Source organism: Moritella sp. PE36 (assembly GCF_000170855.1).
Taxonomy (GTDB): domain Bacteria; phylum Pseudomonadota; class Gammaproteobacteria; order Enterobacterales; family Moritellaceae; genus Moritella.
Genome location: NZ_ABCQ01000004.1, coordinates 1 through 115,343, shown reverse-complemented (window position 1 = coordinate 115,343; position 115,343 = coordinate 1). Strand labels below are relative to the sequence as shown.

Here is a 115,343-nt window from a genome sequence, read left to right as displayed (position 1 = left end):
ATCGAAGATTATTAATTAAGAATGGGGTGAGAAGGGGTCAATGAAGTGATAATAAAACGCATCGTCTTTGATTACTAAAGACAATGCGCATAAGATTATTTATAAATAAGCACGTACTTAATTACGCGCTTATTATAGATAAACGCTTAATTATTGCTGCTGTTATTTGCAGAACCAGCAGGGCGACGACGATTGCCTTTGTTTGCTGATGGATTTACTTCACTGCGTGGACCAGTGTGACGACGGTTTTTACTTGCCGGTTTGTGACCACGTGAGTTTTCACCTGAACGTTGACCATCTTGATGATCTTTCTTAGGCTTTTTCTCTTTAGGTGGACGAATACCCGGTGTAGTCGGGAATGAATCCATTGGTGCAAAACCGTCTATAACAACACGCTCAAGGTGCTTTTGCGTTAATTGTTCAATTGCTACCAGCTCTTTCATTTCGTCATGACAAACTAATGAGATTGCAGTACCTTCAGAGCCAGCACGACCGGTACGACCAATACGGTGAACATAATCTTCTGGTACGTTTGGTAAATCGAAGTTAACGACTTGTGGTAGTTGCACGATATCGATACCACGAGCGGCAATATCAGTCGCAATAAGTGCTCTTACTTCACCTGATTTGAAGTTTGCTAGTGCTTTAGTACGTGCACTTTGGCTCTTGTTACCGTGAATAGCGGCAGCATTGATGCCTTGCTCTTCTAGATGTTTGGTTAACTTGTTCGCGCCGTGTTTAGTTTTGGTAAATACCAACACTTGCTTCCAGTCGTTTTCTTTAATTAGGTGTGTTAACAGCAGTGCTTTTTTCTTCTTATCAACCGGGTGCATCCATTGTTCAACCGATTTAGCGGCAGCATTACGCGGTGTCACTGAAATCTCAACTGGATCATTGATTAAGCCCCTAGCAAGCTGACGGATGTCATCAGAAAAGGTTGCTGAGAATAATAGGTTTTGACGTTTTTGTGGTAGTACCGCAAGGATTTTACGGATATCACGTAAGAAACCCATGTCCAGCATGCGATCTGCTTCATCTAATACCAAAATCTCTAATTGGTGAAAGCGAATCGCATTTTGATTATATAAATCTAGTAAACGGCCAGGCGTTGCTACCAATATGTCAACACCACGACGTAAACGCGTCATTTGCGGGTTAATTTTAACACCACCAAATACCACTGTTGAAGTTAAACGTAAATGTTTGCTATAAACTTCAATGTTTTCTGCAATCTGTGCTGCGAGTTCGCGAGTTGGCGTTAAGATTAATGTACGTGCTTGATTGGCACGTGGGCGCGGGCCTTGGCTTAGTATTTCTAAAATAGGTAGAGTAAAACCAGCTGTTTTACCTGTCCCTGTTTGTGCCGCAGCCATTACATCCCTACCTGACAATACAGCTGGTATTGCTTGCGCTTGAATTGCCGATGGTGTGTCGTAGCCTTTTTCTGCTACAGCTTTTAGGATTGGAGCGGATAAACCGAGGTCGGTAAAACTCATATAGTGTCTCTTTATTTATGTGGTTGCTATTTATGTGCTACTACTACCTATACGCGACGATGATGCGCTAGTGCTTAGTATAACAGCGGTGCTGCAGGGTACATGATAGGCTGCTCAAGTGCAAACTAGTTAATTATAGTTGTTTATACGCATTAATTAGAAATAACCCTGTTGACACTAAACCTGAAGTCTATATAATTGGCCGCAGCTTTAAGGTTAGTTTTATGAATGAATTCCATTTCGAAGTTTTTATAGTACCTCGTCCTGTTTGATCATAAGTAAGTAGTAACACTTCCAGCAACACCGGCGTATGCCACTTAAATTACTATCATAATAGGATTACAATTATGTCTAAAATTACTGGTACAGTAAAATGGTTCAACGAAACTAAAGGTTTCGGTTTCATTCAACAAGAAAACGGCCCTGACGTGTTCGCTCACTTCAGCGCTATCGAAAGTGACGGTTTCCGTACACTTTTAGAAAACCAAAAAGTTGAATTCAACGTTACTGATGGCCAAAAAGGTCCTCAAGCGGAAAACATCGTAGTACTTTAATTCTTTGAATTAATAGTCACTAAGATTGTTTAACTTAAATGAATTGATGATAAATCGAAACGTTTAAGTATAAAGGGCATGTTCTTCGGAGCTTGCCCTTTTTGTTTTATCTCCTATTTATTTAAGGTATGTCCTGTGAGCCAAACTAATTTTTCTTCTCTAAATTTACGTCCAGAACTTGTTTCTAATCTGGATACTCTCGGTTATACCGAAATGACACCTATCCAAGCACAAAGCTTACCGAGTATTCTTGAAGGTAAAGATGTCATTGGCCAAGGTAAAACAGGTTCAGGTAAAACAGCTGCTTTTGGTTTAGGTTTACTTCAGCGTTTAGACGTTGAACGTTTCCGTATTCAAACGTTAGTTCTTTGTCCTACCCGTGAACTTGCTGATCAAGTAGCGAAAGAAATTCGTAAACTAGCACGTGGTATTCATAACATTAAAGTACTTACATTGTGTGGTGGTATGCCATTTGGCCCACAAATCGGTTCATTAGAACACGGCGCACATATTATTGTTGGTACCCCTGGTCGCGTATTAGATCACTTAACGAAAGGCACGTTACGATTAGATAATCTAACAACATTTGTGCTGGATGAAGCGGATCGTATGTTAGAAATGGGTTTCCAAGACGCACTAGACGCGATTGTTGAGAAAGCACCGAGTGATCGTCAAACATTATTATTTAGTGCTACGTTCCCGAAAAAAATCCAAGCGATTGCAGCGAAAATAATGAACAACCCTGAAATGGTTGAAGTTGCGTCAACGCACGATGACAGCACCATTAAACAACATTTCTATAAAGTAAAAAACTTTGGTGAGCGTTTAGATACAGTACGTGGCTTATTACTACAGCACAAACCTGAATCAACGGTTATCTTCTGTAATACCAAGAAAGACGTACAAGATGTTGCTGATGAATTAGGTCATTTTGGCTTTAGTGTTATTGCACTGCACGGTGACTTAGAACAACGTGATCGTGACCAAGCGTTAGTGCGTTTTTCTAATAAGAGTATTTCGGTCATGGTAGCGACTGATGTTGCATCACGTGGTCTGGATATCGAATCTTTAGACGCCGTGATTAACTTCCAAGTTTCTCATGACAGTGAAATACACGTTCACCGTATCGGGCGTACTGGCCGTGCTGGCAGTAAAGGTATGGCTTACACTATATTTGATGAGAAAGAAGCATACCAAGTTGCGTTATTAGAAGATCGTTTTGGTATGATCACGCCAGAAGCATTACCACCGATGAGTGTCCTCAATGAATCACCAATGATGCCACCGATGGAATGTATCCGTATTGATGGTGGTAAAAAGCAGAAAGTACGTGCGGGTGACATTTTAGGCGCTCTAACGGGTAAAGATGGCATTGATGGTAAACTAGTTGGTAAAATTCAACTGTTTGATAACTGTGCGTATGTTGCTGTTGATACTAAAGTGGCTAAAGCTGCGGTACAGAAAATTGGTAAAGGTAAATTGAAAGGCCGTATGTTCCGCGCTTGGATTGTACGTTCATTTAACGATTAATCGTTAAGCTTCAGTAATACTTAAAGGACGTCAACTCTTTATTTACAGTAAATGATTTACAGAAAACTATTTACAATAAATAAGGATCAGACGTCCTTTTAGTTACTAGTCCGTTAAGCATTGCGCTAATAAACTCACCGGATGGATAGTTTCTAAGTCCGTATTTTCGTCAATTTGCCATTTGCAGGTTTCACAATCGGTAATAGCAAAGTCAGCGTTGGCCTGTTTAATCTGTTCAAACAAACCTTTACCTATCTTCATCGACACCTCGTAGTTTTCTTTCTTAAAACCATAAGTGCCTGCCGAACCACAGCATTCACTGTTGAGTACAATAACCTTTAAACCAGGGATAGTACGTAACAGTTCAATCGTAAATATAGCTAAGCCACTGCGCTCTAAATGACACGGCGTATGGTAGACGATGGTTTTATTCACGGGTTTTAATGTTGGCATATTACCGTTCATAAACTCGCGTAATAAAAATGGCGTGATGAACTCAAGCTTATGGGTGATCTTGCTATTATCAACATTTAATACATGTGGGTATTCTTGTTTCAAGGTCAATGAACACGTTGATGACGTCGATAGGATCGGGGTATTGAATTGCTCGACAGCCTCGGTCATGTGTTTAACATTAAATTGTGCATTTTTACGCGCTTTGTCATGAAAACCATTGGCGATCAGCGGTACGCCACAACATTTCTCTTTCTTCAATAATTTAACGCCGATATTCATGGCATTTAACAGTTTAACTAAATCTTTACCTAACTGAGGGTTGTTGTAATTAACATAACAGCCATGGAAATAACTGATCTGACGTTCAAACTGTGCTTGGGTATTGGCTTGTTTTTTATACCAATGTCTAAACGAACCAAATGAATATTTAGGTAACGATTTGTGCCTATCAATCGCGATGGTTTTATCCATGATGGTTTTGATGATTTTCGAGTCAGTGATCTTATTAACCAAAGGCGCAATGGGTGTCGATAATGTGCCGAATAAATCGGTGTGACTTAAAATATAATCACGCATTAATTTAGGATTAAGTTTTTTCTTCTCAAACTTGCCGCGCGCAACCGCAATAATGTCACCGACATTGACGTTGGACGGGCAAGCTGTTTCACAACGTTTACAGTTAGTGCAGAGTTTTAATGCTTCGTCGTAATACTCAGGACTTTTTATTCTCAATCGCTCCCCATCGGGGCCTGATTCTTTTGGCCCTGGGTAATTCGGGTTGGCTTTGGCAACAGGGCAATACACGGTGCAGATGGTACACTTAATGCATTTTTCAAAACGTGTTGATACTAAATCCATTGTGTTTCTTCCTTATGCCAGACTGTCGCTAGTGAGGTGTTTCGAGTGACTATTTTTCGTGTGTTGTAAGAGTTGATTGGCTGCGTGATAGCCGGTACTAATCGCAACACCACTGCCACAGCCTTGAGCGATTGGATCGTAACCGCCTAAATTTGACCCTGCGCAGAACAGGTTATTTACCACTTTCCCCGCTAACATGGGATTGAATTTGTGATTGGTTTTGATGCCTAATGATAAAAATGGTTGCGAGTTAGCGGAAAAAAATTGCGGGTTATACCATGCATTACGCGCTTGAGTGCTGTTCATGTCTAAGTTGAATACTGGCTCTTGTAATTTGTCATGGTGAGCAATTAGCCCTTTATTAAAAAAGCTACCGGATGCGAAGATATAGTTATCTGCAGTTAATGGCATGCTTTCTAAATTACGAGTGTAAATACGTTTAAGGGTTAGTTCGCCATTACTATTATGACAGCTATCGTCTTCGACCATATCGCCATGCGTGACTTGGTCGCCTTTTAACAGCATGCCGCCTGCCTTGATAAATAAATCAATCATGGTTTCTTCAAGGCGGATCCCCAGCATTGACGGTGGCATAGTCGGTACTTCATGGAAGGTTAAATTGGTTAATGCATGTAATTTGTTAAGGACCGACAACCCCATGCCATCGCCTGTGATGGCTGGTAGGATCACCAGGTCATTGGGTGTGGCGATAGCTTTCAGCTTAGCCGCTAACGCCTCGACTTCATTTTCGTTACTTAAAATACGCGCAATATCAATCGAGCGCAGCTCACAAGCATTACGTTTCAGCCCGGAGAACCCATCAATTGAAATGTTGGTATGCGTTATTTCTACATTTTTAAATTCGGGGATTTGGAGCAAATTATCGGTGATCATCTTGGCATTAAAATCACGGAAGTCATTAATTTGTACGACCACAATACGGGTGATGGCATGTTCCGTTAGTCGCATTGGTAGTTGTTGTACATAAGGTTGCGATAACCATGTTGATTTTAACGTCCCCAGCGGGGTGATGCGTAGATGGTTATCACCGTTGTCTTGTTGCGTTAATGGAATACCAGCAGTGGTCAGTAAATTTTTATACCACTCAAGAGATTCAAATACGGTCTCTTTACCCACCTTGCTATATGGGTGGTCAGGAAATTCATTGGTAAATTTATTAAATATCGTTGCCGGATTGCGAATAACCTTGCCAGTCGGCGTATGTGAAAGCAGATCGATAGAGCCTGATGAAAAGTGCAGGGCGCTTTGACCATTGGAAATGATAGCTGTTTTTAATCCAGCTTCGAGGCTACGTAACCCTGCGGTATAACCGGCAATACCACCGCCAATAATGATGCTATCAAATTTCATAATATTCCTTATCTGCTTGTTTTTCGCCTAGCTTGTTAATGTCCGTGGCACCAAATAGACCTTCATATAGCCAATAGGTAAACTCGGCTTCTCGCAGTGCATCGCCGAACAATACGGGTTTAATGCCTTTCCAGCGCTCTTCAAAAAACTGCATTAATAATTTACTTGATTCATGACCGCTACAGTTGGCAAAATCACAAAATAGACTGGCAGCACGATAGGTACACAGTTCACCCTGGCACGAGCCCATGCCTAAGCGAGTACGTCGTCTTAAATCAACCAAATTGGTGACATCGAGTTGTTTGATTGCGTATTCAATTTCACCAACAGATACCATTTCACATTCACAGACAATGGACTTGCCTTTGGTACTTTGATCAAAGGTGGCAACGGCCGTTTCACCGTGACGATGCGTTGCTGCTTTGGTGGTAAAGACGGTTTTTTGAGGTTTACTCTCTTTATTAACAACAGAACCGGGCAGGGGGTATAAATGGGTGCTACAGCTGCTGGTATTACCTAGTTTTCCGGCAATAAGATCGGTGGTCATTTCAGCCATTAAGCGACTGGTCATTAACTTGCCTCCCAGAATACTGCTAAAGCCTGCTAAACCATCACGTTGTTGATGATCGAGTAATACAATACCGCGACTGATGTTACGGCCATCACCACCACCTACATCAACGAGGGGACGCACGCCTGCATAAGCGCGTAACACTCGGGTTTGTGCGAGTATTGGTGCCAATTTCGCCCCTTCTTCAATGAGGATATTAACTTCTTTCTCACTGATTTTGAGGGCGTCGATATCTTTGTAATCAATTTTTTCGGAAGTGGTGCCAATTAACGAAATTGAATCTCCGGGTACTAAAATATCGGCATCGGCAGGTTTACGGCAACGGTTGATAACCAGATCGTTAATGCGGTGTTCGAATACTAATAATGACCCTTTAGCTGGTAACATTTGCACGTTGAGGTCTGCGTAGTGGCAAATGTTTTTCCCCCAAATCCCCGCTGCATTGATAACTTCTTGGGCATACACTTCAAACTGTTCATTGGTACGGGTGTTAATGCATTTTGCGCCGATGATACGATCGCCAATGCGGATCAAGGATTTCACCATCGAATAGGTAAGTAGTGTTGCACCATGGTTTTTTGCATCTAATACATTCGACGCACATAAGCGGAAAGGATCTAGGGTGCCATCGGGGACTTTGACTGCACCGAGTAAACTGCGATTTACATTCGGTTCAAGGTCGATCGCTTGCTGAGGTGTGAGTCTTTGGGTACTGATACCGGCACTTGTGCAAGCGTCAACAAAGGTAGCCTGAAAATCCAAGTCATCTTCTGGCAAGGTAATAAATAACCCGCTGGTATCTTCGATACAGTGACTGGCGATATGTTTGAGGATCTTGTTTTCTTGAATGCATTCTCGCGCTGACTCACTGTCAGTGACCGCATAACGCGCGCCGGAATGTAATAAGCCATGATTACGGCCTGTTGTGCCTGAAGCAATATCCCCTTTATCCAGCAATATGCATGTTATGCCACGTAATGCGCAATCGCGCATAATACTGGTGCCAGTCGCGCCACCACCAATGATCAATACTTCACTATTGAAACGGGTTGATTTTCCCATAATTCATCCATATATTCTGGTCAATTAACTACTTATAAGTATGACGAATATATTTTTTGATGAATTGATCTTAGTCATCAATGTTCGAATGAGTGTTTGGTGGTTCCAATTCGAACATTTATGTTTTTTAAAGCGCTATTTTTATCATTATAAAGTGCTTATTTTTGCCAAAACTTTATAATTGACTGAAGCGTTGGCAAATAAAATCAATCAGCACCTTTAATCGGGCTGGTTGATAACGATTGCGGTGATATAGTAGAAACAAGGGAACATCAGGCGAATGCCATTGTTCTTCATCAGGTTCTGAGATTAAAGCGGGTGCTAAGGTATTCGCGTTAATTTCATTTTCACAATACAGCTCAGGCAACCGGACAATACCATTGCCATGCTTCGCTGCGTTAATCAATGCGCGACCACTCTTACAGCTAAAGTTACCTTTTACGTTGATCTCTATGTCGTGTATTGGCGCGTTATTGTGTTGCACTGATTTTTGATGAAAGCGCCAGCGTTTGATGCTGCCGGTTAAGCAATTATGCTGTTCTAGATCCTTTGGATGAGTAATGGCAGCATGTTTAGCAAGGTAATCGGGACTCGCCAATACCTGTACTTTAATGTCGGTGAGTTTTCGAGCCACTAACCCTGAGTCTTCTAATTCACCCATACGTACGACCAAATCAAACGCTTCTGCAATTAAATCTACCCGTGGGCTGCTAAAGTCCAGTTCCACCTCGATATCAGGGTGCTGTAAATTAAATTCACTGATAATGTTCGCTAGAATATCCTCGCCAATCACGCCGCCCACACAGTTAATACAAATGCTCCCTTGTAATTGCTCGGTATCATCCTTGGCTGCGATCACGGCTTGGTTGATGGTTTGCAATGAGGTAAGGCATTGTTGAAAGAATTGCTCTCCAACCGGGGTCAGACGTTGGGCGCGGGTAGTGCGGACAATCAGTTGTACACCTAATTGCTGTTCTAATTGTGCTAGCTGACGGGATACATGCGCGCGTGATGACTGTAATACTTCCGCTGCTTTGGTAAAGCTACCTTGCTGGGCTATGGTGACAAACGCGCGAATGTCGGCAAGAGAAGAACTACTTTGCATGCTATACCTATATGGATAAATTCAAACTAACTTCATTGTAGCTTAATGCGTAACAGTTATGTTCTTTATTGTGTATATATCAACAATGGTCAACGCTATATACTCTCTTTCATCCACTCAGGAGTGCTTAGGAGTCGCATTAATAGCTGCGGTCGAAGCCACTGAGTATGTAGCTAAATAGCTGCAGTTTAATATTAAATATAATCAAGCATAATAAAAAATAGAGAGTATATAATGAAAAAATTAGTCGTGATCACAGGTGCAAGTTCAGGTATTGGTGAAGCTACAGCGAAGCGTTTAAGCGCGGCTGGTCACCCGTTATTATTAGTTGCTCGTCGTGTTGAAAAACTAGAAGCACTAAATTTACCAAACTGTTTGTGTGAAAAAGTAGACTTAACTGTTCACGCCGAATTCCATGCTGCACTGGCTAAAGCAGAAGCGTTATACGGTCTAACAGATTTATTGATTAACAATGCAGGCATGATGTTATTAGGTCAAATTGATACCCAACCTGCTGAAGAATTCAAAACCATGTTCGATATTAATGTGATTGCATTATTAAATGGCATGCAGGCAGTGCTTGCGCCAATGAAAGCGCGTAATACAGGTACAATCATTAACATTAGCTCAGTTGCGGGTCGTAAAACATTTGGCGGCCATGCGGCATACTGTGGTACTAAGTTTGCGGTGCACGCTATCACAGAAAATGTACGTGAAGAAGTCGCTATGTCAGATGTACGTGTAATCACGATTGCCCCTGGCGCTGTTGAAACTGAGTTGTTATCACACACAACTTCAGAAGACATTAAAGCGGGCTACGAAGAGTGGAAGAAAACCATGGGCAATATTCTTGCACCTGATGATGTTGCACGTTCGATTGAGTTTGCTTATGCGCAACCGCAAGAAGTATGTATCCGCGAGATCGTACTAGCAAGTACACGTCAAGAACCTTAATCTAATTGGCATTATTGCTACTTGTTTGAGTGGCAATAGACTGTCAGCAATGGTTAATATAAATACGTATTTTAAAAGTACTATTTTCCCGTTTAACAACAAATAAATGGGTAATTAGTACTTATTTCATACTTGGCGATGACATTGCTTAGTTAAGATAAAACACAATACACCAAAGTAAGCTTTACATTAAGGACGATGTGAAATGAAATTATGGATATACAGACCTGCACAACTACTGGATGCGGCACGAGATTATAAATTATATGCTGATGGGAAATTTGTAACCTATGTGAAACGTGGACAACGTTTTTGTGTTGAAGTACCGGATGATACTCAAACCCTACAAGCCAAATTAAGCTGGTGTTCTAGTCAGCCGATCCATACCAAAGATATCTCTCATGGCGCAGTGACAGTTAAAAATGCCTTTTCTCATAATCCCTTTTTAGTCTTTTTCGGTTCAACGCTATTTGCGACGTTTGGGCGTAAGCATTATTTGAAATTGGTCATCTGATGTTACTGCTGCTTTTGTCACTAGAATAAAGTTGTTTCTCTTGAGATAAATACCACATTGCCGCTTATTATCTCGAGAAAAGCGTAATATACCTCTATTTGATAAGCTGTAAATCGAATATACCCTGCCTTTATTATTCTATAGTGTGACAGCTGCAACGAAATACTATGCCTTCTGATCGGATGAGTATTCAGCTTTGTTATCGGTAACCTAATTAATAGCATAGATAAAATAACGTCGCTTTAAAGCATTCGCGTAATAACAAGCCTATTATTAGTGCACTGCGTAGTTTTAATCAGACAGGGAAGACGTGACATATATGGTTGCTGGCTTAGCTTACAATGTCAAAACACCACGATTGTTTATAGTACATTAATTTTCATTATAGAATTAAATACGGGGAAAAGACTAAAAGTGAATATCCATAAAGTATTATTCACTTGAAACGACACTAGCTGTGTTGATTTTATGTTAATTATGTGATCAATGTCAAATAGTTGTTAATGCTTTTGTTAATCAGTTGTTGGTTCGTAGATGTTGTAGAAAAATTCCCTTATGATTATTTTGTGTTCCCGATTCAGAAAAATAACTCTTTCAAGTCGCTGTTTGGCTTCTTAAACTGATATTTACAATAATAAAAATAGACAAGGAAATTAATATGAAGGTTACAAAAATAGCTTTAATACTAGGTCTAGCATCAACACTACCCAATTTAGTTAATGCTGCTACATTAGAGCAGGTGATGAAAAAAGGCGTATTAAACTGTGGTGTTTCTACAGGGATCCCTGGTTTCTCGGCGACTGATTCAAAAGGCGTTTGGAAAGGTATCGACGTTGATTTTTGTCGCTCAGTTGCAGCCGCAGTATTAGGTGATGCATCGAAAGTGAAATATATTCCACTGACAGCGAAAGAGCGTTTCACTGCGTTACAAAGTGGTGAAATTGATCTTTTATCTAGAGCGTCAACTTGGACTGCAACACGTGATACTTCACTGGGTTTAAACTTTGCGGGTGTGAACTATTATGACGGTCAAGGTTTCTTAGTTAAAAAAGAAATTGGCGTAACGTCAGCGAAAGAACTTGATGGTGCTTCTTTCTGTATTCAAGCAGGTACCACAACAGAACTTAACTTAACTGATTATTTCAAATCAAATAACATGGAATATAAAGCGGTTACGTTTGATACATCAGGCCAAACAATTGATGCATTCAAAAAAGGCCGTTGTGACGCTGTTACATCGGATGCATCTCAGTTATATGGTTTAAGAATTAAATTAGATGATCCTAAATCAGCGATTGTATTACCTGATATCATTTCTAAAGAACCACTAGGTCCAGTAGTTCGTCAAGGCGATGATGCATGGTTTAACGTGGTACGCTGGAGCTTATTTGCGACACTTGAAGCGGAAGAGTTAGGTGTAACAGCAAGCAATGTTGATAAGCAATTAAAATCTAATAACCCATCTGTGAAACGTTTATTAGGCGTGACTGGTAAAGCCGGTGAAAACTTAGGCCTTAAATCCGATTGGGCTTACCAAATTGTTAAGCAAGTTGGTAACTATGAAGAAATGTTCGATAACAACGTAGGTAAAAATTCACCTCTTAACATTGACCGCGGTCTCAATAATTTATGGAATAAAGGCGGCTTAATGTACGCAATGCCAATTCGATAAATTAATACCTAGTCACTTCACCTTCTCAGCATTACGTTTTGTTGAAGTGACCTTGGTATATCGGGGGCTTGGCCCCCTTTTTAAAAGGTTTATTTTGTTATGAATAATTCAAAACTCCCTCCGACTTCCCTCGGTTTATTTAACAGCCCCAAAAATCGCGCTCTTATTTTCCAAGTGCTTTCCTTAGTGGTTGTGGTTTTATGCCTTTTTTACTTCGTTAACAACATGTTTGATAATGTAGCAAAAAGGGGTATAACAACCGGTTTTTCGTTTTTAGGTGAAACTGCTGGTTTTGGTATCAGCCAATCGCTTATTCATTATGATGATACCAGCTCGACTTTTTTAGATGTATTTATTGTTGGTTTATTAAATACAATGTTAGTGGGTGTGATCGGTATTATTCTAGCTTCGGGTCTTGGGTTATTGATTGGTATTGGCCGTTTATCGCCTAATTATTTAATCTCTAAATTGTCTCTGGTATATATTGAAACATTCCGTAACATACCCATTTTATTACAGATTTTATTTTGGTATAACGTGGTACTTGCGGCACTACCAAGCCCCCGTCAAAGTCTTTCTTATTTCGACTCTATTTTTATTAACAACCGTGGTTTGATCATTCCGGATCCTATTTTTGAATCAGGTAGTTTCTCTATATTAGTGGCGTTTGTGATTGCTTGTATCAGCGTCGTGTATCTGTCTAAATGGGCGAATAAGCGTCATGATTTAACGGGTGAAGAATTCCCTGTTATTCGGGTTAGCATTGGTATGTTGATTGGTGCGCCATTGTTAATGTTTTTCCTTGCAGGGCAACCAATCAGCGCTGAATATCCAGCATTGAAAGGCTTTAACTTTAAAGGTGGCATCACCATTATTCCTGAGTTACTGGCGTTGATTTTTGCGTTAAGTATCTATACCGCGACCTATATTGCAGAAGCAGTGCGTGCGGGGATTGAAGCTGTACCCCAAGGGCAAAAAGAAGCGGCAAAATCATTGGGTTTAAAAGAGCATGTGATCTTGCGTAAAGTTATTTTACCGCAAGCATTACGGGTGATTATTCCTCCCGTGATCAACCAATACCTTAACCTCGTGAAAAACTCGTCACTGGCAACCGCAATCGGTTATCCAGAAATTGTGACCTTGTTCTCTGGTACCACGCTTAACCAAGTTGGACAGGCAATTGAGATCATTTTAATGACGATGGCGGTATATCTTGTTTTCAGTATTGTTATTTCACTGCTGCTGAACTGGGTTAATGCAAGAATGGAAATTAAAGGAAGATAATATGGCTGTTTATACAATGAAAGAGGCCAAATCTGCACCTTCAACCAGTAAGGGGCTTGTATTCTGGTTACGAGAGAATTTATTTTCTACTATTCCCAATACACTGTTAACCTTGCTTGGGTTCTATTTTATCTATACGACGATACCACCGCTGTTGGATTGGATGATCTTTGATGCGACCTGGAGTGGTACTAAAGAGGAAGTTGTAAAAGAAGGCGCTCGTTGGATCTTTATCATCGAGAAGTTTGACCAGTTTATGTATGGATTTTATCCTGAATCCTTACATTGGCGTCCTAATTTAGTCGCTGTGATCAGCTTAGCATTTGTATTTTTGGTACCACGTCTCAAGAATATCAAAGTGAAATTAGTGATCATGTTACTGTTTCCATTCGTCTGCTTTGTCTTAATTAGCGGTGGTTGGTTTGGTCTTGAAGTCGTTGGCACTGAAAAATGGGGTGGTTTAATGCTGACCATTTTAGTTGCTGCAGTCGGTATTATTGCTTCGTTCCCAATTGGTATTTTATTAGCACTTGGTCGTCAGTCTGACAATATGCCGATTGTGAAATTCCTGTGTATTGGTTTTATTGAATTTATTCGTGGTGTACCACTTATTACTATCTTATTTATGGCGTCGGTAGTATTGCCGCTGTTCTTTAGTGATGGCATCGATTTTGATAAATTATTACGGGCGTTAATTGGTATCACGCTGTTCCAAGCGGCTTATATTGCCGAGGTTATTCGTGGTGGTTTACAAGCCATTCCGAAAGGCCAGTATGAAGCGAGTGAGTCATTAGGCTTAACGTATTGGCAGGGCATGATCTTGATTATTTTGCCACAGGCGTTAAAGATCTCGATACCGAATCTGGTTGGTTCATTTATCTCGTTATTTAAAGATACCACGCTGGTATTAATCATCGGTTTATTCGACATCCTGGCTATGGTTACGCTGACAAACAGTGATACTAATTGGCTTGGTTTTGAAATCGAAGGTTATGTATTTGTTACTATGATCTATTGGGTATTCTGTTTCAGTATGTCGCAATACTCACGCGTGATCGAACGTAGATATAATACCGATCATTAATAATTACCGTAAATTTTACAGCTTAAAACTGACCATTTACGTAAGGTAATTGGTATAAGGAAATATCATGGCAGAACAAGATTATATGATCAGCATGAAAGGCGTTAACAAATGGTATGGCGATTTTCACGTACTTAAAGACATTAATTTAAATATTAAAAAAGGTGAAAAAGTGGTTATCTGTGGCCCATCAGGGTCGGGTAAATCAACCACTATTCGTTGTCTAAATCATCTTGAAAAGTTTCAAGAAGGTTCTATCAGTATTAACGGCACTAACCTGATTGATGATGTAAAAGTCGTACGTCATATCCGCTCGCAAGTAGGGATGGTATTCCAACATTTTAATTTGTTCCCGCATCTTACTGTATTGGAGAACTTGTTATTAGCGCCAATATGGGTGCATAATAAACCACGTCATGAGGCAATTAAAACCGCGATGGAATATCTAGAGCGTGTAAAGATTGCCGACCAAGCGCATAAGTTCCCTAATCAACTATCTGGTGGTCAGCAGCAACGTGTAGCGATTGCCCGTTGCCTGTGTATTAACCCTGAAATCATGCTGTTTGATGAACCGACATCGGCACTGGATCCAGAAATGGTATCAGAAGTGTTAGACGTAATGGTTGAGCTTGCTGATGAAGGTATTACCATGATTTGTGTAACCCACGAAATGGGCTTTGCTAAGAAAGTGGCAGACCGCGTTATCTTTATGGATGCAGGGCAAATTATTGAAGAAAATGAACCGCATGAGTTCTTTGATAATCCGCAATCAGATCGTCTAAAAATGTTCTTAGACCAGATCTTATCGCACTAAGCTAGTCGCTACTACAACAGTACTACTAACAGCATGTCCTACCAAGAAGCCTTACTCTGAATCCGTTGTTATAATGGGGTAGGGGTAAGGCTTTTTATTTACAAGGAGATGGATATGATTGAAATGATAGATATCGAGATTGATAATGCAATTGCATTTCAAATGTCTGGAAAAATAACGGAAAGCGATATGTCTTTAGTCCTTAATGCGGCAAAAGAAAAGATTGAACGTCACGGCAGTATTGTGCTTCTCGAAAAAATTGATTCTTTTAAAGGCGTTGAACTCGCTGCATTGATTGAAGAGTTTAAATATCTTTTTGATGTGGGTATTGCCAATATAGACAAGGTGGCTATATTAACGGATAAAAAGTGGATAGAAAATATTGTTAATATTGAAGACAAGATATTTAGAAATATTGATATGCAGTGCTTTACGCTAGAGCAACAGCCTCAAGCCATTGAGTTTCTTAAAAGCGCCTAGCTCTGCTTTACAAAGATGGCTGATAAATGATTTAATTTAATCTGATAGTTACTACATATTAGTTATAATGCACATTATGGAAATTAAATCATACTCTAACGAATGGGATGCTGAGATAACGGACTTGTTTTATCAATCCGTTCACGCCATAGATCCTACCGTATATACACCTGAACAGAAAGAAGCTTGGGCACCAACGCCCCCTGATTATGCTACGTGGTCCAAGCGATTAAAAGTAAAAAGACCGTTGGTGGCAATAATAGATGGTCAGGTCGCTGGTTTTATCGAGCTGGACGCCGATGGTCACATTGATTGTACCTATACACACCCTAGCTTTCAGGGGATGGGCGTCGCATCAGCACTTTATGAACATTTGCTTGCAGAAGCTCGAATCAGAGATATACAACGTTTATATGTTGAAGCATCATTGATTGCTAAGCCGTTCTTCGAGCATCGCGGATTCACGACGGTAAAGCAAAATACCCTACAACGAAATGGCGTCACTTTAGTTAATTTTACAATGGAATTCGATATGACAACTAGCTATCCCGATTTTAACCCAGATTACCGTGAGGATGCGCCAACCATTACAGATGTAGAAGCATGGGCGGGTTATGCGATTCTTGAATTCGGCGCATCTTGGTGTGGGCACTGTCAGGCCGCGGAGCCCGTTGTTAAAGCAGTGCTGGTGGAGTATCCTGCGTTGCCTCTTATCAAAATAGTTGATGGCAAAGGTAAAATACTGGGTCGTCGGTTTCGAGTTAAACTTTGGCCAACGTTAATATTATTAAAAGACGGGCTGGAGGTTACGCGACTTGTTAGACCCTTGGTTACAGATGACGTGAAATCGTTCTTAAAGGTTATGCATGAAAATTGAACTTGCCAACATAGAACACTTAAGCGCTTTTAAATCCTATGTTGATGAATGTGTCGCTGACGGTATCGTGCTTTATGAGTTTATCTTTAGTCATTATGAAGGTTACCTTAAAAAGCGCATTGCTTACGCGCGAGGCGAACAATTACCGAAAGGCTGGACGCCTATAACGACCTATTTCTGTATTGATAATGGCGTTATTCTTGGTTCCATACGTGTGAGGCTGGGGGGGAATGATTATATCGAAAATGTAATCGGCCATATAGGATATGAAACGAGATCGTCTGCGAGAGGTAAAGGGATCGCTCAGTTTATGTTATCCAATATTCAAAAGACCGCACTGAATAATGACGTGATAATAAGCTGTGACCCGGCTAATATTGCTTCGCGTAAAGTCATTGAAAGTTGTGGGGCAGAGTTTCTTAACGAATATTATTATGAAGCAGAACATCAGCAAGTGCGACGATATCGATTATATTCTGCAACGGTTAAGTCATCTTAATCGCTGCAATAGATCACCGCGAGTTATTAAAAATCAAACTGTAAACCAAAACCAAAACCGACACCGATGCTGTCGTCATATTTTACACCATTGGCGACTAACGCTAAATTAGGTAAAACATGAGCAACCAACTCCGCACTATATTCTATTTCAGACTCATCACCGATATCGATGTAAGCAGCATCGACAATAAATTCAAGTTGATGGCTAAAATGCATTGCTAGCCCAATAGCGGCATTAAAGCCTATTTCGTGATCAAAATCATCGTTGGTAATGCTTGTTGAACCTGATTTAATTTCGACTTCTTTGCCGAATTCATAGATGGCACCACTTTCAACAGTCAGATCCAATTTAGGATGAAGCACTAAGCGTGTGCCCATATTTAATATAGCCTGCATCGATGTTGTATTGATGGCATTGTGTTCATCAATAGTTGTTTCTCTGCTTAAATAACTGATATTTGTTCGGCTAAAGAGATAAGGGCTGAGCAAGTTAGTCATATTGAAGTTGTAGGTTTGTAATGGATCATCCACATCCTCTGTTGTTATCTCCGTGTAATTGAGTTGGTAATAACGATAACTAACTGGGGTATAAAAATTATTCGCAAACGCAGTACCTGTAAAAAGGGTGGTTAGCACTAAACATGCTGGTATTAGTTTCATTTTACGTTCCTTGTTAAATGAGCTAAATAGTGATGAGTACATTTTATTCATGGTATACAGATAAGCAGTATAGCTATAATTAGTCGGGTTAAAGTATGAATAAATAAGGAGTTTTTTGATTGTTGCAATTTAGTTAAATGTTGATACTCTGGATTAATAATTAATTAAAATAAAGACGTATGATGGGCTGTATTAGCCGTTGTACTCTGTAGATTCATATTGAAAAGGGATTTTATGCATATCAAAAAAGCCTCATTGGAAGAATTAAACGATCTCGTTAGTTTATTTGATCAATATATGGTGTTTTATAAGCAACCATCAGCACCACAAAAGTACCGTCCGTATTTAGGTGAGCGTTTGATGAATAACGATGCGACCGTGTTTATTGCTTATAACAAAGCGGGTGAGGCTATGGGTTTTGTGCTGAACTATCATTCGTTTTCATCGGTATCCTTGGGTAAAATCATGGTATTGAACGACTTGTTTATTGCACCAGCATACCGCAGGCAAGGTCTGGCTAATGAGCTAATTCATCGTGTAGTGAGAGAGGCCCGAAATACCGGTGCTATTCGTGTCGATTTGAATACTGCGCAAGATAATTTTTCCGCGCAAGCATTGTATGAAAAACTAGGGTTTGTAAAAGACACTGAGTATTTCAGTTATCGTTTAGCAGTGAGTGCTTAATAACGAATACCAATACGTTGATAGATAAACCCAAGTAACCAAGCAGGGCCAACTAATAAGAACTGCAGGTCCTCGAAGAACGAGGGTTTTGCCCCTTCAATTTTATGGCCGATAAACTGAAATATCCAAGCAATTGCAAACAGTACCGCACTAAAAATCCATAACGGTATGGCTAAGTATAAAGTCAGCATATAACACGCCATTAGACATAACCCAGTAAATAACAGCATGCCAAGTAAGATACGTACCGATAAGGTGTAATAGAAATACATTGCTGGCAACATGGCTAATGTGGCCCAGTTTACAAAGGGGGATGCGCCCATCCAATCTGTTTTGGGGATAGACCATAACAAACCAACAATAGTAAAGAATATAACCGGTACCATGATCCAATGGATCCGCTTATTGGTTTTGTTCTGATGGCTGACCCCATATTCATCAAACCATTGTTGTACTGTTCTCGATTGACGTGACATATTTTGCTTCCTTGCTGCGTCGTATATAAGTGTGAGTAGGCTAGCATGCTTGGTAATACGAAAATGTTATCGATATGTTACTTTTGGAATTTAAACGTATTTATGAGGTGACTTTATTGACAGTAAAATAACAAAGCCCAAGTGCAGGCGATACACTTGGGCTTAATGACGATTTATAACAATGTATTACGAGCTGTAGTTATTTAACTAGCACCGCTGATAACACATCAAATAATGCATCAATTTCGCTGGTGGTATTGTAGTGCATGAAACCAATACGGATCACGCCACCTTTGTCTAAGATACCTAATTGTTTGCATAAGCCAATTGCATAAAAATGACCGTTCCATACACACATATTATGTTGACCAAGTAATCCTGATACATCTTCTGGTGAGGCATGGTCGATGCGGATAGAGAAGGTCGGTGTACGCTCTGCTAATCGGTCCATATCATCGATGCCGTATAACGTCACGTTGCTGTATTGCGCTAACTTGGCAAGGAAGTGTTGGCTTAGTTTTTGTTCATGGGTTTGGTATAGCTCGAAGCTTTGCACCAGTCTTTCACGTAGCGGCAGTACTTGATCACCAGCATGGGCAAGGTATTCAACCGCAGCGCTAAATCCAGCTAAGGCTTCAAAACTTTGGGTACCCGTTTCAAAGCGACCTGGCCCTTGATTTGTTGCTGGCTCGACTTTGTAAGGTGATAGAGTATGTAACCATTTTGGCGCTACATAAGCGATACCTACGTGAGGACCAAAGAACTTATAAGCTGAACAAGCTAAGAAGTCACAACCCAATGCTTGCACATCAACAAGCTTATGTGGCGCGTAATGTACCGCATCGATATAGACTTTAGCACCGACGGCATGTGCTGCTTCAATGATCGGTTTTACGTCTACCAATGAACCTGTGGTGTTCGATGCAAACGTTAAAGCCACTAATTTAGTTTTATTGGAAATTAACGAAATTAAATGCTCGCTATCTAACGTGCAATCAACTTCATTAACACGGGCTTGATGTACTACAGCGCCTTTATCATCCGCAGCTTGTTGCCACGTTGATACGTTAGAGTAATGATCGAGTGAGGTCACAATGACTTCGTCACCCGCTTGCCAATCACGACTGATCGCACGGCTTAATTGGAACGTCAGTGACGTCATGTTAGCACCAAATACGATATTATCTGGTGATTCGGTATTCAGTAATGCTTGACCGCTCAGGCGTGCATTACGCATCACATCAACGGTCTTTTCACTTGAGAAAAAACGGCCGCCAAGATTCGAGTTATATTTACTTAAATAAGCTGTCATTGCATCAAGCACAGACTGTGGAACTTGTGAGCCACCAGGACCGTCAAAAAAATACACTGGCTCGCCATTTACTTGCTGTTGTAATGCTGGGAAAGCTTGGCGGATTGACTCAATACATAAGTTCATAGGTTGTTCCTTTAATAAATTTTTTGTTACTCCTGCAGCATTTTTTTGTGCAAAGAGTATTTATTGTTATCTTCTAGTGTGTGATTGACGTTTTGTTACTGGTTACCATTGATCATGCGGTGAACACAAATACGTCTCGTAGTCCGTTTTCATCTTGTAGAGCAGGCAGTGTTTCTGTTACGTAGTGGAAATAACGACGATCATTAAAAATGATAAATTGGTTTTCTTCTAACGTGGTGCTCATGTGCGGATGTTGGTCAACTGGCGATGAAAAGATCTGGGTAAATGCTCCGGCGATGTTGTCTCTTTTTACGCAGAAGATACCGACAAAATCAAAACCGTCTTGATGAATTCCTTCGGGTGCTGGCGAGCCTGATTTATCTTGTGAACACACAACACGGATCTGGTGAACGCCAATCGGCTGTTTGGTGGTATCGACGTTAGTACGCTCAAGAAATGCATTTAATAAATTTTGAAAGTCAGGATGCTGGTCAAGTGCTGGTGCGATGTCTTCGAACTTACGCTCAACATTACCGATAAGGCGGTTTACATCAGATGACTGCATGAAGATACTTGTACCCAACTTTTCAAATTTATCATTGGTTTTTTGATACTGCGAAAATGCGCGGAATCGACAGTTGCTTTCAAGGTAAGGATCCGCACCTAAATCATTAAAGAAATTACCTAAGTTTTGAGCGTAACTTGAGGGTGCTTGAAATGCTTCAATAAGAAATGATCCGTTCATGATGTAAATCCTTGGTTAATCATATGTAGATGAGATGATGATTATCCGTGTATCGAGATAAGTTACAAGATGGGGGGGCAACTTCAACCGTTTGTTTTATTAACGACTGATCTGTGGTTTCATATTGAAACTAAAGTGAGGTTTTTTGGTTTTGTTTTGAACTTATATGTCGCGAATGTCTATCTTTACGATATCTGGTTTTTAATATGAAAAACATTAATGATAACTGGCGCACAAAAAAGCCCAAGCAACCTTTACCTATTTCTAGTTAAACGTAGTTAAACTTGGGCTTTCATTAATTTATAACACGTATTTATAAAACTATTGAATCAATTTATAAATGCAGTCGTGCGATAAATTATTTATAGTTTAGCGATTATTACTTGGTCATTATTACCGAGCAATTAAAGTTCGTTAACGAACTCAACAGCACGACCGATGTAGTTAGCTGGCGTCATTAATTTTAATTCCGCTTTAACTGCATCCGTTAGTTCGAGTGTATCGATGAATTCTTGCATAGCAGGACCATCAACACGACGACCACGAGTAAGCTCTTTTAGCTTTTCGTATGGTTTTTCGATGCCGTAACGACGCATAACTGTTTGGATTGGCTCAGCCAGAACTTCCCAGTTACGATCAAGATCAGCAAGTAGCGCTTCTTCGTTAAGTTGTAATTTACTGATACCTTTTAACGTTGACTCGTATGCAATAACAGAATAACCGATAGCAACACCAAGGTTACGTAATACCGTTGAATCTGTTAAGTCACGCTGCCAGCGAGAAACCGGTAGTTTCGCAGAAAGGTGATTGAATAGTGCGTTAGCAATACCGATGTTACCTTCTGAGTTTTCAAAATCAATTGGGTTAACTTTGTGCGGCATTGTTGAAGAGCCAATTTCACCAGCAATTGTTTTTTGCTTAAAGTGGCCTAGACAAATATAACCCCAAATGTCACGGTCAAAATCAAGAATAATGGTGTTGAAACGTGCAATTGCGTCAAACAGTTCAGCAATGTAATCATGCGGTTCGATCTGTGTTGTGTACGGGTTCCATACAACACCAAGGTTAGAGACGAATTCTTCAGCGAACTCGTTCCAATCAACATCAGGATAAGCTGAGATGTGTGCGTTGTAGTTACCTACAGCACCGTTGATTTTACCTAAAATTTCAACGTTAGCGATTTGTAGCATTTGACGGCGTAAACGCACAACAACGTTAGCAAATTCTTTACCCATCGTACTTGGCGTTGCAGGCTGGCCGTGAGTACGTGATAATAATGGTACAGCAGCATATTCTTTGGCTAATACTGTTAGGCTGTCGATAAGCTTTTCACAGTAAGGTAAAAGAATTGTTTCACGTGCTTCAGTTAACATTAACGCGTGAGACAGGTTGTTGATATCTTCTGAAGTACAAGCGAAGTGAATGAACTCAGACACTGCGTGTAGTTCTGCGTTATCAGCAACTTTTTCTTTTAAGAAGTATTCAACTGCTTTTACATCGTGGTTTGTTGTGCTTTCAATTGCTTTAATACGCGCAGCGTCAGCTTCAGAGAAGTTATCTGTGATGCTGTTTAATGCCGCGTTAGCATCAGCGCTTAGTGCTGGTACTTCTGCAATTAAGTCACATTCAGCTAGTTTTTGTAACCAACGAACTTCTACTTGTACACGGTATTTGATTAGACCAAATTCACTAAAAATTGAACGCAGGGCTACTGTTTTACTACCGTAGCGACCATCGACCGGGGAAACAGCTGTTAACGCTGATAATTCCATTACATACTCCTGGGTGTGTTTAGGTTAAATTCGAGCTAATTGTTGCTTTGCTTGCTCTACCATGTGTTTACGATTGAAAACTACTTGGCGACGTTGACCGCCTGTTTGTCGCCATAACACTGCTGAGCGAATACCGGCAAATAGTAATGCACGGATCTTATCTCTCACCAATGTCTGTTGTAGGAAATTTGCGGTTCCTGCAATTTGGATCTTGGTGCCAAGTGGGCTGATTAGGTCCACATAGATTGACGCCATGTTACTTAAAATTTGTGCATCCGTTAACTCATAATGATGAGTTTGACGTTTAACTTGCGAGATGCGTTCACCTAACATACCAAGAATATCATTGCGTTTAGCCAGTTTACGCTCTAGCGCGACTAAGCCAATCATGTAGCGTGTTAACGCGCTATCAGGACCTTTAGAGGTATTACTTAACTGAGCAACGAGGGTTTTATAGCCTAATTCTAGGTTTGCGTATTCGCCATAAACCTCAATCGTTTGACTAGGGTCTGTTACGATCACACAACGTAAGGTATTGCTTAATTGTTTTTCATCACAATTGCCGGTTGTTGCAAGTTGGTGTACAAGTGCAGCAGCCTGACAAACGCCGGCAAAGGCGATATTTGATTCTTGGAAGTTAGTTGACACTGTTAGCCCCTAATTTGAACATCAATAATTGCGCCACCTAGGCAAACGTCATCAAGGTAAAATACCGCTGATTGGCCTGGTGTAACGGCAAGTTCGGGTTTATCAAAAGTGACTTCAATTTGGTCTTCGCCGATTGGTGTCACTAAACAAGGTACATCAGTCTGACGGTAACGTGTTTTGACCGTACAACGTAATGGCTGTGTTAATGGTTCGCGGCTAATCCAATGGAGTTGCGAGGCCATTAAACCTGTCGAGAATAAACGCGGGTGATTGTGACCTTGTGCCACAAGCAATACGTTACGCTCCATATCTTTATCAACGACATACCAAGGTTCTTGGTTGTTGTTGTTTTTCATACCGCCGATATGTAGGCCTTTACGTTGACCCAGTGTGTGGTACATCAGACCTTGGTGTTCACCAATTTCTTCGCCATCAACACTTTCTATCTTACCCGGTTGTGCTGGTAAGTATTTACTTAAAAATTCAGTGAATTTACGCTCACCGATAAAGCAAATACCGGTACTGTCTTTCTTGTTTGCAGTGATCAAGCCTTGCTCTTCAGCAATACGACGTACTTCTGGTTTTTCTAATTCACCCACAGGGAACAATGAACGTGAAACCTGTACATGATCCAGCGTATATAAGAAATAGCTTTGGTCTTTATTGCTGTCTAAGCCACGTAACATTTCAAATTTACCATCGGCTGTTTGACGACGGCTAACGTAGTGACCCATAGCAATATAGTCAGCTGCAAGTACTTCGGATGCAAACTGCAGAAATGCTTTAAATTTGATTTCTTTGTTACAAAGAATATCTGGATTTGGGGTACGACCTGCTTTGTATTCAGCTAAGAAGTATTCAAATACGTTATCCCAGTATTCAGCAGAGAAATTAATAGCGTGTAACTCGATACCTAATTTATCACATACTGCTTGTGCGTCTGCTAGGTCTTCTGCTGCGGCACAATATTCATCATTATCGTCATCTTCCCAGTTCTTCATGAACAGGCCTTCTACTTGGTAACCTTGCTGTTGTAGCAGGTAAGCAGAAACAGATGAGTCAACACCGCCGGACATGCCAACGATTACTTTTTTAGTGCTGTTTAACGCTTTAGTACTGGCGTCGATTGTAGTATTTGTCATAGGACCTTTTAATTACTCTTGTAGTAATGCAAATAAAGTTAAAGGCTTTTTTGCTTATGTAATAAATATATTGTTGAAATAAGCGTGCTTGGTACAGTTAACTACCGTTCTCTTACGAGCAAATTTCAATGGCGCGAATTTTACCATGAAGACCAACGCAAAAACAGGGTTTGGTACTAATTCATCATGTTAATACTGCTTTCAACTAGCTCACCTGGTTGGATATTATCCAGTGTCCAAGGACCAATGCGATAGCGGATCAAACGTAGGGTCGGGTGACCGATATGTGCAGTCATGCGACGTATTTGACGGTTGCGCCCTTCAATAATGGTAATGGCTAACCAAGTTGTGGGAATATTCTGGCGCTCCCGGATTGGTGGTACCCGCGGCCATACGCTAGGTTCAGTCATTATTTCAACTTTGGCGGGTAGCGTTGGACCGTCTTTTAATATGATGCCGTAACGTAAATCACTCAATTTTTCAGGACTCGGTTCACCTTCAACTTGTACCCAGTAGGTTTTTTCTGTTTTCTCACCAGGTTGAGTCAACTTTGCCTGCAAACGACCGTTATTGGTTAGCAGTAATAGACCTTCGCTGTCACGATCTAGGCGACCTGCGGCATAAATATCCGGTACCTTGATATAGTCTTTTAAAGTCTCGCGGTTATCCGCATCGGTAAACTGGGTAAGTACCATGTAAGGTTTATTGAATACATAGACTTGGGTTGGGCCGCTTTCTTTGGGTTTAGTATGTGGTAGGCGATTGCTCTTACCACGGGGTGTTACTGTATTGGTGTAGCTGATTTGGCTCTTTTTAGCCTGTGCAGATGGGCTTTTTTTTCTACCTAAAGTTAGTTTCAATTTTACGGGTGATGCTGCTGGTGCTGGCTTTGACATGGTATCGCTAATATTTAAGATGCTTATAAGAAGATTGTAGCAAATTTTGAAGATCTATTTATAGGCTAATTTAATTGGCCGATAAAATACCCAAATATGATAACAGCTATTGTTTGTACATAGGTTTAGGGTTATAAAACTCTGCTGGTAGTACTGGCGTCAGCCTTTCAGAGAGATACCGCGCACCCTGTCTGGTGGTGTGCACTTCATCATAGAAAAATGGCAAACCATTTTTATCGACGACATTGCATCTTTTAACCGGACAAAATGCGTTAGTCATATTAATAAACTGATAACCTACATCCTGATTTTCACGGAAAAATTTATTATTTTTAATATTAGTAGGAGGCAGTGACTTGAGCACCACTTCACCTACCTCCTTCCCATCTTTAAAAGCATTAACCATTATAATTGGCAGTGGTTTATGCATACCTTTATTACCGATAATAACTATTTTTGCTTGTGGATTTTTTTGTTTTATCGCTTTAATTGCTTTGAGGTTATAGTCTAAAGACCAGTTACGCCAATTCATCGCAATGAAAATATAGTCAGCACTTAATAAGCGCGTATCAGCGGTTATTTTTCTGATCCTTTTACCGCATTTAAGTAACTTTGTCTCGCCGATATGTTCAGAGAGGTTGACTCTGTCGTAGAGCGCATTTAATGGTTTAGGTAGGTGGTAAAACACACCACACTTAGCGGATACTTTTAGCGCCATAAAATTAATTTTGTCATTATTCATCACATTGATTTTCTCATTGACGACATTAGCAAAGTCAGCCGATTGTGAATCACCGATAAACATCACATTTAATTTATGCTCATCAATTTTATGTCTTTTAAGTTTGTCTATCATTTGCCAAGTAAAAAGCTCACCTTTATCTGATTGTTCTAAATTTGCGGCAATGATGTGCTTCGGCATACCGGATATTTGATATAACAGAAAGGGTGTCGATTTATAAAATACGACAAAAAACAAGGTCGTAACGAGTGTGAAAATAATGGTGTTTTTATGAGTTTTAAACTGATTTTGTTCAATGAGATAATAACTAAGCGCCCCAAAAACAACAGACAACATTATGCCAATTGGCACCCAGTTATCCAATTGGTAATACGCGCCATAGACCGCAATAGGCCAGTGCCAGAGATAGATTGAGTATGACCATTTACCGATCGTTTGAAACAGGAAATTATTGGTTAAAATACTTGTTTCCCGGTTACTTAGCAGGATGAGGTAGGTGCCAAATACAGGGACGCAAGCCATGTAACCAGGCCAAGGTGTCATTTTAGACGTGAACGCAAATGATAATAACATTAACGTAATGCCAGTAATTTCGAGTAGCCTTTTTTGATTTTCGTGTAATCTTATCGGATAGAAATAAGCGACGCCGCCTAATAACATTTCCCAAGCGCGAGTTGAGAGAGAAAAATAAGCGAAGGTAGGCCATTTTTCTGTTGCGACAACACAAAATATAAACCCGAGGATAGTGGCAAGGATCAATAGGCGTTTTAAATTTTCGAGAGAAAAAAATTGTTTTAAAAATAGCAGTATAATGGGATATATAATATAGAACTGCCATTCTACGGACAATGACCAGGTATGTAGCAACCATTTTTCATAGGCGCTGGCATCAAAGTAACCAGACTCATAAAAATAAGTAATGTTTGAGATAAAAGTGATGCTGCTAGCGACATGCTGACCTAAGGTTAGATAATCGAATGGTGGCAATATAAACCAAGTAACGAATAATAATATGCAGCAAAGGGCTGCAAGCGGGGGAATGATTCGATTTGCTCTGCATAAATAAAAATCAACTAAATTTAATGAGTTGGTGTTTAAGCCTTGAAAGATAATACCTGTCATTAAAAAACCTGAAATGACAAAGAAAACGTCGACACCAGCGAAACCTCCGGGCGCGATGCTCGGATTAAAATGGAACAATACGACAGCAATCAGTGCTATTGCTCTTAACCCATTTAAATCACATCTAAATTTCAACTTGTATACCTTATGACGAGCAGTGCTCGCGACCTTTACTTTAAAGTGCATCGCAATACTTTATTTTACGTCATTTTATCAGAGTTGTTCTATTTTAAATCACGCTTTAAAAATAAAATGCCAGTGATCATGGCATAAATAGGACATTTCAGACACTTAGATTAAAGATAGCAGCATGTCGACTCAGTGTTGAGGGGAGGAGGTGATTTTTTATGAGGTAATAAAAAACCCGTAATAGACTAATCTATTACGGGTTTGGTGTTAAATAACGATGGTCTGTTATTTGCTAAGCGTTGTTATTAACTAAACGCGACTTTCAGTAATGCGTTAAATGTTTCACTCGGACGCATGATTGCTTCAAGCTTCACTGGATCTGCATTGAAGTAACCACCAATATCGACAGCTTTGCCTTGAGCAGCGTTTAGTTCTTCAACAATTTGCAGTTCATTTTCAGCAAGGCTTGCTGCAAGCGGAGCAAACTGTGCTGCTAGGGCTGCATCTTCAGTTTGTTCTGTTAGGCATTTAGCCCAGAACAGAGACAGATAGAAGTGGCTACCACGGTTATCCAGTTCGCCAGTACGGCGTGATGGTGATTTGCCGTTATCAAGCAGCATTTCAGTTGCTTGATCGAGTGTCGCTGCCAGTATTTTTGCTTTAACGCTGCCTGTTTTATTCGCAACAGCTTCTAGCGAAACCGTTAACGCGAGGAATTCACCCAGTGAATCCCAACGTAAATGGTTTTCTTCAACAAGTTGCTGTACGTGTTTTGGCGCTGAACCACCTGCACCCGTTTCAAACAAGCCACCGCCTGCCATTAACGGCACAATAGACAGCATTTTAGCACTGGTGCCTAATTCCATAATTGGGAATAGATCAGTGAGGTAATCACGTAAAATGTTACCCGTAGCTGAAATTGTATCTAGGCCACGTACCACACGTTCAAGGGTGTAACGCATAGCACGAACTTGTGACATGATCTGGATGTCTAGTCCTTCAGTGTCGTGATCTTTAAGGTAAGTATTGACCTTTTTGATCAATTCACTTTCGTGCGGACGGTAAGGGTCAAGCCAGAATACGACTGGAGTGCCGGAATCTCTTGTACGTGCTACAGCCAGTTTCACCCAGTCGCGGATTGGTGCATCTTTAACTTGGCACATACGCCAGATGTCGTCTTTTTCAACATTCTGGATCATCAGTACTTCACCCGTTGCGATATCAACGATGCGAGCTTCGCCTGTTGCTGGTGCTTCAAATGTTTTGTCGTGAGAACCGTATTCTTCTGCTTTTTGTGCCATTAGGCCAACATTTGGAACACTGCCCATAGTGACCGGATCAAAGGCGCCGTTAGTTTTACAGAAAGCAATGATTTCTTGATAAATACGGGCGAAGGTTGATTCTGGGATCACGGCTTTAGTATCTTTTGGACGACCATCAGCCCCCCACATTTTACCACCGGTACGGATCATCGCAGGCATTGATGCATCGACGATCACATCATTTGGCGCATGTAGATTCGAGATACCTTTGTCTGAATCAACCATCGCAAGTTCTGGGCGATGTGCGTGACAGGCGTGCAGGTCTCTGCGAATTTCTTCACGTTGTGAACTTGGTAAATGTGAGATTTTTTCGTAAAGGTTAGACAAACCGTTATTTACATTAACGCCAAGTTTTTCGAATAACTCGTGATGTTTTGCGAAAGCTTCTTTATAAAAAATTCTTACCGCATGACCAAATACAATCGGGTGAGAGACCTTCATCATGGTTGCTTTTACGTGTAAAGAAAACATGATGCCCGTTTCGTAGGCATCTTGCATTTCTTGTTCGTAAAAATCACACAGCGCGGTTTTACTCATGTACATGCTATCGATAATTTCGCCATCTAGCAGCGCGATATTATCTTTAAGCACGATTGTTTCGCCACTTTCCGTTACTAGTTCCATTCTCACGTTGCGAGCACTATCCAGTGTCATTGACTTCTCGCCGTGGTAGAAATCACCTTCACGCATATGTGCGACGTGAGTACGTGATGCCTGACTCCATTTAGCCATTGAATGTGGGTGCTTGCGTGCGTAATTTTTCACTGCTTTTGGAGCACGACGGTCGGAATTACCCTCACGAAGTACTGGGTTTACCGCACTACCAAGTGCTGTAGAATAGCGTTGTAAAATCGATTTTTCTTTATCAGACTGTGGGTTTTCTGGTAGGTCAGGGATCTGGAACCCCTGAGATTGCAATTCACTAATTGCTGCCTGTAGTTGTGGTACAGATGCACTGATATTAGGCAGTTTGATAATATTAGTATTTGGATCTTGTGTTAAACGACCAAGTTCGCTGAGGTTGTCAGGTAGTTGCTGTTCTTCGGTTAAATAATCTGGAAATTCTGCCAGAAGTCTGGCTGCAACCGATATATCACTTTTAATTATGTCAATTCCTGCCGCAGACGTGAATTTCTCGACGATTGGTAGAAGTGAATAAGTCGCCAACAAAGGTGCTTCGTCGGTTAATGTATAAATAATCTTTGAGTTTTCTTCAGACATATTATTCCCTGGATTACTAGCGTATTGTCCCCCTGTACTATTCGGAACATCGTCTGCTAGCGTCTTTTAAATAAGTGCAGATTCTAGAGGGATTGAAAATTGTTATAGCTAGGTTGCAGAAATCGCAACAGCTGTTATCCTAGCAGATGCTCCGTATCTACTTTTTTCATAGTATCATAAAAATCGTGTTATCCATCTTGTTTAACTTCAAAATACTTGAAATCATACCACTTTGTAATTATTCATAAGGCCAGTATTTGTCATGAAATCGCTATATTTTCGTGTTCGTAAAAACTAAATGGTGGGTTGTTAGTAACTATTTATTAACTAAAGATCTACATTTTAGGATGTGCGATAAGCTTTATATATATAACTACTTTTGGAAAAATAGGACAGTTAACGACTTTTATTCTTAACTAAATTGTTTACGTAGACCCATATAATCAAATATTTAATTTTGGTGGCATAAAATGCTGAATTGGTTTGAAGCGTTTTGTAATCGGTATATTCACGATAATGTTTTGCTGTTGAAAATTCGAAGAAAGCGCTAAGAGGTTTTTCTGAAGAGAGATACTTTGTCAAATAGCTTTTAGTTAACGGTCAATATTGAGATGTGAAGCACATGTATAGTTGTCGGAATTCGGCTAAGAGGTGTTTTGGTGTAGCATCTCTTAGCCGAAAAAACTAAGCTGTCTTCCAATTAATATTTAAGACGACGGTTTTAGATTGATTAAAAGCTAACATTAATTTTTACTTATAGCTGCCAGTAACGTTCCTGCACTAATAAACATACAGCCGAAAATTCGATTCTGAATCATAACATGGCGTTTGCTCTGTATTAAATGAGCCACTCTAGTCGCTAATATTGAATAACCCATCATTACAATCATATCAACAACGACCATAGTAATACCAAGAATATGCATTTGCTGTAAGTGTGAGCCTAATGGTTCGATAAACTGGGGCAATAAGGCAACTAGAAAAACAATGCTTTTAGGATTGGTTATGTTGATAAATATTGCTTGAGTAAACACTTTCCATGCGCTTTCATCTTGACGTTGTTCTATTCCATTACAGTAGCTGGTGCTTTCTCTGAATTTCTGGATCCCCAGATAAATCAGATAAATAATACCGGCCCACTTGATCGTAAAAAACATGACTTCAGACTGGGCAAGTAATGCACCTAGCCCTGCACCTACAATGGTAATATTAATAATATTACCAACTTGCAGTCCAAGGTTAGAAATTAAACTACGTTTAAAGCCATGTTTCATGGTGATAGACATGCTATTTACCGCCCCTGCGCCGGGGGATATGGCCAGTACGATGCAGGCAATTAAAAATGCTAGCCATAAATCAAAATTCATAGGTTACTCCGATTAATAGTGACAACTCTGGACTTGAGCTGTAATTGGAGATAGTTTAATTAGAATGGTTCGTTAGACATAATATGTTTACCTTTCTTTCTTCGTAAGGAAAAGTTATGGACACCCGATTTATTGATAGCCTGATTGCTGTTGCAGAGGAAGGATCTATTGCTGGAGCAGCAAGGGTTCAAATGATAACCGCTGCTGCAGTCAGCCAAAGAATTCAATCACTCGAGCGTGAGTTTAAATGTAAGTTATTCAGTAGAGCCGGAAACACAGTTCAGCCAACCGATGCTTGTTTAATCATTCTTCCAAAAGCTAAATCTCTTGTTAGAGAGGCTAGAGATCTACTTGACGTTGTTCAGGGGTCAGAATTTAGTGGCACGTTAAGGATCGGGGCTAATTCTACCTCGCTAATGGCGTTTATTCCGGCGACACTTAAGTCAATTCGCGCATCTGTGCCAGAAGCAAAATTTCATATTACACCGGGTAATTCGATTGATTTATACCGGAGCCTAATCAATGGTGATATTGATACTGCTATTATGGTCATGCCTACCTCAGCGATACCTAAATCGTTGAGGTACTGGGTGCTGAGAGATGAATCCTTGGCGCTAATTCATCATAAAAGCATCGAGGGTTCCCTTAATGAAATACTGGATAATAACCCTTATATACGATATGACCCTACTTGTTGGGGAGGTCAGATGTCTGAGTTATATATGATTGAAAAAGGGATGACTAAAAATACGATCTTCGATCTAGATTCACTTGAAGCGATTGCTCAACTTGTTTCTGAAGAGGTTGGTGTGTCAATGGTACCGATCTGGGCTGGATTAGAGGAGTTTAAAGAAACCATTACCACTGTCATTATTCCGGACAAAAAATATGCACGAAAAATGGTGCTAATGCATGCTTATCATCCCCGCCAACCAAGGCTACAGGAACTATTTATGAAGCACTTAAGTGAGCTGGAATCGATTTATGTTACAGAGCCTTCAGAGGTAGGTTGTAAAGTACAATAAAACCCTGAGCTTGGTGCATCAGGGTTTATGGTTTAACTATCAATAAATCAATAAATCAATACATCAATACATCAAGCTATAGAGTTTACGGCGGTAGTCAGCCACGAGTGCTGCGTCTGTCATTACCGATAATAATTCTAAATAAACTTTTCTTGCGCCACCCTCTAAGAAATCATATTCCGTGCTTAAAATCTTAAATAATAATACCATCGCATCGTTATATTTGTTAGCAATTTGCAGTTGCAGTGCCAGATCATAAGCGACTTGTAAATCATCTGGGTTTGCTTCATGCGCAGCTGTTAATGCGATGATCTCCGGTGTTTCTGCTGATTTTTTAGCTGTCTCTAAATGTGAACGTAGCGTTTGATATTGGTTACTTTGTTGTTCATCTTCAGCAAATGTATCAAGTAATGCTTCAGTGGCTTCAACTTGGTGTGAACCGAGTAATGCTTGTGCATAAGCTATTTTTATATCGGTATTATCCGGTGCCAGTTCGTAAGCTTGACCCATTAGTGGCACTGCTTCTGTAAATTTACTGTCCATTAACAGCATTTGTGCTTGTTGCAACAAGACTTCTTCTTGTTTTGGTAAGTGACGGCTGATGATTTCACGAATCGCTGCTTCTTCTTGCTCGCCAACAAAACTATCAACAGGCTTACCGTCTTTAAAGATGGCAATGGTCGGTAGGCTTTTGATGCCAAATTGTTGAACTAATTCTGGATGACGGTCGCAATTTAATCGAGCTAGAATTACTTGGCCATTTAAGCTTTGCGCAATGTTTAATAGGCGGGCACTTACTTGGTTTTCTGGTGCACGTTCAGACCAGAAATCAATGACGATTGGTTGCTCATATTTACCTTGTAGTAAGATCTCTTGAAAGTTTTCACTGGTAAGGTCAAGGATATAATTCTGCACTGATTAACTCCATCAAATTGCGTGTCGGTATAGTTTCTGTTTATGAAAGATATATGGGGGATAAAGTTAGCATAATCAAGTCTGCAAGCACTGCTTATCAGTGAGACATAGATCACTGTAGTAAAAACAAAATCAGCATATATTCAAGAGTCACCGTTTTTAAGGATGAGATCTAGGATGAGTAAATCTTTATTTGTAAACGGTATCAGTTGTGCTTTGCTGGCTTACTTTAATTTAACACCTGCTGTTGCGAGCAACAGTACGGCAGTGACAACCGCAAATAGTTATAGCACGCCACTCGCGATGAATGTGTCACCGTCAATCACTAATGCTGCGGCCAAACTATTATATCAAGGCAGTTTTGGGCCAACGCCTGAAACATTGTTCAGTGCTCAACAAGTGACACGACAGCAGTGGGTTAATACACAAATGAAACTACCACCGAGTTGGCATTACCCATTAACCGCACAATATTGTGGTGTTTCAAATACGAATATTGTTAATGCGCCAAACAAGGCGGTCGACAATAATAAAAAAGACAATCCGCGAGCGTGTTTAAAAGCGCAGGAGTCGGTGTGGCTTGAGCATGCGCTGACAGCCAAAGATCAGTTACGTCAGCGAGTGGCATTTGCATTATCACAGATATTAGTAGTATCAAGCCAAGAGCCACCGCTGGCTAAATATGGCGATGGATTAGCGTGGTATTACGATTTATTAGTGAAACACAGTTTTGGTAATTATCGCGATTTACTGCAAGATGTTACTTTGTCTCCCGCGATGGGGATTTACCTCTCGATGCAAGGTAATCGTAAAGCTAATTTAAAAAAGAACACCTTTCCCGATGAAAACTATGCCCGTGAAGTGATGCAGCTATTTAGTATTGGTTTGTATCAATTAGACATTAGTGGGCAAGTTATTTTAGATAAGCAAGGTAATAAAATTCCGAGTTATCAACAGGGGGATGTTGAAAACTTAGCGCGAGTATTTACGGGTTGGGACCTGGTTGCAAACAAGCGTTTTGGTAATCGTCGCACTGGTCGCTATGATACCTTTATGGAATTGTCACCACAGCAACACGATTACAATGAAAAAGAGTTGTTTGGTCAGCCTATCAAAGCGGGCATGAAAGCGGACAAAGAGCTGTCAGCGAGCTTAGATTTATTATTCAACCACCCCAATGTAGGCCCTTTTATTAGTCGCCAATTGATCCAACGCTTGGTGTCATCAAATCCCTCTCCCGAATATATTAAACGTATCGCGACCATATTTAATGATAATGGCGAAGGTGAACGTGGTGATTTAGGCGCGGTAGTCGAAGCTATTTTACTTGATGACGATGCACAAGGAGCAACAGCAGCCCCCGCCTTAAAATTAAAAGAACCACTGTTAAATTACATTGGTTTTTTACGGGCATTTTCTGCCACACCCAAATCAGAACGCTATCATTTACGTCACTTAAACGGTACGTTCGGTCAGGGGCCAATGCGGGCCGAATCGGTATTTAATTTCTATCAACCCTATTTTACACCTAACTTTAAAGCAAATGATGAATCACTGGAAAAATTCAATTATCTGGTTACTAATCGAGTCGAAAGTGGATCATCTGCTGCAGTACCTGCTAATCAACAAATGACGACAGTAGCACCTGAATCTCAGATCATGGTTGATCCACTCATCATCAAACAATTATCGTTAATATTTAAACAAACCATGTCAAACAAGGCGAGTTTTAACTTAGATCTTAGCGCGCCATTAGCGCTCGCAGATAACAGTGTTGATATGTTGGACTATCTTGATCAATTATTATTGGCAGGAAAAATGACGCCCGCATTTAAAGCGCAGTTACAGTCTCATTTACTCAATGTTAAAGGCCAGAAAAAACAGTTAAAAGAAGCCATTTACTTAATTGTTAGCTCTGCGGATTATGCGGTGCAACCTTAGGAGTCTCACCATGATATTACGCAGGGAAGTTCTTAAGGCATTTGGGGTACTCGGCGTATCAACCGCATTATTGCAATCTCACCCCTTACAGGCACTGCAAACTATTGCAGACAAACAGCATGCAGCACGCGATTATAAAGGTTTGATTTGCATCATGCTCAATGGCGGTAATGATGCCTTCAACATGGTGTTTCCTGATACCCCGCACCCTGAATATCAAAATTACATGAATACGCGCCAAGCATTGGCTGTGCCTAATTATGTTAATCACCCGCACTACTTGGCTAATAAAGGCGATGAGCGTTATAGCAAAGCCTTATTGCCTATTATGCTACGTGACCTTAATGGTCAACAGCATGCGCTTAATCTCCATCCTGGCATGCAAGGGTTACAAGCATTAAGCCGAGATAAACAAGTTGCAGTCGTTGCGAACACGGGGGTATTGATTGAGCCAGGCAGTCGTGAAGAATTTAAGCAAAGCCGTAAACGTAAGCCAGCGTTTTTATTTGCCCATAACCAACAACGCAAAGCGGTTTATTCTGGCATTGGCGATAACAATGTGACCACAGGCTGGGCAGGGCATATGAGTGAACTCGCCAGTATCAAGAGCGGTAACACCAGTACTGTGTTACCTGCGGGTATTTCATTCCATGGCAGTAATCAATGGTTACGTGGTAAGCAAACCATGGGGGCGGTATTGGCACCCGGAAAACCGGGTAAGATTATCGGTCTGGGTAAGAAAGGCAATAAAAGACAGCAAGCCCGAACTGCAACCGTACAAGCATTACAATCGCTGCCAAGTGATGATGTATTATTACGCTTAATGCGCGGTAAGTTAACCTCAGCGCAAGACCTCTCTGCAGTATTAACCCAGCTTTGGAAAACACACAGTAAAGAACTGGCCAAGCTCGATGCCATGTTTGATGATGGCAAGCTGTCTCGGCAATTAGCTGCAGTAGCGCAAACGATCTTCTTACGTGAACATTTGGGTATGCAACGCCAAGTATTTATGGTCGAGTTAGGCGGCTTTGATACCCATGCAGGACAGATCGATAAACATCCTTTGCTATTGGCTGAATTGAGTCGGGCAATAAGTAGTTTTCAGCAGGCGTTAGTGTCTTTATCTCTAAGCAAACAAGTGACGACATTTACCGCCTCTGATTTTGGTCGTACCTTAACCAGCAATGGCAATGGTACCGATCATGGTTGGGGCTCACATCAGCTGGTGGTTGGTGGCGCCGTACAAGGTGGCCTATACGGTCAATGGCCAAATATGTTACGTGGTGGCGTTGATGATTATCGCAGTGGCAGACTGCTACCTACCACGTCACTGACCCAAATTAATGCCAGTTTAGCGGCCTGGTTTGGTGCGTCTGATGATGAGGTTAATGCACTTTTTCCGAATCTTAGTTATTTCCCTGCAGGGGCATTACCATTATTTAAACGAGTCTAATTACTTTTTATATGTAACGATTATTTCACTTCTACTTTTCGATATACATACTCCCGTATTAGGTATTACCGCTATTAACTATTGTGCTTAAACTGCCAGAAATTAAGAGCAGAAAGCACCGCAAAAAATGCAGGATCAGACCAACCAAAACCAACGAAAATATGATTAAGGCAAGCGTATAGGGTTATAATAAATCCAAGCATGTTAGTCAGCCCAAGACCCATAAACAATTTTTTAGCCATTAAACTATTGGTTTCTATATCACGGAATAAATACGTAATAATAGCGATACCACCGAGAAAAATACTGTTATGTTGTGACAAGAAATAAGCATATTGGTCGTTAATTTCTACCCCATACATCGGCCATAATTGTGCGGGAAGAAAAAACAAAACGAGTGCGAAAACCGCATAAATTGTGCTGTGAATTGTTAAAAATATTTTATTATTCATAATTACCTCGAGATGCTTATTTTTATCCAATCGGACCTTTATTGATCAGTGACAGTGCTTCGTTGACATCAAAAATCTTGCCGGAAACTTCAGGTATACCCATTTCTTTTAATCTAGCGGTATGCATTTCAAGATAGGCTAATGCCGTTACTTCACTCTCAAACAAGTAAATTCCTCCAGCTTGTTGTGTTGTTTCGTTTTCAGTCCAAATCTTCCAGATTAAGCCTGGCTCTTGGTTTATTGATTCCGCAAGACCTGTTAAAGCACTACTTAGTTCCTGTCCGAAAGGACCATGAAATTCGAAATCCACTTGTAATAATTTATTCATAATGTATTTACCTTTTATTTTTAATTTAAATTAAACCCAATTGATTAGTGTTACGGGCGTATCGTTTTGAGATATGCGACAATAATACCTCTAAAAATTGTAAGGTAAAGTTCAAAATATTGCGCTTTACTGTGGAAAAAACTGACAATGAGACCGAGAACAACGCTAGATCAATGGTTAACACTTATTGAAGTGGATAAGGCTGGCAGTATTCAGGCCGCGGCTAATCAATTAAATAAAAGTCATACCACATTGATATATGCGATCAAAAAACTAGAAGAACAGTTAGGAGTGTCACTTGTCCGCATTAAAGGTCGTCGGGCCGTTTTAACGGATGATGGAAAGGCGCTGATCCGTCGGGCTGCTCCTATGTTAGACCAAGCACTGGAACTTGAAGTTATAGGCTCTCAACTCTCGAAGGGAATTGAATCGGAGATCACCATCACCATTGACCACTTATGTGATCGCGATTGGTTGTATCGCCCGCTATCAGAGTTTATGGACAAAAATAAAGGGACTTCAGTACAAATCAGAGAAACATCATTATCCAGTACACTGGACGCCGTAACTGAACAGAAATCTGATATCGCTATAATCAATTTTCCAATTGCTAATCACTTAGCTGAAGCGTTTGGTATTGTGACTATGATCCCTGTCGTATCCCGACATCACCCATTAGCTCAAAAAATCAGTATAGGTGTGGAGGATCTGTTAACCGTCACTCAGATTGTGGTACGTGACTTGGGAGAGCATGACGTTATCGACAAACAGAATGTAGGCTGGCTTAAATCTCAACAACGCCTTACTGTGGACAATTTTGATCATGCTTGGAAAGCCGTATGCGCAGGCCTGGGATTTTGTCGAATGCCAGAGCATATGCTGGAAAAATTTAATTTAGCTGAAATAGTACAATTACCATTGCAAGGAGGGTTACGCTATCAAGTGCCTATGCACCTCGTCCTGCCAAAGATAGGTAAAGTTGGACCAGCAGCCTCTGAACTCTATGAATTATTGTTAGCGGATGCGAATAGGCGTATGGATAATTTGTAACTTCTAATGCTACCAACCTATTTTGAGCTAGCCCTATAGCTGTCCAAACTGGGCTAGGGAATGGGTGATTCTCTCTCACTTTTACTCATCGGATAATCAGCACAAATAGTTATGTGCTGATTATCTTCATTGGCTTTATCCTGAGTAAATATATTGGTTTGAATTTTAATCTTGTTATTGCTACCCTGCGGGGCGTTTTATTTCTTGGTGTCATTGATGTTTTATTCGATGAACCATTCGTTTTTACTTTTCGATCAAAAGTATAGCAGAGTACATGCTTAAGCATAATTTATGGATAGTGCGTTTAAAATAGATAATCAGTTAAACAAAAACAGTCAGTTAAACAAAAATGGTCAGATAAATAGATATAGTATTGAAACCACGGACTACCAAGTTGGTCAAGACAATGTTCAAAAATGGGGCTTTGATATACATAACACCGTATTCGGTATTAGCGCCGGTTTAATCTTCCTACTCATTTCAGCTCTTCTCTACACAGACCCTTCCACAGCAAAAGAAGCACTTACCAGTGTTAGAAACAACATCATGGCAGAATTTGATGTGGTCTTTATGTGGTCAACCAACTTTTTTGTTATTTTTACGATGGCGTTGATTGTATCGCCGTTTGGTAAAATCCGTATTGGTGGTAAAGAAGCGAAAGCAGATCACTCAACCCTATCTTGGTTGACTATGTTGTTTGCTGCCGGTATGGGTATTGGCCTGTTGTTTTGGGGTGTTGCTGAACCAACTGCTTATTTTACTAACTGGTGGGGTACGCCATTAAATGTTGAACCATTCACGGCAGAAGCTAAATCATTAGCGCTAGCGGCAACGGTTTATAACTGGGGTATTCACGGTTGGGCGGTTTACGGCGTTATCGGTCTTGCTCTGGCTTTCTTTTCTTATAACAAAGGTCTGCCACTATCCATTCGTTCGGTATTTTATCCGATCATTGGTGATCGAACGTGGGGCTGGGCTGGCCACATTGTTGATATCATGGCAGTACTGGCGACATTATTTTCTCTCGCCACTTCACTTGGCCTAGGTGCACAACAAGCGGCGAGTGGTATCAATCATGTATTTGGTACTGAAGGCGGCCTTGGCTTGCAACTGGTTGTTATTGTGCTTGTTACCCTAGTGGCAATAGTCTCTGTGATCCGTGGTATTAATGGCGGCGTTAAAATATTGAGTAATATCAATATGGTGCTTGCATTTGGGTTGTTAATCTTTGTACTGATAATTAGCTTTGATGTCATCATAGTAACAATTCCAGAAACCTTCATGGCTTACGCAGAAAACTTTGTTACTTTAAGTAACCCACATGATCGTGATGATCTGGCGTGGATGCAGGGTTGGACTGTATTCTATTTTGCATGGTGGATTTCATTAGGACCATTCGTAGGTATGTTTATTGCGCGTATTTCTAAAGGTCGTACAGTACGTGAGTTCTTGTGTGCTGTGATCTTTGTGCCAACGTTAGTGACACTGATATGGATGGCGACGTTCGGTGGTATTGCTATCGATCAAGTGATGAATAAAGTCGGTGAACTGGGAGCCAATGGTTTGACTGATATTTCGCTATCATTATTCCATGTATACGATGCAATGCCGTATGGTGATGCGCTGTCAGTATTATCGATTGTATTGGTGTTAATCTTCTTTATTACCTCATCAGATTCTGCTTCGCTGGTGGTTGACAGTATTACGTCTGGCGGTAAGGTCGATGCACCCATTCCACAACGTATTTTCTGGGCTATCGTACAAGGTTCTATTGCGGCGACGATGCTTTGGATTGGTGGTACTGATGCGCTGCAAGCCTTGCAAGCCGGCGTTGTAACTACCGGACTACCATTCGCCTTGTTAATGCTCGTTATGTGCGTGAGCTTAATGAAAGGTTTAAATTCAGAGTATCATTTATACAAATAATGACTTGGTTTAAAAATAAAGACTTTAAGAGTTAAGTCTTAAAAATTAATGGCATAAATGCCAAAGGCCTCAAATATATGTTTGAGGCCTTTTTTTTAACTTTTTAAAAATATCTTTACCTTCCAGTAAAGGTAAACCTTAAGCTTGTTCTCAGTGACCAAATACATGGCTAGGAACTTAGTCATGTTAATTCTTTTTTCAATACTAAGGTAAATACAACCATGAACATCAATACTAAAAAGCTATGTAAAATTATCTGTGCACTGTGTTTAGGTTTGCCACTTGCGTACTTCCTTTTACTTGGTAATTTTACACTAGCGGCTATCAGTGGCATCGCGATTCAATTGCTTTTCTGTGGTGCTATGATGCTTATGATGATGAAAATGATGGGTTGTAACGATAAAAAAGAACAAGACAAAGCAGAGCCAGTTCAGCTTAAAGATACTGAGAATAAGCAGAATTAAGTTGTCGGGCATTGTGAGTTGTCGTTTCAAAACGTTCTCGACTAGACTCATAACTTAGCTTTATGTAAGTTTTATCACTTACCAAACGGGAGTTAAGTATGGCTAAGATTGCAATTATTCAAGAAGCGCCTTATGTGCTTGATAAAGCGAGAACGGTAGAACAAGCAGCGAATATTATTAATACTGTCGCCGCACAAGGTGCTGAACTCATTGTCTTTCCTGAGGCTTTTATTCCCGGTTATCCGGCATGGATATGGCGACTTAGACCGGGTGGGGATTGGGGCGTCAGTGAAGAGTTACATACGCGTTTACTTAAGAACGCCATCGATCTTTGTTCTGATGATCTTAAGCCTATTATGGCGGCAGCGAAATCCAATAAGGTCACTGTCGTTTGTGGTATCAATGAACGGGACAGTGAAAATAGTAGAACAACCCTATATAACGCGGTGATCACCATTGATACCCAAGGCAATGTTGTCAATCACCACCGTAAATTGATGCCGACTAACCCTGAACGCATGGTCTGGGGATTTGGCGATGGCCATGGTTTAAATGTGATCGATACACCTGTGGGTCGAATAGGTAGTCTTATTTGTTGGGAAAGTTACATGCCGCTGGCAAGGTATGCCTTATATGCCCAAGGCATCGAGATCTATATTGCCCCCACTTACGACAGTGGTGATGCTTGGTTAGGCACGATGCAACATATTGCCAGAGAAGGTAAATGCTGGGTGTTATGCTGTGGGGTTGCGTTAGAAAGACAAGATTTACCGGATGATTTTCCTGATATTGAACAGCTCTATCCTGTTGCGAATGAATGGATTAATCCTGGAGGCTCAGCCGTGATCTCTCCTAATGGTGAAATAGTATCGGGTCCTTTATCTAAAGAGAAAGGCCATATGATTGTAGATATTGATGTTGAATTGGCCTCAACATCAAAACGAGCGCTCGATGTAGCTGGACACTATGCAAGGCCTGATGTCTTTACATTAGAAGTCAATAAAGCACGTCAATCACCAATAAAATTTAAAAATGAAAACGGATAAACCATCTATTCATGTTTTATTTTACTGACCTCGTCGTAACATGAGTTATTAGCTTGTTATACATGCATATAAATGTATATATAGATTTATATGCATTTCACTCAGTTATCTTGTTGAAAGCCCTATAAATAGAGTTTATTTGAGTTTTAATGGCTTTTTTGCTACCCTGCTAGGCGTTTTATTACTGGTATCACCATGGTTGTAACTGGTGAACCTTTCGTTTTTACTTTTCGATTAAAAAGTATTGCAGGATATATGCTCAAGCATAATTTATGGATAGCTCGTTAAAAAATAATAGTTCGTTACAAAAAAATAGTTCGTTAAATAAATATAGTATTGAAACCACTGACTACCAAGTTGGTCAGGACAACGTTCAAAAATGGGGTTTCGATATACATAATCCCGTATTCGGCATTAGCGCCGGCCTCATAATCCTCTTCCTTTCTGCACTCCTCCTCGTTGACCCAGCTACCGCAAAAGAAACATTAAACAGTGTTAGAAATAGCATCATGGCAGACTTTGATGTGTTCTTCATGTGGTCTACTAACTTCTTTGTCTTTTTCACTATGGTATTGATCGTATCTCCGCTAGGTAAGATCCGTATTGGCGGTAAAGAAGCAAAAGCGGAGCATTCAACCATGTCTTGGATGGCGATGTTATTTGCCGCTGGTATGGGGATTGGTCTGCTATTCTGGGGTGTTGCAGAACCTACGGCTTACTTCACTAACTGGTGGGGAACGCCATTTAATGTTGAGCCGTTAACAGCTGAAGCAAAATCATTAGCACTGGCTGCAACGATTTATAACTGGGGTATTCACGGTTGGGCAATCTACGGCATCGTCGCGCTTTCTCTGGCTTTCTTTGCGTATAACAAAGGCCTGCCGCTATCTATCCGTTCGGTTTTCTACCCTATTATTGGTGATCGAGCTTGGGGCTGGGCTGGTCACATTGTTGATATCTTGGCTGTACTTGCGACGTTATTCGGTCTAGCGACATCCTTGGGTCTGGGCGCACAACAAGCGGCAAGTGGTATTAACCACGTGTTTGGTTATGACGGTGGCATTGGCCTGCAATTGCTTGTGATTGCCTTTGTAACCCTGATTGCAATCTTCTCGGTTATGCGTGGTATTAATGGCGGCGTTAAAGTATTGAGTAATATCAATATGCTGTTTGCATTCGCGCTACTGATTATTGTTATTATTCTTGGTTTTGATGTGGTGATGGTATCAATTCCTGAAACCTTCGTTGCTTACGCACAAAACTTTGTTGGTTTAAGTAACCCGCATGGTCGTGATGATACGGCGTGGATGCACGGTTGGACTGTGTTCTACTGGGCTTGGTGGATCTCATGGTCACCATTCGTAGGTATGTTCATTGCGCGTATTTCTAAAGGTCGTACAGTACGTGAGTTTTTGTGTGCCGTGATCTTTATTCCAACGTTAGTGACGCTAGTATGGATGGCGACGTTCGGTGGTATTGCTATCGATCAAGTGGCTAATAAAGTCGGTGAACTCGGTGCGAATGGGTTAACTGATATCTCATTGTCTTTATTCCATGTATACGATGCAATGCCGTATGGGAAAGTGCTGTCAGTATTGTCGATTATATTAGTATTAATCTTCTTTATTACCTCATCTGACTCTGGTTCACTTGTGATCGACAGCATTACATCGGGTGGTAAGATTGATGCTCCAGTGCCACAACGTATTTTCTGGGCGACTGTAGAAGGTACGATTGCGGGTGTTATGTTATGGGTTGGTGGTACGGAAGTACTGCAAGCTCTGCAAGCAGGTGTTGTAACAACGGCACTACCCTTTACGTTTGTATTGCTAATCATGTGTGTCAGCCTAATTAAAGGTCTGAATTCAGAACGCCATTTATACAAGTAAAAACTGAGTTTAAGTTAAGTGTTAAAACTTAAGTAATAAACACCAACGGCCTCAATGTATGTTTGAGGCCGTTTTTTGTTCTGGTCAGATCGCAAATCTCAGGTATTATAATTTAAACCATGTGTGTTACGTTATATTTTAGGATATGGGTTATTTTGAATACATACGGAGATATGGATGAAAAAAGTCATTCTGAAAGGATTTATCATCGTCCCAACAGCGGATTTACCTGCGGTGAAGAAAGCCCTCATTAGTCATAAAGAGCTAACGCGTAATGAACCTGGATGCTTGATGTTTAACGTCACGCAATCTGAATTCAATCTTAACCGTTTCGATGTGTATGAAGAGTTCATCGACCGGACTGCGTTTGAACAGCACCAAATGAGAGTTAAAAATTCAGCGTGGGGTAGGGCTTCCGCTAATGTTAAAAGGCACTATGAAATATTTGAGTAAGCACATAATTGATTAAACAATGTGAGTTAATACGGGAAAAGGAAGTTCTGATGGATATAGAGGTTTTACTGGTTAATTCATTTACCGCCAATGGTAAAGGTGGCAACCCCGCTGGTGTGGTACTCAATGCCGATAAATTGTCAGATACGCAAAAACTCAAGATTGCGCAGGCGGTTGGTTATTCTGAAACTGCGTTTGTATCGAATGATGATGAAGTCGATTTTGAAGTGTCTTTCTTTACTACCACCAATGAAGTCGATTTTTGTGGTCACGCAACATTAGCGACATTTTCTATTATGTATCAAATGAACCTGCTTACTGCGGGTGATTATGTACAACGCACCAAAGCTGGGATCTTACCCGTCGTCATTGATAGTGACGGTCAGGTAACCATGGATCTACAGCTACCTGAGACGTTAGGTGGTTTTTCTTATCAAGAAATAGCCCCCGTTCTTGGTATTGATAGCGCAATCTTGGCAAGTACTAACTTACCCATTGAAGTGGTATCAACAGGACTTGCAGATCTCATCATTCCGGTCCCTATTGGGCAGTTAGATTTAATTAACCCCAATGATTTAGCCATTACTGATTTTTGTAAGAAACACGATATTGTTGGTTTTCATGTTTTTGAACGTTGTGCGCCTGGTAGTCTATTTACAGCCAGTTGCCGTAATTTTGCCCCATTGTTCGGGATTCCCGAAGAATCGGCTACCGGCAGTGCCAGTGGCGCATTAGCCTGTTATTTGGCTGAACATTTACCTTTAGACAATAAGTATATTTTTGAACAAGGTAGGGCGATGAATTGTGCATCCGTGATCACTGTATCTGTTGGTTTTCAGGACGCTAAAATAGCCAGCGTTAAAGTGGGTGGCGTAGCCAATCAAATAGGTTCGATGTTTGTCCCTATATAATTAATCGTTAATTTTTTGAGACTAGGCCAATGGCTGTGGTACAGTCAATTTTATTAGGCTTAGTTATTTTTTAGGGAATATTATAGATGTCACTTGAATCCGCAATTACATTTTTTATCGCGATATTTATTTTTGGTATCACCCCTGGACCAGGTGTATTTGCGATCTTGGCGCGTGCCATGGTTGATGGACCAAAAAAATGTGTCATGCTCGCAATGGGGATGATTGGCAGTGATGTTATTTACCTGATATTGGCCTGTTTGGGTCTTGCGACCATTGCTGATAACTGGTCAGAAGTATTCACCGCTATTCGCTATCTGGGTGCCAGTTATCTGATTTATCTTGGTTATAAGATGTTAAAAGCATTACCTCAGATTAAAAGTGATATTCAAGCCGAAACAGAAGCACAGAAAGAAGATGCAATGTTAGCGAGTTTTACCCAAGGTTTTTTAATTTCAGCCTCCAACCCGAAAGTGATCCTGTTTTACATTTCATTTTTACCGACCTTTATCGATTTGACCGTGCTAACCGCGCAAGATATTGCGTTAGTGTCAGTGCTGTCATCGATAGCCTTGATGTGTGGGCTAATGTTGATTGCTTTTGGCGCCAGCCGAATGGCGAGTATGCTAAAAACACCTGTGGCACATCAGCGATTAAACAGAGGTGCTGGTAGCATTATGATCGCAGCAGGGGCGTATTTGGCGATAAGTAAATAAACTGTAAGGCTGCAATTATACAAGTTCGTTAACCTAGTTTATTGTTATTAATAGCGCACCAATCTGGTGCGTTAATTTATTGTAAGCACTACTATCTCGCTTTCAAGCCCATCTAGTATCTTACTCAGACCTACCTGCTACCCTGATTTCAGGTACTTTCCATGCACTTTCCCATGATCTCTGCTTACTTCCCTGCAAGTTGTAGACTTGGCTGAGTTTTTGCTTTAACTATAGTATTGAATATGCGTAAACAAGGATGAACATATGCACAAGCTAAAACAACAACCCAAGTGGGTTAAAACAACATGTCCTTATTGCGGTACCGGTTGCGGTGTCGAAGCGCAAGTAAATCAAGACAATTCAGTGACTATTCGTGGTGATGAATCACATCCAACCAATTTAGGTAATCTTTGCTCTAAAGGATTAACGCTAGCCGATACCCTCGTCCCTGAAGGACGTCTTACCGAGTGTTATATTCGCGGTCAAGTGCAGAGCATGGAAACCACATTAAGCTATGTCGCCTCTTCATTTAACAAGGTGATCGCCGAGCATGGCCCTGACGCGGTGGCATTCTATGTATCTGGTCAGTTACTCACCGAAGACTACTATATTGCCAACAAATTGATGAAAGGCTTTATTGGCAGCAGCAATATCGATTCTAATTCACGCCTGTGTATGTCTTCTGCTGTTGTTGCGCATAAACGTGCCTTTGGTGAAGATGCAGTCCCTGCTTGTTATGCCGACATCGAAGAAGCTGAACATATTTGTTTAGTCGGTTCGAATTTGGCTTGGTGTCATCCTATTTTATTCCGCCGTATTAAACAGGCGAAAATGGCTAATCCCAATTTAAAAATAACCGTGATTGATCCACGTCGAACTGACACTTGTGATATTACTGACTTACATTTAGCCATTCGACCAGGTACGGATGTGGCGCTGTATAATGGTTTGTTGGAATTTCTTGATCAGGAAAATGCCTGTGATCTGGCTTATATCGCCGCGCATACCGAAGGGTTTGAAGAGGCGCTGAAATCTGCTTATCAATCGACGCCAAGCTGGGTTGAACTGGCTGAATTTTGCAATCTCGAACTTGATACTATGCTGGCCTTTTTCCGTCGATTTACCGATATAGACAAAACCTTAACGCTATTTAGCCAAGGCGTTAATCAGTCGAGCAGTGGTACCAACAAAGTAAATGCCATTATTAACTGTCACTTAGCGACAGGGCGTGTCGGTAAACCTGGCGCCAGTCCTTTTTCCGTGACCGGTCAGCCGAATGCGATGGGTGGCCGTGAAGTCGGTGGCCTTGCGACTATGCTCGCCGCGCACATGGACTTTACCCCAGAGAGTCATGCGCTGGTCAGTGAGTTTTGGCAGACCGATAAATTAGCCACGCATAACGGTGCCAAAGCTATCGACATGTTTGATCAAGTGCATCAAGGCAAGATCAAAGCCATTTGGATCATGGGCACTAACCCTGTGGTGAGCTTGCCTGATTCGGACAAAATTCAGCAGGCGTTATTAAATTGTCCGCTGGTGGTTGTCTCTGATTGTATTGCCAAATCAGATACCATCGCCTGCGCTGATGTATTGTTACCCGCGCAAGGTTGGGGTGAAAAGACCGGAACAGTGACTAACTCTGAGCGCTGTATATCACGTCAACGTGGTTTCTTACCGAGTGTGGGGGAGGCGAAAGCGGATTGGTGGTTGTTAGCCGAAGTGGCTAAACGCATGGGCTTTGGTAAAGCATTTAGTTTTGATAACGAAGCCGATGTATTTGCTGAATATGCGCGGATGACCGGATTTAAACAAGATAGTTTACCCCGTGGTCTCGATATCGCGGTATTGGCTGAGCAAGATTACCAACAACATCAACCGATGCAGTGGCCGATCCACGGCGACAAGTCACAAGCGCGATTATTCACTGACGGTCAGTTTTCAACACCGTCAGGTAAAGCTAACTTCATTCCGCTTTACCACAAATCCGCGGCCAGCGAAGTCTGCCAAGATTATCCGATGATCTTAAATACCGGGCGTAACCGTGACCAATGGCACAGCATGAGTCGTACTGGCTTAGCAACCAAGCTTAATGGCCATATGCCCGAGCCGTTATTGTCGATTAACCCACAAGATCTAAGTGAACGAGGCATCGTTGATGGCAGTTTAGTCGCGGTGGAAAGCTTACAAGGTAAATTATTGGTACGTGCACATGCCACTGTGAGTCAAAATCAGGGTGAATTATTTTTACCTATTCATTGGAGTCGTCAAAATGCCAGTGCCGGGTCCATTTCGAGCTTAGTGGCAGGGCATACCGATCCGTTATCTGGGCAACCAGAAAATAAATACACCCCGGTGAAGGTCAGTGTTTGGTCTCATTCATCTCGTGCCGCGTTATGGAGTCAGCGTCGTCTGCAAGTCGCTAAGATATTACCTATGGTGGATTACTGGGTTGAGCGTCGCTTAGAGCAAGGTTTTTTCTATTACCTTGCCAGTGTTGCTGAGCCAGCGACGTTCTTTCAGCAATTAAAATTAGCCTTGCATAATAGTTATATGACCAAGCAAGTTGATTATGAAAATGCGGCGGAGCAGAAGTACCGTTTTGCCATGAGCTTCCAAGGTGATAGCAAAGATAGTTTGGATATCAGCTTAATGGTCACGCCTGCTAATGATGTTGATGATGATTCTTGGTTAGCTAGCTTAACCATGCTAACACCGGAGGTAGGTTTACGTGCAACGCTAAAAGGGGAAGCGGAAACACCGCCAAGCCGTATGATCTGTGCGTGTCATCAAGTCACAGAGTACGACATTATTCAAGCCGTCGAAGCGGGTGCCGATACCGTGACAGCGGTAGGTGGGTGCAGTAAAGCGGGGACGGGCTGTGGTTCGTGTATACCAGAGATTAAGCGAGTAATGGCAAGTTGTGATATTGCTATTACCCTCGTTAGTTAATCATGGATTAGTGCTAAGTTCTAGGCTGACTAGTACTTAGTACGATTAATTTTAATGATTGGCAGGCAGTACATAAAAGTAAATTGTCACAAAGTGGCAAGCGCTGCCGAGTAATACGAAGATGTGCCAAATAGCGTGGTTATACGGAATACGTTTGTTGGCATAGAAGATCGCGCCAATTGAATAAGCAAGTCCGCCAGCAATTAACCAATACAGTGCGCCGGTGGCCAATTTACCTAATAACTCATCGCCAGCAAAGACAATTAACCAACCCATAATAAGATAGAAAAACAGCGATACTTTTTTAAAACGTTCAGCCCAATACACTTTAGCGATAATACCAAATAGCGCCATAGACCAGACCACAGCAAAGATACTCCAGCCGAGTACGCCACGCATTTCAATGAGTAATAATGGCGTGTAAGTACCTGCAATGAGTAAGAAAATAGCACAATGATCGAGGGTCTTTAATTTCGCTTTAGTTGCTGGGTTCGATGCATAGTGATACGCACTTGATGCAAAAAACAATAAAAACATCGAGATGCCATAAATGCTAAAACTGGTGATACGCCAAGGATCTGCTTGCTGTATCGATGGCACTAATAGTGCGATAAGTGCTGCAATACTCAGTAAGGTACCGATGACATGAGACCAAGTATTCGCGGCTTCCTCTTTTACACTGTAAGGCGCTGCGATTGTGTTAGCTGCAGTTATTATCGGTGTCGCACGGTGTGGCATACATGATCCTCTGTTAAGTTATCCTACCAGTTAAGCGTACAAGTGTACGCTTAAAATATTTAGATTTAAAGGCAATAAATGAATTGTATTGTTTTTTAGTATTAGAAAAAGGTTAAATTAATAACATTAACTACTATTATCAATAATATATACCCAAGTTACTTCAAGATGCTATATCAGAGACGAGCAGGGATAGCAGAACAAGGCGCAATATATAGTTAGAGTGTTATTTATACGTTAGTTTTTTATTGATACAATTGTAGATAGTTGCAGAGAGTGTATAGGGAATGATGACAAAATTTAGAGGAATACTTAAAAAAGTGATGTGGGGATTATTGATGATAGGCGTTGTTGCTGTTATTAGTCACTTTTATTGGTCAAGACCATTGCAAAACTATCCTGTACTTGATATTCAGATCCAAACATCACTGCAAGATCGGGTAAAGGAAAGTTCTGCGCTAGCTCAGTTCGGTGGTCAAACATGGACAGTGAACGATAGCGGTGATGGATCCAATTTATACCAAATAAATGAAAAAACGGGTGAAGTGGTTAAACAAGTTCATGTTAATGATGTGATTAGTTATGACTGGGAAGAGTTAGCGCAAGCTGCTGGTAATCTTTTCATCATGGATTGCGGCAATAATCATGGTACGCGTGACAGCCGCACCATTATTAATATTGATACTGACACGTTGATGCAAGCTAATGATGGCGAGACTATTTCAGCCGTGAGTACCGTGCGTTTTACAATGGCAGATAAGCCTGAAGAAGAATTAACCAGCTATATGCATGATTATGATTGTGAGGCGGCAACAGTGGTTGAGCAGCAATTATGGGTATTAAGTAAAAACTGGACTGATTTACAAAGTCGCCTATATCGGATGGACTTAGTCGATATTAGCAATAGCACAGCGAATGACAGCGTTATTCAAGTCATTCCCTCGCAAACATTGAATGTGGATGGCTTGATCACGGCGGCAGATTATAATGCTGAAACGAAGCAATTGGTATTGCTTGGCTATGATAGTAGCTTGGTTTACAAACATCCGTTTATTTGGATTATTCCTATTAATAACAAAATACTGAACTGGGATGTGGCAACGCGATTTAACCTTGCGCCCTACGGACAATGGGAAAGTATTCTCTGGCAAGGTGATAACCAGTTATTACTCACCGCTGAAGCCAGTTGGGGTAGTGCTGGGCGTGTCGGTATTGTGGCATTAAGTTCGTTAACAGTATTAGATTAATATCGCGTAAAGGAGTATTCTACTAGCGAAAATTACCGATTTGAGTACGATATATTAGCGGACATACCACTACCATAGGGGTATAATCCTGCTCATTAAATAGTGCTCAGTGATTACAAGATTAGCTAGGCGCAGTTATGCAGGACGATTTAAAAGACTTTTCACCAGAACAAACACATCAATACCAAGACTTGATTGCTATTTTTAACCAAACGTTTTCAAGCGAATTTAATACGCAGTTAGTTAAAGGCGATGATGAACCGATTTACATGCCGGCTAATACTGATTTTGAACAATATGTAAGTTGTGCTCATCACCGTATTATTTTTGCTCATGGTTTCTTTGCCAGTGGCATGCATGAGATATCACATTGGTTAGTCGCGGGATTAGCCCGTCATCAATTGGTCGATTTTGGTTACTGGTATATAGCTGATGGCCGTAATGCGCAGCAGCAAGCTGAATTTGAAAAAGTAGAAATAGTACCGCAAGCGATTGAATGGATTATTTGTGTTGCCGCTGGAGCTTCGTTCCGCGTCAGTGCGGATAACTTGGCTGATATTGTTATTGACCGATTGGCTTTTCAACACAAGATCCACAAGCAAGTACAACATTATTTAGAAAATGGCTTATCAATACGCACACAAGCCTTCGTCAATGCATTACAAGCGTATTACAACACCAAACCGTTGGCATTAGCAGATTTTGATTATCGAGGTATGTATGAATGTGAAGCCGTTTAAACTGGGTATTATAGTTAATCCAGTTGCTGGTGTTGGTGGCACTGTGGCATTAAAAGGCAGTGATAATGTTGCCCAGCAGGCGCTTAGTTTAGGTGCTATTCCGCAAGCTAACAACCGTATGTTACAAGCATTGGGTCAGTTTTCTGATCTTGCTCAGCGTTTTACCGTTGTCACTGCGGGTGGTGAAATGGGTGAACGTTGCAGTTTAGAGCTAGGCTTTGATGTTGCAGTGGCTTATCGACCTGAAAGTGATATTACGACAGAACAAGATACCTATGCAGCAGTTGCTGCATTATTAGCACAAGATATTGATTTGTTATTGTTTGCTGGTGGAGATGGTACCGCGCGTAATATTTGCGCCACGATTAATGATACGGTACCGGTATTAGGTGTACCAGCAGGCTGTAAGATCCATTCGGGCGTGTATGGTGTGACACCGAAAGCCGCCGGTTGTGTGGTACGTCGATTGATTTTAGGCGAACTGGTTACTTTGGCTGATGCCGATGTGATGGATATTGATGAAGTTGCATTTCGCCAAGGTAAAGTGAAAGCCAAACGCTATGGCGAGATGATGGTGCCGTCTGATTTACGTTATGTACAAAGCGTAAAAATGGGCGGTATTGAATCAGACGAATTAGTATTAACAGACATAGCTGCCGATGTAATAGCAGATATGGAAGATGAATATTACATTATGGGTTCTGGATCAACGGTGGCATTCACCATGGCTGAACTGGGACTGGATAATACCTTATTAGGTGTTGATGTTGTGCATCAGCATGCATTGATTGCTTCGGACCAAACGGCAGCGCAGTTAATCGCGTTAACGCAAGATAAACCCTGTAAATTAGTGATCACTTTAATTGGTGGTCAGGGTCATATTTTTGGTCGTGGTAATCAACAACTGTCGCCGCAGTTAATTAAACAAATCGGCAAAGAAAATATTATAGTGCTGGCAACCAAAACTAAGCTGTCGGCATTAGCAGGACGTCCCTTAATCGTAGACACAGGGGATGTTGAATTAGACCAAGCATTATCAGGTTTTATTCGTGTAACCACAGGTTATCGTGATTACATCATGTATCGTGTCGCCAACCCAGAGTATGAGGATTAATCATTGTCTAAAGCTACTTATCAAAGCAAGCTAATGGAAAGGCTTGATGGATTTGTAGAACAAGGAACGTCGGATCAATTATTTGCGGCTGAGTATTTACACAGCCATGTTACTTTCGCTACGGCGAAGTGCGAAAATATAGGTAAAATCTATCCCCACGACATTAAATTTCAGGTCGTGCACAGTTTACGAGATGCACTTGTTGCTAATGAGCTAACCCCTCGAAAACAGGAGTTGGTACTTAGCATGTGGGATGCTATCAACAAACATTGATATTCGATTAAATGATTATGACTAATCAGGCCACCTCTTAACGCGTGTTATCACAAATTAAAGCGGCTATCATTTTAAACCAGTAATCTAATTACTGGTTTTTTTATATCTGCTTCTAAATAAATCTCATGCTTTAGTATGATCCAGGTCTGATAAATATAAAGTATTTTATATAAGGTTTAATTTAATATCATTCAGCGCTCCACAATAATATTTTTAATAAACAATACCTTATAAATCAACGTGACTATAATAACGCAATATCCTTTATCGAAGTTGCCATTTATAATCTGGTTTTTATACACTAATGGTATCTATTTACCTTTCATTAACGCTTCTATCAGTAACATATCCAGTCTAATAATCTGTTGTTTACGCTTATTGATAATCAATAAATCTTTTCCGTATTATCTGGTTGTACCTGTTGTTTTTTTACGTTATAACTTTTCTTGCGCTTAAACCGGACAGGTTGTCACTAACGGGTGCGCATTTTGCGATAACTCAAAAATAAAGGATTAGGTATGTTAAAGAAAATTCGGACTTTACTCTCTGTCTTAGTTGGAACCTTGTGTTTCATCGTGACCCCTGTACATGCTGATACCTCGGGGAAAACCAAATATCCGGTGGTATTAGTCCATGGCTTAGCTGGTTTTGATAGTGTGTTAGCAGATTATTTTTACGGTGTAAAAGGGGCGTTAGCCGATGTTGGCGCGACTGACGTATATACACCGCAAGTGAGTGGCTATGATACCAGCGAAGTACGTGGCGAACAGTTACTCAGTTATTTAGAACAACTCAGTGCGATCACTGGCGCTGAAAAATTTAATTTAATTGGTCATTCGCAAGGTGGGATTGATTCACGCTATGTTGCCTCTGTTCGACCTGGCCTCGTGGCTTCGGTTACTTCTGTTGGTTCTCCACATCGAGGTTCTGGCACTGCGGATTTAATTAAAGATTCGCCATTAGAAGGTCCTGCGATGGCCATTGGTAATGCTGTAGCAAGCTTGTTATCTATTGCAACTGGTAATAATGAGCAGCAAGCCAATGCGATGGGATCACTCGAAGCCTTGAATTCTAAAGACGCGGCTATTTTCAATGCCAAATATCCTGAAGGGTTAAGACAAGGTGAGTGTAAAGCCACGCCAAGCTATAACGCGGGCTCGTGGTGGTGGCCAAACTGGGTTTATGATTACTCAGTAAATGACGGCGATCATAACGTGAACGGTGTGGCTTATTATTCATGGGGCGGCACATACAACCCATTGTTCAACTCTAATGTCCTCGATCTTGCCGATGGTTTACTGGCCGTTACTTATCTTACGATTGATGAAGCTAATGATGGTGTTGTGGGTCGTTGCTCGTCACACTTAGGTAAAGTGATCCGTGATGATTACACCATGAACCATGCGGATGAAATTAATGGCATGTTTGGCTTACGTGGTTTAGGTAGCACCAGTCCATTACCTTTATATGTGGCACATGCTAAGCGTTTAACGAGCGCTGGACTGTAACTGGTTATTTTAAATGTGTGGTTAAGCACTGTGGACAAAGGACAGTGCTTAACTATTTACCGTGCTTAATTATTTACAGTATTAGCTATTTACAGTGTTTAGTATAAGCAGAAGTGAGTTATAGGGAGCCTGGTTATGTCACCGAAACCAAAATCATTTATTATTGTTACTGCGTTATCAGCGGTTATTGCCGTTGCCGGTGGTGTGCAATTTTTGTCGCAGGATGATGCGCAATCCATTGCTGCTACACAAGCGCCGACAATAGAACCCTTAATAATCGAACCGAAAATAATCGTACCGCAACAGGTTAGCTACCCATTAGCACCTGAAGCGATAGCTGCCTTGGTTAATCAGGGCGATGACGTTGTTACTGCAAATACACAGCAGCAACAAGCAGTGCCGTTGTTATTACCAAGTTCATTATTAGGTTCAACATTACCACTAACACTGGATGTTAATGAGGATGGTGAGCTGGTGATTAATAAAAAAATTCAGCATTTATTCGACTTTTATCTCTCAGCAATGGGTGAAGAAGGTTTAGACATGATTGTCGCTCGCATTAAACATAGCCTAAAGTTACAACTCGTTGATCCTGCGCTGACTCAGGCTCTCTCGATATTAACGGGTTATTTGCAGTATCTTAATGAGGTCACTGCGATCAAGCAGCAATTTGAACAGGGTATCGATCCTGATAATGTCGGTGAATATGCGTTAGAAAATGTCATTGAAGTTCGCGAAATGGTGTTAGATGCGCGAGTAACTTATTTAGACCTTGATGTCATAGATGCTTTTTTTGGTCAATCAGATGAATACGAAACCTACATGTTGAGCGTGGCAAGTATTAATAAAAATAGTGAATTAAGTACAGTAGAGAAACAATCCGCGAAAGCAGAGTTAGATACCACAGCACCGGCTTGGTTATTGACGCAACAGCATAACGCTAATCAATTAAATCAATATCGTGAGCAGTATCAGACCTTGCAAGCACAAGGGGCAAGTCAGACTGAACTGCAAGATTTCACCCAACAATCATTTTCACCCGAAGTGGTCGATCGTTTATCTGAGCTGGATGCACAGCGTCAGCAGTGGCAAGTCAAACTCGATGAATACAGAGAACAACTCGCTGTTATTACTACTCACAGTGCTTATTATAATAGCGACAGTGAGCAACAACAGCTAGAGATAGCGCAATTGCGGGAGGTATATTTTACCCCCCAAGAAATTAAACGTGTTAGGGCATTAGATAGTATCGACAGTGCTAGTACCAGTACGATTCATAACACCGACACCACTGCGTTGTAGTATTACCATAGAGCGGCCAGCTAGTTGATAGTGATCGTTTACATTTAATGGTGCAAGCTGCATCGAACTGGTATCACAAACACGATGCCAAGTCGGCGGTACATCAGGCAGTTTAAAATCGATAGGGGTATCGACTTGGTTAAATATCAACAATAATTCATCGCCATCAGTACCAAGACCGAGATGCAGGCCTAAACTGATTTGATGTTCCCAGTCATGCTGCTGCATCATGTCACCATTACTGCAATACCAACTAATACGATGATCATTACGACCATCACCAGTAAAGGCATTAATGAATGGCAACATATATTGTTTACGTGCTGCGATCATCTTACTTAACCAGTCTTTAAATTCTTGTTTTACGTCGTCCATTTGCCAGTTTAGCCAGCTTATCTCGTTATCCTGACAGTAGGCATTATTGTTACCGCCTTGGGTATGAGACACAGTATCCGCAGCCAATATATGGGGAATACCAAAACTAAACAGTAATGTGGTGATCAGATTACGTTTTTGTTTTTCACGAAAGGCAATCACTGCAACATCATCAGTGTCACCTTCAACCCCGCAGTTGTACGAGCGGTTATCACCATGACCATCGCGGTTATTTTCGCCGTTGGCACTGTTGTGCTTGTCGTTGTAAGACACTAAATCTTGCAGGGTAAAGCCATCATGATAGGCGATATAATTGACCGGCAGTTTGTGTGGCCAGCGTCCGCCACTAAAGAAGTGACGAGATCCCATGATTCGGGTGGCAAAATCTTTTAAGTAACCGTGATCGCCACGCCAAAAGCTGCGTACCGTATCGCGGAATTTATCATTACATTCGTTCCAGCCATCGGGGAAATAGCCCAACTGGTAACCATCAGGGCCAATATCCCAAGGTTCAGCAATAAGTTTGGTCGGTTTTAAAATCGGATCTTGCGCAACCGCGTGGAAAAAGGGGGCTTGTTGGTTAAAGCGATCACCATTACGCCCCAGTGTCGCGGCCAAATCAAAACGGAAACCGTCAATATGATATTCTGTTACCCAATAACGTAGACTATCCATGACTAGATTAAGACTGGCTTGATGGGTCAAGTCTAGGCTATTGCCGCAACCTGTGTAGTTACGTAGACCGTTTTCATCACGCAAGTAATAACGATGGTCGAGCGCTTTTAAATTGAATATTGGCCCATCTTGGCCACCTTCTGCGGTATGGTTAAATACCACATCTAAGATCACTTCAATGCCGTTTTTATGTAATTCTCTGATCGCTGTTTTTAATTCTGTTACGGCATCTACTGTGGCATAACGTGGATCGGGTGCCATAAAGGCAAGCGTACTGTAGCCCCAATAATTCACCCCTTGTTGATTTAATAAGTGCGGTTCGTGCATACACACCGCAATCGGTAGCAGTTGTATACTGGTAATGCCTTGTTGTTTTAATAAGGTAATATTTGCTGGGTCTGATAATGCTTGATAGCTACCCGGCTGTGCAGAGGTGATTGCGGGATTTAATTGGCTGAAACCTTTGGTATGCGTTTCTAATAAGATCGTTTCTGCCAGTGGTACGTCAGGTTGTGGCACGCCTTGCCAATCAAATGCATTATCGGTGACGAGTGCTTTAGTAAGATGCCAGCTTTTATCGGCACTGTAAGGTGGTTCATAATAAGGGGCTTTGCTGACGGCTTTGGCATACGGGTCGAGTAACAACCAATCTTGACCATCGATATTGCTTGAGAAGCCATATTCTTGCCCGGCATTAATATCGCTAATGAAAATATGATGAATACCAGCATATTTGTTTTCGATGGTGAAGCTGCGTTGGTTTTTGCCATTAAACAATACTAGCTGCAAGCTGCTGCAGTCTGGTGCGTATATCGCAAAGTTACAGCCTTGTGGTTTTAAGCTGTTGGCAGATTGCAAGTTGGCACCAAGGGGATAAGGTTTAGACATAAATCACTCAGTTTGTTAGCGAGGTCACATTTATTGGTTAGCTTCATCTTATGTAATTCAGGTGGTAAAAGGAGCTTTTACACGAATAAACATGATCTAGTTAACATTTTATTTCATATGGGCGTTCAAAAATGATGTAAACATGGCTTGTTAGCAGGTTTGAGCAGTCTAAGCCATGCTGAAGCGGTGGCAACTGCGGCTTTACTTCCTCAGTGATTTAATTAGATAATTAATACATTATTATATTGCTAGCGTGATCGAGACGAAATGAAAATAACGGAAGATGAAAGAGATGCGGTTTATAAAACTATATTTTCTCGACGAGATGTACGTGGACAGTTTAAACCTGATCTCATCCCTGATGATGTACTGAAACGGATATTAACAGCTGCTCACCATGCGCCGAGTGTTGGTTTTATGCAGCCCTGGGATTTTATTCTGGTTAAGAATAAAGCCACGAAAGAAAAAATAAAAATTGGCTTTGAGTCTGCTCATGCTGAATCTGCCGCGATGTTTACGGATGAAAAAGCGGAGCAATACCGGAAGTTGAAATTAGAAGGTATTTTAGACGCGCCATTGGGGATCTGTGTTACTTGCGATCGTAGCCGTAATGGTCCCACCGTTATTGGCCGAACAATTAATAGTGAAATGGATTTGTATAGTACGGTATGTGCTGTGCAGAATTTGTGGTTAGCGGCTCGAGCGGAAAATCTGGGCGTTGGTTGGGTCAGTATTATTCATGATTCGGTGTTGAAAGATGCACTCGGTATTCCTGAAGAGATTAATATTATTGCTTATTTGTGTGTTGGTTATGTCACTCACTTTAATGATAAACCAGAACTCGAAAAGTTAGGTTGGTTACCACGTCGTGATATTGATGCTGCTATTCATGAAGAAAAATGGTCACCAAAATAAGTTACTGAGGATAAAGCCGCATAGTTTGGTTAATTGAGCACGTGATCTGATAAAGACTAGGGTGGCGGTGGCCACCCTTTATTTTATCTCGGAACAAGACGCTATTTCGATATTGTATTAGCCTTGCTTATGCTTTTTCATTAATTCATCTTTAGAAATGAAACCATCACCATTCGTATCTAGTTTATCAAAGTGTTGATTCATTTCTTGTTTAGATATTTGACCATCATTGTCGGTGTCCATTTTTTTGAACATTTTACCTTTATGATGTCGACCTTTGTTTGGCATATCCGCTTTGGTAATGAAACCGTCGTTGTCAGTATCGTATTTATCAAAGTTTTCGGCTAAACGACCGGTTGCTTCATCTTTTGAAATTTTACCATCATTGTCAGTGTCCATCTTTGCAAACATCTTGCCTTTATGATGTCGACCTTTGTTTGGCAACTCCGCTTTGGTAATGAAACCGTCGTTATCAGTATCGTATTTATCAAAATTTTCGGCTAAACGACCGGTTGCTTCATTTTTAGCAATTTTGCCATCTTGGTTGGTGTCCATTTGTTCAAAAGACACATGATTGCGTTGTTTGTGGTCACTATCTGCATAAGCAAATGTAGTGGTTGTCATCGCTGTTAATAAGGCTGCGGTAATAAATAATATCTTTTTCATCATGCTCTCACTTTGTTGCTTGTTGTTAGCTTAACAAGATTAACTCACCGTGAGTTAACCTGTTGATGGAGTAACTATAAGCAACAAATGCGCAGGAATTATGGAGAAAATGTGGAGATTAAGCATAATTTAAAAAAAAGACATAATTATAGGGTGAATCTGTAACCAACCCCGTAAATGGATTTTATGTATTCATTATCAGGCGCTACATCTTGTAATTTTTTACGTAAGTTTTTGATGTGACTATCAATGGTGCGGTCGGTAACTAAACGATGGTCAGCATAAATCTCTTGCATCAGTTGGTCTCGGTTAAATACTTGGCCGGGATGGTGATTAAAGAAGCTTAACAGACGAAATTCGGCGGGTGTTAAGGTGAGTTCGTTACTGTCAAATGTGGCTTTCATTTGTTTATCATTAATCGTCAGCCCATGTTGTGGTGATGATGCCGCCACCTCGACTGTTCGGCGTAATACATTTTTGATGCGAGCGACGACTTCTCGAGGGCTGTATGGCTTGCAGATATAATCATCAGCACCCAGCTCAAGCCCTAATAAGCGGTCAATTTCATCGACACGGGCGGTCGCCATAACAACGGGTACTTGGCTAAAGGTACGTAATTCACGATAGATATCGAGGCCATCACGATTAGGCAGCATTAAATCGAGAATAAGCAGGTCAGGATGTTTTTGCTTCACCCAGTCAATTACCTCAAGGCCATTATCAATGATGTGGGTTTGAAATCCGGCCTGAGCAAGGTATTCACATAAAACGATGGCCAGTGACGGCTCATCTTCAACCACGAGTATTGTTTTTGCTGGCTGTGTCATGGATTAATCGTCCTTAATTGGAAGTGATATAGCAATTTTTAAACCGCCAAGTTCGGAATGCTGTGCACTGATTTTGCCATTATGCATCTTGACGATGTTTTCACAAATAGATAAACCCAAACCGGAACCACCATTAGCACGACTGCGGGATTTGTCTACGCGGTATAAGCGATCAAACAGTTTAGGTAATGCATCTTCAGGCACCGCGGGTGCACTATCTTCAATGGTTAATAATATATGGTCATTAGTTTGTTGTAAGTTAATTTGTATTTGCCCATTTTTATCTGTGTAACGATAGCTGTTTTCGAATAGGTTGCCGATAAGTTGGGCCAATGATTTAGCATCCGCTTTTAATAGTGTCGGTTGACTGTGATCGTATAAACGTTGAATGGCAATATGTTTATCCGTCAAACGCACTTCGTTTTGATTGGCAATATTATTGATAATATTAGTGATATCGACAGTATGTGATGTGTCGATAAGGATACCACTGTCTGATTGAGATAATGAATATAAGTCATCAACTAAGCGGGTGAGAGTAATGACTTGATCGTGTAATGACCTAATATATTTTGGCTCTGGTTGGCGGATACCGTCTTCAATGGCTTCAATTTCACTGAGCAAGACCGCAATCGGGGTTCGCAGTTCATGAGAAATATCGGCGAGCCATTGCTCTCGTGATAATTTCTGAGTCTTTAAGGTGGAGGTTAATAAATTAAATGCGAGGGATAGTTCAGCGAGTTCATCTTTACCGCGCACATCAATGTGATAATTAAAATTACCATTAGACAGTGATTTTGCTGCAGAGTGTAAGCTTTTTAAAGGTTTTAAAAGGTGACGAACCAATAACGCAGCAACAATAAATGAAAACAGGGCTGCCCAAGCTGCAATCCAATAAAAATTGTCCAACTGTTGGCGCAGGAAGCGTTCGGCTAAATGACCTTTAATATTTTCTCTTTGAATAATGGATAACCAGCCAATTGTTTGTTCATTTTTGGTGATCGCAACCTTGGTGATTTGTATGTTGGCATGTAAACGACGTAAATTCTTACGCTTGCCAATAATGGAATTTTCATCTTTATCTAATAAATTAAGCCGTGCTTCGAGTCGGTTGTAATCAGGTCGGCTTTTTCTGGATGTCGGACCGGAGTGATCCTTGGGTCTTCGGGGATATTCACCAATATTTCGTAAGAGTCTGTCCCATAATTCTGGTTGCTGTTGTAGCTGGCGCCAACCCTGGTCTGATGAATAATAGTCACTGATATCTTCAGCCATCGACTCGACTTTTTCGACTTCACTTTGATTAAGATAGCTTTGAAAGCCATTTTGAAAGCTATTGTTGATCAGTAATGCCATGCCGACCATCATCAGCATGCTAATGAGCATTAACGAGATAAACAATTTATGGAAAATGGTTAAACGCATTTAAGTGACCTTTGAATGAGAGAATCAAGATGATTATACCCAAGCTACTTCAAAATGCACAATCAGCAAATCGAAAGGAGCGGAGATTCAAGGCATGAAGTCGATGATTTAGTTATTCTAAATCAAGAGTTCATAACGCCGGAAATTCATTCATTCGGTTTGCCCTACGGGAGGCTAGCTGGAATAACAGTGCAGCGTTACAATATTTGAAAATGGAATAACCATTATCTGCATCTTGTGCCTTGCTCTGACATCCCAGCTAGTCTCTGATATAGCATCTTGAAGTAACTTGGGTATATATGTGCTTGTGGCTTATTGTGGAATGAAAAAGTCCATACAAAGATAGACTTTTCACTCATTAAGGTTCTGCTAATTAAGGCGAAGGGTAATGGTATTGCTGGAGATGATGATTTCATGGTAACTGGTCGTTGCATGCTGTAATGACACAACTTCAGCTAATAGCCTTTGTTGTTGGTTTAAAATATAAATGGGGCCTGAATAACTACAAGTATCAGAATTTATTTGTATGACCTGGCTATCGGGATTTGGAGCAAACACCGGGCCTAAAAATTTATCGTATTGTTTGTAAATATTTATATTACAAGGTTGAGCACTATTTGAATCTATCTGTAATTGCATAGTGGTTGATGCTTGATAGTTCAAGGCACTTGATGCATTGATATTTTGTAAGCTGTTGTCGTTGCTTGCTGTTGGAATAAAGCTGTCTTCATCCTGGGTCAGTTCTTGCTTAGCACCGTCCACTGTAGTCGCTGCCGGATTGCCTGATGGCGTGCTAGAGTTTCCAGATGGTGAATCGCTGCCGCCACATGCCGAAATAGACATGCAAATAACCGTGCAGATGAATATTTTTTGTTTAAATGTCATAGCGATACCTACTGATACGTTTTATTTGTGATCGGGTGATTGAACCAATTGGTATTTAGCTGTCCATCACTGAGAATGAAGTTAATAAACTCTGGATAAGCAATGGAAATATCCGTACCTTCATAGGCAGGAGTCCACTGACTGCCGACTTCTATCGCCCAAGGTAAATTACGCTTATCTCTGTAAGTTCGTGATGGTGGTAGTGAGCGATCATCATGCTGGCCAAAATAGCTGGTACTACCAAGATCGGTAACGGGCATATCAGCTAAATGAACTTCAAAAGCGCGACCAGGCATGGTACTGCCGTAGAAATCATTACGACTGCGATTTTCACTACCAAAGATGAACGGGTCTAATGGCATAGCTGGCATAGCTGAGAAATTGATAGGTGTGATGAATGGGATGGTAATATCAAATGTGAACAGATCGTTATTTGCACAACCAAGCTCAGTGCGATAAAAACTTAACCCACAATTACTTTTTAGAAAAGTATGTTTGAGGTTTTCTGTAATGATCACAACAGCATTAGTTTGACCTTGTTCTAATGGTGCTTCATCTTGTAATACTAGGCCATTATGACGGAGTTTAATAAGACCTTCATTTATTTGTGAACGTGCTATCCCAGGTAATTTTATCGCAAAACCATTGGAATAATCAGCACCGTAGGCGGCGAGTTGCCCTGACACATCTATTCTAGCAACTTTACTGTTTTGCATGACGAGTGTGACGCGATAGTACATCAATACATCATTAAAATCATAATCCCCGATTTCTGGCCACATATCTTCGTACGCGATGGTAACAAAATCATATTTACTTGGATAATACAAATAGGTGGTATTGGCTGTTGTGATGTTGATTTGATAATCTTCGACTTCGCCATAAACATAACCGCCATTATTACTTATATCCGCGATACTGCCGAGGCGAAAGCGTGACCAGCTTGCGCCAGGAGTGGCACCATCCGGTACTCGAAACAGCACATCATGACTACCAGGTAATAGTTGTAAACCACTGATGGCTCGTTCGTTGGCATCATTGAAGTCACCATCACGATTCCAGTCAAACCAGGCATTGAGGTAACTCGTTGCTTCACCACCAACGACCACATTGACTTGAGCGTCTAAACCTGGGATCAGGCTGGTTTTAAATATGATTCCGTCTTCATCCTTAATACTGACACTTTCATCTGAACTCGGATAAATTCTCGCATCGGATTCGGCATCAATACTCGAGCCTAAAAAGTGGTTGTGATAGTTAATCAAATGGCGGGCACCATTATTTGCCAGTGTGGTGCCGTAAGAGTCTGGCGCATCCCCATAATCGGTATTAGAAGAGATCACCGGGGCACTGGCACAGCGAGCTCCGTCATTACTGTTGGTCGGAGCTGCTTGGGCAAAATACACGGTCGCACCCGAAATATTATTCGGATCAGTAATATCGGTACGATAAACATTACCGTCATTGTTGCGGACAAAATAAAGGTTACCTAAAATATCGAAATAAGCGGCACCAAACGCACTGCCGGAAGCGGTGAATCCGGTATTAGCGACGACAATTGCAGACCCATCTGTTGGGTTTATTTGATATAGATCGCCTGTCAAACTTTCAACCGCATATAAGTTGCCGTCGATAGGATGAAAGGCAAAGTCGGCAATGCCCATGCTTTGATTAGCCCCGGTTACTTGTATGATGGTGAGGTAGTCGGGATCGCTGGCATCCAACGACGTATAGAAAAGACCAACATTCCAGCGGTAAAAATAATAGTTATTATTGGAAATATCAGCGACATAAAAATTGTTAGTAGGCGGATTTTTAAACGGTAATACGGTGGCTTTAAAATCACGGTCAAATCTGACTAAAGAAAGTAGTTGCTTATTAAATCCGTAAATGTAGCGATCGGTTTCATTGAAGGCAATGGCATTAACTGAATCTGAGCCTAAGTTATCGTCAATTTGTATTGTGCTCACTGCACCTGTGGATAAATCTACTGACTTATAATGGGTAGCGTTATTGGTGTATTGAGATAGAAATGCCTCGGTAGGGCAGAGGTCAAAAGGCGCAGCATAGAGCAAGTGAGGAGTCGTTACATAGAGTAATAACGAGACGAATATATAACGTAGATAGGAAAATTTGATCATATGTTCATTCCTCAGTCCTTGGAAATGCATTTTGCTATGTACTTAAGTTGCAATGCATATTTTAAGCCAATTGCTATTTACCGTATAAACAATGATTTAATGTGATTTCTTTAGATGGATTTGCAAATTGCAAAGCATAATAAGAATCAATTTGCAGATGCGTGGATTTTCTTGGTGTAGTCGTCAGTTAGGGATAAGTTCATTCACCACGTCAGTATTTATACATTAATACTGGAGTTTGCTGGCTAGATCACACTTGTAAATTTGGGTCATTTTAGGTTGTTCTGATGACTAAAATACGCTTTTATGCCGCAAAACATGATCGAGCTAACACTACATTTCCCCCTTGCGTTTAACCATTGCCTAAATACGCCCTAGTTAAGTGATCTGACTCATAAAAAATCCCGCTTACGGTTTTCTCAGCCTTTTTCATCCTCCTTAAATTAACCGGGGGTGGAGGAGGTCGATTATTTTAAAACATCTTAGTATGAATTTGTCTTCGAGGCAGTGAGCAATGAGACCACCGCCTTAAAAAAATGAAACCAAACTCTTTCAAGGATTTAGAATATATGAAAAATTTAAATCGTGTTGCAATTGCTGTATCTGCTGCCTTACTTACTTCTGCTGTTGGCGCTGTTGATTTTAATGGCTATATGCGAGCTGGCACTGGACTTAGCGGTAACAATGGTGAAAATTACTCGTTTGAAAAAAATAAGATTGGTCGTTTAGGTAATGAAAATGACCTGTACGCAGAGTTTGGTTTCCGCCAAGAATTACCAAAAATAGAGGGTATGGAAGATCAAAAATGGGTTGTTGACGCGATGATAGCGCAAGGCAACTCAGGTAATAATGGTTGGGAAGATGGTGACTTTAACGTTGCGCAATTTAACGTGCAAGCAACAGGCCTGATTGCTAGTGATAAAGAAGCAACAATGTGGGCGGGTAAACGTTACTACCAACGTAAAGATATTCATATTACCGATTTCTACTTCTTAAATACATCTGGTGGTGCTGGTGGTGGTATTGAAAACTTAAGTGTTGGCCCTGGTAAATTATCACTGGCGTGGATGTTAGATGATGGTAATCAAAAGACTGATGAAGATGAATATGGTTACATCCATAATCCAGACGGTGTTACAGCACCTACATGGGGCGTGATTGGTAAAAAATCAGAGTCGGTAAATGGCCATATCTTTGATGCACGTTATGCGGGTATCAACCTATGGAACAATGCGACGTTAGAAGTTGCTGCGGTATATAACTTTGCTAATGAAAAAGAAAATCAAACCGTTAAAGCTGATGATGGTGTGATGTTAACAGCCATTTTACAGCAGGGCTTAAGCAACGGCTTTAACCAAACTGTATTGCAATATGGTACCAGTTCTTACGGTACGCAAATGGCTGCGCTAGGTGCGGGAGCATGGTTTGACCGTTCTGGTGAACAGAATGATGCTACGGGTTATCGTGTAATTAACTGGGGCGTGGTGAGCTTTGGCGATAACATCGAAGTTGGCCATCAATTAATGTATGCAAATTCTGCTGATGTAGGTTTAGCAGAAGAAGAGCATGAGCTATTCAGTGCTGTAGTTCGTCCTATGTACAAATGGAACCAGAACATGAAAACCATTTTGGAACTAGGTGTGTTTTCTGAATCTAAAGGTACAGAAGATAAAGGCGGCAGCAAAGTGACTATCGCTCAAGCATGGTCAATGGGCGACAGTTTCTGGGCTCGACCTGAACTACGAGTATTTGCGTCATATTTAACTGATGACGAAGGTACAACTATGGGCTCAAGTAAAGGCGATAGCGACTATACTATAGGTATGCAAGTTGAAGCTTGGTTCTAATACCTTGTATGCAGCGTGCATAAGTAGCAAGCAAGATAGTTAAAGGGGAGTCATTTTTGTTTGCAGCAAAAACCCCGAATCATAAAGATGCCTAACGGTGAAAGCTGTTAGGTGTTTTTTTGTTGTTCGAATGGGGTTACGCCCTATTAACGAACACCTTTATTCAATTCCCAGGATTCTAATTGTTCACCATCGAAGTCAACGATAAATTCTTTGAATGAAAATCCATTTTTTTGAACGACATTTAGTGAGGCTTTGTTATCTGAAGCAATCAGAGCAATAACCGTATCAACTAAAGCAGAGTCAAATGCAATTTGGCTGAGTTGTTTAACCGCGGAAGTTGCGATGCCCAAACCTTGGGCATCAGGTGCCACATTATAGCCAATTTCAATACAACTGTTTTTTGGGGCGTCCTTGAAACCACAGGCACCAATAATTTGAGAGTGTGTTCGGATGAAATAAGGCAACGCCCAGATCACGTCTACTCGATTATGGCGAAGATCCATTGAGCGAACCAAAACATGTATAGGTGGAATAGAACGCTCAATAAACGTAAGATCTTTAGGCTTATCACCAGACTGGATAAGCATTTTAATCTGGATGTCATTTAGTTGTATGAGTTTCATCACTTACTGTGCCTATTTTAGATAAAAATAATAGTCCTTCAATTTACATTGGTCACGGTATAAAAACCTATGCAGTAGCTTTAATTCTAACTTTATTACTTCTCCACCTAATTAGGCCGTGTATTAGCAAGGTGGCGATAACGACACTGCCACCCTGAAGTGCTTTTGTGCTGGGGACTTCGTTTAACACTAGCCAGATCCAAAGCGGTCCTGCAGCCGTTTCCAACAGCATCAGCATGCCGACCTCTGCTGCGGGGATCCGCATAGGCCCGATACTAATCAAGATAAACGCCAACGGGATCACGACGAGACAATAGAGCAGCATCCAACCCCAACTGTTTCCTTGCAATGCCATGGGATCGCCTGCGACTACGCTGATGGCGGCGATCATAATACTGGCTGAAATCAGCACAGGGGTCATATTGCGATGACTCACAGCGCGGTCGTTCACAAACTTGGCTGCGAGTGTAATACCACACAGTAGCGCGAGCAGATCGCCTATCAAATTGGGGCTTTGCCAAGAGCCTGCCAGCACCCAAGATACGCCTAGCATCGAGATAACAATGGCTATCCAGGTGACGAGAGGTGACTTTTCACCATAAAATACTCTCGCCATCACCGCGGAAAACAAGGGTTGTGCACTTATAATCACCAACACATTAGCGACTGAGGTGAGGTTAACTGCGCACACAAAACTAATGGTGCTAATAACAAATAGCAGTGATGAGCGGATAAAAGGGGCATCAAAGCAGAACATGGCTTGCTTAGGCATGCTGTATCGGCACCAGACTGCAGCGACCAGACTGAGTAATAACCCGCGCCAGAACAGCAGGTCGAAGGAATGAGCTTCAATTAAGCGGATCATCAGCGCGTCGAAGCTAAGTATGAGCACGCCAAAAGCGGTTAATAGAAATCCTTTCATATATTCAACGTTCATTCTTACCTCTGACGTTACTGCATAACCACAACACTTCCGCTGTGCGCACTCGACTGGTCTTAATCGCATACGAAAGAGTACCTTAAAAATTCACAATACCGCAAGTATGCAAGTTCAAAATTGCTCCCAAAAATACGGTTCCTAAAATTTGACGGAGCAGTCCGAACTACAACTAATATGCCGCTCGCCGATCAACTTTATGACGATGTGTGCCGATAGCGGAACAATGACTTGTTATTAAATTGTTAATAAGTTATGTTTTATAGTTAGTGACAAGTGCTTCACGTAGGATGGCTGTGAAGTTGATTTGAAGGATAGGGGGTTCCTTTGTGAATACTAAACCGACTTATGAGCAACTTTTGTCTCGAGTGCAAGAGTTAGAAATCCAGCGTCAACAGGCTTCTCCACCACCAATAATGAGTGAGGAGCATTTAGTTTGGCTTGAAAGTACGCCTGTTTGCAACAAGGCCGTTGACCTTGATTTTAATTTGAAATATATGAATGCAGCGGGAGTTAACGCGTTAAAAATTGATGACGTTGAAAAGTATTATGGTAAACCTTATCCGTTCAGTTTTTATCCTGAAAGCTTTAAACGTACAATGACTAAGTGCATGAATAAAGCGATAGCGACAAAGCAGGTTGTTACACAAGAGAGTCCGATAACAAACCTCGAAAATGTGCGTATATGGTATCATTCAACCATTACACCAGTACTTGATAGTAACGCAAATGTAGACTACTTAATTATTTCTTCAATTGATATCACCGAGAGCAAAGTTGCCGAGCAAGCCCTCAGCCAACATAGCGTTATGTTGGAAACAATAGTGTCTAAACGCACACAATACCTAGAAAAAGAGATTAAAGAACGTCGGGAATCTGAAGAAAAGATCACTTACCTTGCTAATCACGATCAGTTAACCCAACTTGCTAATCGGTATCTCCTATTTGGCAGGTTAAAACAAGCATGTGCGAGGGCAGAAATAGAAGATACTAAAGTGGCAATACTTTTTATTGACCTCGACGGTTTCAAGTTTATTAATGATAAAATGGGGCATGATTTTGGTGACCAAGTCCTTATAGAGCAAGCTAAACGTATATCTTGTTGTTTGAGATCTACAGATACTGCGGCTCGCTATGGTGGCGATGAGTTTGTGGTTTTGCTTACTGATGTTAGAGATATTCGCAGTATTGAAAAGGTAGCAAAGAGATTACGAGTATCTTTAAACCAACCTGTAATGATAAATAATTTAAGTGTCAATTTGAGTGCATCTATTGGGATTTCATTTTTCCCTGACCATACATTAATCCCAAAAGAATTAATATCTCAAGCAGATAAAGCCATGTATCAAGTAAAAAATAAAGGTAAAAATGGATTTCAATTCGTTGTTAATACCTTGTGCCTTAAGGTTTAACTCTTTAGAATCCCCCAGCATTATGCCTAACTGAGTAACGTACAACTTGGGGCAATGTCGAGTTAGCTAGGCTAGCTAACTCGTTTATAGAGCGTTGTGAGCTATTAACGCGTCGTTTCTTTGTGCAAACGCTGGCACGCCAAACCATCTTTGTGGAACAAATGGCAACGGTGTGCTGGAATACCAATATCCAATTTCTCACCAGCATCAATGGATAGTGTATCAGCAACGCGATAAATAACATCTTCGTCACTGCCTTCAATGTGCAAATAGACTTGTGTTTCATTACCCAGTTTTTCTACTACAATAGTTTCACCCGTAATCACGATATCTGCGTGTTCAGTTGGTACTAAATGTTCTGGGCGAATACCTAACGTCATTTCATCTCCTGCATTAACCGTTTTACCATCAACAGGGATCCAAACACTCTGGCAATTAGGTAACAGTACTTCAACACGCTCTGCTTCTACCGCTTGGATATGCACGTTAATGAAGTTCATTTTTGGTGAACCAATAAAACCGGCCACAAACAAATTTTTAGGATAATGATAAATATCTAACGGTGCGCCAAATTGTGCCACATTACCACCATCGAGTACCACGATCTTATCGGCCATGGTCATCGCTTCAACTTGATCATGGGTTACGTAGATCATCGTACAGCCCAATTGCTTGTGTAGCTTGGCTAATTCAATGCGCATTTTTACCCGCAATGCAGCATCCAAATTTGACAGCGGTTCATCTAATAAAAATACTTTCGGTTGTGATACTAAGGTTCGGCCAATCGCGACGCGTTGACGTTGACCACCGGATAACGATTTAGGTTTGCGATCGAGTAATGGTGTTAGCTGCAGAATATCGGCCGCATGTTTCACCCGATCTTTGATTAACTGCTTATCTGCTTTTGCTAATTTTAAGCCAAATGACATGTTATCGGTTAAATCTAAGTGGGGGTAAAGTGCATAAGATTGGAATACCATACCGACTCCACGTTTTGAGGGTTCGACATCATTCATGCGTTTACCGCCAATAAATAGATCACCTGATGTGATATCTTCAAGCCCGGCAATACAGCGTAACAAGGTTGACTTACCGCAACCTGATGGACCCACGAAAACAACAAATTCACCATCATTTATTTCGAGATTTATGTTTTCAGAAATAAGTACATCATCATAGGCTTTACATACATTGTTTAACGTGACACTTGCCATCTCGCGAGTCCTTTTTTATGATTAATTAGAATATCTTATACAGCATTCTTCGATGTTGATAGTGTGTTTTATATGCCCTTACACTGCATCATCCTTGGCAAAAACTTTTAGGGTGGAGAAGATGGGAGGAGTGCATGGATCACATTTTATTTATTGTTGCTTTATTATCGCTCTAAATAGGTATTTAATCACTGATTAGTGTGCGAGCCATCGCATTTTTATCGCCTTTATTAATCAACTAAGTAAAATATATTGTTCAAGTTCACGCTTTTGGCTTTGCGGGAGCTAGGCGTAGGATAAAGGATGATGTAGGCAATGGCTTTTTGTATGACTATACCCTCCAACGCAGACAACTTGTCTGGTAAGTTTGAAAGCTAATTTAATAAGGATATAAGTGATGAGAAAAACCTTAACGGCGGTAGCACTACTAACTGCAATGAACTCTTTTTCTGCCTTTGCTGCTATTGAAGAAGGCCAGTTAACGATTTGGATTAACGGTGATAAAGGTTACAACGGTCTTGCTGAAGTCGGTAAGCTGTTTGAAGCTGATACCGGCATTAAGGTAACTGTTGCACATCCAGACAGCTTACAAGACAAGTTCCCACAAGTCGCTGCAACAGGTGATGGTCCAGATATCATATTTTGGGCACATGACCGGTTTGGTGGTTATGCTCAAGCCGGTTTATTAGCTGAGGTTAAACCATCTAAAGAGTTAAAAGACAGCATGATTGACTTTACTTGGGATGCGGTAAAATACAAAGGTAAATACATCGGCTATCCAGTTGCGGTTGAATCACTCTCACTTATCTATAATAAAGACTTAATTAAAACACCGCCAAAGAACTGGGAAGACATAGCGGCATTAGACAAGCAGCTTAAAACCCAGGGCAAGTCGGCAATTATGTGGAATCTAAAAGAACCGTACTTCACTTGGCCACTCATGGCGGCTGACGGTGGTTATGCATTTAAAGCCAATGCCAGCGGTTATGATGTTAAAGACGCTGGCGTGAATAATGCGGGCGTTAAAAGCAGTATGCAGTTAGTACAAAAACTATTAGCAGATAACGTCATTTCACCCGATATGGATTACTCGGTATCAGAGTCTGAGTTTATCAAAGGTAATGTGGCGATGACGATCAATGGTCCGTGGTCATGGGGCAACATAGACAAATCTGAGATTAATTATGGCGTCGTTGAGTTACCGAAATTTAATGGCCAGCATTCGAAACCGTTTGTCGGGATATTAACCGCGGGTATCAGTACTGCGTCACCAAATAAAGATTTAGCGGTTGAATTTATCGAAAATTATTTACTGACCAATGAAGGTTTGGCTAAAGTGAATAACGACAAACCATTGGGCGCGGTTGCGCTGACATCATTTCAGCAACAACTGGCGAGTGATAGCCGTATTGCAGCGACGATGGGTAATGCGATGAATGGTGAGATCATGCCGAACATCCCACAAATGAATGCATTCTGGGGCGCGACTAAAAATGCCATCATTAATATTGTTGATGGTCGTCAATCGATTGATGCGGCATTAAGTGATGCAGAAAAACAGATGACGAAATAACGTTTATCCGTTTTAGTACTTTCTGTTTTATTAATAGTTAAGTAATAAGATATGAGGGGAGGTTATCTCTCCTCTTGCTGTTTATTAGGTAGGTTCTTCCATGCAGACTGTTAAAGTAGCTGAAATTCTGGGTGATACACCAGACTCTCAACAGACTCCCGACCAAGTCAATTCTCGATTTATTTCTCCGCATTTTATCAAATGGTGCACCCTCACACTGATTGGGTTAATGAATGGTTATGCGTCAGTATTGATGTACTCACGCGGTGAGACGTCATTTGCGGTATTAACGTTGATTTTAACCTCGTTAGCTTTGTATATTTTTGGTAGTAAAAAGACCTACGCACACCGTTATATTTATCCGGGTGTCGCGGGTATGATCTTATTCATTATTTTCCCGCTGGTGTATACGGTGGGTATCGCGTTTACCAATTACAGTGCCAAAAACCAGTTGTCGTTTGAACGGGCCCAATCGGTGTTGCTAGATAGTACCTATCAAAGTGGTGACAGTTATAAATTCGATTTGTATCGCAGTGAAAATGGCTATCGCCTTGCGATTAAAGACGGTGCGCAGTTATTAGTCACCGATGAGATTAATTTAACTCAGCCAGAAAACCGACGTTTAGTGCTAACCGCGACAGATGACGTTGTTGGTAGCAAAGCGAAAATAAAAGAAATTATTAAAAACCGCGCGACGTTAAATACGGTGGACTTGGTATTACCTAATGGTAATGAAATTCGCATGAGCGGGTTACGTAAATTTGCCGCCGTACAGCCGCTTTACAGTGTCGAGAAAGACGGTACTACGTTAATTAATAACCAAGATAAAACGGTGCTTATTCCAAATGTGGAAACTGGTTTTTATCAAACTATTGATGCCGAAGGTAACTATATTGGCGACCCGATATCGCCTGGTTTTACGGTGGTGATTGGTACCGCCAACTTTGAGCGTATTTGGCAAGATGATGGTATTAAAGAACCCTTCATTAACATTTTCTTTTGGACGATAATTTTCTCTGGGTTATCTGTGGTAGCCACTGTGATCATCGGGTTGGTACTGGCGAGTATCGTGCAGTGGGAAGCATTACGTGGCCGCGCTATTTATCGCATGCTGTTAATTTTACCTTATGCCGTACCGTCATTTATTTCTATCTTGATCTTCAAAGGGCTATTTAACCAAAGCTTCGGTGAAATTAATATGGTGTTAGAAGCCATGTTTGGTTTGTCACCAAGTTGGTTCTCTGATCCAATCTCGGCTAAAGCCATGGTATTGATGGTTAATATTTGGTTAGGTTTCCCGTACATGATGATCTTAAGCATGGGTATGTTGAAATCAATCCCGGATGATTTATATGAAGCATCGGCATTGGATGGTGCTGGTCCGCTGCAAAACTTCAAGAACATTACGTTCCCGATGATGATGAAACCATTAATGCCGTTAATGATTGCCAGCTTCTCGTTTAACTTTAATAACTTTGTACTGATCCAGCTGTTAACGCAGGGCGGACCAAACATGATAGGTACCAGTGAACCAGCGGGTTATACCGACTTGTTAGTTAACTACACCTATCGCATTGCCTTTGAAGGTGCTGGTGGCCAAGACTTTGGCTTAGCCAGTGCAATTACGACGCTTATCTTCTTGTTAGTGGGTGGTTTAGCGCTCTTTAACTTACGTTTCACCAAGTTGTCAGAAAAGTAATCCACAGCAATTATCTACAACAATTACCTAAAGTAAATCGAGGAGTAACAGTATGGCTATGGTACAAGGGAAATCATTAAAATATCGGGTGTGGGCTGCTCACTTGGCACTGTGTGCGCTGCTGGTGGTGATTATTTTCCCATTGGTTATGGTCGTGGCAATTTCGTTACGTGAAGGCAACTTTGCGACGGGTGGCATTATTCCGACATCACCGACATTAGATCACTGGCGTTTAGCGTTAGGTTTCTCGGTAACGAATGCGGATGGCAGTATTACCCCGCCGCCATTCCCAGTGTTGTTGTGGTTGTGGAACTCGGTAAAAGTAGCGGCGATATCGTCGGTGATGATTGTAGCGCTGTCGACCACGTCTGCGTATGCATTTGCACGTTTACGTTTCGGTGGTAAAGACACCATCTTAAAAGCGATGATGATCTTCCAGATGTTCCCAGCAGTATTAGCTTTGGTCGCTTTGTATGCCTTGTTTGATAAATTAGGGCAGTATGTGCCGTTCTTGGGGCTGAATACCCACGGCGGTCTGATCTTTGCTTATCTGGGCGGCATTGCCCTGCATGTATGGACGATTAAAGGTTACTTTGAATCGATAGATGGTTCATTAGAAGAAGCGGCTGCATTGGATGGCGCTACGCCTTGGCAAGCATTCCGTTTGGTGTTGTTACCACTTTCGGTGCCAATACTGGCGGTAGTCTTTATCCTCGCGTTCATCGCTGCGGTAACCGAAGTACCAGTAGCCTCGCTATTATTGTCTGACGTGAATAACTATACCTTAGCAGTAGGCATGCAACAGTATCTGTATCCACAAAATTATCTGTGGGGTGACTTTGCCGCGGCAGCTGTGTTGTCGGCATTACCTATCACAGCGGTATTCTTAATTGCCCAACGCTGGTTAGTTGGCGGCCTCACGTCAGGTGGTGTGAAAGGGTAGGGTTAGCTAACCTTTTAATGGTTCTTATATAACAAAATCTATAACTATAGCCAGTGGATGATGTACTTTTACTATTTAATAAAAAAGTACTGACCGCTGGTTTTTTTTGCGCTATTTATTTGAAATAAATCCTACATTAACGGGCCTCTGTAACCTGTATTGGTTAAGTGATATTTATTCACTTCCCCTTCAACCTCACTGATTTAATCATGCAAAATAAAAAATGTTGCTATAATAGAACTAATTTTTTCTTAGATTATTAACAATGAAAAAAAACAAAACGGCTCATCAGAAGAGTTTGAAAAAGCGCATATTAGGTTATGCTGTGATTACTTTCTCCAGCTTGTTTATGGCGAGTATCATGCTGACCCTACCTTTGCGTTGGTTAAATCCTTTTACTACCACCTTCATTATTCAAGAGAGCATTGCCGATAAAAAAATAATCCCTTTAGATTGGGTACCCTACGAAAACATTGCTAAAACGCTGCCAATTGCGATCGTTGCATCGGAAGATCAGAAATTTCCAGACCATTTTGGTTTTGATTTTGACTCTCTTTATAAAGCATTAACTGAAAACCGTGAACAAACGCGCGGAGCGAGCACCATTAGCCAACAATTGGTTAAAAATCTTTATTTGTGGCCCGGACGAAGCTTACTTAGAAAAGGGTTAGAAGCATACTTCACGATCTTGATAGAGGTGTTTCTGCCGAAACGTAGAATCTTAGAGATTTATCTTAATGTGGTTGAATTTGCACCTGGAGTATATGGGGTAGGAGCGGCGAGTCGCAAATTATTTGCCCGGTCACCCGCACAAATAAGTGCTTATCAGGCCGCTTTGTTAGCTGCCGTATTACCCAACCCAAAGCGAATGTCTGCTGCAGCCCCTTCTTCCTATGTGCTAAACCGTGCGGCACAAATTCAAAACTCGGTGCGATCATTAGGCGGAGTGGCTTACCTGAAAAATTTATAACAAAAGCCAATACCCTGAACGGTGATCAGGCTGTTGAGGTTAAGTAATATTGGCCACTGATTTGTAGTTTTGTAAGGGGCTTTGTACCACAAGTGCCTCAATCCCAACTACACCAATCACTATCGGTTTTATAATCACTTCAACTCGATTCTGCCCCTAAGTGAGTTAGGGCTTCTACTCATTCATAATATAAGTATATCTGTTTCTCATACAGCATAATTAACAGGAGTGATTCGAAAGCCGCGAACAGTATTACTTAGCCACTACATCATCCGGTTTCGGTGATGTCGAAAATCTTCAATAAATAAGACCGTGTATTGTTTATTCTTGTATTTTTAAGAGCGGTATTGTTATGACCTATAGAATTAATTATTATGCAGTGTCACCAAAATTAATGACTATTTTATTAAGACAAGAAAGGTGTCTTCAGCAACAATTTAGTCTGTCACCAACCTTGACGATTGCAATATGGGAACTCGTTAAATTACGTGTATCTCAGATTAATCAATGTGCATTTTGCATCGATATGCACAGTAAAGATGCATTAAAGCAAGGTGAACTTGTTGAACGTCTAATTGGATTATCAGCTTGGCAAGATATGCCGTTGTATACAGAAGCCGAACAGAGTGCTTTACATTGGGCTGAATGTATTACATCAGGACTGTCGGTACCAGACCGCCTGTACCAAAGTACAGTAGGGATATTTGGTGAGCCGGGTCTGGTCGATTTGACCTTGGCTGTCAATGCTATTAACAGTTGGAATCGTATTGCTAAAGCTTTTAAACCAGAAGTTGGTAGTTATAAGCCAAGCTAAAAGGAGATTTTAACATTTGAAATCCTCGTTAGAATTTAAATTAATTCAGCCTAAAGGGTTGTTGTCGCCTTACATTCAAGGGATATGGTCTGCGTCGGTTCATAGTTCTGAGGCTATCGAGCACTGGTTACATGGTGATGCATGTAGCGGTATCATATTTAATCTTGGATCCGCGATTAAGCTTGGAGATGTGAGTTTCCCTACGGGGGTGATAGCATTACCTGTCAGTAAGTGTGCCCAGAAAATTTCTCTTCCACCGGGATCTAAATTGGTTGGGTTACGTTTTCATCCAGCAATCGGGGTCGGTGTGCTTGGGAAGCGTTACGACGAACCGAAAATAGTAACTGCTGATAGTAAAATGACATTAGCACTACAAGCTTTAAGTGAGTCACTTACATCGATTCGTGGTCACTTCGCATGTATCACAACATTATACCGCTGGTTGATAGATTCGTTAGATTTGTCATGTCCAATTCCGATTCAATTAGATCAAGCTCTTAAAGCTATAGAAAAGTCGCAAACACCTACACAACTTTGCAATGCTATTACGATCAGTCAGCGTCAGATTGAACGTCAGTTCCAAAGGTGGTTAGGGTTAACCCCTAAGCATTATCAACGTATTTTACGCGTGAAATCTGTGATAAATGTGCTTCGTGAAATCCCTGATAGTAACCTTGCCGATTTGGCTCTAAGCCATGGTTTCAGCGATCAATCACATATGACACGTGAATGTAAAAAAATAGCCAAAATAACGCCAAAGGTATTTACAAAACGAGTGCATTTATAAAATATTGGCTCAGATCAGAGAACCTAACACGTATTTGCCCCAAATCGAGTTAGATTTTTTACTCCCCCATGTTTTGTTCATGGAAGTTCGCCATACATTTTATCATGTGAAAAATGGGAGTAATTTGTTATATCAAAGTTACTCATCGAAATTGACCACTCAGTCTTAAATATTCCTATTAATTAAATACAATGTACTGTAATTTTAACTACCTATTTATGAGTGGAATGATAAGTGTCTACAGGAGAAGTACTAATGGTGAGTGTGGAAGAACATTATGAAAGCCTATTATCTGATGTATATACATGGCTAATGGGTGGATTTGATGAAGCAAAAAGAAGTAATTTAGAGTTCTTTCAAAATAGAAACATTACTCCCTCATCTTCTGGTATCGCTTTTGATTTAGGTGCGGGATCTGGCTTTCAATCTATCCCTTTGGCAGAACTCGGTTTTAATGTAACAGCAATAGACCTTAGCCAAAAATTATTGGATGAGCTAAGGTCGAACTCTAATAATAAGTCACTCGTTACCATCAATGATGATATTTTAAATTTCAGGGACCATCTTAGTACTAATTGTGAATTGATAGTCTGTATGACTGATACAATTACGCATCTAAAATCGAAAAATGACGCTTTAACTATATTCCAGAACTCATTTAGTTCGCTTGAGGATGGTGGGACGTTAATTCTAACGTTTCGTGACTTATCTACAGAACTTAAAGATACAGATAGATTTATTCCAGTGAGAAGTGACGAAAATATCATCTTCACCTGTTTTTTAGAATATGAGTGTGAAACAGTTAAGATACATGACATTGTTTACATCAAAAAAAATGATAAATGGGAACTTAATAAAAGTTCTTATCGTAAGATTCGACTCTCTGTCGAGTGGGTAGAAAAACAACTTTCTAATATTGGCTTTAAAATTGAAGAGTCAAGTAATAGGAACGGTTTTCAAACAATCGTAGCTGTAAAACAAAGCTAGATTACAATGATAAAATCAAGATGCCAAGCCACTTTTTACCCATTATTTGGGCGTTAGATTTTATTGAATTCTGTACATTATAAGTAGGAAATTATGATCAATCGTGAATGGTTAATTGAATTGTTTTCGCATCTGGAAAATGGAAACCCCCAAGGGTTCTTTGCACATGTCCATGATGATGTTGTATGGGAAGTAACTGGAACTCATCCGCTTGCAGGTATCTTTACATCTAAGCAAGACTTCATTTCGGGGACAATTTCAAAATTAAACGAAGTATTAGAGTCACCTTTATCATTGAAATTAGTTTCTTGTATTACTGATGGGAGTTCAGCTTCAATTGAATTGATTGCCAATTCAGTAACAAAAAAAGGGGCTGAGTTTCATAATCGTTATTGTTGGGTTTGCGAATTTGAGAATAGCCAAATAGTACGGGTTCGTGCATATTTAGATTCAGCATTAGTTGCTAAAACACTGGCTTAACGTTGTAGAATTGAGTTTAGTGCACAAAATCTAACAAGGGTTTTCAAGTCGGATTCGTAACAGCTTGCTCGGTTCCACTTCGTTTCACATTTTAGCAAGCTATTATCCGTCGCTTTAAACGGCGTTATATGCAGGAGGCTAAATGAATTTTTTCACTAATAAAGCTCTTACTCTTGCCCTGATTTCGCTTGGTTTGGGATTGATTTTTATAATAGCCGAAAATATCTTTTATCAGTTTGTAGATAGTGACGGTGTTCTTCATGAGAGTATGTTCATGCCACTTGGTGTGATAAGTATTACTGTTGGCATTTTATTTTTATTGTTTTTTATAATACAAAAAATACGCTGTTCGTTTCACAAAAAGTAAATTGCATATAACAAGAAAATCAACAAGGACACGTAACAGTTGGCTACGTTTCGCTACACAATTTTAACCAATTATTACTTAGCCTGTTATTTGGGCGCTGGTATGAGTTTACGTATGAATCAAGCTTTGAAAGTATCAATAACTAAAGGTTTTAAAAATACTCCTTTAGGATTTGTGAGAATAAGAAAAAACCTAAATGTCACTCATTTTTCAGACATTGAAACAGAGGGATATTTAAAAGAAATTCTTTTATCAACTCCTCTTGAGGATATAGAAACGAAGGGTAAAAATCATTATTTCAAATGCGTTGAGAGAAATACAATTTTAACTGTTAACTCCCATAGTTTTACTATCATCACAGCAAAGATAATTAACAAGAGTCCGCGGATAAAAAACTCCAACTATAAATAAGGTGTCGCGCAGCCGACACCTTATTTAAGTGGTACAGTGAATTTGGCCACTTGCTTAGAAGTTTCCAATACAAAACCTTATCTGAATAAATGTTCTAACAAGGTTTTGTCCATCAATGGCTTAGGGTGATCGCTCTAAGCCGAAACTGCCCCTTTCTGTGTTAGCAAACATGATTGATTTTTCCAATAATTCCTGTTTTTCAAGACTATTGGCACCTTCAAGAATTTTGACTTCATTGGCACCAATTGGACAGGCATGATCTTCATTTTCTGCTATGGTAATCCCAGTTTTTTGTTAGTAATAATTATAAAACCGACATTCCGCATCCCTAAATAGATATTATTACTGGTGAGTAGATCACAATAATTATTACTTATTGAATATTAAAAAGTTTCCATGCCATATTAATATATTGTCTTTCTTCTGAACTATTGATGGGGTGGTACATTGCTTAAATTTCATATTGCATTCTTATTCACATTTAAAAATCCATCATGGGCAACAATCGTATCTTTTACGAACGTGTAGGCAACTCCTTCGAAAGAATTGCCAAAACTACGTGCGGAATGTCGGATAAAACTCTCACTTAAATAATAAATAAGCAAAAGGGACTTACATGAAAAAGGAAACTGCAGTTCAACTGAAGGATGATGCGGGACAGGATACTGCATCAATTAAAAGTGTCGGTAACGACGTCGTCAGACAAATAAAAAGATCACCTATACCTACCCCCATACCTATTCAATATGCGGATGAAGTCCGCTTTCAAAAACCAGAACAGCCTACCTATGCAATCTTGCCCTCAATTTTTTCTATATTGAGTTTGTTGTTTATGGCAACGCTGTCTAGCATTATGTTTATTCAGCTGTTCAATCCCGCTGTTACAGGCTTGGCTTGGGTGGGTGATTTGTTTACCTTTTTGAAACCACCTCAGGCTGGGGCGAATATGGCCGCGTGGACGTGGGTGCCTTTCTTGTTCACTATCATCGGTAGTGTTTTGGGTATGTTGTTTGAACTGGGTTTGTTACTGAGCGGTCACGCCTTTCAGCAAACGCGAACTAAGTTTGGCGTATTCATTTTAAATCTTCGCCTATTAAATTTAGCCCCTGTGGTTACTACCATCTTCTTCTTTATTACTTGTATGGTTGTGACTCATGCAGACATGCGCTTTACCATGCTCTATCTTGCGGGCGGCGCCTGCTTTGGTTTGGGTTTCGCCTTGTTCTTTGGCGGTGCACAGGCCCTAGTACCATTAGTGCTGGCGGGTATTCAGGTTGCACAAATAATAATGGTGCTCACCGGTACAATCCCTGCAGGCGGAGAAATCATTGCGTGGTTGCTAGTGGGACAGGCTGCATTGCAGCTAACGGCATTGTTGATCGGTACCGCGACTCCCTGGAAGAGCACAGCCTTTCATACGATTAGTACGATCTCTGGTGTTCTACTGTACAGCGCAATCTTAAACGTGACAGCTGCGGACATTAGCTTTTCTCAGTCAGTTGCAGTGGTGCTACCAGAGGGCTCTTTGGCTCTATGGGGTTTTGTGGGTGCTTGTATTACAGGTTTGGTATTGACGGTGGTTTTATTGCCGAAGACCCTCGGTGGTTTCCTCGTAATGTTGAGTAATACGATTTGGTCGCCGCTGTATTTCTTTTTGGTTAGCGCAGACCGTTTTCCTCATCCGTTTAATTTGACGGAAGTTTATGGTGGTAAAAAGCCACCTGCAAAAACCACCTTGAAGCCATACTATCAAGTGCACCCCGAGTTTTTACTGCAGCGTTTGAGTATTCCTGCCGTTGTTAATATCGAGGAATCAGTCACTCTGTTTAAAAAATTGATAAAGACAGCAAGGACCGCTTTCTCTGTCATGGCGATACTGGATCACTACCTGCCTCAGGCGAATGTTAAAATCCCCTTGACCAATAAAAAGCGTATGGCTATTTGGAGCGACGGTTCTGAATACTGGCCTGGCTTGTTTACGAAGAAAATATTTGGTTTACATCTACCCGACGGCGGCAAGATGGACACAGCGCCTGAGCCTGTGATTGCTGCTTTTAAAGAAGGCCAGTTGTTGGGGTATTTGGCCGAGTCTGGTGTGGCTTCGCCTTTCTTAAAGCCTGCACCAGAAATGGGCGAGGGTATCTTGACCATTGATTTCAGCTTCTTAGAAAACTATGAAACCAAGTCTGATTATGAGTCCTATGGTGGTGCGGCTTACTTTAAAGTAAACAGCACAAAACAGCGCTTGGAATTGATTTCTGTAGTAGCACCTCATACCACGGATGTATTGCCAGTCGATCCACGCAGCCCTAGCTTCCGTCGTGCGGAAAGCTTGGTCTTAGCGTCTATGTATTATCAAGTGATCAGCGGTAAGCACTTGGCTGAAATACATATGACTTATAACCTGGTTGAAGTAGCTATGCATGACGCCTTTGAGGCGCAAGGGCAGTGGGCGCATCCATTCAGAACATTCATGTATTTGCACTTCTTTGCCCACGAGTTGGCGGAAGAAATTACTACCGAACACTTGGTTCAAGAGGGCGCGGTGTTTAGTCAGGTCTTTGCGACTACCCATGATAGCTTGGTGCACCACTTAAACGACTGCTATTCCAACTTCGAGTATGGCGCAGATGAAGATTTTGAAGCGCGTGCTGCGATGCTGACTATGCAGGGTTCTGCGGGTAAGCCCGGCGAGCTATTGCCGAATGCCTGTATTAAGTGGGAGTTAGATTACGCTAAAATCTGGAATGGCTATACCACAGCATTGATCGATATTATTTATACGGATGATGCTGCGGTACAAGCGGATAAGTACTTGCAAGATTTCCACGCTGGCTTGTTACAAGTCATGGTCAAGGGTTTACCTGCACGTTACGAGGGCTTCCAGACTAAGGCGGGTATTGCACGCTTTGCTTCGGACACTATTCACCACACGGTTGTTCGTCATCAGGTTTATGGCACAACGGGGATACGTGCGGCTCTGGACCCTCGCATTAGTAAGGTTCAAGTGCCTGTGGATGGCGGCACCCCCGCTATTAATGAATGGCGCTCTTTGGCATTCGTGGCATTGGCAACCGGCAAGGCTAGATTCACGCTACTGCAAGGTGACTTTACTAACCTGCTCAATGGTGTCGATGCTAAGTATAAGGACGACATGCACAAGGTGTTTGACCAGCTGCAAGAAGATCTTGCTAAGTTAGAGACTGAGTGGACTGCTACGGAAGAAGATAAGCAGCGCAACTACAACTATTTCCGTGCAATACCCTCAGTACTGCATACCGGACCTGGTTATTAATTAACGCGGTAATAAGTCCCTCTGTTAAGCATTTGCTTGATGGAGGGTTTACCGTGCCTAATGAAAAGGAAATAGATCATGAGTTATTCAAAAAGCCAAACCATGTTGGCCTTTGCTTATATGTCTTATTATGGATTTGATTTAATTGGTCCCGATAAGTGTAATGCTCAAAAAATTGAGAAAGATATTAAGCATGCCTTAACCAGCTGGGCACCTGTTAAAGATGAATGGGAGTTGGTCTGGGGGCCGGGAGTATTTATCTTTGACCTTGCCTTGTTTGATGACAACTTAATGTACCTGGTGCGCAATATTAAAGATCCGTCACGTTATGTTATAGGCATACGCGGCACTAACCCGGTGGGGCTGAAAGACTGGTTAATAGAAGATTTTCAAGTGACCTGCATGGTGCCATGGCAGTACGGAAAACCTGCAGCTAAGTTGAAACCAAAAATTTCTAAGAGCACTGAAATTGGCATAACCAAGTTACAGGAAATGATTGCGGAACCCGGCGTACCTGGAGAGGGTAAGAGCTTATTAGAATTTTTACAGGGCGACATTGAGGGTAAAGACGCCGTTGATATCTGCGTGACGGGGCACAGTCTGGGTGGTGCTTTAGCGCCGACACTGGCTTTGTGGCTGAAGGATATCCAGGGCGAAAAATTGCCTGAGAGCGCAAAAATATCGACGGTTGCTTTTGCAGGCCCTTCCGCAGGTAATAAAGACTTCGCCACGTATTCCGATCAGCGCTTTGCAGAGGGCGAGTGTATTCGTGTGGCTAACTCCTTAGATGTAGCCCCCCATGCCTGGAATCAAAAGTCTCTGCGCAAGTTGTTCTTGTTATACAAGTCCGATTTTCTGCTGCCTGGGCCGCTTGTGATTGGCATGATCTCGGCCATGCTAGCTTTGTCGTGGCGTAAAGGCTATCAACAAATTGAGGCTGACGCTGAGCCTATACAAGGTCGATTTAAGCCTTTGTTGTATAACTATTTGGCACAAGGTATATACCAGCATGTGGTGGGCTATCCCGAAGCCATGGGCATGCTGGATGACAATGACATCCCTGTGTTTGAATTGTTTGCTGGGCAGCTGTAATACGCGGCTGATTAACAAGGGTAGCTCTGCCACCATTAAGTACCACTATTGTCCAGTAGTGGTACTTAGATATTCGTTAAATTTTAATACAGCAAGCAACGACGGTCGTATAATTTCTATCAATACTAAGTCGATTAATGGGCTTATTTATAAAAGGGAAGCGATACAGGATGTGGGGATGGGCAAGCAGGAATGGTTGTAATGGTTCCCTCGACTTCTAATGCTAGAAAATTGGCAAAAGAAGATGAGGTGGAAGTTCATCTTCTTGCGGTTAAAAAAGACTATAGAAATAATAATTTAGGTCATAGATTACTTAGCGAACTTATTCTTCAAGCACAGAATGAAGGGTATAAGAAAATAATTATTTGGACTCAATTTCTATCTTTATACTCGATCTTTATAAACCTAAAAAACAGTTGGTGTACGCACCTTCGAAGAAGCCATGACGCCCGCCATTATTGAAAAATTTAATGCGGGAACGACAGATGGAATAGGTAGCGGCTGGCGACTTATCTTACATCATCGATACAATAAGTAAGTCTCGTAGAGTTCAGTTAATAATGGCTGGGCAGTTAGTTGTGACCTTAGGCGATACATCAGCAATCTGGAGAGCACATCAGAAAAACGTAACAGACTTTGATATCTTGTTTAAGATGCTAAGCTGTAAACCAGATAAAGAGTTTGTTTTCTCCTATAAGTTGATCGGCTAACAAGTCAATTTCATCATACTTTATGTAATGCATTATTTGCTAAACATGGGTTACTTATATTGCCAAACGTTTTAGTTTCACTTTTTGTAAAAACCTAATGAGCTTAAATATATAGCTTCTATTCTTCATTATTTTACTTATAGAGCGCCCTATAAGTAAAAGTCTCAATTTTTCGGAATAACGTGGTCAATATCAGATTAATAAAAAGTATGTAATGCATTGATTTTAAAATTAGTTTAAGGTGATATTTAAAGTATTATCCGTCGTTTAAAAGTCTTATGAAGACGTCGGTATTATACACGTTATGTTCTTTTCCGTAGTTTATGAGACTTTGAATGGATCTTGAAAAGGTAAATCAATTTAGCTGGGTCTTGACTGACCTTATTATTGATTTAGGCACAGTCTCAAAATTTTATAGTGAATGTTATGAAACGAGTGATTTTGAGCCATTTGAAAATAAGTATCACCTAGGAAATCTTAAAATGGCGTCATATGGCAATAGGTGGAAAGGATAGTAAAATGAGAAAATTAATAGTATTCATAACCTTATCGAATTTTCTGTCTTTTAGCGCTATTTATGTGTTTGAGTTTACTTCTGGCGACTTGAATATCTTATTTGCAAGTGATTATGCATTTTATTCGATGCTACTACTAATTGGATTGGGAACAGTGTTTTCATTCTCAGGTCATAAGGTCGGGTACAGTGATCCGAGTAATGTCGCTGGAGTAGTTGCTAGCAGTTTAATAGAAAACAATTCACCTAAAACAACAACTATTACCAAGTTGGAAAGTACAAATTTAGGTCATAGATTCTTCATAGCTAGTTTGTTGCCTTTAGCTTTTTGTTTCTTTGCATAAGTTGTTAAAAACCACATAACTACATGTTATAAAGTTGAAGTTACCGTTTAGAAGTTCAAATGGGGTGAGGGTATCAGTTAGATTCTTTCACTTCCCCTATAAAATCTAATAAGTATAACCATCCGCTAGTATAATAAATATAACAAGGTTATGTCCATCAACCGCTTAGGGTGTTCACTCTAAGCCAAGTTTGCCCCGTTTCGTGTTAGATCTTTTACTCATTCGCAATATGATCATATCTGTTTGCCATATATTTGATAATGCAAGGAGGGAAGGATTTATCATGTCTTATAATTTACAAGAATTAACTTAAAATAGTGGTCAGTATTGCTTAGCCGTTATACATTTAGCGTTAGCCAACCTAAAGGTCTGAAATAAAATTAATGAAACCCACTGTTACAATACTTCAATAGACAAATTTATAAATTTTACTTGCAATAGAGGTTGTGTCCATACACGGTTAGTTAACCCCACCTACCAAATATTTTCAGTTATTGCATGATTATCTCTTCATTAAATGAAGGGATAAAACCATGTTACAAAATAAAAAAGAACAACATTGGCAGCGCATATTTCAGCTGCAAGCTGAAAGTGGCCTAAACAAATCAGAATTCTGTAAACGCAATAACATTACCGTATCCACATTTAATTTCTGGGCTAAAAAACTAAGCTAGCTATCACCAAAAAGAACAAATAAGCAGAAGGTTATACCACTCGTATTTCCTGAAACTAAACCTGACGAGCAACTCACTCTAACATTACCTAATGGTTATCAATTTTCATTTCCCGCGTCATTAGAACCGAGTAAATTACAGCAATTTTTAAGCGTGTTATCAGCATGACACCACACAAGCTGATCTACCTCGTTACTGGACATACAGATATGCGTAAATCCATTGACGGCTTATCTTTAATTGTCAGTGATGTACTGGAAATGGACCCGCTGAGCGAAGCTTGGTTTATTTTTTGTAATCGCCATCGCGACAAAATTAAGATCTTATTTTGGGATACCAATGGTTTCTGGCTTTATTATCGGCGCTTAGAGAAAGGCCGGTTTAAGTGGCCTTGCGCTACTGATGAGCAAGACGTACTGACAATCAACCAACATCAGCTAAATTGGTTGCTCTCAGGATTATCATTAGAAACCGCTCATGCACACAAGCCTTTAAATGGTCTCGCAGTGAGGTGATCGTCACTGGATCGACAATTGAGTGTTGCATGATCCAATACAACAGGCAAACTAGCGCTATCTACTTGTATTGAGCGCTAATAAATGACAACAGAACTACCTGATGATATTGAAAAATTAAAACAAATTCTGGAAAGTTGCAGCGTAAAATCAGGTGCTTAGCTCTAAAAGTATCGATTTGAATACAGATGACAAAGTGTTATCTGCTAAAAATAAAAAGCTTCAAAGCAGCCTTAACATTGCTTTAGAGCAGTTAAAAATCAACCGTAAAAAAGAATTTGGTTCACGCAGTGAAAAGATGCCAAAGGGCACATTTAACGAAGCTGAAGAAAACCAATCAGAAAGCAAACCTCGCGTACGAAAAGGACTTACCAAAACATCTTGAACGAGAAGAAAAGTCTTACGTTATCGAGACGCCAACATGCTCATGCTGTGGCCATGATATGCATGCGTGTGGTGAACAGATAAGCGAACAAGTTAAGATCATTCCAGAAAAAATCAGCGTTATTAAACACAGACAAACTAAATATGCTTGCCGTGAATGCGAAGCAACGTCCATTAGCTCATCAGTAGTAACCGCCCCAAAACCAGCACAGCCAATACCTGGCAGCATTGCTAGCCCCGAAGCGCTTGCCGCTGTTGTCGTTGCTAAATACTGCGATGCATTACCGCTCTATCGTTTGACTGATATCTTTGCTCGCGGTGGTCTTGAAATCACCCGAGGCACATTGGCTAATTGGTGTATTAAAAGCGCTGAATTACTCAGCCCATTAATAGCGGTAATGAAAACACATTTACTTGCTCAATCAACGCTCTGCGCAGATGAAACAACGATCCAAGTACTTGATGAAAAAGATCGAACTGCACAGCAAAAATCATACATGTGGGTTTATCGTAGTAATGAATACACGGCAAAGCCGGTTGTAATCTACGATTACCAACCGAGTCGCGCACGTCGCTGCCCTAAAACATTCTTAGCTGGGTTTGCAGGTTACTTACAATGCGATGGTTACAGTGCTTATGAAAATATCGACGATATTATTCCTGTTGGTTGCTGGGCTCATGCAAGACGTAAGTTTCACGATGCCCCTTAACCGCGCAGCCCAAAAAAACTGGCAAAGCCACCGTGGCATTAAATTACATTCAATCGCTTTACGCAATTGAGAAAAAAGCCAAACCAGTCTTGCAGCAATTTCATGAATGGCTAAGAAAAAGTGCAACAACAGTCACCCCGAAAAGTAAAATAGGCGTGGCCATTAGCTATACCTTAAATCAATGGGAAAAGCTGAGGAGCTATCTTAATTCGGGTGAATTAGGGATTGATAATAACATTACCGAACGGGATGTTAGGCCATTTACCACAAGTCGTAAAAATTGGATGTTCAGCCAATCAGTGGATGGTGCAGACGCGAGCGCAGTACTTTACAGTATTGTGATGACTTGTCGTGCGAACGATATAAACCCGTATTTATACTTCCAAAAACTCTTCACAGAACTGCCGCAACGGGATGAATTTGCTGATTTAAGTGATTTATTACCTTGGAATGCAGACCTAGACGCCTGATGATATCAGGCTTCACCGCCTAACTATGCTTACTTACATCATATCCATTTTCATCTAAACTCTCTGACCCATTAAAAAAAGTCATAAGTCATAAATAAATAAAATTATTCAAAGGCTTATGATGAATATAGTATTTCCATACCCAAACAAAAAGGAAATACACATGGATATTCCATACCCATACGTAAACGGATTTAAATTCATTAAAGGTTCTGCTCTATTATCTGACCACAGCTTAGAATTGAATGAAATATCAGACTTCAGAGAGTTCTTCAATGATAATATTGATTTGGACCCATACTCTCCAGTCAGAATTAGAGGCATGCTAAAAGTAGAGTATCACTACTCTACGCGTAAGCTTCTAAAAGCTTCCACTCAGAACTATTTTCAATCAGGTAACGCTAATAACTTAAATGGAGGAATGTCACGTTCATTTAATACTATTGAAGGTAGCCTTCTAAACATACCTGTATTTAAGGCTTTATTTCGTGAACATGAACCATACATTCGAAAGTATTGTGAGTTAAATGACGCAGCAACAGCCAATATCAGCATACACTTTATACGCTATCAAGCCCAAGAAGGAGAGGCTTCATATAGCTCTCCTGTTTGGTTACACCAAGATGACGAACCTCTTGTTTTTATTCATCTAATAAACCTTACAGCTAATACATTAGGAGCTGATAATGTTATCTCAGGTTTCGATGATATGCCGACCAATGTCATACGGTTAACTCATTTTATGGATTGTCTAGTTGTTGACCCTTCTTTAAAGCATGCCGTTACTCCTATCGGCTCGTCCAGTGGTACTTCTCGTAGAGACGTTATGCTTATCAATTTAGAAAATCCCTCTCAACAAAACCAAGGACACTATTGAAATGAAGTATTCGACAGACACTATAGGTCGCTTATACATGCTAATTGCGATGATTCTTTCTGGCTCGATTGGTTATTTCGCATTAGAGTCACAACAGGTTTCAGCTAACATCGTTTTTGTTCGCTGTATAATTGGGGCTCTATTTTTATTTGGCTATGTCTGGATCTTCAAGTTATATCCAGACCGAGCTGATATCACGTTTAAAACTCTACTAATGCTGCTCGTTGGAGGTCTAACATTGGTATTCAACTGGTTATTTCTATTCGAGTCATATAAAACACTTTCCATCGGAATAACAACCGTAATTTACAATACTCAGCCTTTTATTCTCATGATTCTTGGTGCATTTTTACTTAAAGAAAAGATAAAGTTAGAGAGCTTAATTCTAATTGTCATCGCCTTTATTGGGCTTGTTATTGTCGTTTTAGGTGGGGATATCCAACAAAGCGAAGTTAAAGTTTCCGGTGTAATTAACGCTCTAGTAGCTGCAACCCTTTATGCTATATCGACAATTTACACAAAGAAAATCACAAAATTAAAACCCACATTTATAGCCATGTGTCACTTGTGCATTGGATGCGTCGTATTCATAAATTTTGTTGATGTTGATAATTTCATTGCGAATATACCGACTGGCCACAACCTGATAATTTTAGGACTAGTACATACTGGATTTATGTACATATTTCTTTATGGTGCTTATGAAAAATCAGATATTTCCAGTTTAGCGATCATGTCATTTGTATATCCGATAGTAGCTCTTTCGTTAGATGTAATTATTTATGATTTGAAACTGACCCACATTGAGATATCTGGTGTGATAGTGATTTTACTATCTTTAATTACCTACAATTCAATCAATTACATAAAAGGCAATATGAAAAATGCTTAGTTGGTTAATAGGTAAAAAAGTAACTATTACAATGAACAAAAAAACGTTTGAGACGACCTCTAAAAAAACAATATTACAGGCTGCCATTGAGAACAATGTTTCGATGCGACACAACTGTGGCTCAGGTGTATGTGGTCAGTGTAGGTTTCAACTAGTTTCTGGAGAGCTTAAAAACTACAGCCAAAAGCCATTAGCTTGTCAAAGTTATCCAGAAACTGATATAGAAATAATCCAATAGGTCTAAAATGAATATACAAAACAATCCCAACGTGAATCCAAAATTATCTCAAGAAATTAGAGACTCATATGACAATAGTTTAATACCAAATAGATTTTCCACATGGTTAACAGGAAAAGCTCATTCAACTAAAACAACAAATACTGTTTTTAATTGGTGTACATATACTTTATTTACAATTTTGGGATTATTTGGTGGTCTATACGGCGTTTTAGTATCTTACAATTACTACGTGCAAGGAGTTTGTGCCCTTCTCATAGTTGCAATGTCACGAAGGCTAGCTGCAGTAGTAATACACCAAGCGGTGCATAATCGTCTAAGTGGTAACGAGTTATTCGATATGCTGATAGGCGAATTTTGTTCAATTATTACTTTGAGTCAAGATTATCATAGTTATAAAAAAGATCACTGTAAGACACACCATGCGCCAGACAGTTTTGCAACGGAAAGAGATCCAATTCTTATTTTTCTTACTAAGTCAGGTGTAAAACCGGGATTGACAGCACAAGAATTACGCTTAAGCTTTTGGTTATGCTTAGTTTCCCCACTTTTCCACATTAAATTTATACTAAAACGATTAGCATACAATATTAACAGTACTAAGCCGATTCGCACTGCCATATCTCTATCTTACTATTGCTTAGTGGGATGGTTGATTATCGAACAACAAAATTACTCAGCATTTATCTTTATATTCTTGGCGCTAGTAATTTTATATCAAATAAGTGCATTCATTGAGATTATTAGTGAACATTTGTGGTACGGAAACTTGGAGAATAGGAAAAATACTCCTTATTTCTACGCTGATATTTCTTGGGGACGATTTTGCGGCTTACAGTATCCCGTTAAGCGCAATAATTTATTCATGTGGTACGTGTGTAATTTAGCTTATCATCTACCAGTTAGGCTATTTATTCTTGTTGGCGATTTACCTCAACACGACTTTCATCATCGTCACCCTATCGTGGTTAACTGGGTTAACGCTGCTCAACTCCGCAATGACGCTATCTTGAAGATTCATGAAGAAGAGCCTCCTTACTTAGAGGTTTGGGGGATCCATAATGCAATTGGAATAGTTTTTGATCAATTAGCACTGTCACCAGTAGTTACGAATCAGATCGAAAATAACATAGATTAAGGTAGTCAGCATGCAAATTCAAATAATAGAATCCTATTTCAACAAAATTGTAACATCTCCTGTTTTCGACTACCTAAAACCAACACCAGTAGATCGGTTAGTAAACCTATCTAAACAAACTAACAATGACATTTATTTAAAACGTGAAGATCTACAAGATATTAATTCATTCAAAATACGAGGAGCATATCAGAAGATTATATCGCTTCCTTTAATACAATTGAATCGAGGTGTTGTTGCCGCGTCTGCTGGTAACCACGCTCAAGGTGTCGCGAAAGTCTGCAAAGAACTTGGTACAACAGCTACGATTGTTATGCCAGATACGACTCCTAAGATAAAAGTCGATGCAGTGAGAAGTTATGGAGCTAATGTCGTTTTACATGGTGTTAACTATGATGAAGCATATCGTTACGCATATAATTTAGCTGATTCTCGTGATCTAAGTTTAATTCATCCATTTGATGATATTGAGGTTATTTGTGGTCAAGGGACCATTGGTCTGGAGTTCGCATCACAAGTTGAACAATTGGACTACCTATTTGTACAAGTCGGTGGTGGTGGCCTCTTAGCTGGGTTAACCATAGCGATGAATACGCTTAGTCCATCAACAAAAATTATTGCTGTTGAGCCTGAAGGAGCACAGACTCTGGGGGTATCTCTGAGAGCAAAAGTAATATCTAAATTGGATAGTATATGTTCATTTTCAGATGGAGTCGCTGTAGGACAAATAGGAAAACTACCTTATGAGATATGTAAAGATGCTATTGATGATCACATGACAGTCTCTAAAGATGAAGTATGTTCAGCAATTCAGTATATCCATGAAGATACACGTGCTATTGCAGAAGGAAGTGGTGCAGTAGGCTTAGCTGGTGCATATAAATACCTTAAAGATCATCATATAAAAGGTAAAAAAATTGGCGTTATTTTATCAGGTAGCAACATGAATTTTCAAAAACTCGAATATGTTGCTCAGCGGTGTAATTTAGGGCAAAAAAAAGAAAAATTGGTGTATTTAACCATTCCTGAAAAACAAGGTGAGTTAATTAAATTAGTGGACCAACTTTCAGAGGTGGATATCACTGAGCTTAAATACAGGAAATCGGCTTCAGAGCAAGCCAACATAATGGTAAGTTTCAGCTCTGTTGACGACACATCGTTAGTTAATTCAACATTAGATCTTTTACGAGAAAATGGTTACAAAGCGCTGGATATGACGGATTCAGATGTAGGGAAATCTCATCTTAGATTTATGATAGGTGATTCTAACTTAACTACATCCAAAAAATCTGAGAAATTTTATAGGTTCGAGTTTCCTGAAAAGAAAGGGCAGCTACTTATAATTTTACAGCATATATATTCAAATGTAGACTTCACTGCAATAAATTATCGAAAAGATGGATCGAGTTTTTGTAGCTTACTACTTGGTATTGAGGCAAATTACAAACCTTGTGTACAAGAGTTTTTAGAAAAATACTCTTGTACAATCAGTGATGTTACTCTCCCTCAATCGGAGTTTGTCGATTAAATAGATTGCTTAACCCGTCGGCAAGTCGTTCATCTTTAAAACCTTGTCGACCAATCAAATAAATATCTATATCCCAAAGTTCAGGAAAACCATCATTTGAGCCAAGTACGACCAAATCATCCGTATGCATACTATCGAGTATGACACCTACGCCAAAACCGAATTTAATTGCTTCTATATTTTGTGTCCAGCTGAATGACTCAAACATAATTTCATGTGGTACTTGGAGAAGTGCAAGTGCGTGATCTAGACTTGCTCGTGGTATGCACCCTTCGTGGAAAGATACCAAAGGTAAAAAGTCAATAAGGTCAACATTAATCCTTTCTTTACTAACCCATATTAGCTTTGAAGTATAAAGGAACCTGCCTTCGTACAATAGGGGAGTGTCCGTGGATACCTTTAATTTCTTATGAAAATAAAGGTCAATGTTTCCATTAGAAAATTGCAATTTATGGTTTGAGTTTTTATCCACAGTGAATGTAACCATACGGCCCACAAAATATGACAATAGATAATTTTGTAACTTGATAATTTGATTCATTGAAAGGTCGTCGGGAATACCAACCCTAACAACTTCTTTTGTTGCGTTACACAGGGTATTGACACGCTTTAATATGTCAATCGCATTGATATAGACTCCTTGCGCATTTTCAGTCCTATCTAAATTTTTTCCAGCGCGTCGAATAAAAAGCTCTTGTCCAATGGTTTCTTCAAATTTTTGGAGTGTTAATGTTACTGCTGATTGCGTTTTAGCGAGTGTATGGGTTGCACTTGTAATGCTTCTTGTCTCATAAACACACACGAAGCATCTTAATTGCTCTAAGGTGATTCCATTTTTACGTAAAAACTGTCGTTCCATGTACTACCTATAACTCGATTGCGTTCATCAAATATAAACGGAGGATTGATTAGATTAACTATTGTTTTGAATCATTAAAATACACTAAATATCTCTTATTTGGTATTCGAAAATATTGTAATTAACCTCGATTAGGATTATGTTTTCCAAATTAAGGAGGTGTACAGTACTGCCCTATACCATTTATCTGGACGAGAACTGATGGTATTACGTCTAAAAATGGGGATAGCTAAGTAAATTTGGGAAATATTGAAGGTGGTAACGACGAATAAGCCCAAGATAATAGTTCTTGAAATTACGGAGATGTGACATGCAATAATAATGGTCAGTATTTCTCAGCGAGACAGACGACTTGCCTCATTACGCTTGTGTTAACCACTTTAAATTATTATTTTTCCACTTATGTATGAATTTTTAAAGAAATCATCGATATCACAGAATAAATCTATTAATTTGTTCAAAGCTAGCTTTAGTTCAATTTCTTAACCATACTTTCAATAATGCGAAACGTCTTATTTAAAGCATAAGCTCTAAGCCATTTATGTCCATCAATGGCTTAGGGTGATCACTTTAAGCCGAAACTGCCCCATTTCGTATATGCTTCAACTCATCAATTATATGTTCATATCGGTTTGCCATACATTTGTTCATGCGATGATTGTGAGTTGCTTTTCACATAACATAATTTACAAGAATGAACCGAAAATAGTGGCCAATATTACTTAGCCACTGCATATCGTTCTTTATTTATTCTGCGTAAAGACCCTAATTCGATGTCCATCTGGATCAATCGCAACAAATGTAATACCAAAAATCAACTCTACAGGAGTTTGAATGAATTTAACTCCTTTGTTTTCCCATTGCTCGTAAAGGTGATGTAATACTTTTGAATTATCTACCATTAAGGATAGTTCTGTACCGCCACCAGTAATATGAGCTTTTGGAGAAACTTGTGCGAGTTGTTTTAACTCAACGCTAACCCCATCGCCTAATGAGAAAGAAATAAATGTTGGCGATAAAACTTCACCGTCACATTCAAAAGTATTGGTGTAAAAATTTTTGCTGATTTCAATATTTTCGACATAAAGAACAAAGGAATCGATTTTAAACATATAAGTTCCTAAAAAGTACAACTGATTGAGTTAGTAATATAATGAATGTGAGTGACAGTTTTTGTCAGTAGCGAATTTCTTTCTCACTAATGCCTTCTATTTCCTGCCATTTTTTCAGTAAATTACGACGATTAGGTCGGTACTTTTGCTCAAGGGACTGCCACAGTTCTATTCTATCTAGCCTAAAATTACGAAATGTATCTCTTGTCTCACACCAAGCCACTAGAACATAATGGTACTGGAATAAACCTATAAGAATAGGCCATATTATCCGTGAGCTAGGATTTCCTTGAGAATCTTGATAGTCAATCTCAGCTTTATACTGATGTTTGATGGCATCTCTAATATATGATAGTTCTGTCGTTAATTCTGGTACTTCAATGATAGAAGCTACACGCATGATATCCGCGCTTCGCTTCACAATGTGATTTTCTGGTAATACTGATGAAATTTTAGCAATAGCGTTTTTTGCGGCTTTATTCAACTCACCATTAGCCTGTTTTCCAACCCAATCAGCTCCTAACAGGAGAGCTTCTAACTCTTCTGCTGAAAACATTAATGGAGGTAGCGTAAACGTCGGTTTCAATACGTAACCAAGGCCAGCTTCGCCTTGAATCTCCGCACCTTGTGCTTGTAATGTCGCTATATCACGGTAGATAGTACGAACACTTACACTCAGTTCTTGAGCTAAGTGTGCTGCTGAGACAGGGTATTTATGACAGCGTAACAGTTGGAGTAAGTCAAAGAGTCGTTGGCTTCTAGACATGAAATGAATCCATTAAAATAAATAGGAAGGTTACTGTATTGGTAACGGTGTACAGCTTAAGATACATTTTAAGTAATGCAACACTATTCTTTAAAGCTTAAGCCCTAAGCCGAACTTGCCCCTAAGTGTGTTAGAGCAGTTACTCATTCTCAATACATTTATGTCGATTTACCCTACACTTTCTCATGTGAGGAATTTGTCATATCACAACAGCACACGCGAACCCTATTGTGAGTTCAATTATGATCCAGCCTTGGTTAGATTAGATATTATGCAAAGGCTATCTCCCTCCTATAGTGACTTGTATCCCATATTACAAAAACATTAGAAACAAGCATTTCAATTAGAATCGACGCGAAAGGGATATTCACTAAGACAGCGCAAAATGAACCATCCAGAATTATGGGTTAAAATTGGTTTTAAAGGGATAAAATAAGCGTTAGAGAGGACTTTTTACCTGAGTAGTGAAATGACTGTTAAGGCAAGTTTAAAATGTCACTAAAGAAAAAGGACCTTTAAAAGTGGTTTCGATATATTTATGAAATTGACATTGGTTGTTAATTTGTAAGGCTTGCAATATACTGCGGCTACATCCAGTTAATACTTAGTTAACACTTTGTATTAAATCTAATTTATCTATTATAGGAGGGATTTTTGATGATTGTATCTAACACTAACTGGGCTCGCAGAAAGTTAGTTCTTTAATTTACTTTCTTCCCTGCCCGGTATTATAACCGGGGTCTAATATTAACTTCTAAAGCTACTTTTATTCATTTGTAGTGTTTAGGGTTAATAGTTACCCCCTAATGAATTTTTGTTCAGGCGTATCTACATTTGTTGCGTCAGGGGTACTAATTATGAATATGAGTAAATTAAGTAAAGAATATTTAAATAAATGTCGTGTAGCTCTTAGTGAAGAACAAGCTCAAAGTCTTTCTAATAGTAATAACTGGGAGCATGTTGAGCGTGATAAAGTCCATAAAGATTGGGATACACTATATAAAGAGCTAGCAACATATATTGATATAGCGAAGTGTAATAGTAATAAGGTTCAAGGGATAATAGAAAAACATTATCAAATTGCTTGTCGCTTTTACACGCCTTCAAAAGAGGCCTATATTGGTATGGGGATTTTTTACCAAGAAAATCAGGATATGAAAGTATTTCACAATACATACCATCCCCAAATGGTCAATTTCCTTGCTGATTCGATATCGGAATTTGCGATTAAAAAGTTATAATATCACATAGATAGTTAAGTCGCGGGTAACTTCCCGCGACTTAAGATATCTAAATAGCTCTAGCCTGCCCGTCGAGTATCAAAACAGGATTAACACTTGTAGTTGTATAAACCTGGCCACAAGCTACGAGGTTGCATATATGTAACAAACGGCGACAAACCAATTTATAGCCGCAACCACTCACAATATACTCATATCGATTTGCCATCCATTTGCTTATGCGAGTAACGTAGAAAGTTTCTCACATCTAATAATTTATAAGAATGAATCAAAAGCGGTGGCCAGTATTACTTAGCCACTACAATTACCTTCTACAAAATGTGGTTGTAGTTTTGCTCAATTTTCTTGAGGTGTATGCCATTTATTACCTAGCTTTGATAAAAATAGAATTAACCCTGGGATAAATAACCACATATGTAATGTTAATAACAACGGGGTGGTTAACTCAAGACGTTGCGTCAAGCTCACCATTGCCCCAGCGCCACTCATTTGAAACAAACCAAGCAATGCGGCAGCTGTTCCTGCGCGGTCACCAAACGGTGCTAGAGCCTTACCTGCAGAGGCCCCAAAAATAAATGCAAAGCCTAACGAGGTCATAAACGTTGGTATCATAAAAGCCCATGCTTGTTGGATGCCACTCAAGTTAAGCATCATAGCCCCGGAAATAACCAAGATAATTAATCCCGCATATAGGGTACGGCGAGTACCTAGTCGGTCCATAAATTTAGGTGCTATTAAACATGACAAAATATTCAGAACGGCGTTAATACCAAACCATACTATAAATTGGTTCATATTTAGTCCTAACGTCGTCATTAACCACACCGGTGCTGATGTAACATAAGCCAGAATTACAGCCATAGCTAGCATGCATAACGTTGCGTGAAATAAAAAAATCGGTTCACGCAGTATTGAGAAATAACGTGAAAAACTGAATAAGGTTTCTTCTACATCGGTATTATCTGGGCGAGTTTCTTTGAAGTGTAATACGACAAAGATACCTGCAATGACAGAAAAGCCTAACATAAAGCTAAAGTTAGAACGCCAGCCAAAGTGATGTGTCAACCAAGTGCCGAGGAGTGGTGCTAATACTGGAACACAGCAAATCGCACCATTAAGGTAGCTGATCATACGACCGCTCTTTTCTGGGCCAAAGCTGTCACGCACTGCTGCAAATGCTGCTACCGATGTTGCACAAGCTCCAAACCCTTGTAACAAACGAGCCATCAATAGCAAGTTTAGAGTATCGGCAGTATACGCCAAAGCTGAACTCAAAGCGTAGATGAGTATGCCTCCTAATGCGATAGGACGGCGTCCAAAGCGATCAGCCAATGGGCCAGCCAATAATTGTCCAACTCCCAGGCTAAACATAAACCAGGTCACGGTATCTTGTAGCCGAGTAACGTCGACAGAAAATGCTTCAGCCATTACAGGTAGTGCTGGTAGATAAATGTCAATGGCCAAAGGATTAAACAGAACGAGAGTAACCACGAGGGCAACAAGTCGAGTATTAGTAGAAATTGAAAATCTCACATCATTTTCCTAAAAGATTATAATGCTGATAATCTAAATCCTTGAAGATATGAATAGAAATGGTTTATATTCAGCATAGTTATTTCACTATGGAATATCTTTATTTTATGAGGTTTTATGTCTTTTGATAAGTTGGCACGACTCGATCTTAATTTGTTAGTGTGTTTGTATATTTTATTAGACGAATGCAGTGTAACTCATGCTGCCGATCGCTTGCATCTAAGCCAATCTGCAGTCAGCAAAAGCCTCAATAGATTACGCGAACAATTTGATGATCCGTTGTTTATTCGTTCCGCATATGGTATTCAGCCGACTCAATACGCCCTGGATTTAGCACCACAACTTGAAGCTCTGCTATTTAATATTGAGCAACTAACGGCGCCGAAGAAATTTGTTCCAACAACGAGTCAGCGACGCTTCAAAATGGCAGTGGTTGAAAATGTCTATGCACTGTTCTTACCGCAATTTCTTGGTGATATTTTTGCGGAAGCTCCCAATATTATCCTTGATAACCAAAGTTGGGATAGTGAGACATTCGAACGCTTACGAAATGGTGAGCTTGATTTTGGTATCACAGGTAAAGATCTCAATCCACAAGATGCGATACTTACCTTAATGCCGCCAAAAGGTATTCATTGTTATGAACTGTGCCAAGACTCTCAAAGTTGCCTGGTTCGCAAAAATCATCCATTACTCAAGCAAACTTGGGATCAGGATAACTATTTACGTCAACGGCATATACAAGTTCGAAGTCTGAAAAATGACCGCTGGTTGTTGGATTACAAATTAGCGGAAAAAGGCTTAACCAGAGATATCGCGATTTATGTTCCTGATTTCAATAACGCGGCAAACTTATGTACTCATACCGATTTTGTTTTGACCGCTCCGAGCCACTTTGCTCGTGATATAGCGGCACAGCTTGACCTAATTATTTTACCGTTACCAACACCACTCCCTCTTATGGCTTACACTCTATTTTGGCATCAAAATAAAGATAAGGATCTTGGTCACAATTGGTTACGTGAAATCATTATTCGTCGTTGCAAAGGTTTGTCTGTTAATGAATAGCCTTCCATCATCTTACTAAGATGATGGTGCCGAAGAGCTTAGGGTTCGTGTGCAGAGCTACCCTAAAACTTTATGTGTAATGCGTTGTGCTAGGGGGGAAATAATAAACGAAATAACGCCAGCTGCAGGCCATGCTAACAGGAATGCATTTCCCCACATGTTTAAAAAGTCAGGTGTCTTTCCTAGATTGATATACGTTACCCACAATGTCATTAATGAGGAAAGGAAAAATGACATTATTACAGTAAACAAAATACGTTGCTTCATACTAAATACCTCGAAGATGTTAATGATTGATGACAAGTACTATATTTTGTAGCGATAATGATATCTAGACCTTAATTTGGGTTCATGAAACCCATATATGGAATTGAGTATGTTTGATGATATTTCGTTATTTATAGCGGTTGTGGAAGCTGGTAGCCTAAAGTCAGCCAGTGAAAGTTTGAAAATCCCGGCATCTACCGTGAGTAGACGTATAAAAGCATTAGAAGTTGAGTTTGGCTGTAAGCTATTGAATAGAAGTAGTCACAATTTTGAAATGACGAGAGAAGGGCATAAGCTTTTTGACAACGCATACTTCCATGTAAACTCGGTTGATTCGATTATCAATGAAATTCAAAACGATATATCAGGAGACAAAGGCCACATCAAAGTACTTGCTCCAACCAATTTGGTTGCCAGTTGCTTGCAAAGATATATGTCTTGTTATTTGCATCAAAGCCCTGAAATAGATTTGGAGCTGGAATTAAGTAATACCCTTACCGAATTCTATTCTTCCAATGCTGATTTTGCTATTAGAGTTGGTAAACAAAAAGACTCAGATCTTACCTCGCTTAAGTTAGGCTGAATAGAAACCATGCTTGTTGCGAGCCCTCTGTATATAGAGTCCCAAGGCATGCTAGCGCAGCCCCAAGATCTTGACGACGCAGACATAATTATTACAGACCCTTTGACAGCTTCATGGGAGTTATTTGAATGTGCTAATACGAACAACCGAGTAGTCTTCAAACCTAGAAAAAGCAAAATATTGGTTAATGATCTACAGGTTGCAAAGCAGTTTTCAATGAGTGGGTTAGGCATCACGTTGCTACCATCAACTGAGATAAAAGAGGAACTCAAAAATCAGCAATTGGTTCGGGTTTTACCAAATTGGCAAGGTGCAAGTAGAGATGTTTATGCCGTTTGGTATAGACGACAGCTATTGAGTTCCAGAGCCTCGAAATTAATTGATTACTTGAAACAGAATGTTGATTTCTAATGTGGGTTTATAGTCGGTGTTACTCGGTGTCATTAGCCTGTAAAATATAAAAAATAGTCCGATTACCATAGAAAAAATGCTAACGGTACCATGTTAGATCGGCCGCTAGCATTTAAGTGCATTAAGATTATGAGTACGGATTAATAACCTATCATCTTCAATAAGTTCTCTGCAGTTTCAATCGCCTCTCTACGATTAGCAATATTCAACTTTTGATACAGATTACGAATATGGGTTTTGATGGTCGTAGAAGCCACATCTAACTCTATCGAGATCTGTTCATTGCTGTAACGCGAGTAAATCAAGCCAAGTACTTGCCATTCTCGGTGGGTCAGGGGGCTGGTACGAATTAACTCTGGTACATCTTGGTTGTTCAACAGTTTATGCACAAAGTCTTTATCAAAATAAACTGCGCGGTTGTGACGTTTTATCGACATTTCAGCCAGTAGTTTTTCAGCACGATAACGTTCTAACTCAGCCATACCACCTTGTTTTAATAAGCTGTTAAGCAATTCCGCAATCACTTTGGCGTCAATCAAAAAATCACAAATTGAGCTGGTGGTATTGGCCAATGTCAGTGCGGTTTTTAGCTTGTCTAATGCTTGGGCTTGCTCACCTGATTGTCCGTAGAGTACGGCTTCGAGCGTGGCATTTTTTTGCTGTTCGAAGACCAGTTGATGGCTTGTCGCTGCTTGTTGTAAATGGGTTAGGGTCTGCAGTGCCTGCGTATAGTTTTCTGTCAGTATATAAGCCCGTGCCAGATTTCGCCCGTGACTCTGGGTAAAGTGATTACAGGCATTATCTGCTACTGGTTTGCTTTGTGCTAACCAGTGTTCAATCGCTGTATTGTTGCCTTTTGCTTGCCAGTATAACAATTGCGAAAAGTTAGCATTGGCTACCCAGTCGGCATGGTAATCTGATTGGTCGATAAGCTCGCCACACAGATCTATATAACGACCGGCTTTATCCAGTTCGCCACGGGCAATATGTACCCGCGCTAAGATGGCATACGATTGTAAATATTTAGATTGGCAATATTTCGGCAGTACATTTAAGCCTTTATGGGCGAATTCCTCAGCAAGATCTAGGTGATTCCAACGCCAATAGATCTGACTGCGAATGCGTTGCAAAAACTCATAGAGCGGCAGCTGTTGTAAGTGCTGTTTATCCGCCAGTTGGTCGGCATTGTCGAGTAATTCGAACGCCGATTGGATATGACCTTGGGCAATCAATATCTCACTTTGTTGTAACAGGGCCCAAAGTGCTTGCGGGTAAACATGGTATTGACGTGCCATGCGTTCTGCTTGTTGCATCATCGACAGAGCACGAGCTAAATGGCCGAGTACATGGTTGACTTCACCGATCACCGACGTGGCGACAATTCGACTGCGATAATTACCGGGGTCCAGCTGTTCTAAGGCATTTTCAGCCAGTTGTAAGGCCAGTTCCGGGTTGTTTTGATTCATTGCCACTTGCGCACGCAGGGCGTTGAATTCGCCTTGTTGCGCCAAGGTTAACTCTATATTACGCTGTTTTAATTCGATTAATGCCTGCGCCAGTAAATCACCGACTTGATCATAACTGTGTTGACTTTGAGCTAACCAAGCGCGTAATAACGGTAGGCGCGGGCTTTGGTATAAGGTATCAGGTTGCAACAGACTAATCGTGGTTTCTAAGTTTGCTAGTTCACCCTGATTAAACATGTGCCAGCCGTGTGCTAATAAGATATCGGCGGTTAACGTATTGTCTTTGGCACGCTGGGCATGGAATAAGGCTTGTTGAGGATTATCATGTTTTAACCAAGCGCGCGCAGCATCTTTATGTAATTGCTTACTCGACTGCGCAAGCTTGGTATGGCGTTGGTGTTTTAAAAAATCAGAAAACAGATTGTGGAATCGATACCAGTGTTGCTCACCTTCGAGCGAATGCAGGAACAACCCGTGTTTATCTAATGATTCTAATAAGTTATTTGCCGCTTCATTGTCAAAAAATTCGGTGATCAAGCTGGTATTGAAAATGGTAAATACCGAGCATTGCATTAAAAATACTTGTAATGGTTTGTCTAATAAATCAAAAACTTCTTCGGCCAAATAATCCCAAAGATGAGATTGCTTGATCTGCGAGATCCATTCTGTCGATTCAGCGACACTGTGTTTTTTCTGTTTTGCTTGCAAGGCGATTAATTGTAATGCCGATGGCCAGCCTTCGATTTTTTGTTGTAATTTTTGGATCTCGGCATCGCTCATACTACAGCCAATGCGCTGTTCAAAAAATTGCGCTATTTCTTGGTCATCAAACGCTAACAATTCACTGTCGAGTTCAATAAGGAGATCGCGAATGCGCAAGTTAGCGGTATTGAGCGGCGGTAAAGTACGACTAGTAACGACTAGGGTGCAGTTTGCGGGCATGTATTTAAGAAAGAAACGTAACCCTTCATGGATCTCGTCATTATTAATACAGTGATAGTCATCTAACACCAGATAAAATTCACTTTGATAATTCGCCAATTCGGCAAACAGTTCACTAAATAAATTAGGCAGCGAGCTATATTGGCGACGTTCGGCCAGTGCTTGCGAATTGATACAAGCTTGCTCGGTGACTTTGTTAATGGCTTGAATAAAATAGTTCACAAAGCGAAACGTATCGTTATCGGTTTCATCGATATTAAACCAACCTACCTGGCTGTGGTCTTTGAGCCATTGCGCTGCCATGGTAGTTTTGCCATAACCCGCAGGTGAACGAAATAAGACTAATTTATTAAACGCCGCATCTTGAAGGTGACCTAAAATCCGCGTGCGGGAGATAGAATTGTGTAGACGAGTTGGGCGATTTAATTTTGATGTAATCCACATAAGTTGTTCTTATTTGTCTGAGTATGAAGGCGAGATCGCGTCTTACTGCTTTTTCACTTAGTTATTATTTAAACAATAACTAAGTAACAACTAAATAGTACCTAATTATGATTGGAAAAACGGTGATAAGCCCATTGTTTGTTTCACTTTGTTACATTCAGGTAAGCAAATAATACGCTTCACATCACTTAAATATGCTCATCCTCCCCCATAAACTGCGAACTCTATCACGCCAGCCTAGAAGTCGACACGTCTACGCCTACGCTACTCCTCCTTTAATTTGTCGGCGTAGGAGGATGTTGGCGTTTACGGATTAGGGCAAGATTTATCACATTGACTTTTTACTTAATTTTATAGTTAACGTTATCTAACTTTAACTTCAACTTTGAATTTTTGGTTTAGTCACAAAACCGAATACAGCATAAAGATTAGGATGTAAGATGAAATCGACAGTAAATAAACGCTTTAATAAAACAGCATTCCAGGCCGCGGTTAATAAATACCTAGTAACAAAATTAGTCACCTCTCCAGAGCAAGCGGATGCCCACACGTGGCGCTTAGCGATGGAGTATGCGCTAGCCGAAACCACAACCATGAATTTACTGGCGACAGAGCAAGATCCGAAAATCAAAAATGCCCGCAGTGTTAACTACTTATCATTAGAGTTTCTGATTGGTCGTCTTACTGGTAATAACCTCATTAGCATGGGATTGTATGAAGAAGTGACAGTAGCAATGGCTGAGTTTGGTCAAAACCTGACTGACTTATTAGAAGAAGAACGTGATCCGGCATTAGGTAATGGTGGTTTAGGCCGTCTTGCCGCTTGTTTTATGGATTCACTGGCAGCCGAAGAATACCCTGCGGTAGGTTATGGCCTACATTATGAATATGGCCTGTTTAAGCAAAGTTTTAATGACGGTCGTCAACAAGAAGCGCCGGATGTATGGCGCGATGAAACGGGTTACCCGTGGGAAGTGATTCGCCCGGAACTAGCACAAAAAGTCGGTTTTTACGGCAAGGTAGAAGAGTACACAGATAATGACGGCCTAAATCTACGTCGTTGGTTACCGGGTTTACACGTAGAAGGCGTGGCGTGGGATTTACCGATTGTTGGTTATAACAATAACTCCGTGTATCCACTGCGGTTATGGGAATGTCGTGCGCCAGCGCCGTTTAACCTTGAACGTTTTGACGAAGGTAATTACGTTGCAGCGCAAGCAAGTCATATACAGGCGGGTAACCTGACCAAAGTATTATACCCAAATGATAATCACGATAAGGGTAAAGAACTGCGCTTAATGCAACAGTACTTCCATTGTGCTTGTTCTGTGGCGGATATTTTACGTCGTCATCAAGCCGCGGGTCATTCGATTCTGGATTTAGCTAAGTTAGAGTCAATTCAACTTAATGACACACATCCAACAATTGCTATCCCTGAGCTATTGCGCATATTGCTAGATGTACATAAATTAAGTTGGGATGATGCCTGGGCGATCAGTTCAAAAACATTTGCTTATACCAATCATACCTTGTTACCTGAAGCATTAGAAACCTGGGGTGAGAGCTTGATGAAGACGTTATTACCCCGTCATATGGAGATCATCTTTGATATCAATTTACGCCTAATGGGGCAAGTAGCTGACAAGTGGCCGGGTGATGTTGAGAAGTTGCGTAAGCTGTCAATTATCCAAGAAGGGGACGAACGTCGTGTGCGTATGGCTAACTTATGTGTCGCCAGTACTTATGCGGTCAATGGTGTTGCTGCGATGCACTCTGAGTTGGTTAAACGTGATTTATTCCCAGAGTTTAATGAGTTGTTCCCGGGGCGATTACACAATGTGACCAATGGTGTGACACCACGTCGTTGGTTGAAGTTCTGTAATCCAAAACTGTCAGCGCTAATCAGCAGTAAGATTGGATCTGGTTGGATCAAAGACCTGGATCAGCTGCAAAAATTAGAAAAATTTGCTGACGACAGTCAATTCCAAACGGACTTTATGCGCGTTAAAAAAGCCAACAAACAACGTTTAGCAGATTGGGTTGCTGAAAATATGGGGCTCACGATTAACCCAGATGCGATCTTCGATGTGCAAATTAAACGTCTACATGAATATAAACGTCAGCACCTTAATTTATTACATATCTTGTCGCTGTATCATCGTTTAATTAATGACGCTGATTTCAAAATGCAGCCAAGAGTGTTTATTTTTGCTTCAAAAGCAGCGCCAGGATATGAGCTAGCTAAAGAAATTATCTTTGCAATTAACAAGGTAGCAGAAAAGATTAACAATGATCCGCGAATCGGTGATACCTTGAAAGTGGTATTTATGCCTGACTATCGAGTCAGTCTCGCTGAAATAATTATTCCGGCTGCGGATGTGTCTGAACAGATATCAACGGCGGGTAAAGAAGCGTCGGGAACTGGTAATATGAAGATGGCTCTGAATGGTGCATTAACTGTCGGCACGATGGATGGTGCCAATGTTGAGATCCGTGAAGAAGTCGGTGATGACAACATTTTTATTTTTGGTCTTAATGTTGATGAAGTGCAAGCACTGCAGGCGCAAGGTTATAACCCCTACGATTATTATAACTCAGACAGATTACTGCGTGCGTCGCTGGATCTGCTGGCGGGTGATGAGTTTACGCCCGGTCAACCAGGCTTACTTAATGCGACACGTCATAGTTTGTTAGAAGGCGGTGACCCGTACCTGGCACTGGCTGACTTTGCCGATTATGTGCGAGCGCAAGCACGTATTGATACGCAGTATGGTAACCAAGAGGGCTGGGCTAAAATGGCAATTTTAAATACCGCACGTAATGGCAAGTTCAGCTCTGATCGTAGTATTCGTGATTATGCTAACAACATTTGGCAACTAAACGCGGTTAGCCGTTAAGTATTCATGGAGGGTAAAATGGAACAAATTAATGTGCTGAAACAAGTTGCTGCACAAGCGGGTATCACAGATAGCTATACCAATGCTTGGGGTAACAATGAAGTAGTTTCCGATGATACGCTAACGCGCCTATTAGCTGCGCTAGGTTATGACACTGAATCTGAACAAACGCTACTGGCGTCGGCGGATAAAAAACATCAAACGCCAATCCTAGCCGCGGTGAAAGTGGTTAAAAAAGGTGAGCCCATTCATATTGAACTGAATTTGGGGCTAAGCGCCAGAGTCAGTGATTTTAGCTGGCAGCTAGAGACGGAACAAGGTGAGGTTGTTGAGGGGTATCTGCAATCGCAAATTGTCACCGATACGCGTGGTGACGGCGGGGTGCTTACTTTTTCTTTACCCAATGATCTTGCCTTGGGTTATCACAAATTACAGGTATTACGCCGTCGTCGTAAATCGCCTTATGAAATGACACTCATCGTTGCACCCAAAGCGTGTTACAAACAGCCGTCGATTGAACAAGGCAACAAGTCTTGGGGCCCAAGCGTGCAGTTGTATACTCTGAAAACCGATCATAACTGGGGTATCGGTGATTTTGGCGACCTGAAACAGCTGGTGGCTGATATTGCCGCGCGTGGTGGTGATTTTGTTGGCTTAAATCCAATTCATTCTTTATTTCCAGCTAATCCTGAAGGTGCGAGCCCATACAGCCCGTCATCTCGCCGTTGGTTAAATCTGTTATACATAGATGTGTCTGCTGTACCTGAATTTGCCTTGTGCTCAGCGGCGCAAGAGCGTGTCGGTAGCAATGAGTTCCAGCAAGCTTTACATGCTGTTCGTGCTACTGAATGGGTTGATTACAGTGAAGTATCACGTTTGAAAATGAGCGTATTACCGCTGTTATTTACTGAGTTCCAACAACGTCATTTAGCGAAAAACAGCCAACGAGCACAAGATTTTGCTGCGTTTGTGGCGAAAGGTGGCAATAGCTTATTACATCAAGCAAGCTTCGATGCGCTGCATCAACAGCTGCACGACAAAGATGATAGCGTATGGGGTTGGCAAGTATTTCCTGCTGAATTACGTGATATCAATAGCGATGCAGTACAAGCGTTTATTAAACAAAACCAGCCTGCGATTCAGCGTTATATGTACTTGCAGTGGATTGCGGATGAGCAGATCGCCGATGTGCAAAAATTTGCCTTAGCACAAGGGATGAATATGGGCATTTATCGTGATCTTGCTGTTGGCGTTGCCGATAGTGGTGCTGAAGTATGGGCGGATGACGGTACCTTATGTCAAGATGTTAGCATTGGCGCACCACCCGATGTATTAGGGCCTTTAGGACAGAATTGGGGGTTGCCGCCGCTTAATCCAGCGCAGTTAAAAGCCACGGGTTATGATGCCTTTATTCAACTATTACGTGCCAACATGCAGCATTGTGGTGCCTTGCGTATCGATCATGTATTAGGACTATTGCGTCTGTGGTGGATACCAAAAGGTGAAAATGCCACATCTGGCGCTTATATGTATTATCCGGTGCAGGATATGTTGTCTATTTTGGCGTTAGAAAGTCAGCGTCACCAGTGCGCGGTGATTGGTGAGGATCTTGGCACCGTGCCTGATGAGATCGTGAGCTTGTTAAGTGACGCGGGTATTCATTCTTACAAAGTATTCTTTTTTGAAACGGCAGAAGATGGTGGCTACTTCTCACCTGCACATTATCAACCGCAATCAATGGCCACATTGTGTACCCATGACATGCCGACATTGCGTGGCTTCTGGCATTGTGAAGATCTTAAATTAGGTCAAACGATTGGATTGTATCCTGATCAAGCACAGCTGAATGGTTTGTTTGATGATCGTAGCAAGTCGAAACAAGAAATACTCAATAGTGTATCGTGGCACGGTAAACTGGCGGAATCGGTGGGTCGCAATGCCGACTATGTGCCGATGGACCAAGCACTGAGTAACAGCTTACAATTACATTTAGCGGCAGGCTCAAGTAGCTTGTTGAGTTTACAGCTCGAAGACTGGCTAGCCATGGATAAGCCTGTTAACGTACCAGGAACGGTAGATGAATACCCGAATTGGCGTCGTAAACTATCAGCAACATTGGATGACATGTTCAGCTGCCCGAACGTTAACTATTTAACCGCAGAGTTGACTGCTGCCCGCGCGAAAGCCAGCCGCGAGTAATGAATAAAGGAATTTCAATGAAGTTGGTTTCTAATGTGGCCGTGATCCACAACCTTGACGCGTATCCTGGCTTGATGCCAAGTATGGAAACATTACACACGCCAAAATTAATGCATACAGAGATGGGGGCGCAATGCGTCAGTTTCACTCATGCAGGCAAACAAATATCCGGTGTCCGTTTTTTAATTTTTGCCCCGCATGCCAGTAATGTCAGCGTGATTGGTGACTTTAATGACTGGAATACTAACGATCATGCTTTGCGCCAATTGGACGCTGGCTTGTGGGGAGTATTCATTGCGGACTTAAACGTTGGTGAGCGGTATAAGTTTGCCATTGTGGATAGTAATGGTAAGAGCCTGCCACATAAAGCCGATCCATGGGGGGCACATGCCGAGCAGTACCCTTCATTTGCTTCCTTGGTGTATCAGCAAGACAGCTATCAATGGCAAGATGATCGCTGGCAACAACGTGCTGTTACCGAAAAACACAAACAAGCATTATCATTTTATGAACTCCATGTCGGGTCTTGGCTGCGAGATGAAAACGATGCGTTTTTAAATTATCGTCAATTAGCAGCAAAGCTGATCCCGTATCTACAAAAAATGCATTATACCCATGTTGAATTGATGCCAATTTCAGAACATCCGTTCTATGGTTCTTGGGGTTATCAACCGATTGGACTGTTTGCGCCGACCAGTCGTTTTGGTCACCCTGATGACTTTAAATTTTTTGTTGATCAGTGTCACCAAGCTGGCATCGGTGTCATCATCGATTGGGTACCTGCGCATTTCCCTGCCGATGATCACGGTTTAGCCAATTTCGATGGCACGGCGTTATTTAATGATCCCGACCCGAAACGTGGCTGGCATCAAGACTGGCACAGTTATATTTATGACTGTGGTAAAGATCATGTACAGCGATTTTTAGTATCGAATAGCTTGTATTGGTTCGAGCAGTTTCATGTCGATGGTATCCGCGTTGATGCTGTTGCATCTATGTTGTATCTGGATTATTCGCGTAATGATGGCGAATGGATCCCTAACTGTGATGGCGGCAATCATAACTACGATACCATCAAGGTATTAAAGTGGATGAATGAAGAGATTTATAACCACTTCCCTAATGCCATGACGATTGCAGAAGAGTCGACGGCTTACCCTGGGGTATCGAAACCGACTTTCTTAGGTGGCTTAGGTTTTGGTTTTAAATGGAACATGGGCTGGATGCACGATAGTCTAAACTACATGCAGGAAGAGCCGATTAACCGTAAATACCATCACGATACCATCACGTTCCCGTTAGTTTATGCATTTAGTGAAAACTATGTATTAGCCTTATCCCATGATGAAGTGGTTTATGGCAAAGGCTCATTATTGGGTAAAATGCCCGGTGATGAATGGCAGAAATTTGCTAATTTACGGGCTTACATGGGTTATATGTATGGCCAACCGGGTAAAAAGCTCAACTTCATGGGGGCTGAGATAGCGCAATCACGCGAATGGGATCATGATGCCGAATTGGATTGGGCGTTATTACAAGATCCTAAAAATGCCGGTGTGCAGCAGTTAATCGCAGATTTAAACCAGTTGTATCAAAGTGAAACGGCCTTGTACCAACTTGATTGCGACCCAGCCGGTTTTGAGTGGCGCTTACAAGATAACAACACCGAAAGTGTGTTAGCCCATGAACGTATTAGCGAGAGTGGCGAACGTATTTTGGTGATCAGTAACTTTACGCCCATACCAAGGGATAACTTCCGTCTTGGTATTCCGAATGCAGGTCGTTATGAACTGTTATTAAATACCGATGCTGAGTATTATGCGGGTAGTAATTATCCGGTAGTCAGCAGTGCTGATAGTGAGAAAGTGCAGAGTCAGGGGCTGAGCGATTCGTTACGCTTAACGTTGCCGCCGCTGTCGACGGTGTTTTATCGCTGGCACAACATGACCAAATAAGTGCTCGTTTTAACTATAATATATTAATCAAACCAGTCTTGTACTGGTTTTTTTTATTGATAGCGTAAGCATAATTATTGTTTATGGTCTTTTTAGTTGAGCGCAAAACACGACATAGTGCACGGGAATACCTATTAAGGGTTGATAACTTTTAGCTTGGGTGTAAGTTTATGACATTAATAGCAAAAGCTTTTAACTTCACAACATGGATGACCTTTAAATGCTGATTTTCTTTATTTGTATTGCAGCCTTGCTGCTCGCTTACAAGTTTTACAGTCCCTTTGTAGAACGCCAAGCGGGTATCGACCCTCTCGCAAAAACACCCCAAGCTCGCTTTGCAGATGGCGTGGATTATGTTCCCGTTCACCCCGTTAAAGCCTTCCTTATTCAATTTCTTAATATTGCCGGAGTAGGCCCTATTTTTGGCCCTATTTTAGGCGCGTTATATGGTCCTATCGCATTAGTGTGGATTGTATTGGGCAATATTATTGGTGGTGCAGTACATGATTATTATTCTGGTGTACTCAGTATTAAAGAAGATGGTAAAAGTTTACCGGAAATTGCAGGGCATTATTTTAATGTCTACTTTAAAGGTGTGATGCTCGTTTTTACTGCGATGCTGTTATTCTTTGTTGGTGTCGTGTTTATTATGAGCCCAGCAGGTCTGTTAAGTAATTTATCTTATTTTGAAGATACATTCTTGGCTAATAATGTGTTCTGGGTATTAGTGATCTTAGCTTATTATTTCTTAGCAACCATGTTACCGATTGATAAGATTATTACTAAATTGTACCCAATTTTTGGCTTGTTAATGATCGTAATGACATTATCTATGGCTATTGCATTAATATTTAGTGCGCCACAGTTACCTGAAATCGGTGATATATTCGCGTATTTCGATCACAGTCATTACAACAATGATTTGTTAGAACCGAACCCTGATGGACTACCTGTTTGGCCATTACTATTTGTGACTATTACTTGTGGTGCAATCAGTGGTTTCCATTCAACGCAAGCTCCGATTATGGCTCGCTGTTTAACTAATGAGAAATATGTTCGCCCAGTCTATTATGGCGCGATGATGTGTGAAGGTATTGTTGCTTGTGTATGGGCATTAGCGGGTATCGCGGCATTCCCTGGTGGTTATGTGGAACTAAAAAGTGTCCTTGATGCGGGTGGTCCAGGTTTGGTTGTTAATCAAGTTGCGACCACATATCTTGGCGCTGCTGGTGGCATTATGGCGATTATTGCCGTGGCGATTTTCCCGATCACCTCAGGTGATACGGCATTCCGTTCTTTGCGTTTAACGATTATTGATGCATTTAAAATCCCACAAAGTATGCGTAATCGTTTATTAGTTGCGGTGCCAATCCTCGTCATTGCTTACTTCATGACTAAAATTGATTTCTCACTCATTTGGCGCTATTTTGCATTCTCAAATATGCTACTTTCTACCAGTGTATTGTGGTTAGCAACCAAGTATTTATTTGATCGCGGGGCGTTCCACTGGATTGTTAGTTTACCTGCTGTTGTGGGCACCAGTATCACGGTGTCGTATATCGTGACGGCTGGTATTGGACTTGGTTTACCACACGAAGTGAGTCAACCTGTGGGTATTGCGGTTGGTGCAATTGGTCTGGTTGGATTAGTATTGATGCACTCTAGACGTAAACCTGCGATGAATAACTAAGCATTCGTTTACAGGTTAACGATAAAGGCTGCATTGTGCAGCCTTTATTATTTATGGGGTAGTTGCTTGAGCAGTGTTACCGATTCTTTAGGGAAAGTACTTTCTCGCGTACTCTGCTGATTTAGCAAATAAAAATAGTGATGGAATGACAACCACAAAGCCTAAAGCAAAGATTAAATTATGATTTTCTAATAACTCGTAGGTCGAATACACCGCTATAAATAGCAATAAAGCAATATGCAATTTATGGAGTTTTGGATTGCTTATTGAAAATTTGCAGTACTTTCTAATCATAATCTCATCTTTTAAAGCCGTTTATATGTTCAGAATTATACATTAAATTACATATGCTTAAGCGTATGTGATCACATTAATGAGTAAATATGTATTCAGGAGTAGTGTTTATTTCACTTTATCACCTAAGTAAGTTGTTAATTCTAAATTGTTCGATGGTCATTAAGCTACTTAAACAAACCGCTTAATGTTTCCCTAAGTCATTACACTGGTTAAAGCTGAATACCGTTTTGTGGCAACCGCACCAAAAGCATTACTGGAGACTCAACAAGCGGGTATGACTGGTGATACACAGTTCGAGATGGTGCAACTATCAGCTAAATAGTAAAGTCACACTTTCACCGTGATATCACATACCGCTAACGCTTTATTTACTGTTAGCGGTATTTTTATAATAAAAACACTGTAAATCATAATAACATTAATTTTTTTGTGGTATTTTAATAACATATAGTATCTTATGTCCTATATTTAGTAAGGCAGAGTTTCATTTAATAAGGTTATTTTTCAAAAGGATTTTGGGGGGTAATGTGATAAATAAGAAAAAGATTTTAGTCATTGATGACTCAACTTTTAGCATATCTTTAATACGTTGGATGCTTAACAGTGCCGGTGTTTCGAATGATTTTATTTATAGTACTACTGACAGTTTAAAAGCCATCCGTTTATTGTCTCAGCATCGCTATGATGTGGTCATCTGCGATTACAACATGAACCATCACATTGATGGTGCGCTTATTTTTGATGAAGTAAAGCAGCGTAAGTTAATTGCACGTGATACGGTGTTTATTTGTGTTACTGGTGATAGTTCGGTTTCTGTAGTAACGCATTTTATTGAATTAGAACCCGATGATTATTTACTTAAGCCATTTTGTTCTCAAGAGTTTATTAATCGGATTGAAATCGTATTAGCGCGTAAAGCCGTCATTGCCCCGTTATTATCGGCAATGGACAATCAAGATTATCAATTAGTATTAAATTTATGTGATGGCTATCGCGCCAGTTTTCCGCAGTATGTCAATTATATTAATCGTATTTATGGTGATTGCTTATTGCGTTTAAAACGGCATGAGGAGGCCTTGGCATTTTATCAAAAATCCTGTGAAGAAACGGACTCTATTTGGTCTGAAATAGGCTTGGGGCAGACCTATCAATCGCTTGGTGATTTGGATAAAGCCGAGAATATTTTTAAGGACATATTAGCAAAGCATCCGCGCCAGCCTGTTGCTCGCCAAAGCCTTGCTGGTTGTATGATGATAAGAGATAAACTACCGGATGCGATTCATGAATTTAACATCGCACATAAAGTGAACCCTGCAAATCCCCATCGCGAGCTCATCCTTGCCAATTTATATACGGCGCTACAGCAACATGATAAAGCGGCGACCGGATTTCAACGTTTTATTACCAAAGTGGAAGAAACCAGCCGTTATAGCTACGGTGTTGCGATGAATACTTACGTGTCACTTTTACTTGCTAGTTTATATACCGAAGTAGATAAAGATCATGATGAGTTGGTGAGTCAAGCACAGTATAAAATTAAGGATTTTAGTGTTAAAGCTGAAGGGGATAGTGTCGCTGAGTTTAATTTATTAATAGGGCTTGGGATCCTTGCTTATATTAACGGCGATATCAAAAGTGCATTGATAGTGGTACATAAGCTGAATACTGCAGACAAACCCGTGGTGGACTTTTATACAGAATTGAATATTACCAGACTATATGGATTATGTGGGATCCCCGATCTGTATGAAAAGTCCGTGTTACGTGCGCAGGAACTGTGTAAAAATACCAATGATGATATCTTAATGTTAAGCCAGGTTAAGATGTTGGATGGTGCAAAACATGAAATTCAACAACGTTTAGAAGAAGGAAAAATACTGACGGAGAAAGCACAAAAAAAACGTCAGGAGAATGCGGCCAATCAAGCTATCTACTATGCCCATCAAGCTTTCCAGCGGGTCCCGTTTCATTATGATAATTGTCGTTTGATCATTGAGTTGACCGCGCTTTCCACCCCTTCTGAATCGCAATCAGAAACCAGTGTCCATGAACGTGAAAGTGTGCTCAAATCCTGTGATTGGATCTACGAAAATGATAACCGACCCACAACAGAACAAAAACGTCGTACACATGAACTGTTTAATTTAGCCATCGATAAATTGAACCTGAAGGAGCAAGTTCATGGCTAATGTTGGCTTGTTTTTAACCCTTTTGGGCTTTACTTAAACGCACTAAACTCGCGTTTTTATTGAGCAAATCTTTGAAGAAAGGATTACTGAGCAACGCTTGTAAATTACCTTTATAGAAGTTAATTATGGAGGCGGTTGGATAAGGTTCAAAGTGTAAGTCTGAAAGAAAGAAGCGATAGCGGGCACTCG

98 protein-coding genes and 1 pseudogene are annotated in these 115,343 nt (G+C 40.6%); 64 read left to right on the top strand and 35 right to left on the bottom strand.

What is annotated here, in order from left to right; translation table 11 throughout:
* Positions 1 to 146: 146 nt before the first annotated feature.
* Positions 147 to 1,496, bottom strand: a complete 1,350-nt coding sequence (locus PE36_RS04450) for a DEAD/DEAH box helicase (protein WP_006030773.1) — start codon at positions 1,494 to 1,496, stop codon at positions 147 to 149.
* A gap of 347 nt (positions 1,497 to 1,843) precedes the next feature.
* Here PE36_RS04450 and PE36_RS04445 point away from each other — a divergent pair, with 347 nt between their 5' ends.
* Together PE36_RS04445 and dbpA are read left to right on the top strand one after the other, a co-directional pair.
* Positions 1,844 to 2,050 (top strand): cold-shock protein, encoded by a 207-nt coding sequence (locus PE36_RS04445; RefSeq protein WP_006030772.1) that lies wholly within the window; start codon positions 1,844 to 1,846, stop codon positions 2,048 to 2,050.
* Between the two features lie 135 nt (positions 2,051 to 2,185).
* Positions 2,186 to 3,580, top strand: a complete 1,395-nt coding sequence (gene dbpA / locus PE36_RS04440; RefSeq protein ID WP_043993919.1) for an ATP-dependent RNA helicase DbpA — start codon at positions 2,186 to 2,188, stop codon at positions 3,578 to 3,580.
* 105 nt (positions 3,581 to 3,685) lie between these two features.
* Here the strand turns inward: dbpA and glpC are convergent, their stop codons facing one another.
* From glpC to PE36_RS04420, 4 genes are all read right to left on the bottom strand, one after another.
* Positions 3,686 to 4,894, bottom strand: a complete 1,209-nt coding sequence (glpC, locus tag PE36_RS04435) for an anaerobic glycerol-3-phosphate dehydrogenase subunit GlpC (RefSeq protein ID WP_006030770.1) — start codon at positions 4,892 to 4,894, stop codon at positions 3,686 to 3,688.
* Positions 4,895 to 4,906: 12 nt separating this feature from the next.
* The gene (gene glpB, locus PE36_RS04430) at positions 4,907 to 6,265 is read right to left on the bottom strand and encodes a glycerol-3-phosphate dehydrogenase subunit GlpB (protein WP_006030769.1); all 1,359 of its coding nucleotides are present in this window, start codon (positions 6,263 to 6,265) and stop codon (positions 4,907 to 4,909) included.
* Complete coding sequence (gene glpA, locus PE36_RS04425) at positions 6,255 to 7,898, bottom strand: anaerobic glycerol-3-phosphate dehydrogenase subunit A (RefSeq protein ID WP_006030768.1); 1,644 nt, start codon at positions 7,896 to 7,898, stop codon at positions 6,255 to 6,257. The genes glpB and glpA overlap by 11 nt, the downstream gene beginning before the upstream one ends.
* Positions 7,899 to 8,073: 175 nt before the next feature.
* Positions 8,074 to 9,003, bottom strand: a complete 930-nt coding sequence (locus tag PE36_RS04420) for a LysR family transcriptional regulator (RefSeq protein WP_006030766.1) — start codon at positions 9,001 to 9,003, stop codon at positions 8,074 to 8,076.
* Between the two features lie 234 nt (positions 9,004 to 9,237).
* Here PE36_RS04420 and PE36_RS04415 point away from each other — a divergent pair, with 234 nt between their 5' ends.
* The 9 genes from PE36_RS04415 to PE36_RS04370 all read left to right on the top strand — a co-directional run bounded on the left by PE36_RS04415 (position 9,238) and on the right by PE36_RS04370 (position 17,181).
* Positions 9,238 to 9,957, top strand: a complete 720-nt coding sequence (locus PE36_RS04415; RefSeq protein WP_006030765.1) for an SDR family oxidoreductase — start codon at positions 9,238 to 9,240, stop codon at positions 9,955 to 9,957.
* A gap of 205 nt (positions 9,958 to 10,162) precedes the next feature.
* A complete protein-coding gene (locus PE36_RS04410) occupies positions 10,163 to 10,471 on the top strand; it encodes a hypothetical protein (RefSeq protein ID WP_006030764.1) in 309 nt (102 codons plus the stop codon).
* Between the two features lie 658 nt (positions 10,472 to 11,129).
* Positions 11,130 to 12,143 carry an amino acid ABC transporter substrate-binding protein gene (locus PE36_RS04405; RefSeq protein ID WP_006030763.1) on the top strand — a complete coding sequence of 338 codons (1,014 nt, stop codon included), beginning with the start codon at positions 11,130 to 11,132 and terminating at the stop codon, positions 12,141 to 12,143.
* A gap of 99 nt (positions 12,144 to 12,242) precedes the next feature.
* The gene (locus tag PE36_RS04400; RefSeq protein WP_083797974.1) at positions 12,243 to 13,427 is read left to right on the top strand and encodes an amino acid ABC transporter permease; all 1,185 of its coding nucleotides are present in this window, start codon (positions 12,243 to 12,245) and stop codon (positions 13,425 to 13,427) included.
* 1 nt (position 13,428) lies between these two features.
* A complete protein-coding gene (locus PE36_RS04395) occupies positions 13,429 to 14,511 on the top strand; it encodes an amino acid ABC transporter permease (protein ID WP_043993917.1) in 1,083 nt (360 codons plus the stop codon).
* A 67-nt stretch (positions 14,512 to 14,578) separates the two neighbouring features.
* A complete protein-coding gene (locus PE36_RS04390; RefSeq protein WP_043993915.1) occupies positions 14,579 to 15,325 on the top strand; it encodes an amino acid ABC transporter ATP-binding protein in 747 nt (248 codons plus the stop codon).
* Positions 15,326 to 15,439: 114 nt separating this feature from the next.
* A complete protein-coding gene (locus PE36_RS04385; RefSeq protein ID WP_043993913.1) occupies positions 15,440 to 15,805 on the top strand; it encodes an STAS/SEC14 domain-containing protein in 366 nt (121 codons plus the stop codon).
* A 67-nt stretch (positions 15,806 to 15,872) separates the two neighbouring features.
* Positions 15,873 to 16,682 carry a GNAT family N-acetyltransferase gene (locus PE36_RS24970; RefSeq protein ID WP_006030758.1) on the top strand — a complete coding sequence of 270 codons (810 nt, stop codon included), beginning with the start codon at positions 15,873 to 15,875 and terminating at the stop codon, positions 16,680 to 16,682.
* Positions 16,672 to 17,181: a GNAT family N-acetyltransferase gene (locus tag PE36_RS04370; RefSeq protein WP_006030757.1), complete on the top strand. Its 510-nt coding sequence runs from the start codon at positions 16,672 to 16,674 to the stop codon at positions 17,179 to 17,181. Before PE36_RS24970 ends, PE36_RS04370 begins: the two co-directional genes overlap by 11 nt.
* A 26-nt stretch (positions 17,182 to 17,207) precedes the next feature.
* Here PE36_RS04370 and PE36_RS04365 read toward each other — a convergent pair whose 3' ends face one another.
* The gene (locus tag PE36_RS04365; protein WP_157517754.1) at positions 17,208 to 17,843 is read right to left on the bottom strand and encodes a hypothetical protein; all 636 of its coding nucleotides are present in this window, start codon (positions 17,841 to 17,843) and stop codon (positions 17,208 to 17,210) included.
* Positions 17,844 to 18,077: 234 nt separating this feature from the next.
* Between PE36_RS04365 and PE36_RS04360 the strand changes: the two genes are divergently transcribed.
* Positions 18,078 to 18,527, top strand: coding sequence for an N-acetyltransferase (locus PE36_RS04360; protein ID WP_006030755.1), 450 nt, complete (start codon positions 18,078 to 18,080; stop codon positions 18,525 to 18,527).
* Here the strand turns inward: PE36_RS04360 and PE36_RS04355 are convergent.
* The 10 genes from PE36_RS04355 to rhtB form a co-directional block, all read right to left on the bottom strand.
* Positions 18,524 to 19,003, bottom strand: coding sequence for a DUF962 domain-containing protein (locus PE36_RS04355; protein WP_006030754.1), 480 nt, complete (start codon positions 19,001 to 19,003; stop codon positions 18,524 to 18,526). The genes PE36_RS04360 and PE36_RS04355 overlap by 4 nt on opposite strands.
* A 199-nt stretch (positions 19,004 to 19,202) precedes the next feature.
* A complete protein-coding gene (locus PE36_RS04350; RefSeq protein WP_006030753.1) occupies positions 19,203 to 20,441 on the bottom strand; it encodes a cysteine desulfurase-like protein in 1,239 nt (412 codons plus the stop codon).
* A 112-nt stretch (positions 20,442 to 20,553) separates the two neighbouring features.
* Positions 20,554 to 21,186 carry a 2OG-Fe dioxygenase family protein gene (locus PE36_RS04345; RefSeq protein ID WP_006030752.1) on the bottom strand — a complete coding sequence of 211 codons (633 nt, stop codon included), beginning with the start codon at positions 21,184 to 21,186 and terminating at the stop codon, positions 20,554 to 20,556.
* A gap of 404 nt (positions 21,187 to 21,590) precedes the next feature.
* The gene (gene purB / locus PE36_RS04340) at positions 21,591 to 22,958 is read right to left on the bottom strand and encodes an adenylosuccinate lyase (RefSeq protein ID WP_006030751.1); all 1,368 of its coding nucleotides are present in this window, start codon (positions 22,956 to 22,958) and stop codon (positions 21,591 to 21,593) included.
* A gap of 24 nt (positions 22,959 to 22,982) precedes the next feature.
* Positions 22,983 to 23,606 (bottom strand): high frequency lysogenization protein HflD, encoded by a 624-nt coding sequence (gene hflD, locus PE36_RS04335; protein ID WP_006030750.1) that lies wholly within the window; start codon positions 23,604 to 23,606, stop codon positions 22,983 to 22,985.
* Positions 23,607 to 23,608: 2 nt separating this feature from the next.
* Positions 23,609 to 24,748: a tRNA 2-thiouridine(34) synthase MnmA gene (gene mnmA, locus PE36_RS04330; protein ID WP_006030749.1), complete on the bottom strand. Its 1,140-nt coding sequence runs from the start codon at positions 24,746 to 24,748 to the stop codon at positions 23,609 to 23,611.
* A gap of 176 nt (positions 24,749 to 24,924) precedes the next feature.
* Positions 24,925 to 25,644 (bottom strand): pseudouridine synthase, encoded by a 720-nt coding sequence (locus tag PE36_RS04325; RefSeq protein ID WP_006030748.1) that lies wholly within the window; start codon positions 25,642 to 25,644, stop codon positions 24,925 to 24,927.
* Between the two features lie 106 nt (positions 25,645 to 25,750).
* Entirely contained in the window at positions 25,751 to 27,643 is a 1,893-nt protein-coding gene (locus PE36_RS04320; RefSeq protein WP_043993910.1) for an acyltransferase family protein, read from the bottom strand.
* Positions 27,644 to 27,942: 299 nt separating this feature from the next.
* Complete coding sequence (locus PE36_RS04315; RefSeq protein WP_006030746.1) at positions 27,943 to 30,180, bottom strand: NADP-dependent isocitrate dehydrogenase; 2,238 nt, start codon at positions 30,178 to 30,180, stop codon at positions 27,943 to 27,945.
* 743 nt (positions 30,181 to 30,923) lie between these two features.
* Complete coding sequence (rhtB, locus tag PE36_RS04310; RefSeq protein WP_006030745.1) at positions 30,924 to 31,547, bottom strand: homoserine/homoserine lactone efflux protein; 624 nt, start codon at positions 31,545 to 31,547, stop codon at positions 30,924 to 30,926.
* Between the two features lie 116 nt (positions 31,548 to 31,663).
* Between rhtB and PE36_RS04305 the strand changes: the two genes are divergently transcribed.
* Positions 31,664 to 32,572 (top strand): LysR family transcriptional regulator, encoded by a 909-nt coding sequence (locus tag PE36_RS04305; protein ID WP_006030744.1) that lies wholly within the window; start codon positions 31,664 to 31,666, stop codon positions 32,570 to 32,572.
* Positions 32,573 to 32,635: 63 nt separating this feature from the next.
* On the opposite strand, the gene PE36_RS04300 is transcribed toward PE36_RS04305, so the two are convergent.
* Positions 32,636 to 33,487 carry a tetratricopeptide repeat protein gene (locus PE36_RS04300; RefSeq protein WP_006030743.1) on the bottom strand — a complete coding sequence of 284 codons (852 nt, stop codon included), beginning with the start codon at positions 33,485 to 33,487 and terminating at the stop codon, positions 32,636 to 32,638.
* 177 nt (positions 33,488 to 33,664) lie between these two features.
* Between PE36_RS04300 and PE36_RS04295 the strand changes: the two genes are divergently transcribed.
* Both PE36_RS04295 and PE36_RS04290 read left to right on the top strand, forming a co-directional pair.
* The gene (locus tag PE36_RS04295) at positions 33,665 to 35,428 is read left to right on the top strand and encodes a DUF1800 family protein (RefSeq protein WP_006030742.1); all 1,764 of its coding nucleotides are present in this window, start codon (positions 33,665 to 33,667) and stop codon (positions 35,426 to 35,428) included.
* A gap of 10 nt (positions 35,429 to 35,438) precedes the next feature.
* Complete coding sequence (locus tag PE36_RS04290; RefSeq protein WP_006030741.1) at positions 35,439 to 36,881, top strand: DUF1501 domain-containing protein; 1,443 nt, start codon at positions 35,439 to 35,441, stop codon at positions 36,879 to 36,881.
* Positions 36,882 to 36,955: 74 nt separating this feature from the next.
* Here the strand turns inward: PE36_RS04290 and PE36_RS04285 are convergent, their stop codons facing one another.
* Both PE36_RS04285 and PE36_RS04280 read right to left on the bottom strand, forming a co-directional pair.
* Positions 36,956 to 37,333, bottom strand: coding sequence for a hypothetical protein (locus tag PE36_RS04285; RefSeq protein WP_043993945.1), 378 nt, complete (start codon positions 37,331 to 37,333; stop codon positions 36,956 to 36,958).
* A gap of 22 nt (positions 37,334 to 37,355) precedes the next feature.
* Entirely contained in the window at positions 37,356 to 37,661 is a 306-nt protein-coding gene (locus PE36_RS04280) for a monooxygenase (protein ID WP_006030739.1), read from the bottom strand.
* A 147-nt stretch (positions 37,662 to 37,808) separates the two neighbouring features.
* Here PE36_RS04280 and PE36_RS04275 point away from each other — a divergent pair, with 147 nt between their 5' ends.
* The 9 genes from PE36_RS04275 to PE36_RS04235 all read left to right on the top strand — a co-directional run bounded on the left by PE36_RS04275 (position 37,809) and on the right by PE36_RS04235 (position 49,065).
* On the top strand, positions 37,809 to 38,711 hold the full coding sequence (locus PE36_RS04275; protein ID WP_006030738.1) for a LysR family transcriptional regulator: 903 nt from the start codon (positions 37,809 to 37,811) through the stop codon (positions 38,709 to 38,711).
* 291 nt (positions 38,712 to 39,002) lie between these two features.
* A complete protein-coding gene (locus tag PE36_RS04270; RefSeq protein WP_006030737.1) occupies positions 39,003 to 40,637 on the top strand; it encodes a BCCT family transporter in 1,635 nt (544 codons plus the stop codon).
* 221 nt (positions 40,638 to 40,858) lie between these two features.
* Positions 40,859 to 41,101 (top strand): DUF2933 domain-containing protein, encoded by a 243-nt coding sequence (locus PE36_RS04265; protein WP_006030736.1) that lies wholly within the window; start codon positions 40,859 to 40,861, stop codon positions 41,099 to 41,101.
* A gap of 98 nt (positions 41,102 to 41,199) precedes the next feature.
* Positions 41,200 to 42,147 carry a carbon-nitrogen hydrolase family protein gene (locus tag PE36_RS04260; RefSeq protein ID WP_006030735.1) on the top strand — a complete coding sequence of 316 codons (948 nt, stop codon included), beginning with the start codon at positions 41,200 to 41,202 and terminating at the stop codon, positions 42,145 to 42,147.
* 272 nt (positions 42,148 to 42,419) lie between these two features.
* On the top strand, positions 42,420 to 44,036 hold the full coding sequence (locus PE36_RS04255; RefSeq protein WP_006030734.1) for a BCCT family transporter: 1,617 nt from the start codon (positions 42,420 to 42,422) through the stop codon (positions 44,034 to 44,036).
* A gap of 177 nt (positions 44,037 to 44,213) precedes the next feature.
* On the top strand, positions 44,214 to 44,489 hold the full coding sequence (locus PE36_RS04250; RefSeq protein ID WP_006030733.1) for a putative quinol monooxygenase: 276 nt from the start codon (positions 44,214 to 44,216) through the stop codon (positions 44,487 to 44,489).
* 50 nt (positions 44,490 to 44,539) lie between these two features.
* Positions 44,540 to 45,400, top strand: a complete 861-nt coding sequence (locus tag PE36_RS04245; protein WP_006030732.1) for a PhzF family phenazine biosynthesis protein — start codon at positions 44,540 to 44,542, stop codon at positions 45,398 to 45,400.
* An 86-nt stretch (positions 45,401 to 45,486) separates the two neighbouring features.
* Entirely contained in the window at positions 45,487 to 46,116 is a 630-nt protein-coding gene (locus PE36_RS04240; RefSeq protein WP_006030731.1) for a LysE family translocator, read from the top strand.
* A 264-nt stretch (positions 46,117 to 46,380) separates the two neighbouring features.
* Entirely contained in the window at positions 46,381 to 49,065 is a 2,685-nt protein-coding gene (locus PE36_RS04235) for a nitrate reductase (protein ID WP_006030730.1), read from the top strand.
* 51 nt (positions 49,066 to 49,116) lie between these two features.
* On the opposite strand, the gene PE36_RS04230 is transcribed toward PE36_RS04235, so the two are convergent.
* Positions 49,117 to 49,803 carry a hemolysin III family protein gene (locus PE36_RS04230; protein ID WP_006030729.1) on the bottom strand — a complete coding sequence of 229 codons (687 nt, stop codon included), beginning with the start codon at positions 49,801 to 49,803 and terminating at the stop codon, positions 49,117 to 49,119.
* 287 nt (positions 49,804 to 50,090) lie between these two features.
* Here PE36_RS04230 and PE36_RS04225 point away from each other — a divergent pair, with 287 nt between their 5' ends.
* The 6 genes from PE36_RS04225 to PE36_RS04200 all read left to right on the top strand — a co-directional run bounded on the left by PE36_RS04225 (position 50,091) and on the right by PE36_RS04200 (position 55,990).
* Complete coding sequence (locus tag PE36_RS04225; RefSeq protein ID WP_232286525.1) at positions 50,091 to 51,050, top strand: hypothetical protein; 960 nt, start codon at positions 50,091 to 50,093, stop codon at positions 51,048 to 51,050.
* Positions 51,051 to 51,187: 137 nt separating this feature from the next.
* Entirely contained in the window at positions 51,188 to 51,790 is a 603-nt protein-coding gene (locus PE36_RS04220) for an elongation factor P hydroxylase (RefSeq protein ID WP_006030727.1), read from the top strand.
* Positions 51,771 to 52,904 carry an ATP-NAD kinase family protein gene (locus tag PE36_RS04215; RefSeq protein ID WP_006030726.1) on the top strand — a complete coding sequence of 378 codons (1,134 nt, stop codon included), beginning with the start codon at positions 51,771 to 51,773 and terminating at the stop codon, positions 52,902 to 52,904. Before PE36_RS04220 ends, PE36_RS04215 begins: the two co-directional genes overlap by 20 nt.
* A 3-nt stretch (positions 52,905 to 52,907) precedes the next feature.
* Entirely contained in the window at positions 52,908 to 53,177 is a 270-nt protein-coding gene (locus tag PE36_RS04210; RefSeq protein ID WP_043993905.1) for a YfcL family protein, read from the top strand.
* 521 nt (positions 53,178 to 53,698) lie between these two features.
* Entirely contained in the window at positions 53,699 to 54,688 is a 990-nt protein-coding gene (locus PE36_RS04205) for a triacylglycerol lipase (RefSeq protein WP_043993903.1), read from the top strand.
* 135 nt (positions 54,689 to 54,823) lie between these two features.
* A complete protein-coding gene (locus PE36_RS04200; protein ID WP_006030723.1) occupies positions 54,824 to 55,990 on the top strand; it encodes a lipase secretion chaperone in 1,167 nt (388 codons plus the stop codon).
* On the opposite strand, the gene glgX is transcribed toward PE36_RS04200, so the two are convergent.
* Complete coding sequence (glgX, locus tag PE36_RS04195) at positions 55,928 to 57,928, bottom strand: glycogen debranching protein GlgX (protein WP_006030722.1); 2,001 nt, start codon at positions 57,926 to 57,928, stop codon at positions 55,928 to 55,930. The genes PE36_RS04200 and glgX overlap by 63 nt on opposite strands.
* 267 nt (positions 57,929 to 58,195) lie before the next feature.
* Between glgX and bluB the strand changes: the two genes are divergently transcribed.
* A complete protein-coding gene (gene bluB / locus PE36_RS04190) occupies positions 58,196 to 58,843 on the top strand; it encodes a 5,6-dimethylbenzimidazole synthase (RefSeq protein ID WP_006030721.1) in 648 nt (215 codons plus the stop codon).
* Positions 58,844 to 58,960: 117 nt separating this feature from the next.
* On the opposite strand, the gene PE36_RS04185 is transcribed toward bluB, so the two are convergent.
* The 5 genes from PE36_RS04185 to PE36_RS04165 form a co-directional block, all read right to left on the bottom strand.
* Entirely contained in the window at positions 58,961 to 59,512 is a 552-nt protein-coding gene (locus PE36_RS04185) for an EF-hand domain-containing protein (RefSeq protein WP_006030720.1), read from the bottom strand.
* Positions 59,513 to 59,655: 143 nt separating this feature from the next.
* On the bottom strand, positions 59,656 to 60,336 hold the full coding sequence (locus tag PE36_RS04180; protein WP_006030719.1) for a response regulator: 681 nt from the start codon (positions 60,334 to 60,336) through the stop codon (positions 59,656 to 59,658).
* 3 nt (positions 60,337 to 60,339) lie between these two features.
* Positions 60,340 to 61,761, bottom strand: coding sequence for an ATP-binding protein (locus PE36_RS04175; RefSeq protein ID WP_006030718.1), 1,422 nt, complete (start codon positions 61,759 to 61,761; stop codon positions 60,340 to 60,342).
* Positions 61,762 to 62,130: 369 nt separating this feature from the next.
* Entirely contained in the window at positions 62,131 to 62,646 is a 516-nt protein-coding gene (locus tag PE36_RS04170) for a hypothetical protein (RefSeq protein ID WP_043993901.1), read from the bottom strand.
* Positions 62,647 to 62,654: 8 nt separating this feature from the next.
* The gene (locus tag PE36_RS04165) at positions 62,655 to 64,787 is read right to left on the bottom strand and encodes an LruC domain-containing protein (RefSeq protein WP_043993899.1); all 2,133 of its coding nucleotides are present in this window, start codon (positions 64,785 to 64,787) and stop codon (positions 62,655 to 62,657) included.
* 569 nt (positions 64,788 to 65,356) lie between these two features.
* Between PE36_RS04165 and lamB the strand changes: the two genes are divergently transcribed.
* Positions 65,357 to 66,634: a maltoporin LamB gene (gene lamB, locus PE36_RS04160; RefSeq protein ID WP_043993897.1), complete on the top strand. Its 1,278-nt coding sequence runs from the start codon at positions 65,357 to 65,359 to the stop codon at positions 66,632 to 66,634.
* 146 nt (positions 66,635 to 66,780) lie between these two features.
* Here the strand turns inward: lamB and PE36_RS04155 are convergent, their stop codons facing one another.
* Positions 66,781 to 67,260, bottom strand: coding sequence for a GNAT family N-acetyltransferase (locus PE36_RS04155; protein ID WP_006030713.1), 480 nt, complete (start codon positions 67,258 to 67,260; stop codon positions 66,781 to 66,783).
* Positions 67,261 to 67,327: 67 nt separating this feature from the next.
* Entirely contained in the window at positions 67,328 to 68,182 is an 855-nt protein-coding gene (locus PE36_RS04150; RefSeq protein ID WP_255348857.1) for a DMT family transporter, read from the bottom strand.
* 344 nt (positions 68,183 to 68,526) lie between these two features.
* Here PE36_RS04150 and PE36_RS04145 point away from each other — a divergent pair, with 344 nt between their 5' ends.
* On the top strand, positions 68,527 to 69,609 hold the full coding sequence (locus PE36_RS04145) for a sensor domain-containing diguanylate cyclase (protein ID WP_006030711.1): 1,083 nt from the start codon (positions 68,527 to 68,529) through the stop codon (positions 69,607 to 69,609).
* A 104-nt stretch (positions 69,610 to 69,713) separates the two neighbouring features.
* Here PE36_RS04145 and malK read toward each other — a convergent pair whose 3' ends face one another.
* The gene (gene malK, locus PE36_RS04140) at positions 69,714 to 70,823 is read right to left on the bottom strand and encodes a maltose/maltodextrin ABC transporter ATP-binding protein MalK (protein WP_006030710.1); all 1,110 of its coding nucleotides are present in this window, start codon (positions 70,821 to 70,823) and stop codon (positions 69,714 to 69,716) included.
* Positions 70,824 to 71,220: 397 nt separating this feature from the next.
* On the opposite strand from malK, the gene malE reads away from it, so the two are divergent.
* The 22 genes and pseudogenes from malE to ilvA all read left to right on the top strand — a co-directional run bounded on the left by malE (position 71,221) and on the right by ilvA (position 93,235).
* Positions 71,221 to 72,396 carry a maltose/maltodextrin ABC transporter substrate-binding protein MalE gene (gene malE, locus PE36_RS04135; protein ID WP_006030709.1) on the top strand — a complete coding sequence of 392 codons (1,176 nt, stop codon included), beginning with the start codon at positions 71,221 to 71,223 and terminating at the stop codon, positions 72,394 to 72,396.
* A 100-nt stretch (positions 72,397 to 72,496) separates the two neighbouring features.
* Positions 72,497 to 74,095, top strand: coding sequence for a maltose ABC transporter permease MalF (gene malF / locus PE36_RS04130; protein WP_006030708.1), 1,599 nt, complete (start codon positions 72,497 to 72,499; stop codon positions 74,093 to 74,095).
* 52 nt (positions 74,096 to 74,147) lie between these two features.
* Positions 74,148 to 75,038 (top strand): maltose ABC transporter permease MalG, encoded by an 891-nt coding sequence (gene malG, locus PE36_RS04125; RefSeq protein WP_006030707.1) that lies wholly within the window; start codon positions 74,148 to 74,150, stop codon positions 75,036 to 75,038.
* A gap of 265 nt (positions 75,039 to 75,303) precedes the next feature.
* Positions 75,304 to 76,008: a monofunctional biosynthetic peptidoglycan transglycosylase gene (gene mtgA, locus PE36_RS04120; RefSeq protein ID WP_006030706.1), complete on the top strand. Its 705-nt coding sequence runs from the start codon at positions 75,304 to 75,306 to the stop codon at positions 76,006 to 76,008.
* Between the two features lie 352 nt (positions 76,009 to 76,360).
* Positions 76,361 to 76,822, top strand: coding sequence for a carboxymuconolactone decarboxylase family protein (locus PE36_RS04115; protein ID WP_006030705.1), 462 nt, complete (start codon positions 76,361 to 76,363; stop codon positions 76,820 to 76,822).
* Between the two features lie 16 nt (positions 76,823 to 76,838).
* On the top strand, positions 76,839 to 77,609 hold the full coding sequence (locus tag PE36_RS04110) for a helix-turn-helix domain-containing protein (RefSeq protein ID WP_006030704.1): 771 nt from the start codon (positions 76,839 to 76,841) through the stop codon (positions 77,607 to 77,609).
* A gap of 234 nt (positions 77,610 to 77,843) precedes the next feature.
* Positions 77,844 to 78,596 carry a bifunctional 2-polyprenyl-6-hydroxyphenol methylase/3-demethylubiquinol 3-O-methyltransferase UbiG gene (locus PE36_RS04105; protein ID WP_232286524.1) on the top strand — a complete coding sequence of 251 codons (753 nt, stop codon included), beginning with the start codon at positions 77,844 to 77,846 and terminating at the stop codon, positions 78,594 to 78,596.
* A gap of 93 nt (positions 78,597 to 78,689) precedes the next feature.
* Positions 78,690 to 79,076: a nuclear transport factor 2 family protein gene (locus tag PE36_RS04100; RefSeq protein WP_006030702.1), complete on the top strand. Its 387-nt coding sequence runs from the start codon at positions 78,690 to 78,692 to the stop codon at positions 79,074 to 79,076.
* A 142-nt stretch (positions 79,077 to 79,218) separates the two neighbouring features.
* Positions 79,219 to 79,443 carry a DUF3955 domain-containing protein gene (locus tag PE36_RS04095; RefSeq protein WP_006030701.1) on the top strand — a complete coding sequence of 75 codons (225 nt, stop codon included), beginning with the start codon at positions 79,219 to 79,221 and terminating at the stop codon, positions 79,441 to 79,443.
* A gap of 102 nt (positions 79,444 to 79,545) precedes the next feature.
* The gene (locus tag PE36_RS04090) at positions 79,546 to 79,854 is read left to right on the top strand and encodes a DUF3781 domain-containing protein (RefSeq protein WP_232286523.1); all 309 of its coding nucleotides are present in this window, start codon (positions 79,546 to 79,548) and stop codon (positions 79,852 to 79,854) included.
* 616 nt (positions 79,855 to 80,470) lie between these two features.
* A complete protein-coding gene (locus tag PE36_RS04085; RefSeq protein ID WP_006030699.1) occupies positions 80,471 to 83,149 on the top strand; it encodes a hypothetical protein in 2,679 nt (892 codons plus the stop codon).
* Between the two features lie 78 nt (positions 83,150 to 83,227).
* A complete protein-coding gene (locus tag PE36_RS04080) occupies positions 83,228 to 84,241 on the top strand; it encodes a hypothetical protein (RefSeq protein ID WP_006030698.1) in 1,014 nt (337 codons plus the stop codon).
* A gap of 192 nt (positions 84,242 to 84,433) precedes the next feature.
* On the top strand, positions 84,434 to 84,703 hold the full coding sequence (locus tag PE36_RS24965) for a GNAT family N-acetyltransferase (protein ID WP_006030697.1): 270 nt from the start codon (positions 84,434 to 84,436) through the stop codon (positions 84,701 to 84,703).
* Positions 84,704 to 85,470: 767 nt separating this feature from the next.
* A complete protein-coding gene (locus PE36_RS24345; RefSeq protein ID WP_157517753.1) occupies positions 85,471 to 85,809 on the top strand; it encodes a hypothetical protein in 339 nt (112 codons plus the stop codon).
* A gap of 533 nt (positions 85,810 to 86,342) precedes the next feature.
* A complete protein-coding gene (locus PE36_RS24340) occupies positions 86,343 to 86,483 on the top strand; it encodes a hypothetical protein (protein ID WP_006030693.1) in 141 nt (46 codons plus the stop codon).
* Between the two features lie 164 nt (positions 86,484 to 86,647).
* Positions 86,648 to 86,998 (top strand): IS66 family insertion sequence element accessory protein TnpB, encoded by a 351-nt coding sequence (gene tnpB, locus PE36_RS04055; RefSeq protein ID WP_006030692.1) that lies wholly within the window; start codon positions 86,648 to 86,650, stop codon positions 86,996 to 86,998.
* 84 nt (positions 86,999 to 87,082) lie between these two features.
* Positions 87,083 to 88,562, top strand: a pseudogene (locus PE36_RS04050) (IS66 family transposase).
* A 163-nt stretch (positions 88,563 to 88,725) separates the two neighbouring features.
* Positions 88,726 to 89,439: a 2OG-Fe dioxygenase family protein gene (locus PE36_RS04045; RefSeq protein ID WP_043993893.1), complete on the top strand. Its 714-nt coding sequence runs from the start codon at positions 88,726 to 88,728 to the stop codon at positions 89,437 to 89,439.
* A gap of 1 nt (position 89,440) precedes the next feature.
* The gene (locus PE36_RS04040) at positions 89,441 to 90,331 is read left to right on the top strand and encodes a DMT family transporter (RefSeq protein ID WP_006030686.1); all 891 of its coding nucleotides are present in this window, start codon (positions 89,441 to 89,443) and stop codon (positions 90,329 to 90,331) included.
* Positions 90,324 to 90,569, top strand: coding sequence for a 2Fe-2S iron-sulfur cluster binding domain-containing protein (locus PE36_RS04035; protein ID WP_006030685.1), 246 nt, complete (start codon positions 90,324 to 90,326; stop codon positions 90,567 to 90,569). Before PE36_RS04040 ends, PE36_RS04035 begins: the two co-directional genes overlap by 8 nt.
* A 7-nt stretch (positions 90,570 to 90,576) precedes the next feature.
* Positions 90,577 to 91,707, top strand: a complete 1,131-nt coding sequence (locus PE36_RS04030; protein ID WP_006030684.1) for a hypothetical protein — start codon at positions 90,577 to 90,579, stop codon at positions 91,705 to 91,707.
* Positions 91,708 to 91,717: 10 nt separating this feature from the next.
* Complete coding sequence (gene ilvA / locus PE36_RS04025; protein WP_006030683.1) at positions 91,718 to 93,235, top strand: threonine ammonia-lyase, biosynthetic; 1,518 nt, start codon at positions 91,718 to 91,720, stop codon at positions 93,233 to 93,235.
* Here the strand turns inward: ilvA and PE36_RS04020 are convergent.
* From PE36_RS04020 to PE36_RS04010, 3 genes are all read right to left on the bottom strand, one after another.
* Positions 93,204 to 94,094 carry a LysR family transcriptional regulator gene (locus PE36_RS04020; protein ID WP_006030682.1) on the bottom strand — a complete coding sequence of 297 codons (891 nt, stop codon included), beginning with the start codon at positions 94,092 to 94,094 and terminating at the stop codon, positions 93,204 to 93,206. The genes ilvA and PE36_RS04020 overlap by 32 nt on opposite strands.
* Before the next feature lie 743 nt (positions 94,095 to 94,837).
* Positions 94,838 to 95,206: a VOC family protein gene (locus tag PE36_RS04015; protein WP_006030681.1), complete on the bottom strand. Its 369-nt coding sequence runs from the start codon at positions 95,204 to 95,206 to the stop codon at positions 94,838 to 94,840.
* A gap of 64 nt (positions 95,207 to 95,270) precedes the next feature.
* Complete coding sequence (locus PE36_RS04010) at positions 95,271 to 95,972, bottom strand: YafY family protein (RefSeq protein WP_006030680.1); 702 nt, start codon at positions 95,970 to 95,972, stop codon at positions 95,271 to 95,273.
* Between the two features lie 857 nt (positions 95,973 to 96,829).
* Here PE36_RS04010 and PE36_RS04005 point away from each other — a divergent pair.
* Positions 96,830 to 97,213 (top strand): TipAS antibiotic-recognition domain-containing protein, encoded by a 384-nt coding sequence (locus tag PE36_RS04005; RefSeq protein ID WP_232286522.1) that lies wholly within the window; start codon positions 96,830 to 96,832, stop codon positions 97,211 to 97,213.
* 336 nt (positions 97,214 to 97,549) lie between these two features.
* Here the strand turns inward: PE36_RS04005 and PE36_RS04000 are convergent, their stop codons facing one another.
* Positions 97,550 to 98,746 (bottom strand): multidrug effflux MFS transporter, encoded by a 1,197-nt coding sequence (locus tag PE36_RS04000; protein ID WP_043993891.1) that lies wholly within the window; start codon positions 98,744 to 98,746, stop codon positions 97,550 to 97,552.
* Between the two features lie 117 nt (positions 98,747 to 98,863).
* On the opposite strand from PE36_RS04000, the gene PE36_RS03995 reads away from it, so the two are divergent.
* Positions 98,864 to 99,814, top strand: a complete 951-nt coding sequence (locus PE36_RS03995) for a LysR family transcriptional regulator (protein WP_006030677.1) — start codon at positions 98,864 to 98,866, stop codon at positions 99,812 to 99,814.
* 57 nt (positions 99,815 to 99,871) lie between these two features.
* Here PE36_RS03995 and PE36_RS03990 read toward each other — a convergent pair whose 3' ends face one another.
* A complete protein-coding gene (locus PE36_RS03990; protein WP_043993889.1) occupies positions 99,872 to 100,081 on the bottom strand; it encodes a DUF2798 domain-containing protein in 210 nt (69 codons plus the stop codon).
* Positions 100,082 to 100,190: 109 nt separating this feature from the next.
* Between PE36_RS03990 and PE36_RS03985 the strand changes: the two genes are divergently transcribed.
* The gene (locus PE36_RS03985; protein WP_043993887.1) at positions 100,191 to 100,664 is read left to right on the top strand and encodes a LysR family transcriptional regulator; all 474 of its coding nucleotides are present in this window, start codon (positions 100,191 to 100,193) and stop codon (positions 100,662 to 100,664) included.
* 9 nt (positions 100,665 to 100,673) lie between these two features.
* On the top strand, positions 100,674 to 101,075 hold the full coding sequence (locus PE36_RS24960; protein WP_006030674.1) for a LysR substrate-binding domain-containing protein: 402 nt from the start codon (positions 100,674 to 100,676) through the stop codon (positions 101,073 to 101,075).
* A gap of 140 nt (positions 101,076 to 101,215) precedes the next feature.
* Here the strand turns inward: PE36_RS24960 and malT are convergent, their stop codons facing one another.
* Positions 101,216 to 103,927 carry an HTH-type transcriptional regulator MalT gene (malT, locus tag PE36_RS03975; RefSeq protein WP_006030673.1) on the bottom strand — a complete coding sequence of 904 codons (2,712 nt, stop codon included), beginning with the start codon at positions 103,925 to 103,927 and terminating at the stop codon, positions 101,216 to 101,218.
* Between the two features lie 440 nt (positions 103,928 to 104,367).
* On the opposite strand from malT, the gene PE36_RS03970 reads away from it, so the two are divergent.
* From PE36_RS03970 to PE36_RS03950, 5 genes are all read left to right on the top strand, one after another.
* The gene (locus PE36_RS03970; protein WP_006030672.1) at positions 104,368 to 106,824 is read left to right on the top strand and encodes a glycogen/starch/alpha-glucan phosphorylase; all 2,457 of its coding nucleotides are present in this window, start codon (positions 104,368 to 104,370) and stop codon (positions 106,822 to 106,824) included.
* A gap of 18 nt (positions 106,825 to 106,842) precedes the next feature.
* Positions 106,843 to 109,023 carry a 4-alpha-glucanotransferase gene (gene malQ / locus PE36_RS03965; RefSeq protein ID WP_006030671.1) on the top strand — a complete coding sequence of 727 codons (2,181 nt, stop codon included), beginning with the start codon at positions 106,843 to 106,845 and terminating at the stop codon, positions 109,021 to 109,023.
* Positions 109,024 to 109,040: 17 nt separating this feature from the next.
* Positions 109,041 to 110,978, top strand: coding sequence for a 1,4-alpha-glucan branching protein GlgB (gene glgB, locus PE36_RS03960; protein ID WP_043993884.1), 1,938 nt, complete (start codon positions 109,041 to 109,043; stop codon positions 110,976 to 110,978).
* 220 nt (positions 110,979 to 111,198) lie between these two features.
* Positions 111,199 to 112,668, top strand: a complete 1,470-nt coding sequence (locus PE36_RS03955) for a carbon starvation protein A (RefSeq protein ID WP_006030669.1) — start codon at positions 111,199 to 111,201, stop codon at positions 112,666 to 112,668.
* Between the two features lie 824 nt (positions 112,669 to 113,492).
* Positions 113,493 to 115,154 carry a response regulator gene (locus PE36_RS03950; protein WP_083797972.1) on the top strand — a complete coding sequence of 554 codons (1,662 nt, stop codon included), beginning with the start codon at positions 113,493 to 113,495 and terminating at the stop codon, positions 115,152 to 115,154.
* The last annotated feature ends 189 nt before the right edge of the window (positions 115,155 to 115,343 follow it).

Excerpts from the sequence above, each read along its gene's own strand:
- PE36_RS04325 (WP_006030748.1), bottom strand. The coding sequence starts at position 25,644 with ATGTCAAAGCCAGCACCAGCAGCATCACCCGTAAAATTGAAACTAACT.
- PE36_RS04005 (WP_232286522.1), top strand. The coding sequence starts at position 96,830 with ATGAATATGAGTAAATTAAGTAAAGAATATTTAAATAAATGTCGTGTA.
- malG (WP_006030707.1), top strand. The coding sequence starts at position 74,148 with ATGGCTATGGTACAAGGGAAATCATTAAAATATCGGGTGTGGGCTGCT.
- glgB (WP_043993884.1), top strand. The coding sequence starts at position 109,041 with ATGAAGTTGGTTTCTAATGTGGCCGTGATCCACAACCTTGACGCGTAT.
- PE36_RS04350 (WP_006030753.1), bottom strand. The coding sequence starts at position 20,441 with ATGAACTTATGTATTGAGTCAATCCGCCAAGCTTTCCCAGCATTACAA.
- glpB (WP_006030769.1), bottom strand. The coding sequence starts at position 6,265 with ATGAAATTTGATAGCATCATTATTGGCGGTGGTATTGCCGGTTATACC.
- PE36_RS04345 (WP_006030752.1), bottom strand. The coding sequence starts at position 21,186 with ATGAACGGATCATTTCTTATTGAAGCATTTCAAGCACCCTCAAGTTAC.
- PE36_RS04220 (WP_006030727.1), top strand. The coding sequence starts at position 51,188 with ATGCAGGACGATTTAAAAGACTTTTCACCAGAACAAACACATCAATAC.
- malE (WP_006030709.1), top strand. The coding sequence starts at position 71,221 with ATGAGAAAAACCTTAACGGCGGTAGCACTACTAACTGCAATGAACTCT.
- PE36_RS04270 (WP_006030737.1), top strand. The coding sequence starts at position 39,003 with ATGGATAGTGCGTTTAAAATAGATAATCAGTTAAACAAAAACAGTCAG.
- PE36_RS04155 (WP_006030713.1), bottom strand. The coding sequence starts at position 67,260 with ATGAAACTCATACAACTAAATGACATCCAGATTAAAATGCTTATCCAG.
- PE36_RS24970 (WP_006030758.1), top strand. The coding sequence starts at position 15,873 with ATGCACATTATGGAAATTAAATCATACTCTAACGAATGGGATGCTGAG.
- PE36_RS04080 (WP_006030698.1), top strand. The coding sequence starts at position 83,228 with ATGAGTTATTCAAAAAGCCAAACCATGTTGGCCTTTGCTTATATGTCT.
- PE36_RS03995 (WP_006030677.1), top strand. The coding sequence starts at position 98,864 with ATGTCTTTTGATAAGTTGGCACGACTCGATCTTAATTTGTTAGTGTGT.
- PE36_RS04400 (WP_083797974.1), top strand. The coding sequence starts at position 12,243 with ATGAATAATTCAAAACTCCCTCCGACTTCCCTCGGTTTATTTAACAGC.
- glpA (WP_006030768.1), bottom strand. The coding sequence starts at position 7,898 with ATGGGAAAATCAACCCGTTTCAATAGTGAAGTATTGATCATTGGTGGT.
- PE36_RS04180 (WP_006030719.1), bottom strand. The coding sequence starts at position 60,336 with ATGACACAGCCAGCAAAAACAATACTCGTGGTTGAAGATGAGCCGTCA.
- PE36_RS04385 (WP_043993913.1), top strand. The coding sequence starts at position 15,440 with ATGATTGAAATGATAGATATCGAGATTGATAATGCAATTGCATTTCAA.
- glpC (WP_006030770.1), bottom strand. The coding sequence starts at position 4,894 with ATGGATTTAGTATCAACACGTTTTGAAAAATGCATTAAGTGTACCATC.
- PE36_RS04100 (WP_006030702.1), top strand. The coding sequence starts at position 78,690 with ATGATCAATCGTGAATGGTTAATTGAATTGTTTTCGCATCTGGAAAAT.
- bluB (WP_006030721.1), top strand. The coding sequence starts at position 58,196 with ATGAAAATAACGGAAGATGAAAGAGATGCGGTTTATAAAACTATATTT.
- PE36_RS04410 (WP_006030764.1), top strand. The coding sequence starts at position 10,163 with ATGAAATTATGGATATACAGACCTGCACAACTACTGGATGCGGCACGA.
- PE36_RS04445 (WP_006030772.1), top strand. The coding sequence starts at position 1,844 with ATGTCTAAAATTACTGGTACAGTAAAATGGTTCAACGAAACTAAAGGT.
- PE36_RS04250 (WP_006030733.1), top strand. The coding sequence starts at position 44,214 with ATGAAAAAAGTCATTCTGAAAGGATTTATCATCGTCCCAACAGCGGAT.
- PE36_RS04305 (WP_006030744.1), top strand. The coding sequence starts at position 31,664 with ATGGACACCCGATTTATTGATAGCCTGATTGCTGTTGCAGAGGAAGGA.
- PE36_RS03990 (WP_043993889.1), bottom strand. The coding sequence starts at position 100,081 with ATGAAGCAACGTATTTTGTTTACTGTAATAATGTCATTTTTCCTTTCC.
- PE36_RS04175 (WP_006030718.1), bottom strand. The coding sequence starts at position 61,761 with ATGCGTTTAACCATTTTCCATAAATTGTTTATCTCGTTAATGCTCATT.
- PE36_RS04265 (WP_006030736.1), top strand. The coding sequence starts at position 40,859 with ATGAACATCAATACTAAAAAGCTATGTAAAATTATCTGTGCACTGTGT.
- PE36_RS04275 (WP_006030738.1), top strand. The coding sequence starts at position 37,809 with ATGAGACCGAGAACAACGCTAGATCAATGGTTAACACTTATTGAAGTG.
- PE36_RS04450 (WP_006030773.1), bottom strand. The coding sequence starts at position 1,496 with ATGAGTTTTACCGACCTCGGTTTATCCGCTCCAATCCTAAAAGCTGTA.
- PE36_RS04165 (WP_043993899.1), bottom strand. The coding sequence starts at position 64,787 with ATGATCAAATTTTCCTATCTACGTTATATATTCGTCTCGTTATTACTC.
- PE36_RS04235 (WP_006030730.1), top strand. The coding sequence starts at position 46,381 with ATGCACAAGCTAAAACAACAACCCAAGTGGGTTAAAACAACATGTCCT.
- malQ (WP_006030671.1), top strand. The coding sequence starts at position 106,843 with ATGGAACAAATTAATGTGCTGAAACAAGTTGCTGCACAAGCGGGTATC.
- PE36_RS04255 (WP_006030734.1), top strand. The coding sequence starts at position 42,420 with ATGGATAGCTCGTTAAAAAATAATAGTTCGTTACAAAAAAATAGTTCG.
- purB (WP_006030751.1), bottom strand. The coding sequence starts at position 22,958 with ATGGAATTATCAGCGTTAACAGCTGTTTCCCCGGTCGATGGTCGCTAC.
- mnmA (WP_006030749.1), bottom strand. The coding sequence starts at position 24,748 with ATGACAAATACTACAATCGACGCCAGTACTAAAGCGTTAAACAGCACT.
- PE36_RS04115 (WP_006030705.1), top strand. The coding sequence starts at position 76,361 with ATGACCTATAGAATTAATTATTATGCAGTGTCACCAAAATTAATGACT.
- PE36_RS04395 (WP_043993917.1), top strand. The coding sequence starts at position 13,429 with ATGGCTGTTTATACAATGAAAGAGGCCAAATCTGCACCTTCAACCAGT.
- PE36_RS04295 (WP_006030742.1), top strand. The coding sequence starts at position 33,665 with ATGAGTAAATCTTTATTTGTAAACGGTATCAGTTGTGCTTTGCTGGCT.
- PE36_RS04215 (WP_006030726.1), top strand. The coding sequence starts at position 51,771 with ATGAATGTGAAGCCGTTTAAACTGGGTATTATAGTTAATCCAGTTGCT.
- PE36_RS04285 (WP_043993945.1), bottom strand. The coding sequence starts at position 37,333 with ATGAATAATAAAATATTTTTAACAATTCACAGCACAATTTATGCGGTT.
- PE36_RS24965 (WP_006030697.1), top strand. The coding sequence starts at position 84,434 with ATGGTTGTAATGGTTCCCTCGACTTCTAATGCTAGAAAATTGGCAAAA.
- PE36_RS04365 (WP_157517754.1), bottom strand. The coding sequence starts at position 17,843 with ATGAAACTAATACCAGCATGTTTAGTGCTAACCACCCTTTTTACAGGT.
- glgX (WP_006030722.1), bottom strand. The coding sequence starts at position 57,928 with ATGTCTAAACCTTATCCCCTTGGTGCCAACTTGCAATCTGCCAACAGC.
- PE36_RS04020 (WP_006030682.1), bottom strand. The coding sequence starts at position 94,094 with ATGGAACGACAGTTTTTACGTAAAAATGGAATCACCTTAGAGCAATTA.
- PE36_RS04095 (WP_006030701.1), top strand. The coding sequence starts at position 79,219 with ATGAATTTTTTCACTAATAAAGCTCTTACTCTTGCCCTGATTTCGCTT.
- PE36_RS04010 (WP_006030680.1), bottom strand. The coding sequence starts at position 95,972 with ATGTCTAGAAGCCAACGACTCTTTGACTTACTCCAACTGTTACGCTGT.
- PE36_RS04390 (WP_043993915.1), top strand. The coding sequence starts at position 14,579 with ATGGCAGAACAAGATTATATGATCAGCATGAAAGGCGTTAACAAATGG.
- PE36_RS04090 (WP_232286523.1), top strand. The coding sequence starts at position 79,546 with ATGAGTTTACGTATGAATCAAGCTTTGAAAGTATCAATAACTAAAGGT.
- mtgA (WP_006030706.1), top strand. The coding sequence starts at position 75,304 with ATGAAAAAAAACAAAACGGCTCATCAGAAGAGTTTGAAAAAGCGCATA.
- PE36_RS03955 (WP_006030669.1), top strand. The coding sequence starts at position 111,199 with ATGCTGATTTTCTTTATTTGTATTGCAGCCTTGCTGCTCGCTTACAAG.
- PE36_RS04085 (WP_006030699.1), top strand. The coding sequence starts at position 80,471 with ATGAAAAAGGAAACTGCAGTTCAACTGAAGGATGATGCGGGACAGGAT.
- PE36_RS04315 (WP_006030746.1), bottom strand. The coding sequence starts at position 30,180 with ATGTCTGAAGAAAACTCAAAGATTATTTATACATTAACCGACGAAGCA.
- PE36_RS04170 (WP_043993901.1), bottom strand. The coding sequence starts at position 62,646 with ATGACATTTAAACAAAAAATATTCATCTGCACGGTTATTTGCATGTCT.
- PE36_RS03970 (WP_006030672.1), top strand. The coding sequence starts at position 104,368 with ATGAAATCGACAGTAAATAAACGCTTTAATAAAACAGCATTCCAGGCC.
- PE36_RS04355 (WP_006030754.1), bottom strand. The coding sequence starts at position 19,003 with ATGTCACGTCAATCGAGAACAGTACAACAATGGTTTGATGAATATGGG.
- PE36_RS04225 (WP_232286525.1), top strand. The coding sequence starts at position 50,091 with ATGATGACAAAATTTAGAGGAATACTTAAAAAAGTGATGTGGGGATTA.
- PE36_RS04035 (WP_006030685.1), top strand. The coding sequence starts at position 90,324 with ATGCTTAGTTGGTTAATAGGTAAAAAAGTAACTATTACAATGAACAAA.
- PE36_RS04360 (WP_006030755.1), top strand. The coding sequence starts at position 18,078 with ATGCATATCAAAAAAGCCTCATTGGAAGAATTAAACGATCTCGTTAGT.
- PE36_RS04230 (WP_006030729.1), bottom strand. The coding sequence starts at position 49,803 with ATGCCACACCGTGCGACACCGATAATAACTGCAGCTAACACAATCGCA.
- rhtB (WP_006030745.1), bottom strand. The coding sequence starts at position 31,547 with ATGAATTTTGATTTATGGCTAGCATTTTTAATTGCCTGCATCGTACTG.
- PE36_RS03985 (WP_043993887.1), top strand. The coding sequence starts at position 100,191 with ATGTTTGATGATATTTCGTTATTTATAGCGGTTGTGGAAGCTGGTAGC.
- PE36_RS04370 (WP_006030757.1), top strand. The coding sequence starts at position 16,672 with ATGAAAATTGAACTTGCCAACATAGAACACTTAAGCGCTTTTAAATCC.
- PE36_RS04045 (WP_043993893.1), top strand. The coding sequence starts at position 88,726 with ATGGATATTCCATACCCATACGTAAACGGATTTAAATTCATTAAAGGT.
- PE36_RS04280 (WP_006030739.1), bottom strand. The coding sequence starts at position 37,661 with ATGAATAAATTATTACAAGTGGATTTCGAATTTCATGGTCCTTTCGGA.
- PE36_RS04205 (WP_043993903.1), top strand. The coding sequence starts at position 53,699 with ATGTTAAAGAAAATTCGGACTTTACTCTCTGTCTTAGTTGGAACCTTG.
- PE36_RS04260 (WP_006030735.1), top strand. The coding sequence starts at position 41,200 with ATGGCTAAGATTGCAATTATTCAAGAAGCGCCTTATGTGCTTGATAAA.
- malK (WP_006030710.1), bottom strand. The coding sequence starts at position 70,823 with ATGGCAAGTGTCACGTTAAACAATGTATGTAAAGCCTATGATGATGTA.
- PE36_RS04290 (WP_006030741.1), top strand. The coding sequence starts at position 35,439 with ATGATATTACGCAGGGAAGTTCTTAAGGCATTTGGGGTACTCGGCGTA.
- PE36_RS04150 (WP_255348857.1), bottom strand. The coding sequence starts at position 68,182 with ATGAAAGGATTTCTATTAACCGCTTTTGGCGTGCTCATACTTAGCTTC.
- tnpB (WP_006030692.1), top strand. The coding sequence starts at position 86,648 with ATGACACCACACAAGCTGATCTACCTCGTTACTGGACATACAGATATG.
- PE36_RS04405 (WP_006030763.1), top strand. The coding sequence starts at position 11,130 with ATGAAGGTTACAAAAATAGCTTTAATACTAGGTCTAGCATCAACACTA.
- PE36_RS04200 (WP_006030723.1), top strand. The coding sequence starts at position 54,824 with ATGTCACCGAAACCAAAATCATTTATTATTGTTACTGCGTTATCAGCG.
- PE36_RS04240 (WP_006030731.1), top strand. The coding sequence starts at position 45,487 with ATGTCACTTGAATCCGCAATTACATTTTTTATCGCGATATTTATTTTT.
- PE36_RS24340 (WP_006030693.1), top strand. The coding sequence starts at position 86,343 with ATGTTACAAAATAAAAAAGAACAACATTGGCAGCGCATATTTCAGCTG.
- PE36_RS24345 (WP_157517753.1), top strand. The coding sequence starts at position 85,471 with ATGAGAAAATTAATAGTATTCATAACCTTATCGAATTTTCTGTCTTTT.
- PE36_RS04420 (WP_006030766.1), bottom strand. The coding sequence starts at position 9,003 with ATGCAAAGTAGTTCTTCTCTTGCCGACATTCGCGCGTTTGTCACCATA.
- malT (WP_006030673.1), bottom strand. The coding sequence starts at position 103,927 with ATGTGGATTACATCAAAATTAAATCGCCCAACTCGTCTACACAATTCT.
- malF (WP_006030708.1), top strand. The coding sequence starts at position 72,497 with ATGCAGACTGTTAAAGTAGCTGAAATTCTGGGTGATACACCAGACTCT.
- PE36_RS04015 (WP_006030681.1), bottom strand. The coding sequence starts at position 95,206 with ATGTTTAAAATCGATTCCTTTGTTCTTTATGTCGAAAATATTGAAATC.
- PE36_RS04185 (WP_006030720.1), bottom strand. The coding sequence starts at position 59,512 with ATGATGAAAAAGATATTATTTATTACCGCAGCCTTATTAACAGCGATG.
- PE36_RS04030 (WP_006030684.1), top strand. The coding sequence starts at position 90,577 with ATGAATATACAAAACAATCCCAACGTGAATCCAAAATTATCTCAAGAA.
- PE36_RS24960 (WP_006030674.1), top strand. The coding sequence starts at position 100,674 with ATGCTTGTTGCGAGCCCTCTGTATATAGAGTCCCAAGGCATGCTAGCG.
- PE36_RS04245 (WP_006030732.1), top strand. The coding sequence starts at position 44,540 with ATGGATATAGAGGTTTTACTGGTTAATTCATTTACCGCCAATGGTAAA.
- PE36_RS04415 (WP_006030765.1), top strand. The coding sequence starts at position 9,238 with ATGAAAAAATTAGTCGTGATCACAGGTGCAAGTTCAGGTATTGGTGAA.
- ilvA (WP_006030683.1), top strand. The coding sequence starts at position 91,718 with ATGCAAATTCAAATAATAGAATCCTATTTCAACAAAATTGTAACATCT.
- PE36_RS04040 (WP_006030686.1), top strand. The coding sequence starts at position 89,441 with ATGAAGTATTCGACAGACACTATAGGTCGCTTATACATGCTAATTGCG.
- lamB (WP_043993897.1), top strand. The coding sequence starts at position 65,357 with ATGAAAAATTTAAATCGTGTTGCAATTGCTGTATCTGCTGCCTTACTT.